The following is a 115,343-nucleotide window of genomic DNA, read 5'->3' on the forward strand; positions in this document are numbered from 1 at the left end:
CCCGAGCCCCGCGAGCGCCATGCCGAGGTTCGACCAGCCCTTGGCGGAGATCGGGACGATCCGGAGCGACCGGCGGCACCGGCGGGCAGCGTCGGCGAAACGCCCCTGCGCCTTCAGCACCGCGCCGCCGGTGGTCAGAACGCCGGCAAGGGCGGGTGCCAGGGCTGTCGCACGGGAGCAGGCGGTTTCCGCCTCGGTGAAGCGGTGGGCGGTGAGCAGCGCCGCGGCGAGGTTTCCCCAGCTTTCCGCCTGCGTCGGACGCAGCCGCACGGCGCGGCGGTGAGCCCTCGCGGCCTCCGCCACGGTACTTTCCACCTGGAGCGCGACCCCAAGATTGCTCCACGCTTCGGGAAAGGCCGGGGTCAGTGCCACTGCCCGCCGGTGCCAATGGATGGCGGCCTCGATCCGACCAAGCCGGAGCAGGGTCAGCCCGCCGTTGGTCCATGGCGCCGGCTGTGTTGGGGCCGACGCTACTGCTTTGCGGTGGAGGATTTCGGCCTCCGACAGACGACCTTGCCGGTGCAGAGCGATGGCCTGCGCCGCCAGTCTCTCCCCATTCGGGAGGATCTCCCTCTCCCCGGGGGGAGAGGGAATCCGTGGGGTGGAGAGGGATTTCAGCGCATGAGCCATATCGGCCATCGTCGTCGACAGCGGTTCGCCGGGGCGGGGTTGGAACAGGCGCATCGACGGGTACCAGGGGCGTACACCGGCCCCCAGCTGGGTCCAGTCGCGGGTGCCGAAGCGCCAGACCGGCGTGCCCAGCGCGCCGGCGAGTTCGCCGACCGACATGGCGGGCGAGATGACGAGGTCCAGCCCGGCGATCAGGGCGGCCATGCCGTCGAAATCATCCTTGCGGTCGAGGTCGTCCCAGCGATGCAGGCGGATGCCGAAGCGCCGCTCCGCCTGCCGGACCTCTTCCTCCACCTCGCCATATTGCAGCACCACCCACCGGATGCCGGGCAGTGCGAACAGCGGCGCCCAGGCGTCCAGTGGCAGATAGGCGACGCGACGCTCCGCCGTCATCATCTGGCTGCGCCAGCCAATGCCGACGCGCAAGCCGGGGCAGAGCGCAGCCAGCCGGTCACGCCACCGCTCCGCCAACCCGGCATCGGGTACCAGCCAGGATTGGCGCGCTGGGAAATCGGCCAGCCGACGGCGTAGGACCCGGGGCAAGGAGCCCATCGGCACATGGCGGTCATAGTCGGGGATCGCCATCGCCTCCTGACCCTGCCCGTCCAATGCCTCCGCCCGCACCCGCAGGGCGGGGAAGGAGCGGGCGAACAGCGGCACCAGACGGCGATCAACCTCCAGAATGGTGGAGACGGCGCGTCCAGCCAGTTCCGGACACAGGGCGGAGAACAGGATGGTGTCGCCCACCCCTTGCTCCCCCCAGATCATCAGCCGGCGGCCAGTCAGATCCTCCCCACGCCACGGCTGGGCACGGGGATGGCGCCCCTGCCCGACCTGTCCGGACCCGAAGCGCCACGCATAGCCGGGCCAGCCGCGATCGAGATCGCCGGCTTCCAGCCGCAGCAGGCCCTTGTTGAAATGGGACAGCGACAGGTCCGGCCGCAGAGACAGCGCCCGGTCATAGCAACGTTCCGCCCCCTCGCTTTCACCCAGACGCTGGCGGGCCAGGCCGAGATTGCTCCACGCCTCGCCATAGGCGGGATCGAGCGCCAGGGCACTGCGGTAGCCGTCGGCCGCACCGGAATAATCGTGCCGGCCCTGGCGCAGATGGCCCAGATTGTTGCGGGCCGGCGCTTCCAGCGGAGCAAGGCGGATGGCGCGGCGCTGTGATCGTTCGGCCTCGGAAAATCGCTCGGCGCTGCGCAGGGCATTGCCCAGGTTGGTGTGGGTTTCCGGCAGGGCCGGATCCAGAGACAGCGCCACATGCCACGCCCTCCAGGCATCGCCCGTGCGGCCGGCGGCATGGCGGGCGTTACCCAGATTGTTCCAGGCGCCGGCGAAGTCGGGGCGGTGACCGATCGCGGACCGATGCAGCGCTTCCGCCTCCGCATGGCGCCCCTGAGCAGTGCGGACACTGCCGAGATTGTCCAGTGCATCGGCATGGCCGGGCTGGATGGCCGTGGCCGCATCAAAGCATGTGGCAGCATCATCCAGTTGCCCAAGAGCTTTAAGACAGAGCCCCAGACCATTGAGTGAGAACGAATCATGCGGGTCAAGACGCAGAGCATCGGCGAAACGCTCAGCAGCCTCTTCCGTCCGTCCGGCTGCCTGGAGCGCGGCGGCGAGGGCAGACAAGGCTGCGGAATCGGCGGTGCCGTTGCCCAGCGTCGCCGCCATGTGCAGAGCGTGTGCCGCGTCCGCCATACGGCCGAGCTGGCGCAGGCTGACCGCCCGGTTGGTCCAGGGACGCGGGTCACCGGGCAGCAGTTCCGCCGCGCGGGCATGGGCGGCCAACGCCTCTTCCGCACGGCCGAGGTCCTGGAGTACAGCGCCAAGGTTCAGATGGGCGTCTGCCAAGTCGGGTGACAGCCGGGCGGCCTCGGCATAATGGTCGGCCGCCTCCGCCAGTCGTCCCAGAGCCGCCAGGACGAGACCGAGATTGAAGTGGGCACCGACATGGGTGGGATCGCGGTCAAGCGCCCGGCGCTGCGCCGCTTCCGCTTCGTCGAGCCGCTCCATCCGTTGCAAAACGATGCCGAGGTTGGCGTGATAATCCGCCACCTCAGGTGCCATCTCGATAGCTTTATCAATAAAAACAATGGCTTGAAGGTTATTATTGCGTTGATGGTTTAGAACGCCAAGCAGATGCAGAGCGTCGGCATGGCGTGGTTGAGCCTCAAGCACACGTCGATACAAGGGCTCCGCGGCATCGAGAGCGCCAGCCTGATGGTGGCGGAGTGCCTCGGCAAACCAATCGACAGTGCTCACAGATCACCTTGTAGAAGTCGGCCAAGCATCTGAGAGACCTTTGGAATGGCGTCGCCGATCCCATCGCCTCCGTCGGGATGAATGCAGCGCATGGACGGGAACCAGGGGCGCACGGCGGTGCCGAGTTGGGTCCAGTCGCGCCGGCCCAGCCGCCAGACGGGAGTGCCCAGTGCCGCCGCCATCTCTCCGGCGGAGGATGCGACGGTGACCGCCAGATCCAGGTTCGCCATCAACGCCGCGGTGCCCTCCAGATCGGTGATCTGGTCGAGGTCGTGCCAGCGGTGGATGCGGACGCCCAGGCGGCTTTCGATGGCTGCGATCTCCTCCTCACGCCCGTCATATTGCAGGCTGACGGCATGCAGGCCGGGCAGGCGCAGCAAGGACGCCCACTCCTCCAGCTTGGTGTAGGACTGCCGGCGTTCGGTGGTGATGCGCTGGCTGGTCCAGGCGATGCCGACCCTCAGGCCGGGACCGAGCGCGTCCAATCGCGACCGCCATGCCGCCACCCGCTCCGGGTCGGGCTTCAGCCAGCCGGCGGGTGGCGGTGGAACCGGAGCGATCTTCCATAGCAGGCGCGGCAAGGAGCCGAAGGGCAGATGGCAGTCGGCATCGGTTGGCCGCCGGGTCGGTGTCCGCACCGTGGTGCCGGGGAAGGAACGCTGGAACAGCGGGACCAGCCGGGGTTCGCACTCGACGATGGCGCCGGGAAAGCGGGCCAGGGCTTCGGGCAGCAGGGCGCCGAACATCAGTTCGTCCCCCAGCCCCTGTTCGGCCCACAGCAGCAGACGGCGTCCGGCTAGGTGACCGCCCTCCCATTCCGGGATGTTGAAGGGGCGTCTCGGTTTCAGGCGGCCGGAGTCGAAGCGGACCGTGTAATCCTCCCACCCCTCTGTCAGCCGGCCCTGCCGCAGGCGCAGGATGGCGCGGTTGAAGCGGGCGAGTGCCTGTACCGGATCGCCATCGAGAGCGCGGGTGAACTCCTGCTCGGCACCGGCTTCATCGCCCAGATCCTGAAGGGCGAGCGCCAGATTGGTGTGGGCGGCGGCATAGCCGGGACGCAAATCCAGCGCACGGCGTTGCAGGTCGGCGGACGCCATGGCTTGTCCCTGCAAGCGGTGGATGGTGCCGAGATTGGTCATCGCCTCCGCCATTTTCGGGTCGAGCCGCAGGGCGCGGGCAAAGGCATCGGCGGCGGGCGCGATCTGGTCGGAGGCCTGGAGGGCGAGGCCGTGGGCGTTCCAGCCCTCGGCATCCGCCGGTACCAGCGTCAGATAGCGGCGGTAAGCCGGCCCCGCGTCGCCGCAGCGGCGTTGCAGCGATCCAGCCAGGGCGAGCACCGCCACGGCATGGTCCGGCCGGCGCGCCAGCGCAGCACGCAAGGCCGCCTCCCCCTCGTCGGCTCGTCCCAGATCGAGCAGGGCGAGGCCAAGGGCAGCATGTGCCTCCGTCAGGGCCGGGTTGGCGGACAGGGCGTGGCGCAGCAGCGGCTCCGCCTCAGCCGAGTGGCCGAGGCTGCGCAGGACGATGCCGAGGTTGCCTTCCGCCTCCGCATAGTCCGGGCGGGCGCGCAGGGCGGCGCGATAGGCGTCGGCGGCCTCCGCTGCCTTTCCTTGCGCGTTCAGCGCGTTGCCCAGGGTGTTGGCGGCTTCCGGGAAAGGGCGGCGCAGGCGAAGGGCGTTGCGGGCCGCGCGTTCGGCCTCGGCGGAGCGGCCAAGAGCCTGGAGGGTGTAAGCAAGGTTGGCGTGGTAATCGGGAACATCCCGCTTTGCCGCCACCGCCTGCCCGATCAGGTCGGCGGCCTCTTTGAGGCGGCCGGTCTGGCAGGCGATCATGCCGAGAAGATGCAGGGCGTCCGGCTGGCGCGGCTGGGCGGCGAGCGCCTGACGGTAGAGCGCTTCGGCCTCGCCCAACTGGCCGGACTGGTGCAGTGCCACGGCCTGCCCGACCAGCGCCGCGGCGGTGGCGGCAGCGGAGGTACCGGATTTGCGCTGACTACTCATGCCCCGTGCCGTCCCTGTTGGCTACGGGTAAGGGATAGCACGAATTGGATGCGGGGAAATGGGGCGCGGCGACCACCGCGCCCCCTTGCCACGCCCCTGTCCTGCCTGCTTTACGCCCCCACGCCGACCGGCGGGGTCGGGGCGGCGTTGACCGGGTCGGCGAGTTGGGCGTCGACCACGGCGACGGCAGTCATGTTGACCAGACCGCGGGTGGTGACCGACGGGGTGACGATGTGGACCGGCCGCTGGACGCCCAGCAGGATCGGCCCGACATTCTGCGCTTCGCCCAGGATCTTCATCATGTTGAAGGCGATGTTGGCGGCGTCCAGCGTCGGCATCACCAGCAGGTTCGCCTCGCCCTTCAGGCGGCTGTCGGGCAGCAGCTCCTTGCGCAGCGCCGGGGCGAGAGCGGCGTCGGCGTGCATCTCGCCGTCGATCTCGACGTCCGGCATCTGTTCGGATGCCAGTTCCACCGCCGCACGCATCTTGCGGGCCGACGGGGTGTCGGCGCTGCCGAAGTTGGAATGCGACAGCAGGGCCACCTTCGGCTCGATGCCGAAGCGCTTCACCTCGTCCGCCGCCAGCCGGGCGATCTCGGCCACCTGTTCGGCGGTCGGGTCGGGGTTGACGTAGGTATCGGTGATGAAGTGGACGCCCTTCTGCGAGATCAGCGCGTTCATCGTCGCGGCGACCTTCACGCCGTCGCGCAGGCCGATCAGGCCGCAGATGTGCGCCCAATGCTCGTTGAAGCGGCCGGTGGTGCCGCAGACCAGCGCGTCGGCCTCGCCGCGGCGGACCATCAGCGCACCGAAGACGGTCGGCTGGGTGCGGACCACGTTGGCGGCATGGCTCGGAGAAACGCCGCGGCGGCCCATCAGCTTGCGGTAATGCTCGGTGAAGTTGTGATAGCGCGGGTCGCGGATGATCTCGATGACCTCGACGTCCTGGCCGATCTTCAGGCGCAGGCCCATCTCGCCGATCACCCGCTCGATCACCTCGCGGCGGCCGATCAGCACCGGATGCGCGATGCCGTCATCGACCACCACCTGGGCGCAGCGGATCACGCGCGGGTCCTCTCCCTCGGCATAGACGACGCGCTTGGGCGCGGTCTTCGCCTTGGTGATGACCGGCTTCATGAACAGGCCGGAGCGGATGACATACTGGTTGAGCTGGTCCTGATAGGCGCGGAAATCGGCGATCGGCCGGGTGGCGACGCCGGATTCCATGGCGGCCCTGGCGACGGCCGACGACACCTCGACGATCAGGCGCGGGTCGAAGGGCTTGGGCAGGATGTAGTCCGGGCCGAAGCGCAGCGATTCACCGACATAGGCCGCCGCCACCACGTCCGACGGTTCGGCGCGGGCGAGGTTGGCCATGGCGTGGGTCGCCGCGATCTTCATCTCCTCATTCACCGTGGTGGCGCCGACATCCAGCGCACCGCGGAAGATGAAGGGGAAGCACAGGACGTTGTTGACCTGGTTGGGGAAGTCGGACCGGCCGGTGGCGATGATGGCGTCCGGACGGGCTTCGCGGGCCAGATCCGGCATGATCTCCGGCTCCGGGTTGGCGAGCGCCAGGATCAGCGGCTTGTCGGCCATGCGGGCCAGCAGTTCCGGCTTCAGCACCTTGGCGCCCGACAGGCCGAGGAAGATGTCGGCACCGTCGATGACGTCGGACAGCGTGCGCGCTTCGGTGTCGTGCGCGTAGGCGTCCTTGTATTCGTTCATCTCCTCGTTGCGGCCCTTGTGGACCACGCCGATGCGGTCGACCAGCCAGACGTTCTCGCGCCGGACGCCGAGCGACAGCATCAGGTCCAGGCAGGCGATGCCGGCGGCACCACCGCCGGTGGAGACAACCTTGACCTTGGAGATGTCCTTGCCGACCAGCGCCAGACCGTTCAGCACGGCCGCACCCACCACGATGGCGGTGCCGTGCTGGTCGTCGTGGAACACCGGGATCTTCATGCGCTCGCGGCAGCGGCGCTCGATCTCGAAACAGGCGGGGGCGGCGATGTCTTCCAGGTTGATGGCGCCGAAGGTCGGCTCCAGCCGGACGATGGTGTCGACCAGACCATCGACATCCAGCTCGTTCAGCTCGATGTCGAAGCAGTCGATGCCGGCGAACTTCTTGAAGAGGACGGCCTTGCCTTCCATCACCGGCTTGGCGGCCATCGGCCCGATGTTGCCCAGCCCCAGCACGGCGGTGCCGTTGGTGACCACCGCGACCAGATTGGCGCGCGCCGTCAGTTCCGCCGCCTTCGAGGGATCCTCGGCGATTGCGGTGCAGGCATGGGCCACGCCCGGCGAATAAGCCAGCGCCAGATCGCGCTGGTTGGCCATGGGCTTGGTCGCGACGATCGCCAGCTTACCGGGCCGCGGGTTGCGGTGATACTCAAGCGCCATCGCTTCAAAATCGCCGGACATCGGGTCTCTTCCTCCGGTTAACGAGATTTAAGTTAATTCTTTGCGTTCACTTCACCTGGATGGCGGTTATAGCCCATTCGGGCTGTTGCGCCAACCATCCCGGAACAATGAGAAGGGGACGATCCGAACCAAATCGAAGCGTCCCCCCTGATCTTACAACATCCCCATGAAGGCCGGATGGATCATCTTTGGATTTTCCAAAACCGGCGCTGTCACGCTTGGAGCTCTTGTCTTTTGCGGATGCTCAGAGCCGGGCCAGAGCCGGCTCCTTGAAGTGCTCCTGGTATTCGGCGACCGCCTTGCTCTCGTCGAACTCGCCTTCCATCTTGGCGACGACGACGGTGGCGACGCCGTTGCCGATCAGGTTGGTCAGCGCCCGGGCTTCCGACATGAAGCGGTCGACGCCAAGCAGCAGGGCCAGACCTTCGATCGGCAGGACGCCGGTGGCCGACAGGGTGGCGGCCAGCGTCACGAAGCCGCCGCCGGTGACCGCCGCCGCACCTTTGGAGGTCAGCATCAGGATGACCAGGATGTAGAGCTGCTGCCAGATCGTCAGGTCGACGTTGAAGGCCTGGGCGATGAAGATCGCGGCCATCGACAGGTAGATCGAGGTGCCGTCGAGGTTGAAGGAGTAGCCGGTCGGGATGACGAGACCGACGACATGCTTGGAGCAGCCGAACTTCTGCATCTTCTCCATCATCCGCGGCAGCACGGATTCGGAGGAGGAGGTGCCGAGGACGATCAGCAGTTCCTGGCGGATGTAGCGGACGAAGTTCCAGATGCTGAAGCCATAGGCCTTGGCGATGCCGCCCAGCACGACGAAGATGAAGATCGCCATCGTGAGGTAGACCGACGCCATCAGCTGACCCAGTGCCGTCAGCGACGAGATGCCATACTTGCCGATGGTGAAGGACATGGCGCCGAAGGCACCGACCGGGGCGACGCGCATCAGGATGCCGATGACGCCGAACAGCGCGTGGCTGATCTTGTCGAAGATGTCCTCGACGACCTTGCCCTTCTGGCCCATGGCCGACAGCGCGACGCCGAACACCACCGCGAAGAACAGGATCTGCAGCATGTCGCCCTGGACGAAGGCGCCGACGACGTTGTCCGGCACGATGCCGACGACGAAGTCGATGAAGCCGTGCTCCTTGGCGCTGGTAGCATATTTCTGCACCGCGTCGGCCTTCAACTGGCCGGGGACAATGTTCATGCCGGCGCCGGGACGGACCAAGTTGACGACCAGCAGGCCGATGCCGAGGGCGAAGGTGGTCACCACCTCGAAATACAGCAGGGCCTTGCCGCCGACCTTGCCGACCTTCTTCAGGTTGCCGATCGAGGAGATGCCGGTCACCACCGTCAGGAAGACGATCGGACCGATGACCATCTTGACCATCTTGATGAACAGGTCGCCCAGCGGCTTCATCTCCACCGCGAGCGACGGGTAGAAGTGCCCCAGCAGGATGCCGAAGCTGATGGCGGTCAGAACCTGGAAGGTCAGGTTGGTGTAGAAGGGCTTCTTCACCGTGCCCGACCGGACGGTGGTCGCGTCTGCGCTCATGTCACTCTCCTCGTGGCGTTCCTCAGAACGGCGTTCCTGGCGGGGTGCCCGTTCTTGCGTCCGGCATCTGCGACCGGCTGGGCGGGCGGCCCCAACTATTGCCTATGAAAGCAAGCGGTGGGCCAATTGCTGAATCCAGCAACATCAAGCATTTGCCAAATCGGCGTGGGCGAGAATCCGCACGACACAGGGTCCGGCGATGTGCGAAAATCCGCACACTTCACAGCGCTACGGCATCATTGTTGCGGCGCAGCATGGCCGGGGGCGACGTTGCTTATCCATCCGACCGAGCGGACGACAGATTCAGCCGGCCTTCCCTCCCCGTCCGTGACGCTCTCGCCGGCGACGCAGCTGGTGGCGCGCGCGTTGGAACGGCCGCGCCGGCTGCTCTTCGCCGCCCTGCTGCTGGGTGTCCCGATGGCGGCGGCGCTTGCGGCGGGGTGGGGATCGTCGCTGGCGCAGGAGGATCTGCGGGAGAGTGCGCGGGCGCAGTTGGCGCTCTACAACGCCAATCTGCGGGCGGAGCTGGAGCGGCACGCCGCCGTTCCCTTGGCTCTGGCGCAAGATGAGGAAGTGCGCGCGCTGCTGGCCAACCCGACGCCGGCTGCGGTCGACCGGCTGAACCGCAAGCTTCAGGACATCGCCCGCGCGCTGGATGCGCTGGCGCTCTATGTGATGGATGCCAAAGGGACGACGGTGGCGGCCAGCAACTGGAGCAGCCCGGACAGCTTCGTCGGCGAGAATTTCTCCTACCGGCCCTATTTCCGCATGGCGATGGATCAGGGCGAAGGGCATCATTTCGCGCTCGGCACCACCTCGCTGGTACCGGGCTTCTACACCGCGAACCGGGTGGTGGCGGAAAACCGCACAGTGGGGGCGGTGGTCCTGAAACTGGGCTTCGACCGGCTGGAAGCCGCCTGGAGGCCGGGGCAGGAGAAGCTGCTGGTGACCGACCGCGACGGGGTGGTGTTCATCACCAACATGCCCTCCTGGCGCTACCACGCCCTGCCCCGCCGCCTGCCGATCAGCCTGCCCATCACCCCGGAAGGTACCAGCGAGGGGCTGGACGTGCTGCCCTGGGCCTTCGGCGGCGCCGCCGACCGTATCGCACTGGAGGAGAAGGACGGGCAGAAGCGCTATCTGCTGACCTCCGTCGCCATGCCCGGCGGCGATTGGACCCTGCACAGCCTCACCAGCCTGGATCCGGTGACCGCCCGCGCCTGGGTCGCCGGACTGCTGGCCGCCGCCGCAGTGGCGATGGCGGCTCTTACTGCCTATGCGGTGGCGCTGCGCCGGGTGGCGCTGGTGGAGCGGATCGCCTTGCAGGAGGAATCGCGGGCGGAGCTGGAACGCCGGGTCGCCGCCGCCACCGCTGATCTGCGCGCGGCGGAGAACGAATTGACCCAGGCGGCGAAGTTGGCGGCGCTGGGCCAGATGTCGGCCGGCATCGCCCATGAGATCAACCAGCCGCTCGCCGCCATGCGCAGCTTCGCCGACAATGCAGTGGTGCTGCTGGAGCGCGGGCGGCTGGAGTCGGTGCGCGACAACCTGGCGGAGATCGCCGAGCTGACCGACCGCATGGCCGCGATCACCCGCCAGTTGAAAGGCTTCGCCCGCCGCGCCTCCGGCACGCTGGGGCCGGTGTCGGTGCAGGGCGCCGTGGGCCAGGCGCTGGCGCTACTGGAATCCAAGCTGCGGCGCGACGACATCGTCGTGGAGGTCGATCTGCCCGACCAGCCGGTCCGGGTGGTGGCGGAGGATGTGCGGTTGCAGCAGGTGCTGGTCAATTTGATCGGCAATGCCGCCGACGCCATGCGCGGCTGTCCGGTGCGCCGCCTGCGCATCGGGCTGGTCGCGGCGGAGGGCGAGGCTCTGCTGAGCGTCGCCGACACCGGCAGCGGCATCGCCGAGGCTGACTTGCCCCGCCTGTTCGTCCCCTTCTTCACCACCAAGGAAGCGGGTGAAGGGTTGGGACTGGGGCTGTCGATCAGCCACGGCATCGTCGAGGATTTTGGCGGCAGCCTGACCGCCGCCAACCGCAACGGTGAACCCGGCCATGGCGCCGTCTTCACCCTGCGGCTCACCACCACGGAGCAGAGCGCATGAGCCCGACCATTCCAGAGGCCGCCGGCAGCGTGATTTTCGTCGACGACGAGCGCGCGGTACGGCTGGCCGGGCAGCAGGCGCTGGAACTGGCGGGGTTCGAGGTGACGGCCTGCGACGGGGCGGAACGGGCTTTGCGTCATCTCGGGCGCGACTGGCCGGGCTGCCTCGTCACCGACGTCCGCATGCCCCAGATGGACGGTCTGGCCCTGCTGGCCCGGGTGCAGGAGATCGACCCCGACCTGCCCGTCATCCTGATCACCGGCCATGGCGACGTGCCGATGGCGGTGGAGGCGATGCGCAACGGCGCCTACGACTTCCTGGAAAAGCCCTTCCCGTCCGACCGGCTGACCGAAGTGGCGCGGCGCGCGGTGGAGAAGCGCCGGCTGGTGATGGAGAACCGCCGGCTGAGGGCGCAGCTGGCCGGCGGGGCCGACCCGGCGGAGACGATCGTCGGCCGCACGCCGGGCATCGAGCGGCTGCGCGCCACCATCGCCGCGGTCGCCGATACCGACGCCGACGTGCTGGTGTTCGGCGAGACCGGCACCGGCAAGGAAATGGTGGCCCGTGCCCTGCACCTTGCCAGCGGCCGGCGCAAGAATCCGTTCGTCGCGCTGAACTGCGGCGCCATGCCGGAATCGATCTTCGAAAGCGAGCTGTTCGGGCACGAGGCCGGCGCCTTCACCGGGGCGGGAAAGCGCCGGGTCGGCCGGATCGAGCATGCCGGCGGCGGCACCCTGTTCCTGGACGAGATCGAAAGCATGCCGCTGGCCTTGCAGGTCAAGATGCTGCGGGTGATCCAGGAACGGCTGGTCGAGCCGCTGGGATCGAACGAGCAGGTGCCGGTCGACCTCCGCGTCGTCGCCGCCACCAAGTCCGATCTGCGGCAGGCGGCCGATGCCGGGAAGTTCCGCGCCGACCTCTATTACCGGCTGAATGTGGTGGTGCTGACCATCCCGCCGCTGCGCGAGCGCCGGGACGACATCCCGCTGCTGTTCCAGCATTTCGTCGCCCAGGCCGCCGCCCGCTACAACCGCGAGCCGCGCGCGCCGGGCCGCGAGCAGATGCAGCGGCTGATGGGTCAGGACTGGCCGGGCAATGTCCGCGAACTGCGCAACGCCGCCGACCGCTTCGTGCTGGGTCTGGAGGATGTGGCTCCGGCGTCAGCACCGTCCGCGCTGTCGTTGGCCGAGCAGGTCGATCTCTATGAGAAGGGGCTGATCCAGTCCGAACTCGCGCGCCATCGCGGCAGCGTAAAGGCCGCCATCGAAGCGCTGAACATCCCGCGCAAGACCTTCTACGACAAGCTGAAGCGTTATGGGCTGAGCCGCGACGACTTCCTGGATTGAAAGCGGTACGACATTTCATACCTCATAGTGGGTAACGAATGAGAGTTGTCATTGGAATGATATTGCGCTAAACCACCTGTAGTTGACCCACATTCCCGCGGCTACGGCTATGGCGCAAGACCATCTATTTCCCAGAACCTTTCGCCTCTTCAACCGCATGGCGGGTGAGCATTTTTTCACCGCCGGCACGGTCGGGCGGGGCTGAGGATCTGTTCCAGGCTCGCCGCTGTCGAGGGGCGAATTTCTCGGAAGGGTCTGGGTATCGACCCGATCAGGGTTTCGCGTTCCTGTCGTTCTGGAACGGCATTCCTGCTGGCCTGACGCGGCGTAACCCGAACCGTGCAGTGAATCTGAAATTTTGGTGAAATATGGTTTTCAGCTCTATTGTATTCATTTTCTATTTTTTGCCGATATTCCTTTTTTGTTATTATGCACTGCCGTTCAAGCACGCAACGCTTCTTCTGTTTAGCTTGGTTTTTTATGCATATGGCGAGGTGATCTACACCTACGTCATGCTGCTGTCGATCCTCGTCAACTACGGCTTCGGCCTATGGATCGCCGGGCAGGAGGGACGGGGGCGGAAGCTTGCCCTGGGGACCGGCGTCGTCGCCAACCTGGGCATCCTCATCTATTTCAAGTATCTGGGTTTCTTTTATGAAATGGCTGTCGCGCTGGCGCCGAACCTGCTGTCCGGGCCGCCGCAGGTGCATCTGCCGCTCGGCATCTCCTTCTTCACCTTCCACGCGCTGTCTTACCTGATCGATGTCTACCGCCGGCAGGTTCCGGTGGAGCGCAGCCTGATCTACGTCGCCGTCTACATCACCATGTTCCCTCAGCTCGTGGCCGGGCCGATCATCCGCTTCCACGACATCCGGGACGAGATCCACAACCGCCGGGTCAATGCCGGTCTGTTCGCCGAGGGTATCCAGATCTTCGTCATTGGCCTCGCGCAGAAGGTGCTGATCGCCAATACGGTGGCGGTGGCGGCCGACCAGATTTTCGCGATCGACCCGACGGGGCTGAGCCTGCCGGTCGCCTGGCTGGGCATCGCCTGCTACACGCTGCAAATCTTCTTCGATTTCTGCGGCTATTCGACCATGGCGATCGGGCTGGGGCTGATGATCGGCTTCCACTTCCCGCTGAACTTCAACTATCCCTACATCGCGCAGTCGATCACCGAGTTCTGGCGCCGCTGGCACATCTCGCTGTCGATGTGGTTCCGCGACTATCTCTACATCCCGCTGGGCGGCAACCGCGCCGGTCCGTTGGCCACCTACCGGAACCTGCTGATCGTCTTCCTGCTGTGCGGCCTCTGGCATGGCGCCAACTGGACCTTCGTGGTCTGGGGGCTGTGGCACGGCGCCTTCCTGGTGTTCGAGCGGCTGGGCATCTCGCGGCTACTCGACCGGTCGGTGCCGATGGCCCGCCACCTCTACACGCTTCTGGTGGTGATGGTCGGCTGGGTGTTCTTCCGCGCCGACACGCTGGGACATGCCTGGACCTTCCTGAAGGCCATGGCCGGGGCCGGCCAGCCGAGTCCGCTGGCCCCGCACGTCCTCCAGTTCCTGACGCCGGAAGTCGCCACCGCGCTGGCGATCGGCATGGTCGCAGCGACACCGGTGCTCGGCCGGCTGGTGCGGGGCGGGCTGGGCACGGTGCGGAGTGCTGCCCGCGGGCGCATCCTGGTCGGCACGGGCGAGGCGCTGTACCTCGCCGGTCTGCTCGGCATGTTCGCGCTGGCCGTCATGAGCCTCGCCGCCGGCACCTACAACCCGTTCATCTACTTCCGGTTCTGACCATGCGAGCGATGACTCTCGGGATCGTGCACAGCACGCTTTTGCAGAAGCTGTGCATCGGGCTTTTCCTGGTGCTGCTGCTGCTGCCGATGGTCGGCCAGATCATGTCCGTGGGAACGGGGGTGACGGCGACCGAGATGCGGGCGCCGAACGCACTGCCCGGCCTCCCCGGCAATGTGGAGGAATTTTCCGTCCTGCCGCAGCGTTTCGAGGCATGGCTGAAGGACCATTTCGGCTTCCGCAACGATCTTGTGCTCGCCAACAACCTGATCCGGGTCAAGCTTTTCGGCCAGAGCACCTCGCCGCTGGTCGTGCTCGGCCGGAAGGGCTGGCTGTTCTACACCGGCGAACATGCGCTTGAGCAGACACGCGGCATCGACCGGTTCACGCCGGAAGAGTTGGACCGCTGGATCGACGTCATGGAGCGGCGGCAGGCCTGGCTGGCGAAGCGCGGCATCCCCATGCTGACGGTCGCCATTCCCAACAAGGAGCGCGTCTACCTTGAGGATCTGCCGGCCTGGGCCACCCAGGTGAACCCGGAAAGCCGGATGGACCAGATCACCCGGCGACTGGCGGAGAGGCACTCGCCGCTGGTGTTCAAGGACATGACCGCAGACCTCATTGCCGCCAAAAAGGATATGAAGGTCTATTTCCAGGCCGACACGCACTGGACGGTCGAGGCTGCCTTCACCATCGGCTATCAGCGGATCATGGAGTGGATCAAGATGGTCCGTCCGGAGTTCACGCCGCTGACCCCGGCCGACATGAAGCTGACCCACGCCATGCGCAAGGGCGCCGACCTCGATCTCGCCCGCATGCTGGGACTGGCAGCGGTCTATCAGGAGGAGGAGGTCCGTTACGACCTTGCGGGACCGCCCAGGCTCCGCAGCGCCGACACCTCGATGCCGAACGGCGTCGTCCAGACCATTCTGCACGCCGACCGGCCAACGGCGCCGAGCGTGGTGTGGTTCCGCGACTCTTTCACCATCTCCATGATCCCATACATCGCCGAAAGCTTCCGCGAGGCGGTGATCACCGAGCACAAGGGGCTGCGCTTCGACAAGCCGCTGATCGAAGCGCACAAGCCGGATGTGGTCGTCTACCAGTTCGTCGAACGTTCGCTCAACACGCCCATTCCGGCGGAGTGAGCCGGGTAATTTTCTGCCGGTGCCGCGAAACGAATGGGCCTTGCTCTTGAAGGGTTATTGGCCTAGCCTACTTGCGGTTGATTAACCATATTGCGGCCATTGAGATGGGCGTTGTATCTTCCAGGGTCTTCCGTTTCTTCAACCGCAGGACGGGAGAGCATTTTCTAACCGAGAGCACGGCCGAACGGGATGGCATCATCGCCAGCAGCGGGGCCGGCAGCGGCGATATGGCTTATGAAGGCGTCGCCTTCCTTGACGGGGGCGGCGCCAGCAACCCGGTGTCGGTTGCCCGTTTTCTACGTCTGGACACCGGGGAGCATTTCTACACCGCCAGTGTCACCGAACGGGACTACATCCTCCAGAACATGTCGGACAACTACCGGCTGGAGGATTCGCAGGCATTCCTTGTCGCCGCGACGCCGGATTATCAGTTCTCCCAGCCCGTCTATCGCTTCCTCGACACGGCGACCGGCAGCCATTTCTTCACCGCGTCGGAGGATGAGCGGGACGGGTTGATCGCAAGCCTTCCAAGCTATCGTTACGAAGGGATCGCCTTCTACGCCAAGCCCACACCGCCGCTTCCCCCTGCCCTGTCGGGCAGTTTCGATGAAGCGTGGTATCTCCAGGCCTATCCGGATGTCCGCGATGCGGTCAATGCCGGCTGGATGTCCGCCCGCACCCACTACGACGTCTTCGGCAAGCGGGAAGGCCGTATGCCGAACGACATGGCGGCACTGGCCGGCAACGACCATTGGATCGCCTTCGACGGTGCGCCCGGCCATGTGCGGATCCTGAACGGCGGGGCCGGCGACGACATACTGGATGGCATCGACGGATACACCATCTCTACCAGCACGATGGTCGGCGCCTACAGCGGTTACAGTGACTATAGCGACCAGCTGTTCGGCGAAACCGGCAATGATACGCTGTACGGCGCGCAGAACGACACGCTGAACGGCGGAAGTGGCGACGACACCTACTACGTTCATTCGTCCGGCGTGCTGGTAACCGAAGGGACGGATGCCGGGACCGACGAGCTTGTCCTGATCGAGGACAGCATCAGCGGCTACTTCAACTATTCCATGCCGGCCAATGTCGAACGGATGCGGGTGTTCGTCAATCCGATCAACAATCCATCGGTTCCGACCATCGCCGGGAGTGCCGGTGACGACTGGATCGGTGCCGGCAGCACCAACACCCAGATCTGCCTTCTGGGCGGTGCCGGCAATGACACGCTGAATGGCGGCAGCGGCGGAGCGGTCGTGGAAGGGAGCGCCGGCAACGATTATCTGCTGGCGGTTGGGTACAACGACGCGCGCTTCTACACATGGCTGGCGTCGGGCAACGATACGCTGATTGGTGGCGATGGCGACGACACGCTGGTGGCCTGGACTGGCAACGACCGCCTCACCAGCGGCAATGGCGCCGATACTTTCCTCGTCGATCTCGGCTCGCCGCCGAACCAGCTCTGGCAGGATCCGAAGGCCTGGACCTCCTATCCGGGGCCCGGCGGCAATTCCTACGTTCTGTGGTCGGGCACGTCGGTGACGACGGTCACGGATTTCCAGCCGGGCGTCGATGTGCTGAGCTTCCGCCACAGCGCGCTCAGCCTTTCCGACATCATGGCGCGTTTCCTTGACCGTGGCGATGGAAAGGGCGTGGTGGCCAGCTTCGCCACCAGCGAATTCGGACTTTCGGTGACTGGCGACAGCAACGTCTTCACGCTTTCGCTCGACAATGTGAAGCAGTGGCAGGTCTCGGCCAACTGGTTCTCGGTATCTTCCATCTAACGAAATAACTGGCTGACGGGGTGGCCGGCCGTCCTGCAACTCCCCCATCAAGGCAGTTGACGGACGCTCAAGCTTGCCTGCGGTTCCCGTGGTTCCCATGTGCCGTCTCCACCCGTTCGGCCAGGGCCGCGGGTGGCGCGGCGGGACGGACCTTTCCTTCGTTCCGGCTGTTGTACCGATAGACCGTGCAGCACCGACGTCGAAGGGGACGGCCTGAGAATGTCACCGAGGATTAGCACCATGACCCCCCGTCTCCTTGCGGAGCTTCTGGAACCGATCCTGACCGCCGCGGACGACGACGAAGAGGCCCTGTCGGAGGCCGTGAACCTGACCGCGGAGGCCATGGCGGCGTTGGGCGCCACCGTGCTCGACCCCGACGGGCAGCCGGCCCGCGGGGTGTCCGATGAACGGGCCGTCGTCGCCGCGCTGAACACCCATGCGCACAACCTGATGCGCGACGGACGGTTGGACGACGTCGTCGAGGCCCTGCAAGTGGCCGAGCGGATCGGCCGCCTTGCCCATCTGCCGCACCATCCGCGTACCGTCTGACCACTCTTTTGGGAGAAGGGCGCGGTCGTTCGTGGAAACGGCTTCGCGGGTGCGGGAACTCCTTCCCTCCGTGCTGTTTGAGCGACGTGCCACCCAGCGCTCAACAGGGGAGGAGCCCTCGTGCCCACTGCGCCGCAGCCTCATGCCCAGCCGAACATTCTGGCGAACCCGCTGGAGAGCGAGATCCTGTCCCGTCTCCAGGACGATCTGCTGCCCGACCATCTGCTGACCCGCCGCTGGTATGCGGCGAAGGACGCCGGCCGACCGGTCGTGCGCATTGTCGATGCCCTGCCGCTGCCGCTGGCCGGCGGGGCGCAGGCCCAGCTCTGCCTGCTGCGGGTCGAGCCGCCCGGACGGGAGCCGCAGCTTTACCAGCTTCCCCTGATCCTCGACCGCGGCACCGGCGAGGATGCGTCTGTCATCGCGGGGTCGAAGGAACTGCCGGTTCCCGGACGCCTGCGCGACGGCTATGCCGATGACGGCGTGGTGCGTGCGTTGCTCAGCGCTATCCTGAAACATGGCCGGGAGCCGAGCGAAACGGCGCTGTCGGCCGGCCTGACCGCCGGGCACACCCGTGCCTGCGAGGCGATGGCGGCGCGCCTGAGCGCCGACGCCCCGCTGCACCGGATGACGGCGGAGCAATCCAACACCTCCATCCGCGTCGGCGATGCCGCCATCCTGAAGGGACTGCGCAAGCTGGAACCCGGCACCCATCCCGAACTGGAGGTCAGCCGCTTCCTGACCGAGGTGGCGCAGTTCCCCAACACGCCGGCCCTGCTGGGATGGGTGGAGCGGGCCAACAGCTCCGGCTCCACCACGCTGTGCGTCATGCAGGAACTGGTGCCGGAGGCGAAGGACGCCTGGGGGCATGTCACCGGCTATTTGAACGACCGTGTCGCCCGTTTCGAGGACAGCGACGCGGCCAAGGCCGGCGATGGCGGCAGCGTCGCCTTCCTGCGCCTGCTGGGGCAGCGGACGGCGGAACTGCACCGGGCGCTCGCCACCCCCGGCGGCGGCGACGCCTTCACGCCGGAGCCGGCGACGGCCGAGCGGCTGACGGAGTGGGCGGGCGGCGTACGCACCCTGGCCAAGCGCGTGCTGGAACGGCTGCGAGCCGCTGGTCCGGCGCTGGACCCGGCGATTTCCGCACAGGCGAACGCACTTGCCGCCAGCGAGGCGGCGGTGATGGCGCAGATCGACGCGCTTGTCCCGGCGACCGCGGATCTCAGCGCCATGCGGTTGCACGGCGACTATCACCTGGGTCAAGTGCTGGTATCGCGCGGCGACGTGCAGATCGTCGATTTCGAAGGCGAGCCGATGCGCCCGCTGGCCGAACGGCGGGCAAAGCACTGCATCCTGCGCGATGTCGCCGGGATGCTGCGGTCCATCGCCTATGCCGCCGCCATGGCGCGCGACGCGATGCCCGCCGGTCTCGACGGGCCATCGCGCGATGCCCGCGCGGCGTGGCTCTCCTGGTGGGAGGGAGCGGCATCGGCCGCCTTCCTCGACGGCTACCGCACCGCCATCGGCGATTGCCCCGGCTTTCCGCGCGATGCCCAGGCGGCGCCGGCCCTGTTGAAACTGTTCCTGCTGGAGAAGGCGCTGTACGAGGTCGGCTACGAGCTTGCCAACCGGCCGGGCTGGGTGGCGATCCCGCTGGCCGGCGTCACCGCCATCATCCGCGCCGATGCCGGGCCGGAGATCGCCAGCCGCGACCGCATCGCCCCGGTGGACGAACGCCGCCGCAGCCACTCCATGCCCTTCGGGGCGGAGGTGCAGGCCGACGGCTCCGTCCGCTTTTCGATCTGGGCACCGTCCGTCTCTTCGGTCCTGCTGTCGCTCGACGACGGCGGACAGCCGGTGGCGATGGAGGACCAGGGCGATGGCTGGTTCAGCCTGACCACCGCGCGGGCGCAGGCCGGCAGCCGCTACCGCTTCGTCCTGCCGGACGGGCTGGCGGTGCCGGATCCGGCCTCCCGCTTCCAGCCGGACGACGTCCATGGCCTGTCCGAGGTGATCGACCCCGGCGTCCATGCCTGGACCGACGCCGCCTGGACCGGGCGCCCCTGGCACGAGACGGTGCTGTACGAACTGCATGTCGGCACCTTCACGCCCGGCGGCACCTTCCTGTCCGCCATCGAGCGGCTGAACGATCTGGTCGAGCTGGGTATCACCGCGATCGAACTGATGCCGGTGGCTGATTTCCCCGGTTCCCGGAACTGGGGCTATGACGGCGTGCTGCCCTTCGCCCCCGACAGCGCCTATGGCCGGCCGGAGGATCTGAAGGTCCTGGTGCAGGAGGCGCACGCCCGCGGGCTGATGGTCTTCCTCGATGTCGTCTACAACCATTTCGGACCGGAGGGGAATTACCTCCATGCCTTCGCCAACAGCTTCTTCACCGACCGCCACAAGACTCCCTGGGGGGCGGCGATCAACGTCGACGGCGACCGCAGCGGTCCGGTGCGCGACTTCTTCGTTCACAACGCGCTCTATTGGCTGGAGGAGTTCCACCTCGACGGTCTGCGGCTGGACGCCGTCCATGCCATCATCGACGACAGCGACCGCCATGTCCTGGAAGAGCTGGCGGAGCGGGTGCACAGCCATTTCCAGAACCAGCGCCATGTCCATCTGGTGCTGGAGAACGACGCCAACCAGGCACGCTTCCTGACCCGCCACCGCGAGGGCGACCCGCGCTGGCACTCGGCCCAATGGAACGACGACCTGCACCACTGCCTGCACAGTGCGGCGACCGGCGAGGACGGCGGCTATTACACCGACTACGCCCATGACCCGGCCAAATGGGGCCGGGCGCTGGCGGAGGGCTTCGCCTTCCAGGGCGACCCGTCTGCCTACCGTGACGGCGAACTGCGCGGGGAGCCGTCGGCGCATCTGCCGCCGACCGCCTTCGTCACCTTCATCCAGAACCATGACCAGATCGGCAACCGCGCCTTCGGCGAGCGAATCTCCCATATCGCCAAGACAGAAGCGGTACGGGCGGCCACCATTCTCTATCTGCTGGGCCCCGGCATCCCCATGCTGTTCATGGGCGAAGAGTGGGCGTCGGCCAAACCCTTCCCCTTCTTCTGCGACTTCGGCGAGGAACTGGCCGAGGCGGTGCGCAAGGGCCGGGCGGAGGAGTTCGCCAAGTTTCCCGAATTCCGAAACCCGGATGCCCGTGCCCGCATCCCTGATCCGACCGCACTTGAAACTGCGGAGTCGGCCAAGCTGGACTGGGAGGCTCGCGAACTGGCGGAGCATGCCGAATGGCTCGACTGGTATCGCCGGGCGCTTGCCCTGCGCCGGACGGAGATCGTGCCGCGGCTGGATGGGGTTCCGGGTGGAGCGGCCAGTCACGGCGTGGTCGGCAAGACCGGCCTGACCGTCTGCTGGACGCTGGGTGACGGCAGCCGCCTGCATGCCTTCGCCAATCTGGCCGACAGCCCAGCTGCCGGTTTCCCCGAGGCCAATGGCCGCGTGCTGTGGACGGAGGGTGCCGGGCTGACCGGCGATACGCTCGCCCCCTGGTCGGTGGTTCTGTGGCTGGAGGAAGCCTCGGCACTCGATCGGCTGGCCGACCGCATGGGAGTGGAACGCTCCTTCGACAATGCCGCCGGGGAAACCGTGACGGCCAGCGAGGACACCGTCCGTGCCCTGTTATCGGCGATGGGTGTTGAGGCGGGGGACGAGGCCGCCGCACTCGCCCATCTCGACCGGCTGGACGAGGAGGAGTATGGCCGCGCCCTGCCCCCGGCGGTGGTCCGCCGGGCGGGGGAGGCGGTCACCGTGCCGGTCACCCTGCCCCACGGCACCCGCACCCTGCGCTATACCCTGACGCTAGAAAGCGGACAGACGCGGAGCGGAGTCGTCGGCTTCGGCAGCCTGCCGCGCTGCCGCTGCATCACCGCCGGCGACGTGACCTATGCCGAGCGGCGCCTGCCGCTGGGGCCGCTGACCCGGACCGGCTATCACACGCTGCGGGTGGAGACGGAGCATGGCACGGCGGAGACCCGCCTGATCCTGGCGCCCGCCCGCTGCCATCTGCCGACGCCGATTCTGGTGGGGGAGAAGCTGTGGGGGCTTTCGGCGCAGCTCTACACTCTGCGCAGCGGGCATGACTGGGGCATCGGCGATTTCGGCGACCTGCGCACGCTGGCCGACATCGCGGCGGCGCGTGGGGCGGCGGTGATCGGGCTGAACCCGCTGCACGCCATGTTCCTCGACAATCCCGAACATGCCAGCCCCTATTCCCCGGCCAGCCGGCTGTTCCTGAACCCGCTCTACATCGACGTCACCGCGGTGGCGGAATTCCTCGACGATGCCGACTTGCGGAAGGAGGTCGCCTCGCCGGAGTTCCGGCAGGCGCTGGACGCGGCCCGCGCCACGGCTAACGTCGATTACACGGCGGTGTCCGGGTTGAAGCTGCCGATTCTGGAAAAGCTGTTCGTCCGTTTCCAGGCCTCGGCCAAACCGGAACGTCGCGCCGCCTTCGACGCCTTCCGGACCGAAGGCGGCATCGGGCTGGAGCGCTTCGCCACCTTCCAGGCGCTGCGCGAACGCTTCGCCGCCGAGGGCAAGGCCGACTGGCACCGGTGGCCGCCGGACTATCACGATGCGACGGCCCCGGCGGTTGAGCGCTTCGCCAGGGAGCATACCGACCGTGTCGCTTATTTCGCTTGGCTGCAATGGTTGGCGGACGACCAGCTGCGTCTGGCGGCAGAGCGGGCCGCCGAACTCGGCATGGCCATCGGCTTCTACCGCGACCTTGCGGTCGGGGCCGATGCCAGCGGGGCGGAGACCTGGATGACGCCGCAGGCGGTGGTCGATGCCGCCCATGTCGGCGCCCCGCCCGACCTGTTCAACCCGGCCGGCCAGGATTGGGGACTGCCGCCCTTCCATCCGCAGGCGCTGCTTGCGGCGGGATACCAGCCCTTCATCGATCTGGTCCGCGCCAACATGCGCCATGCCGGCGCGCTGCGCATCGACCATGCCATGGCGTTGCAGCATGTTTATTGGATCCCGGACGGCCATCCGCCGGGCGAAGGCGCCTATGTCGCCTATCCGATGGAGGATCTGCTGGGCATTCTGGCGCTGGAGAGCCAGCGTCACCGTTGCCTCGTCGTCGGCGAGGATCTCGGCACCGTGCCGGAGGGCTTCCGCGAGCGGATGACCGAGGCCGGGGTGCTGAGCTATCGCGTCGTCTTCTTCGAATGGACCGAGGACGGCGCCTTCAAGGGGCCGGATGAGTATCCGGATCTGGCGCTCGCCACCGTCGGCAGCCACGACCTCGCCACGCTGCGGGGCTGGTGGGAGGGCGACGACATCGCGCTGAAGGCGGAAAAGGGCCTCTACCCGGCCGACGACGAGGAGGAGAAGCAGCAGACCCGCCGGTCGGCCGACCGCGGTGCCCTGGTGGATGCCCTGCGTGCCGCCGGGATCGCCCTGCCCGCCGGCTTCGGGCCGGACAGCCCCTATGACGAGGCGCTGGACCATGCGGTGCACGCCTTCCTTGCCCGCACCAATGCCGCACTTGCGGTGGCGCAGTTGGACGACCTGACGCGCGAGCGCGATCAGGTCAACCTGCCCGGCACCACCGACCAATACCCCAACTGGCGCCGCAAGCTGTCGATGACGCTGGAGGAACTGGTCGATGCGCCGGAGCCGGCAGCGGTCGCCGCCATCCTGGCCGCGGCACGCCCGTCCTCCTCCCCCGCCCGTACCTGATTCTGAAAAAGCCCTTCCCTACTCCGAGGAGCACACACCCATGGCCCCCGCCGCCGGCAAGCCCATCCCTCGTGCGACGTACCGGGTCCAATTGAATGGCGAGTTCGGCTTCGACCGCACCGCCGCCATCGCCGACTATATCGCCCGCCTGGGCGTCAGCCATCTCTATGCCTCGCCCTACATGAAGGCGCGGCCGGGCAGCACCCACGGCTATGACATCGTCAACCATAACGAGCTGAATCCCGAGGTCGGCGACCAGAACGACTTCCGCGATCTGGTGGAGGCGCTGAAACGCAATGGCCTGGGCCAGATCCTGGACTTCGTGCCCAACCACATGGGGGTCGGCGGCGCCGACAACGAATGGTGGTTGAATGTGCTGGAGTGGGGACCGGAAAGCCCGTATGCCGGGTATTTCGACATCGAATGGGAATCCGACTACCGCTATCTTCAGGGCAAGGTGCTGGTGCCCTTTCTGGGCGACCAGTATGGCGCGGTGCTGGTGTCGGGCGGGCTGGAGCTGCGCTTCGACAACGAGACCGGGAGCTTCGCCGTCTGGGCCTATGACAGCCACAAGCTGCCGGTGCGGCCGCAGGATTACGGCATCATTCTGGGCAGCGACCATCCGGATCTGGAGCGGATCGCCGACGGCTTCACCCATCTGGCCGACGCCCGCCCGCACCAGCTTCGCCGCGCGTCGGACCTGAAGGCGGAGCTGGCGGAACTGGTGGCGACCCGGCCGGACGTGGCCGACGCGATCAACCAGCGGCTGTCCGTCTTCCGCGGCTATCAGGGGGAGATCGACAGCTGGAGCCATCTGCATGAGCTGATCGGCTGCCAGAACTGGCGTGTCGCCTATTTCAAGGTGGCGGCCGACGACATCAACTATCGGCGCTTCTTCAACATCAACGAGCTGGCCGGCCTGCGCATGGACGAGCCGGAGCTGTTCGACGTGGCGCACCGCATGGTGCTGAAGATGGTGGAGGATGGTACGCTCGACGGTATCCGCATCGACCACATCGACGGGTTGATCGACCCCAAGAGCTATTGCGAGCGGCTGGTCGCGGCGTCCTCCAGGCCCTTCTATCTGGTGGTGGAGAAGATCCTGGCCCGGCATGAGCGGCTACGCGAGGACTGGCCGATCGACGGCACCACCGGCTATGAGTTCGCCAACCTGATGGGCGGCCTGTTCGTCGATCCCAAGGGGGAGGAGGCCTTCACCCGCCTCTATGCCGACTTCATCGGCCGGCGCGACGATTTCGAAGAGGTGGTGCGACAGTGCAAGATCCGCATCATGGAAAGCGAGATGGCGAGCGAGCTGAACGTGCTGTCGCGCAAGGCGGCGCGCATCGCCCGCTCCAACCCAGTCACCGCCGACTTCACCGCCAACATCCTGCATCAGGCGTTGAAGGAAACCATCGCCCGCTTTCCGGTCTATCGCACCTATGTCGACGGCGGCGTGCCGAGCGACCTGGACCGCCGTGACATCGACTGGGCGATCTCCCAGGCGCGGCGGGCGGAGCAGGGGCCGGACGGCTCGGTCTATGATTTCCTGCAAAGGCTGCTGACCACCGATCTGGTGGCGGCGCCGAAGAGCGGCTACAGCCGCCGGCAGGTCACCCGCTTCGCCATGCGGTTCCAGCAATACAGCGGGCCGGTGATGGCAAAGGGGCTGGAGGACACCGCCTTCTACCGCTACAACCGGCTGGTAGCGTTGAACGAGGTCGGCGGCCATCCCGACCATTTCGGCGTCAGCATCGCCGCTTTCCATCGGGCCAACCAGGACCGTGCCCGAAACTGGCCGGGCAATATGCTGGCCAGCACCACCCACGATACCAAGCGTGGCGAGGATACCCGCGCCCGGCTCTACGCCCTGTCGGAGATGCCGGAGGAATGGGAGCGGCAGGTCCAGACCTGGAGCCGGCTGCTGCGCGCCCGCCGCGGCGACGTGGAGGGAACCGCCCCGCCCGACCGCAACGACGAGTATCTGTTCTACCAGCTGCTTCTCGGCGCTTGGCCGGCGGAGCTGACCGGTGCGATGGTCGAGCAGATCGACCAGTCGGCAATGACCGCCTTCGCCGAGCGCATCGTCGGCGCCATGACCAAGTCGATGCGCGAGGCCAAGGTCCATTCGACTTGGGCGGCCCCCAACGAGGCCTATGAAGGGGCGGTGGTCAGCTTTGTCCACGATGCGCTGGACGTTACCAGGCGGAATGCCTTTCTGGAGGCTTTCCTGCCCTTCCAGGCGTCGCTGGCGCGCATCGGCATGGTCAATGGGCTGTCCCAGGCATTGCTGAAGCTGACCAGTCCCGGCGTGCCCGACATCTATCAGGGCTGCGAGTTGTGGAACCTCAGCCTCGTCGATCCTGACAACCGGCTGCCGGTGGATTACGACGCCCGCCGTAAGCTGCTGGACGAGATCGAGGGTGTCGTGGAGCGTGGAGAAGTCGCCGGCCTGCTGGAACGCTGGACCGACGGCGCAGTGAAGTTGGCAGTGACGCGGCAGGCATTGGCGGTTCGTGCCGAGCTGCCGGAGGTCTTCAGTGCCGGCGAGTATCTGCCATTGGAGGCGACCGGCGAGCGTGCCGACCATGTAGTGGCCTATGCCCGCCGCAGTGGCGACGATGCGGTTGTGGTGGCCGTGCCGCGGCTGGTCGGGCAGCTGCGGGAAACGCCCGACTGGGGCAACACCGCCATCCCGCTGCCGCGCGGCACCCGCTGGAGCAATCGCCTGACCGGGGCGGAGGTGGAGGGTGGCGACGCGGTGATGGCTGCGACGTTGTTCGGCGATCTGCCGGTTGCCCTGCTGATCCGCGAGGGGTGAAGGAGGAATCCCCGTCTCTCCTTGGAGAGACGGGGTTGTTAACTGACCTTGGATCAGCGCACCGTGCTGCCGGTGCCCGTGGAGGAACCGCCGCCCATCGTCCTCGACGGCTGCTGCGTGCCGACCGGGCCGTCGGAGCCGGTCCCCATCGAGCCGCTGTTGCCCAGGCTGTTCCCGCCGGTGCCGCTGGTCGAGCTGGAGGAACCGGAGCCGGTCATCGACCCGCCCGAGGTCGAACCGCTGGTGGCGCCGCTGTTGCTGTCCACGCCGCCCATGCTGCCGCAGCCGAGTTGGTTGTTCGACGTGCAGGGCGGGTTGGTCTGGTTGGAGTTGGTGGTCGAGCCGGCGCTGTTGGCCGCCGGGCTGCCGGAGATTGAACCGCTGTCAGCGGCGAAGGCCGGGGCGGCCATCAGGGCCAGGGCGGTGGCGGCGCCGATCATCAGGCTCTTCATGAGGATTCCTTTCGCTGTGCAGCCCGTCAACGCCGGATGGCGGCGGGCCGAAAACTTGTCCGCGGAGTCCGGTTCGTCCCCGCTTGCCATCCCACCAACAGCCCCGGTCCGGAATGATCGCGCGCGGCATGCGGAAACGAAAACGCCCGCCGAAGGGCGGGCGTTTCAGGCATCTCAACAACTGTGAGCGGTCAGGCCGACCGTGCCTTCGGCAGCCCGGCGGCCATGGCGGCGGAACCGTGGAAGATCTCCAGCGCTGCCGGCGTGGAGGACGGGCGCAGGCCGCCCAGGATCTCTCCGGCGGCGCCGACGGCCTGGACCAGGGCGTCCGGCATCACCGGCTTGCGCAGCAGGCCCATGGCGAAGCTGCGGGCCTCGGCGGCATGGTGGTCGAAACCGGTCATCAGCAGCGACGGAATGCTGTTCTCTTCCCACAGGCGACGGGCCAGCACCAAGCCATTCTCCCCACCGGCGAGATTGACGTCGACCAGCGCCAGTTCGGGACATTCGCGGGCACCGACCCGCGCAGCCTTCGCGGCGTCGCGCAGGGGTCCAACCACGGTGTAGCCCGCATTCTCCAGAACGGCCTTCACGGCCGGACCGATCAGCGGATCGTCCTCGACGACAAGCACCTTCAAGACGGCATGCTCCCTTGATTGACGGTCCGGGCTTATATCCCGTTCCGTCCGGTTTCCGAAGCGCGTTCGGCTTCGATCAACTGAACCGCCCATGTTTGTCGCGGTTCCGTCCCGTTCAAGAGGTCGAAGGGGTACTCCCTTCCGGTCATGGCGCCCTACTGAACGTCCGGGTTGGAAACATACACCATTGCAGAGCGTTTTACCCGGACGCGAGAGAGGAAAGACAAAATGGCATTCGTTGAACTGACCGACACGTCCGGGGAAACCGTTTTGGTGAACCCCATCGTGGTGGCCTATCTGCGTACCGCCGCCGACGGCGGCACGGAGCTGTTTTTCGCCGGCCGGGCCGAGCCGCTGCGGCTGACCGGGGCACCGTCCGACATCGTCCGCGCCCTGGAAAACGCCGCACCAATCCCGCCCGATCCCACCCTGTCGCTGCTGGCCTGACGATAAACTCAGGTGCGGGGATAGCTTGGAGGACGCTTTTCGAAGAAGGCGGTGATCCCCTCCGCCGCCTCCGCCCCATGCAGGGCCTCGACGAAGAAGGCGGCCTCGCGGTCGAGCTGCTCGTCGGGCGCACCGAAGCCGCTTTCGATCAGGCGCTTGGCCCGGCCGATGGCGAGCGTCGGCCCATCCGCCAGCCGCTCCGCCCAGGCGAGCGCTTCAGCCAGCGTAGTGCCGGGCGCCACCACCCGGTTGACGATGGCGAGCTGGGCCAGCCGCGCCGCGCCGATCCTGCCGCCTTCGAACATGATCTCGGCCGCCAGCTGCGGCGTCGCGGCGCGGGCGAGGAAGGCCGACGCCCCGCCGTCGGGGTTCAATCCGACCCTCACATAGGCCAGCGTGAACACCGCATCCTCGGCTGCGACGATCAGGTCGCAGCCGAGCGCCACCGAAAAACCCGCCCCGGCGGCGGCGCCCTCGACGGCGGCGATCACCGGCTTGGGGCAGGCGCGCATGGCGCGGGTCCAGCCATGGAAGCGCTCCAGGCTGGCGCGGGTCACCTCCGGGTCGGCCTTGGCGTTGCCGAGCAGCCGGCCCAGGTTGCCGCCGGAGCAGAAGGTGCCGTTCGCCCCAGTCAGCACGATGGCACCCACCTCCGGATCCTCGGCCGCCTGCACCAGCGCGTCACGGGCCGCGGCCATCATCTCCGGCCCCAGCGCGTTCTTGGTGGCCGCGTCGTCCATCGTCAGCACCATCACGCGGCCCTGGTGCGCGACGGTCAGTTGTCCGCTCATAGCTCGATCCCCTCCCGGTTCTCGCTGCCCGGCCGGTATTTGAACATGCCTTCCGACGTGGCGATCAGGGCGCCGGTATCGCCATGGCGGATCTCCGCCGCAATCCCGACGATCTTGCGCCCGCCGCCGCGCAGCCGGCCGGTGGCGACCAGCGTACCGGTGCGTGCCTGACCCAGGAAGCTTGTCGACAAGGACAGCGTCACCACCCGCCGCACCCGGCCGGGGAAGGGACAGTATGTGGCCGAGAATCCGGAAACAGTGTCCAAAAGCGTCGCCAGAACCCCGCCATGCACCACGCCGGCCCGGTTCAGGTGGCGCTCGTCGATGGCCATCGTCAGCTCCGCCTCTCCCTCCTCCCAGCGACTCAAGGCGTAGCCCAGCAGGCGTTGGAAGCCCGATTCCGGCTCCCCGTTCAGCAGATCATCCATACCCTGTCCCATCACGCGGCTGTTTCATGCGCGAAGTAAAGCGCGTGAAGCCGCTCCAGGTCCACCCGGTCGCCGCGTTCGGACAGCACGACCTTGCCCGACTGCATCAGATAGACATGATCGGCGATCCTCAGGGCCCTGCTGGTGTTCTGCTCCACCAGCAGGATGGTCAGCCCCTCCGCCCGCAGCCGCGCCAGGATGCGGAAGATCTCGTCCACCACCACGGGGGCGAGGCCGAGCGACGGCTCGTCGATCAGGCAGACGCGTGGCTGCTCCATCAGGCCGCGGCCGATGGCGAGCATCTGTGCCTCCCCGCCCGACAGGGTGCCGGCGATCTGGCCGCGCCGCTCCGCCAGCCGGGGGAACATGTCGAACACCATCGCCCTGTTGCGCTTCCAGTCCTTGCGGCAGCCGCGCGGGAAGGCGCCCATCATCAGATTGTCCTCCACCGTCATGTCGGGGAAGATCATCCGGCCTTCGGGGATCATCACCAGCCCGTCGGCCACCCGGTCCCAGGTCTTCACCGCCTTGCGGCTCTGCCCGTCGATGCGGATGTCGCCGGAGGTGGCGGGCACCAGCCCCATGATGGCGCGCAGCAGCGTGGTCTTGCCGGCGCCGTTCGGGCCGACGATCACCGTGGTCTTGCCGGTCTCAACCGACAGCGAGACGTCCCACAGCACGTTGATCGCGCCATAGCCGGCGCGGAGCGTCAGGATATCGAACGCGTTGGTCATGACGCCTCCGCAAGGGTGGTTTCGCCGGTGTAGCTGCGGATCACCTCCGGGTCGCGGAACACCGCGTCGGGGGAACCATCGGCGATGATCTGGCCGAAATTCAGCACCAGCACCCGCGGGCAGAGTGTGGCGATGGTGGCGATGTCATGCTCGATGATGACCATGGCGAGGCGGTAGCGGTCGCGCACCGCCGCCAGCCGTTCCATGAAGGCGCGCTTGCTGCTGGTCTCCAGCCCGGCCAGCACCTCGTCGAGCAGAAGCAGGCTGGGTTCGGTCGCCAGGGCCTTGCCGACCTCCAGCGCCTTGTGCTCGGTCAGGGCAAGTTCGGTGGTGGCGTCGCGGTCAGCCTTGTCGCGCAGGTTCAGGATGTCGAGGATCTCGTCGATCCGCCCGGGATCCTTCTTCCCGGCGCCGAAGCGCTGGGCGACCAGCAGGTTTTCCCGCACGGTGCAGTGGCCGAAGGGGCGCGGGATCTGAAAGCTGCGCCCGATGCCGAGCCGTGCCCGTTTCCATTCCGGCAGCTTCAGCAGAGAGGCGCCGCGGAAGTCCAGCCGGCCGGCGGTCGGCCGCACCACGCCGGAGATGACGTTGAACAGCGTGGTCTTGCCGGCACCGTTGGGGCCGACCAGACCGATGCTCTCCCCTTCCGCGACGAAGAAGCTGGCGCTTTTCAGTGCCTGGACACCGCCGAAATTGACCTGGACGCCTTCAAGCGTGAGCATGGCGGCTCTCCTTCACCGGGCGGCGGCGCAAGGCCGGCATCAGCCCGCCGGGGCTGAACAGGATCATGGCGCAGAGCAGCACGCCCAGGACCATCTGGTGGCCGTGCGGCAGGATCGGCTTGAACAGCAGCTGGTCGACCAGATAGATCGCCAGCGCCCCCACCACCGGACCCCACACCGTGCGGTAGCCGCCGAAGATGGCCGCGGCGATGGGCAGCACGGTCCAGCCGCTGGAAAAGGCGTAGTCTGGGTCGAGGAAGCTGATGAAATGGGCATTGAAGGCGCCGACCACCCCGGTGATGAAGGCTGACAGCACCAGCATCGCCGCCTTCAGGTGCGTGCTGGGCACGCCGACGACGCGGGTCGCCACTTCGGTATCGTGCATCGCCTTCAGGGCGAGGCCCCAGGTGCTGCGCCGGATGGCGTCATAGGCGAAGGCCGCCAGCACGACGATGGTCAGGACGATCAGGTAGCCGCCCAGCTTCTCGCCGAAATCGAAGCCCAGGATTTTCGGAAAGCGCGGGATCGACAGCAGCCCGCCGGCTCCACCGGTGACCGGCGTCATCTCCGTCGCCAGGATCTGGAAGATGTGGGCATAGGCGAGGATGGCGAGCGCGAAATATGGACCGCGCAGCCGCAGGGCCGGCAGCATGGCGATGGACGACAGCGCAGCCCCCACCCCGCCCAGCAGCATCGCAGCGAAGACCGGCACCCCCAGCTTCATCGCCAGCACGGCCGAGGTGTAGGAGCCCACCCCGAAGAAGGCGGCGTGGCCGAAGCTGACCATGCCGCCGAGGTTGCCGAGCAGTGCCCAGGCCACTGCCACCCCGGCGATGGTCAGCGCCGCCACGATCAGCCCCAGCACATAGGCGTTGCCGCCGAACAGCAGCGGCACGCCGACATAGGCGACGGCAAGGGCGGCGACCAGCAAGAGACGGTTCAACAGGGAATTGCTCATCGCGCCAGCGCCCTTCCGCCGCCGAACAGGCCCGAAGGCGAGACGAACAGCACGACCAGGAACAGGACCATTCCCGCCAACTCCTGAAGCGAGGCCGACAGGTAGGTGACCGTCAGCGATTCGATGACGCCGATCATGACGGCGCCGACCAGCACGCCGGGGATCGACCCCATCCCGGCCAGCACGGTGATGATGAAGGCCTTGACCGTCAGCACATGGCCCAAGGCCGGGAAGACGGTCTTGCCGGTATAGATGGCGAAGCCGGCGAAAGTGGCGAGCAGGGCGGCGGTCAGGAAGGACAGGATCTCGATCCTGCGCGGATTGACGCCCATCAGCGTTGCGGCAGCCCGGTTCGACGACAGCGCCCGCACCGCGCGCCCCTGCCAGGAATGGTTCAGCCACCACCAGACACCGGCCATCAGCACCAGCCCGCCGACGAAGGACGCGACCTCCGCATTCATCGCGAACAGGGTATCGGCGACGACCATCGAATCCTGGAACCAGGGGTCGGAGGTGGAATGGATGTCGGCCTTCCAGATCGACAGGATGGCGTTGGTCAGGATGATGCCGAGCCCGAAGGTGAGGATCAGCGAATTGATCTCGCGGTCCTGATGGATGCGGCTGAGCAGCGCATAGACGATGGCCGACGCCGCCCCGACGATCACCAGCGCCACCGGGATCGCCATCACCGGATTGACGCCATAGGTGGTTTCCGCCGCATAGGCGACATAGGCGGCCAGCAGCACCAGCTCGCCATGGGCGAGGTTGATGACCCGCATGGTCCCGAACACCAGCGCCAACCCGACCGCCACGGTCGCGTAATAGCCGCCGGCGAGCAGGCCCGAGAACAGGGCCTGGAGCGTCAGTTCGAACATGGTTTGCTCACCACGGCACTGCCGGGAAATTCATCTTTCCGTTGGCGGCGTCCTGCGGCCAGACCAGGACCACCTTGCCGCCCTGGTGCTGGCCCATGCGGTGGGTGAAGTTCAGATTGTCGCCGTTCTTGTCGAAGGTGACGCGGCCGATCAGGGTGTTGGCGTCGGTCTTGCGCAGTTCGTCGGGCAGGCCGCCCTTGGACAGTGTGCCTGCCTCGTCGGCACGGACCACGGCGTCGATCAGCAGGCGGGTCTGGACATAGCCGAACTGGCCCAGATAGTCGGGGTCCTTGTTGAACAGCTTCTTGTAGGTGGCAGCGAACTCCACCGCCTCCGGATGGGTGAATTCCACCGGGTAGGGCAGCATGGAGGTGCCGTAGACAGTCTCCATCAGGTCGGGAAATTCCTTGGCCATCTGCGCGGTGGCGAGCGACCAGACGCCGACCATCGCCTTGACTTGCGGCTTCAGCACCTTGGCGGCGCGCAGGATGCCGACATAGTCGTTCTCGTAGCCGACCATGGCGATGGCGTCGGGACGGTCCTGAAGCTTGACCTTGTTCATCAGCGGCTTGAAGTCGCTGGTAGAGCCGTCGAACTCGTGCATGCCGACCGTGACGCCCTTGGCGGTCAGCGCGCCGTTGACCTGTTTGGCGAGGCTGCTGGTGGCGTCCTTGTTCAGATAGACGATGGAGACCTTCCTGGCGCCCATGTCCTGCAACAGGCCGATCATGGCCAGCGCGTAGCCGTCGGTGTTGTTGATGCGGAAGAAGGTGGGATAGCCGCGCTGGGTCAGTTCGGGCGAGACGCCGCCGGAGGTGATGTAGACCAACCCGGCTTTCTGCGCCGCTTCCGATGCCGGGCCGATGATGTTGGAGCCATAGCCGCCGGTGATCGCCACCACCCCATCACCGGCCAGCTTCTCCACCGCCGCCACCCCCTTGGCCGGGGAGGTCTCGTCGTCGATGGTCTGGACCTTGAAGCTGTGCTTGCCGGCATAGCTCCTGTTTGCCATTTCGACGGCGACCGAAATGCCCTCATGCATGCCCTGGCCGACACGGGCGAGGCTGCCGGTCAGCGGCAGTTCGGAACCCAGCAGGAAGTCCTTGGCCTGCGCCGCTCCGGCGCCGAGCGCCACCGACAGGGCAAGGGTCGAGACGGTTACGAGATTGGCAAGCATCCGCTTCATGGTCCTGTTGTCCTCCCACGGGCTTATTGTTTTGGAATCAGGCGGCCATCACCTCGGCGGCGAGCGCCCGGAGGCCGCTTTTCAGCAGCTTGCCGGTCGGGCTGGCCGGCAAGGCGTCCATGGCGACGATGCGCGACGGGCGCTTGTAGGGGGCGAGCCGTTCGGCGGCCCAGGCTTTCAGTTCCTCCTCGCTAGCGCTGCGGCCGGGGATGAACTGGACGAAGGCCACCACCTCCTCGTTGCCGGCAACGGCATGGCCGACGACCGCAGCCAGCGTCACCGCCGGATGGCTGGTCAGCACGCCCTCCACCTCCTCCGGATAGACGTTGAAGCCGGAGCGGATGACGATCTCGCGGATGCGGCCGACCACGGCGACGCAGCCGTCCGGCTCCAGCCGGGCGACGTCGCCGGTCTTCAGCCAGCCGTCGTCGGTGATGACCTGGGCGGTCAGCGCCGGCTCGCGGTAATAGCCGAGCATGACGTTGGGGGCGCGAACCCACAGCTCGCCCGGCTCGCCATCGGCCACGTCCTGGCCGGTGACATGGTCGACGAAACGCATCTCCACCAGCGGCAGGGCTGGGCCGATGGAGGTGTCTCTGCGCGGCGCGTCTAGCCGGGTCTGCGTCACCGTCGGCGAGCATTCGGTCAGACCGTAGCCGTTGTGCAGCGGCAGGCCGGAAACCCGCTCCACTGCCAGCTTGAGGTCGAGGTCCAGCACCGAGCCGCCCGACGACAGGTAGCGCAGGGCTGGTGCCGCCAGGGTGCGGCCGGTGACGGTGGCGTGCTCCACCAGCTTGGCGTACATGGCTGGAACACCCTGGAACACGGTCACCCCATCCTGTTCCAGGGCCTGCCAGACCGCGGCGGGGGCGAAGCGGGGCACCGTGTGCAGGCAACCGCCGGCGTAGAGGGTGCCGAGGCAGGTGGAGGCGAGCCCGAAGACATGGCTGACCGGCAGCACGCCATAGGTGCGGTCGCTGGGGCCGAGACCGCGCATCCAGCCCGACACCGAGGCGACGAACAGCAGGCCGCGGTGCGACAGCATTACGCCCTTGGGCTTGCCGGTGGTGCCGGAGGTGTAGATCAGCGCGCCAACCTGCCGCCGGTTGCCGGCATGGACCGGCTCCGGTTCGGCGTCCAGCAGCGGACCGACCGCCATCGGCGGCAGATCCGGGTCGCCGAGCGGCTGGGCGCCGTGACGGGCGGCATGGGCCGTGGCGTCGGGGGATACCGAATCGGTATAGAACACCCGGCGCGGCTGGCAATGGTCGCGGATGGTGTCGATCTCGCGGTCGGAAAGGCGGGCGTTGACGATGACGGGCCACGCATCGCGCTCGCTCGCCGCCAGGATCAGGGTGACGGCGGCGAGGCCGTTTTCGCAGACGATCATCACCCGGTCGCCGCCGACCACCCCCAGCCGTGTCAGCTGCGCGGCGGCGCTGCCGACCGCCTGGGCCAGTCGGCGGTAGCTCCAGTCCTGCACCCCGTCGAACAGGGCGGGGGCGTCCGGCGTCCGGTCCGCCCAGGCGAGTGCGGCGTGGCTGATGCGTGGCGGCAGCGCCGCCACCATCGCGGCGAAGTCGGGTACCGGCCGCCCCACCGTCATGCCGCCTCCCGGATCATGTTGCGGGCGATGACGAGCTGCTGGATCTGGGTGGTGCCCTCATAGATGCGGAACAGGCGGACGTCGCGGTAGAAACGCTCGATCCCGTAATCGGCGATGTAGCCGGCGCCGCCATGGATCTGCACCGCGCGGTCGGCGACACGGCCGACCATCTCGGTCGAGAACATCTTGCAGCAGGCGGCATCGGTGTTGACGTTCTGCCCGGCGTCGCGGTGGCGCGCGGTCTCCAGCACCATGCAGCGGGCGGCATAGGCTTCCGCCCGGCTGTCGGCCAGCATCGCCTGGATCAGCTGGAATTCGGCGAGCGGCTGGCCGAACTGCTTGCGCTCCATGGCGTAGGACAGGCTGTCGCGGATCAGCCGCTCCGCCAGACCGACGCAGACGGCGCCGATGTGCAGGCGGCCGCGGTCGAGAACCTTCATGGCGGTCTTGAAGCCCTGCCCTTCCTTGCCGCCCAGGATGGCGCTGGCCGGAACACGGCAATCCTCGAAGATCACGTCGCAGGTGTGGGCGCCCTTCTGGCCCATCTTCCTGTCGATGGGACCGAGCGACAGGCCGGGCGTCCCGGCTTCCACCAGGAAGGCCGACACGCCGCGGGCGTCGCGGCTGTCCAGGTCGGTGCGGGCGAAGACGGTGAAGAGACCGGCCTGCGGCGCGTTGGTGATGTAGCGCTTGGTGCCGTTCAGGATGAAATGGTCGCCGTCGCGCCGGGCGCTGGTGCGGAGCGAGCCGGCGTCCGACCCGGATTCCGGTTCGGTCAGGGCGAAGGCGCCGACGATCTCGCCGGCGGCCAGACGCGGAAGGTAGCGCTGCTTCTGCTCATCGGTCCCGTCGATGACGATGCCCTGGGAGCCGATGCCGTTGTTGGTGCCGATCAGCGAACGGAAGGCTGGAGAGGTCTGGCCCAGTTGGAAGGCCACCTGTACCTCGTCCGTCATCGACAGGCCGAGCCCGCCATACTCCTCCGGGATCGACAGGCCGAACAGGCCCATTTCGCGCATCGCGGCGATCACCTCGGCCGGGATGGCGTCGTCCTCCGCCACCTTGTGTTCCAGCGGGACCAGCTTTTCGCGGACGAAGCGCCCCAGTGTGTCCAGCAGTTGATCCAAAACATCCTTGTCCAAGGCCATGCGTGCTCTCCGTCCGGGGAGAATGATTTCAATGGAAACCAAGCATCAAGGGGAGATCGAGGGGCGCCGCCTCATCTGTTCGTTGGCCACGCTGACAGATGCAGGAAAACCTGTCAACAAAATGAAATTGAATTTCTCTAAACGGAATAAGCATGAGGGTTTGGGGGTCTGCCGCGCGTCTGCGCGGGCTTGCCAGCCGGAGCGAAGCGGTTAACCTTTTTCCCGAAATCACGGCCTGGACCATCAGGCCGATAAATCGTAGGAGGGTTTGGGATGATCGACCTCTATTTCTGGCCGACGCCGAACGGCCACAAGATCACGATCTTTCTGGAAGAAGCCGGGCTGGACTACAGCTTCAAGCCGGTGAACATCGGCACCGGCGACCAGTTCAAGCCGGAATTCCTCGCCTTCTCGCCCAACAACCGCATGCCGGCGATCATCGACAACGCCCCGGCCGATGGCGGCGAGCCGATCAGCGTCTTCGAATCAGGCGCCATCCTGGTCTATCTGGCCGAGAAGACCGGCAAGTTCCTGCCCGGCGACGTGCGAGGCCGCAAGACGGTTCTCGAATGGCTGTTCTGGCAGGTCGGCGGCCTCGGCCCGATGGCCGGCCAGAACCATCACTTCGTGCAGTACGCGCCGGAACGCATCCCCTACGCCATGGACCGTTACGTCAAGGAGACCGGGCGTCTCTATGGCGTGATGGACAAGCGCCTTGCCGACAACGAGTTCCTGGGCGGGTCCGAACTGTCCATCGCCGATATGGCGAGCTACCCGTGGATTGTCCCGCATGAACGCCAGCAGCAGGATCTGAACAACTTCCCCAACCTGCAGCGCTGGTTCACCGCGATCAAGGAACGTCCGGCGGTGGTGCGCGCCTATGAAAAGGGGCAGGCGATCAATCCCAACCGCACGCCGACGGTGAATGAGGAAAGCAAGAAGATCCTGTTCGGCCAGTCGGCGGATACGGTGAAGCGCTGAGGATTGATTCGCGCTTCTCCCTCTCCCCCCTGGGGAGAGGGTCGGGGGAGAGGGGATGGAGAGCAACTTCGTATAGCACCCCTCCCCTTCGCGGCATCCGTTCGCGCCGCACAGACATTCGGGGCTCCCCGGCGTAGACGGGACCGTTCGTCTGACCAGCGTGTTGTTTTCGGTAGAGAATATCTTCCGGAGACGCCGCGCCGATGAGTATCTGGCCCCGCACCGACTCCGCCCCCCCGGACTCCGACGGCACCCTCCCGCAGAGGGCGACCGGTCCCGTCCCCCCAACCGAGATCCGGATCGCTCTGCACCCCCTGCCGTCCATACCGGAACTGGCGCGGGCATGGACGGAGCTGGAAGGCCGTTCCGACTCTTCCTTCTTCCTGTCCTGGAGTTGGATCGGCCCTTGGCTGGCGCAGATGCCGGACGGGATCGAACCGCAATTGCTGGTCGCCTTTCAAGGGGATGAACTGGTCGGGCTGGCCGTGCTCTGCCCGCGCCTGCGGCGGCGGTTCGGGCTGCTGTCCAGCCGTTGCTGGATGCTGCACGAAACCGGCGACCGCAGCTATGACCGGCTGTTCATGGAATATAACGGCATCCTTGCCGACCGCCGCATCGCCGACGAGGTGACGGATACGATGCTGTACTGGCTGGACGAGCGGCTGACCGCCAACGACGAGCTGGTTTTGGGTGGCCTGACCCCGGCGGCGGAGCGGGCGGCCCGACGGGTGGCGGCGCGGACCGGGCATACGTTGCAATTGCGCATCGCCGATTCCGCCCAATGGGTGGATCTGGGCATCGTACGGGCGGCGGGAGGCGATTTCCGCGGCGGGCTCGGCCGCAACACGCGGGCGGCGGTGAATCGGAGCGAGCGGCTATACCGGGCGCGGGGTGCTTTGGAACACCGCGTCGCCACCAATGTGGACGAGGCGCTGGAGTTTTTCGCCGGGCTGGAGGTGCTGCATCAGGCCGGCTGGCAGGCGCGCGGGCAGGGCGGCGCCTTCGCCAACGCCGCCTTCCGCCCCTTCCATCAAAGGCTGATCGCCGAAGGGATACCGCGTGGTGCCGTGCGGCTGAGCCGGATCAGCGCCGGCGGGCAGGCCATCGGCTATCTCTACAACTTCATCCACCGCAACCGGGTGCTGAACTATCAGGGCGGTTTCGCCTTCGAGGCGGACAACCGGCTGAAACCGGGACTGCTGAGCCATGTGCTGGCGATCGAGGACGCGCTCGCCCGCGGCGAGGACTGCTACGACTTCATGTCGACGCCGGCCGGGCACAAGCCGCTGCTCTCCAACGCCGAACAGCCGATGAACTGGCTGACGCTCGGTCCCGACCGCTTCAGCCGGCGGATGGAGGCCCATTGCCGCCGGGCGCGCGGGCTGATGGCCGATGCGGTCAAGCGGTCGCTGCGCGGCTGGATCGCGCCGGCCAAGGGAATCTGAACGGGGGGGAAACGGCGATGAAGACCAGGACGAAAGCCGGGCCGCTGGCCTGCGTGCTGGGCGATATGGATCTGGTGCGCCCGCTCGGGCTGGCCGGCATCCGCTGTGCCGTGGTCGGGCCGCCGGGCGGGGCAACCGCCCATTCCCGCTTCACCGCACAGTTGATCTCCTGGGAAGGCGGCAATGAAGGGACGCTTGTCGACCGCCTGCTGCGCTTCGGCGCCGCCCAGTCGCAAAAGCCGGTGCTCTATATGGAGGAGGACGCCCAACTCCTGATGGTGTCACGCAACCGCGACCGGCTGGCTTCGGTCTTCCGCCTTCCGCTGGCCGATGCCGATCTGGTGGAGACGCTGGTCGATAAGAGCCGCTTCCAGGCTCTGGCGGAACGGCTCGATCTCCCGGTTCCGCGCACCCGACGCCTTCGCCCCCTGCCCGGCAGCGAGGCGCCGGATCTGGATCTGCGCTATCCCCTGATCGTCAAGCCGCTGACCCGCCGCCCGCCCTGGGACGAGATCGAGGGGCTGGGCAAGGCGATCCGGCTGGACGGGCCGGAGGAGCTTCGCGCCCTGTGGCCGCGGCTGATCCCGGTCGGCATCGAGCTATTGGCGCAGGAACTGATCCCCGGTCCGGAGACACGGATTGAAAGCCACCATGTCTACATCGCCGCCGACGGGGGCGTGGCCGGGGAGTTCACCGGGCGCAAGATCCGCACCTACCCCGTCGATTACGGTCACAGCACGGCACTGACCATCACCGATATAGACGGCAAGGGGGCGGACGTCGCGGCGCTGGGGCGAGAGATCGCGGCAAAAATCGGTCTGCGCGGGGTGGCCAAGTTCGACTTCAAGCGCGACCCGGACGGGCGGCTGCACCTGCTGGAGATCAACCCGCGCTTCAACCTGTGGCACCATCTGGGCGCCGTCGCCGGGGTGAACCTGCCGGCCATGGTGCAGGCGGACCTGACCGGCCGCCCCCGCCCTGCCCCGTCCAAGGCGCGGCCCGGCGCCTGCTGGTGCCATATCAGCAAGGACCGGCTGGCGGCGCGGGAAAGCGGCGTGCCGACGGTGCGCTGGTTGGCCTGGGTCGCGCGTTGCGAGGCGAAGGCGATCACGCCCGACGATCCGATGCCCTTCCTGCGGCCGAAGCTGGACCGGCTGCTCGCCCTCATGCCCGGCGGGATGCGGCCCGCCCGCCTCGCCAAGCCCTGATCGCAGAACCATGAAGATCGCCCTGATCTCCGACATCCACGCCAATCTGGAGGCGTTGCAGGCGACCCTTGACGCCATCCGGGCGGAAGGGGCCGAGCGCATTGTCTGCCTGGGCGACATCGTCGGCTACAACACGGACTTCGCCGCCTGCATCGCCCTGCTGCGGCGGGCCGGCGCCATCTGCATCGCCGGCAACCATGACCGGGCGGTGACGGGTGCCATCGGCACCGAAGGGTTCAGCGGTCCCGCCGCGCGCGCCGTCGCCTGGACCAGGGCGCGGCTGGACGAGGATAGCCGCGGGTTCCTCGCGGCCCTGCCGCTGACCACCGAAATCGACGGAACGCTGGTCGCCGTCCATGGCGCCCTGCATCCGGAGGTTGGCAAGGAGCTGGTCCGGCTGGACGATGACGGCAAGCGGGCCTTGAGCCTTCAGGCGCTCGGGGTGCATCCATCGGGAGCGCGGATCTGCGCCTTCGGGCACACCCACCGGGCGGGGCTGTGGGAATGGCGGGATGGGGCGGTGCATGCGCTGCCGCTCGACGGCGGGGCGGCGTTGCGGGCCGACGGGTTCTATCTGCTGAACCCCGGCACGGTGGGGGAGCCGCGCGGGGCCGATGCCGACGCCTGTTTCGCCTGCTTCGACACCACCAGCCGCCGCGTCACCCTGCACCGGATCACCTATGCCCGCCGAGCGACGTTGTCGAAAACACGGCGGGCGGGGTTGGCGCCACGTTTTGCCGCAGTCCCGGCGCCGCTGCGGCTGAAGTTGATCGAAATACTGCGACTTCTCGGCGTCTATGAATGGTTGAAGCGTGCACTTCCCGGCCGTGTGTCATCAATATGACAATCCCGTAACGCGGCTTTGCTTCTACAGAGACGGGAAAATGAGCATAATCCGGTGCGGGGGCAATGGTGACGCCGGGCTATGGACATTATCAATATTTCAATCGGCGCTGCCGGAAGGGTGCGGCCCCTGTTCGGCAGGACATCGTCGTCCCTGACTGCGCCGCTGGCGCTGGGCCTTGCCATCGGCCTCGCCGCGATCCTGCCCAACCTTTCCCTGCCGGTCCAGGCCCAGCAGCCTGACGCCGGCCCGGTGCGGTTGACGATCCTCTATACCCAGGGTACCACCGACCTGGACGAGACCGCCGGGCGCGGCGGCATGGCCCGGCTGGCAGGGACGATCCGCCAGGAGCGGGCCGCCCATTCCAATGTGCTGGTCCTGCATGGTGGGCAGACGCTGGCTCCGTCGGTGCTCGCCTTCTACGACCAGGGCGCGCATATCATCGACCTGCTGAACGGCATGACCATCGACGCGATGGCCGCGCTGAACCGCGAGTTCCATCATGGCGACGATCGGCTGAGCGCCCGCGCCTTCGAGGCCGGCTTTCCCATCGTGACCACCAACGCCGTCGACCGTTCGACCGGGCGGACGCCGGACGGGCTGGAGGAGGCGGTGGTGCTGACCGCCGGCTCCTTGCGCGTCGGCGTGATGGCCGCGACGCCGGTGCTGACGCGGGAGACCACCCGCACCCAGCGCACGGAGTTCCGCGATCCGGTGAAGGCACTGGCCGCCAAGGCCGCCGCCCTGCGGGCCGACGGCGTCGATCTGGTGGTGGCAATGACCGGCTATGCCGGCGACACCCACCGCAGCGTGCTGGCCGCTCGCCCGGCCGACATCGTGCTGTACCAGGACCGCAGCCGTCCCTTCGCCATCGATTACGACGGCCGGTTCCTGTCCGCCACCGTCGGGCCGCAGGCCGCCTGGGTGCTGGCGCTGGACCTGACGGTGGAGCGGAGGGCCGGGCCGGACGGCAAGCCGGTAGCCCGCTGGAGCCCGGCGCCGCGCCTGATCGATACCGCGACGGTGGCGCCCGACCCGGCGATGACGATCCAGGCCAAGGCCTATGCGGCGCGGCTCGACACCATGCTGCGGATGGAGGTGGGACGTCTCACCGCGCCGCTCGACACCCGCAAGGAGTCGCTGCGGACGGGCGAGAATGCCTTCGCCAATGCGGTGGTCGACACGTTGCGCGAGGCGCTGGACGCCGATGTGGCTCTGTTCAACGGCGGTGGCATCCGCGGCGATCGCCAGTATCCGGCCGGCACCCTGCTGACCCGGCGCGACATCTATACCGAACTGCCCTTCCACGATGTCGGCGTGGTTCTGGACGTCACCGGACAGCAGCTTTGGGACGCGGTGGAGAGCGGCGTGTCGGCGATGGAACAGTTGCAGGGCCGCTTTCCCCACCTGTCCAATGCCCGGGCGGAGATCGACCTGAGCCGCCCGCCCGGGCAGCGGCTGCGCAGCCTGTCGGTCGGCGGCAAGCCGGTCGGCCTGTCCAGCCGCTACCGTCTGGCGACCAGCAGCTTCCTCGCGACTGGTGGCGACGGCTACGGCGTCCTGGCCGGCGCGCCGCGGCTGGTGGAGGACCGCAACACAGACTTCGTGTCCACCCAGATGATCGACCAGATCTCCCGCAGCGGCGAGTTCGCTCCCCGGCTGGACGGCCGCATGACGGTGAGGCGGTGATGGACGGGCTGTCTTCCACGGCGCTGTCCGCGCCGGAGGCCGCCGTTCTGGACCGGGCGGGGCTGGAGAGACAGGCGCGGCGGGAGCCGCAGGCGCCGCCGCCGAACCGCAGGCGGCGTTTCGGCATCGCGGTCCGCATCACGCTGGGGCTGGCAGTGATGGCACTGCTGGTTCTGCTGATCGGCGGCGTGTCGATGTCCTCCTTCCGCCTGTTCCGGGCAGAGGTGGCGGCGCTGTCCACCAACACCCTGCCGGAGGTCATCACCAGCGCCGAACTGCACGGGTCGCTGCAGAAGCTGGTGGCGCAGCTGCCGCAGCTCGCCGCCGCGACCTCGACGCCGCAGCGCCGGTCCATCTATGACGGGCTGGTGACGGAGCTGGATTCAATGCAGCTCCTGGTCGCCCGCATGCGCGGCCTGATGAAGGAGGGCGAGGCCGGCGCCGGCGAGCGCGACGGCAATGTCCGCCTGCTGGAACAGACCCGGTCCACCCTGCTGATCCTGGCCGCCACCGTCGCCGACCTGAACGCCGAGGTCACCCGCCAGATCGAATATGGCGACCGTCAGGCCGAGGCGGCCCGCGCGCTGAGCCGGCTGGCGGCGGCGATCGAAAGCATGCCCGACACCGGCGCCTGGGCCGCGCGCATCGGCGCGCTGATGGCGCGGGCGGCGGGTGCGACGCAGCTCGACCATCTCAGCCGTCTGAAGGGGGAGGCGCGGTCCGCGGAACGTACGTTGGCCGAACTGGCCCGCCTGTCGGGCGGCGCCCCGGATCCCACCGGACAGATGATGTCCACCGTGCAGGAAGAACTGTTCTCCCTGCTGGTCGCTCCGGGCGGACTGTTCGACAGCGCCATCGACCGGTTGCAGGCGCGCAACCGCGCCCAGGCGCTGACCGGGCAGGCCCAGGTGCTGGTGGAGACGGTCGAACGTTCCACCCGCACGCTCTATGACTCGATCCGCGACCAGTCGGCCGAACGCACCGACGCGCTGGCGGACCTGATCGCCGAGCGCACCCGCACGGTGATGCTGCTGGCCGGCACGTCGCTTCTGCTGGCGGTGTGCGTCTATTTCTTCTTCCGCCGCTTCCTGTCCTCGCGGCTGGTGGCGATGAACCGGGCGGTGCTGGCCCGGCTGGCGGGGAATCGGGGTGCCGTCCAGGGCGCTGCGGCAGCGGTCGCCCTTCCGGTCCCGGTTCCGGTGGACGGCGACGACGAAATCACCGACATCGGCGCCTCGATCCGCTATTTCATCGATGAGATCGACCGGCGCCAGCAGGCCCTGGCCGACAACGAACGGCGTTTCCGCGACCTTGTCGAGGGGTCGATCCAAGGCATCGTCATCCATCGCGATTTCCACGCGCTCTATGCCAACGACAGCTTCGCCGCGATGCTCGGCATGACGGTGGCGGAGGTGATGGCCCTGCCCTCCCTGCTGTCGGTGGTGGCGGTGACGGAGCGACAGGGGCTGATCGACAATTATGACCGGCTGCTGGAGGGCGGGCAGTCGACGCCGCGACGCCGCATCCGCGCCTGCCGGCCCGACGGGGCCGGGCTGTGGGTGGAGCTGACCGGCCGGCGCGTCGACTGGATGGACGGCCCGGCGATCCAGGCTGTGGTGGTCGACGTGACGCGCGAGGTGGAGGCGGAGGATGCCCTGCGCCAGTCGCGTGACGCCGCGGAGCGCGCGCTCGACGAGCTGAAGGCGACACAGGCCAGCCTGATCCAGGCGGAGAAGATGGCCTCGCTCGGCCAGCTGGTCGCCGGCGTGGCGCATGAGGTGAACACGCCCATCGGCATCACCATCACCGGCGCCTCGCAGCTGCAGGCGCTGATCGGCGAGCTGTCGGACCGCCATACGGCGAACGCATTGAAGAAGTCGGACTTCCAGCGCTTCCTGAGCGACGGGATGGAGATGGCGAACCTGATCCTGTCCAACAGCACCCGTGCCGCCAATCTGGTGCAGAGTTTCAAGCTGGTCGCCGTCGACCAGTCCAGCGACGAGCGCCGCGCCTTCCTGCTGCGCGACTACATCGACGAGCTGCTGCGCAGCCTGCACCCGACCTACAAGGCGCGGACGGCGCTGACCATCGCCGTCGATTGCCCGGCCGACCTGGAGCTGGACGGCTATCCGGGGGCGCTGTCACAGATCCTCACCAACCTGATCATGAACGCGCTGGTCCATGCGCTGGACCCGGAACAGCCCGGCCGGATCGCCATCGCCGCCCGACCGGTTGGCGCCGATATGGTGGAACTGTCGGTCGGCGACGACGGCAGAGGCATCGCGCCGGACGTGCTGCCGAAGATCTTCGACCCCTTCTTCACCACGCGGCGCGGGGCGGGCGGCAGCGGGCTGGGGCTGCACATCGTCTACAATCTGGTAACCGGCCGCCTGCACGGCACCATCGGGGTCGAGAGCCGCCCCGGCGAGGGCACCCGCTTCACCCTGCGCTTCCCCCGGGTCACGGCCGCGGCATAAAGCCGCTCAACGCACCGGCCCGTCGAACCAGTGGCGGCCCTGGCGGTCCTCCACCTCGACCACCCAGACGTCGGGATCGTAACGGAGCTGACGGGCGATATAGGCGTCGGCGTCGGCCTCCGGCACCGGGTCGGCGCCGGTACCGCGTGCCCAGAACAGCCGCTCGCCATCCGCCTCGCGGGTCTGGACCAGCACGGTGAAGGTCCGGTCGAGCCGGTTGATCTTCAGGATCACCGTGCCGCGGCTGGGATCGCCCTTGCGGACCACGGTCATCGCCACGCCTTGCGCGTCGGCGGTGCGGATATGGGCGGAAACCCAGAGATGCGTCGGAAGGCGGTCGTCCATTGCCGTGACAGGCTCCTGATCTTCGGCTTTCGCCAATTTTCGATCCTCGCCCTGCCCGGCCGGCCGGTGTAGAGAAGAGGGATGGCCACACTCCTGGACGCTCTCAACGCCGCCGTCAACCACCACATGGCCGGCCATGCCGATGCGGCGGCCGATGCCTATCGCCGGATCCTGGCGGCGGAGCCGGCGCAGCCCGACACACTGCACCTGTCCGGCGTGTTGCGGGCGCAGACCGGCGACGCGGCGGCAGCCGTGCGGTGGATCGGCCGCGCGGTGCGCGTCCGCCCCGCCGCGCCGGCACCCTGGGGCCATCTGGGGGCGGCGCTGCGGGCGGCGGAGCTGCCGGAGCAGGCGGAGCCGGTTCTGCGGCGCGCCCTGGCGCTCGACCCTTCCGACGGCGACGCGCTGGAGGCGCAGGGCGCTTCCCTGCATGCGCTGGCGCGCTATGCCGACGCCCGGCGCTGGCTGGAACGTGCGGACCGGCTGCGCCCCGGCCATGTGGCGACCCTGCTGAATCTCGGCACCGTCCTGCGCGACCAGCGCCGCTTCGACGAGGCGGAGACCCGCTTCGACGCCGTGCTGGCACGCAACCCCGCCAATGCCGACGCCCATCTGGCCCGCGCAGTGGGACGGCTGGTCCGTGGCGACCTGCGCGCGGGATGGGAGGGGTTCGAGCATCGCTGGCACCGCTTCGCCACCCCGCCCTGGGCCGGTCAGCCGCCGGGCGGCGCCACCATCCTGCTGCATATGGACCAGGGCTTCGGCGACGCCATCCAGTTCGTCCGTTACGCCCCGCTGGTGGCACAGATCGCCGCGGCAGGCGGCGGGCGGGTGATCCTGGAAACCCATCTGCTGCTCTACCGCCTGTTCAACCGCTGCCTGGGATCGTCGATCCAGGTGCTGACGCGCGGGGAGGCGCCGCCGCCGCACGATCTCCATTGCCCGCTGATGAGCCTGCCGCGCGCCTTCGGCACCGGTCTGGCGGATATTCCGGCCGCCGTGCCCTATCTGGCTCCCGACCCCGGCGACATCGCCCGCTGGCGCGACCGGCTGGACGGGCTGGGCGGGGCGGAGGAGGTGCGCGCAGGCTTCCCGGCCGGCCTGCGGGTCGGACTGGTCTGGGCCGGCAATCCCCAGCATCGCAACGACCGCAACCGCTCGATCCCCACGGCGGCCCTGCCGCCGTTGTTGACGGTACCGGGGGTGCGCTTCGTCAGCCTGCAAACCGGCGAGGCAGCCGCCGGGCTGGACCGCCTGCCCGGTGTGAGGGTGCCGAATGCGATGGAGCGGGTGCGTGACTTCGCCGACACCGCCGCCATCCTCGCCAACCTCGACCTGCTGGTGACGGTGGACACCGCCATCGCCCACCTTGCCGGGGCGATGGGCGTGCCATGCTGGCTGATGCTTCCCCATGTGCCGGACTGGCGCTGGATGCTCGACCGCGCCGACAGCCCCTGGTACCCGTCGCTGCGCCTGTTCCGCCAGCCGCGGCCGGGGGACTGGACCACCACGCTGGGCACCGCCGCCGCCGTGCTGAAGGCACAGGCCGCCCGCGCCGCCCGGATGGTCACGGGATAAGGGCGGGGCAAGGGCGGCAACTTCGGCGGGAGCTTTCTGCCCGCCGACCCTGGCGGTACTAGGCGAAACTTTCCTAGCGGCCGGCAAAATCCGGCCCCACCGCAGCGCTCGCGCAAAATATCGTTCTTTTTCAACCGCTTGATGTCGACTCAGCAATTGGCACTCCGCTTGCTAGACAGGGCGCAGAAGACCTTTGCCCTTTCTTTCGGAGACCCCGGCCATGAGCATTTTCGGTTCGATGACAACCGCCGTTCTCGGCCTGAATGCCCAGTCGAAGGCGCTCGGACATATCTCGGACAACATCGCGAACAGCTCGACCATCGGCTACAAGCGCGTCGATTCAGCCTTCGAGACGATGGTCCTGCAGTCCAGCCAGCGCCTGCACGAGCCTGGCGGGGTCACGGCGCAGCCGGTCTTCATGAACAACATCCAGGGCAGCCTGACCCAGGTGCAGAGCCCGACCAACATCGCCATCCAGGGCCAGGGCTTCTTCAGCGTCACCAAGGTGGCGACCCAGGGTTCCAGCACGCTGGTGCAGACGCAGACGGGCACGGTCAATTCGTCGGCCGCCTTCTACACCCGCGCCGGCGACTTCGAACTGGACAAGAGCCGCTATCTGGTCAACAGCTCGGGCTATGCCCTGAACGGCTGGCTGGTCGATCCGGTGACGGGCGTCCTGCACAAGGACCAGGTGGCGCCGATCCAGGTCAACTCCCTGATCGACAAGCCGGTGGCGACCAATACGATCGACCTGGCTGCCAACCTGCCGGCGACGCCGAAGGAAGGCGAGAAGGTCCCCGACAGCAGCATCCAGATCTTCGACAGCCAGGGCAATCCACGCACCGTCAATTTCAAGTGGCGGCAGCAGGCGGACAGCAGCTGGCGCATGGTCCTGGACGCGCCGGGTTCGAACACCAAGCCGGTCGACGGCACCTTCTCCGGCAATCCCGCCACCGTGACCTTCGGCCAGAACATCCCCGGCCAGACCGCGGTGGCACAGGTCAACGTCATCACCATCGCCGGCAACAACACCAACGGACAGGACAACCTGCGCATCGGCGATACCTATTCGGTGAAGGTCGACGGTACCACCTACAGCCTGAAGGTCACTTCCGACAACATCGGGTCGATCCGGACATATTCGGGTCTGGCCGGCGCGCTGGCCAACCAGATCAACTCCGCCTCCCCGGCGGCGTCGGTGCTCGCCACCTCGTCGGGCCAGACCATCCGCGTCACCGCCCGCAACCCAGGCACGCCGTTCAAACTGAACACCGACGTGGTGTCCGGCACCAACACCACCAACACCATCGTCCCCCAGACCTCGACGGCGGCGACCGCCAGTGCCGGCGAGATCGACAAGTTCCAGTTCCCGCAGACGCAGGTCGAGGTCGGCGACTCCTTCACCATCAACGTGAACGGCACGCCGATCAGCTACACGGTGACCGCCGGGACCTATCAGAGCTATTCGACGGTGAGCGACGTCGTCTCGCAGCTGGCCGGCAAGATCAACCAGGCGCTGGGCACGACCGTAACCGCCTCGTCGGCCGGCAACATCCTGTCGATCCAGGCCAATGCGGTGAACACCAACGTCACCTCCAGCGCGACGGTGACCAATTCCAGCGCATCCGTGAACACGATGAGCTCGCTGCCGTCGGTCGCCAGCGTCGCCGGCGTGCGCCAGAGCCGCACGGTGACCCTGACCGGCACGCCGGGCGACATCGGCACGCAATACACCCTCAGCATCAACGGCACGGCGGTGACCTACAGCACCACCGGCGAAGAGATGACGATGGAGGACATCACCGCGGCGCTGGCGAACAAGATCAACTCCAACACCGCCCTGCCGGTGACCGCCACCGCACAGGGCGGCGTGATCACGGTCACCTCGAAGACGGCGGCCAGCCCGACCAACACCAACACTATGACCGGCACCGGTACCGTGACGCTGAACGGTTCCACCATCGACGTCGGTGACACCTATACCATCACCGACTCCGGCGGTACGCCCTATCAGTTGACGATCACCAACGCCAACTACGGCACTTACGATACCCCCGCCAAGGTCATGCAGTATTTCGCGACGGTCGTTCCCGGCGCGACCGCGACCGGCAACACCCTGACGGCGGCGGGTGCGACCGGCGCCGTCACCGACGCCCCCGTCGCGCAGTTCACCCTGGACCAGAGCGCCGTCGCCGGCCAGACGCCCGCCCATGTCGGCCTGACCTTCGGCAAGACGCCGGAGACCGTCGGCACCCTGACCAACATCTCCACGGCTCTGGTCGGCACCGGCACCGCGGTCAGTGCCGCCAACCAGTCCGCCGGGTCCGACGCCACCGTCACCTTCACCGTCGATTACGGCTTCGGCCCGCAGCAGATCACGCTGAACCTCGGCAAGTACCAGAAGCCAGGCGGCCTGACCCAATATGCCGGCGAGGAGATCAACGTCACGCAGCTGGTCCAGAACGGCGCGCCACGCGGGCAGTTCAAGGACGTGGTGTTCGGCGACAACGGCACGGTCATGGTCAACTACGACAATGGACGGTCGAAGATGGTCGCGAAGGTGCCGATCATCACCTTCAACAACCCGAACGCCCTGCAACGCGAGTCCGGCGGCGTCTTCATCGAGAGCGAAGAAGCCGGCAAGCCGAACTTCAACGATCCGGAGACGAACGGCGCCGGTGCGGTGGTGGCGAACAGCGTCGAAAGCTCCAACGTCGACATCGCCGACGAGTTCACCAAGATGATCGTCACCCAGCGAAGCTATTCGGCCAACGCGAAGATCGTCACCACCTCCGACGAAATGCTTCAGGAGGTTCTGGGGCTGAAGCGTTAAGCGTGGCCCTGAGCTTCTGATTACCTGATCGCCAGTTTCCCTGATCGCCTGAATGGGGGGCGGCGTCCGTCCCGGCACCGCCCCAACCATCCCGATCCGTGAAAGGTCTCCTGCCATGTCCCTCTTCGCAGCCTTGAACAGTGCCACGGCCGGGCTGCGCACGGTCCAGACCAACGTCAAGCTGGTTTCGGACAACATCGCGCAGGCCAACGACCCGAACCGCACCCGCCACACCGCCCAGCAGTCGGTGGACGCCAGCGGTCAGGTCATCAGCACGACCTATCGCCGGGAGGTCGACAAGGCGCTGATGGCCCAGGTCATGGACCTGACCTCGCGCGATGGCGGATCGCAGGTGACGACCACCTACATGCAGCAGCTGGGCGACCTGATGCGGACCACCAACGGGACGCCGCTGCTGAACGAGTATTCGGACAAGTTCCAGGCCGCGATCAAGACGCTGTCGACCTCCCCGGAAGACGAGACGGCGCAGTACCAGCTGGTCCAGGCGGCCGAAAGTTTCTCGCGCGAGATCCGCCGCGTGTCCGAGGGCGTCGAGCAGATCGACCGCGACATGAAGACCGACATCAACAAGTCGGTCGACACGGTCAACGACCTGCTGAAGCAGATCAACTCGATCAACAACGACATGGTGTCGCTGCAGGGCCAGGGGTCGGCCGCCAACGCCGTCGCCGACAAGCGCGATGGGCTGGTCCGCGAACTGAGCACCTATATGGGCATCCGCACGGTTGAGCGGCCGGACGGACGGCTGGCCATCTTCACCCCGTCGGGCCTGGCGCTGGTCGATGCGCAGCCGGCAAATCTTTCCTATGACGGCGGCAACATCAACCTACAGGTCGGCAATCAAGTCACCTCGATCAACAGCCACCTGACCACCGGCAAGCTGGGCTCGCTGATTCAGATGCGCAAGGACGGCTCGACCACCGAGCCGCCGACCCCGGCCAGCGGCGATCCGACGACGGAGATCATCCGCAAGCTGCGCTCGCAGCTGGACGAGTTCGCCAAGGCCTTCACCGGCCCGACCAAGCCGGGCGAGCCCACCAGCTTCGCCGATGCCTATGACGGGGCCGGCCCGGCCGCCGCCGGCGAACAAGCCAACCAGTTCTTCACCGGCACCGACCGTTTCACCATCAACATCAACGCCAAGCTCCTGGACAACACCAGCAAAATCAAGCAGTCCGCCATCGACGACATGGTCAAGGCGGTCAATGCCGCCGGCCGCAGCTTCAATGCCGACGGCCTGCAGATGAAGGATACCACCTACAGCGCCATGGGCAGCGCCATCACCGGCACCTGGATGGCCGCGGCCAAGACTGCCAACACCGCTGCCGATTCCAACAAGGAGTCGATGCAGCTCCTCAGCGAGCGCTATCAGTCGCAGACCGGCGTGAACATCGACGAGGAAATCGCCCAGCTCCAGCAGCTCCAGACCTCCTACCAGGCTTCGGCACGGGTCATGCAAGTGGCCAATGCAATGTTTGATGCGCTGGAGGCGGTGGTCCGATGAGCTCGATAACGGGAGTCAGCAGCTACTCGAAATATCTGAGCCTTGTCCGGAACCTGTCCGGGGGCCAGAACGACATCAACCGGCTGTCCGAACAGCTGACCACGGGCAAGAAGTCGGTCGATCTGAACGCCTATGGCCCGGAGGTCCAGAAGCTTCTGGATCTGCGGGCGGAGATGGCGAAGAAGGACAACTACATCCAGAGCATCAACACCGCGGCGCCGCGCGTGCAGGCGACGGACAAGGTGCTGACCTCGATGGAGTCCATCGTGTCGAGCTGGACCTCCAGCACGACCTTCCCCTTCCAGCCCGGCCCGGCCAGCGTCAGCACGCCGACCAACACCAATCCCAACGGGATGAAACTGTCGATCGACGCCACCAAGTCGACGCTGACGGTCGGCGCCAACTACACCGTCACCGCCGTCCCGTCGCAGCAGGGCGGCAACGGCACCTTCGACGTGACGGTGACCGACGGGCTGGGCGGCAAGACCACCCGTGCCATCAACCTGGGCACCACCCCGCCCAACGACGGCAAGGGCTACAACTTCAACATCTCCGGCGGCCCCGGCGAGGGCGCCATCCTGAACCTGACCTTCGACAGTCTGAAAGCGGCGTCGAGCAGCAGCTTCTCCGTCAGCTTCCCGCAGGCCGACCAGGTCAAGGACCGGGCCGAGGGCGCCATGCGCGACATCCAGGCTCTGCTGAACCAGCGCTTCGGCGACCGCTACCTGTTCTCCGGCTCCCGCTTCGGGACGGAGCCGGTCACCGACCTGACGGCGACGACCCAGACCAGCAAGATCACGCTGAATGGCGCTGTGGTGAATGCCGACGATTATTTCGAGGTGACGGTCTCCGGCAAGACCTTCGGCTATCAGATCCAGGCGACCGACCCGAAGACGCTGACCTTCGTCGCCCAGACCCTGACCAGCCAGATCAACGCCGCCAGCCCGCCGCTGCCGATGACGGTGTCGACCTCCAACGGCATCATCTCCCTGGTCGGCCAGCAGCCGGGGCAGAAGTTCGATCTGTCGGCGCGCGTCGTCAACTCGGCCACGGTGGAGAACAGCGTCGACGCGCCCTCCACCACCCAGGCGCCGACGACCGCCCTGCCGCAGATCGACCGCTTCACCCTGAACGGTGCGGCGGTGGACATCGGCGACACCTTCGAGTTCACGGTGGCAGTCGGCGACCCCGACGATCCATTCAACCAGAACTACTATCTCAAGAATCCGACCGAGCCGCACGACCTGCCGCCCTATCAGGCCTACAAGGTCAGCTACACGGTCAGCGACACCGACTATGCCGCCGGCGTCACCAACGTGAGCCAGGTGGCCGACAAGCTGCGCCAGAATTTCGCCAACCTGAACCCGGCGCCGCCGGTCACCATCGACGCCGTCGGCAATGGTCCGGGCATCGCGCTGACCAGCACGGCCAATGCCGATCCCAACCATCCCGGCCGCAGTTCGCTGTTCTCGACCAGCGCCAAGGTGACGAACGGGTCGCTGCAGAATACCATCTCCGTCGGTACCCTGCCGCCGGAGCAGGACAGCCAGATCGACGTGCCCGTCAAGGAACCGCCGGAACTGCCCTTCTACGATTCCGAATATCTGACCAAGGGCAAGAACCCCGACGCGTACCGCAAGTCGCAGGTGACCATCGACGACAATCTGAACCTGACCTATGGGGTCAGCGCCGACGACAAGGCGTTCCAGTCACTGGTCAAGGCAATGCAGTTGGTGCGGACGGCGGCGGCCAACCCCGGCAAATGGACCGAATACAGCACCCAGGCGCGCGAAATGCTGACCCAGGCATCCGACCAGATCCGCTCGATCCACGCCAAGGTTGCCTCCGACGCCGCCACGCTGGAGACCACCAAGGACGCCCACACCGATTCGGTCGCCACCCTGACCGACCGCGTCGCCAAGATCGAAGGCATCGACCAGACCGAGGTCGCCGCCCGGCTGAGCAGTGCGATGAATGTCCAGCAGGCGACCTACACCGTCGCCGGCCAGACGCAGAAGCTCTCTCTGCTGAACTATCTGGCCTGAAGACGAAAGGGGCGGCCAGCCCGGCCGCCCCCGCTTTCCGTCAGAACCCGGACTCCGTCACTTGGAGCGGCCGGCCGACTGCACGAAGTTGTCGTAGGGCAGTTCCGCGACGCGGAACCACAGCTGGACTTCCTCCAGGAAGGGCTTCCAGCTGTCGTAGACGGCCTTGAAGTCCGGGTTGGTCTTCGCAATGTCGTCGTACATCTCGTAGGCGATCTTGTGAGCGGCCTCCATCAGGTCACGCGGATAGGGACGCAGCAGGGCGCCCTTGGCGACCAGACGCTTCAGCGCCCTGGCGTTCTCCGCGTCGTAGCGGGCGGTCATCGCGCTGTTCGCCTCGGCGCAGGCCGCCGTCAGGATCGCCTGATAGGACTTGGGCAGCGCCTCCCATTCCTTCTGGTTGATGTAGAGCGAGACCTGCGGCCCGCCTTCCCACCAGCCCGGATAGTAGTAGTATTTGGCGACCTGGACGAAGCCCAGCTTCTCGTCGTCATAGGGGCCGACGAACTCGACCGCGTCGATGGTGCCCTTTTCCAGCGCCGGATAGATGTCGCTGCCGGCGATCTGGGTCGGGGCGGCACCCAGCTTGGCCATGATCTGGCCGGTGATGCCGGCGATGCGGATCTTCAGACCGTTGAAGTCGGCCAGCGACTTGATCTCCTTGCGGTACCAGCCGCCCATCTGGGCGCCGGTGTTGCCGGCGGGGAACTGGACGATGCCGTGCTTGGCGAAGAAGTTGCGCATCACCTCCTGGCCGCCGCCATACTGGTACCAGGCGTTCTGCTGACGGGCGTTCGGGCCGAAGGGGATCGCGGTGTCGAAGGCGAAGGTCGGGTCCTTGCCGACATAATAGTAGCCACAGGTGTGGCCGCACTGGACGGTGCCGTTCTGCACGGCGTCCAGCACCTGAAGCCCGGGGACGATCTCACCGGCGGCATGCACGCGGATCTGAAACTTGCCGTCGGTCGCTTCCGAGACCCGCTTGGCGATCAGTTCGGACGTGCCGACCAGGATGTCGGTGCTCTTCGGGAAGCTCGAAGCCAGACGCCACTGGATGGCCGGCTGGCTCTGCGCGATGGCCGGGGCCGCGAGGGTCGAAGCGGCAACGGTCGAAACGGCACCGACGCCGGCCCTGGTGAGAAACGCTCTTCTTTCCACTCCCGCTACTCCGCAAGATTATTGCTGTTACTGATGATTTCCCCGACCCGCGATGAATCAGGGAATTTCAGCGACTTAGGCGAGAGTGCAACAAAGCATCCGATGCGGAGCCCCGCATCGCATAAATGTGCATGCCTGCCTTTCGAGGGTGTAGCCGGCACCCCCGGGCAGCTTATTCAGGGATGCGTCAGGAGGCGGGTCGCAGCCGCCCCAGGAAGACAGACAGCGGCGGCATCACCAGCGTCCGCCCGTCGGCGGTCAGTTCCGGCGGCAGGGCGCCGGGCGCGCGGGGGATGGACAGGGCTTCCGGCTCGCCACGGCCGCGCAGCGCGAATTCGGCCGGGCGGTCGGCCATGTTGAAGACGGCCAGCAGGCGGTCGTCGCCCGTGGTCCGCTCAAAGGACAGGAGGTCGCCATGCTCCTCCACCGCGGTTACGCTGCCGCGGCGCAGCGCCTCCAGATCGCGGCGCAGCGAGAGGGCGGCCCGCCACACCGCCAGGGGGCTGCCGGCCGTCCGCTCCTGCCGGTCGACGGCGAGGTCGCGATGGGCGTCGGGCACCGGCAGCCAGGGTTCGGCGATGGTGAAGCCGGCATGGGGCTCGCCGGACCGCCAGGGCATCGGCGTGCGGCTGCCGTCGCGGCCCTGGAAATCGGGCCAATAGGTGATCCCGAAGGGGTCGCGCAGCTGGTGCTGCTCCAGCACCGCGTTGGGCAGGGCCAGCTCCTCCCCCTGATAGAGGCAGACGGTACCGGGCAGCGATGCCGCCAGCATCGCCAGCAGGGCATTGAAGGATTGCGGGTCGGCACCGGCGGGCAGCCAGCGGCTGGCGGACCGCTCCACGTCATGGTTGGACAGGCTCCAGCAGATCGACTCCGGCCGTCCGGCGGCACCCAGCGCCTGGGCGAAGCCCCTGGCGCTGAACGGCTGCTTGGCCAGCGACAGGGTGTAGGCAGCGTGGAGACCCTGCGGCGTGCAGTAGGCGGCGATGCGCTGACCGGCGCCGGGCTGGCTCGACAGCTCGCCCAGCAGGACGCGGCCGGGATAGCGCTCCACCGTCCCGCGCAGGCGGGACAGGATGCCGCCGATGGCCGGGTGCATCATGTCGTAGACATGCTGTTGCAGGGCGAAGGGCTTCAGCGGCGGCTCGGCCTCGCGCCAGAGGACGGCGGGGTTGGAGCGCAGCTGCGGGTCGTGGGCGAAGAAGTCGACGGCATCGATGCGGAAGCCGTCGACGCCGCGCTCCATCCAGAATTCCGCCGTCTCGCACAGCGCGTCCATCACCGCGGGGTGGTGCAGGTTCAGCGCCGGCTGGCTGGACAGGAAATGGTGCAGGTAATATTGCCGCCGCCGCGGTTCCCAGGTCCAGGCGGCGCCACCGAACACCGACAGCCAGTTGTTGGGAGCGGTGCCGTCGGGCTTGGCGTCGGCCCAGACATACCAGTCGGACATCTCATTGCTGCGGGACCGGCGGCTCTCCACGAACCAGCCATGGGCGTCGGAGGTGTGGCCGCAGACCAGATCGACCAGCACCTTCAGCCCCAACCCATGGGCACGCTCGACCAGCCGGTCGAAAACGGCGAGGTTGCCCATGCGCGGATCCACCGCCCGATGGTCGGCGACGTCATAGCCGAAATCGGTGCGCGGCGACGGGTAGAAGGGGCTGATCCACACCCCGTCGACCCCCAGCGAGGCCACATGGTCCAACCCCTCGATCACGCCGTCGAGATCGCCCCAGCCATCGCCGCCATGGTCGCGGAAGCTGAGCGGATAGATCTGGTAGAGCGCCGCCCCGTTCAGCCAGGACAGATTCGGGCCGGACGACTGGGAATGGGAAAGGGTGTGGGGCAAGGCAGCAGGCTCCGCGCCGGGGTGTGCACATGCAAGTCGCCGATGGCGGGTCGCAGATGTGCGGTTCGCGGTATCAGCTTCCTGCTTCATGGCTAACGAAAGGTTACCGGCCGTTCGTAGTCACAGGGCTAGGCCTTTCGTCGAAGCGCGCCATCGGGACAGAAACTTGCGGACGGGTTCCCTCAGACTTGGCCGCTATGCGGCGCTACGGCTATACCAGCGGTTCTGGCCGGGGAGCGGGAATGCGGCGGTACGGGACAGCGATAGAGACGGCCACGGTCAAAGACGGGCAGCAGCTCGGCCGCTATCGGCTGCTCGACCTGATCGGGCGGGATGGCGATGCCCGGCTGCACCGCGCGTTGGACACCAATGGGCAGGCTGTTGCGCTGTGGACCGTGCCGCTGGCCTGTCTGTGTGCCGATGCCGCCGGGCTGGAGCGGTTCCGGCGGATGGCGAGCGCCGCAGCCCGGCTTTCCCACCCCGCCATTCCCGCCATCCTGGCCTCCGGCGAGCATGCCGGCACCGCTTTCGTCGCCACTACGCTGGCGGAAGGGCGGACACTCGCCGCGCGGTTGGCCGATGGTCCGCTGGAATGGGACGAGGCTGTCCCGACGCTGGACCGCGTGCTGTCCGCACTGTCCACCGCGCATCGTGCCGGCGTGGTGCATGGCGCGCTGAACGCCGACAGCATCCTGCATGCCGGGCCAGTGGCGGTGGTCACCGGGTTCGGCCGGGCGGCATTGAGCACGGCACCGGCGGACCGGCGCGCCGATGTGACCGCCGCCGCGAGGCTGACGGAACGGCTTCTGGCCGGGCATGACGAGCGGCCGGGGGTGGCGGCCCTGCTGGCAAGACTGCGCGACGAGGGGGCCGGAGCCTTCCCGGAGGCGGGGGACCTGCGTCGGGCCGTCACCGCGCTTGGAGGAGCGCCTGTTCCGCCGGCCGCTGCCGCCCCGGTTCGGGCGCGCCGTTGGCCGCTTTGGCTCGGCGGTGTTGCTCTGATGGGTGCCCTGGCTGCCGTCGCGGTCCTGATGAGCCGGCCCCCGCCTTCCCTGCCGCCCGCCCTGCCACCGGTGCCGGCGATGACCGAGGAGGCTGCGCCCGAACAGACTCCCCAGCCAATGGCGCCCAGGCAACCGCCCGTCGCGGCGGTGTCAGAGGCGTTGCGCTCCATTCCCTGTGCGCTGGTCAGCGTGGAGACGACCGGCGGCCGGCTGCTGGTTTCGGGGGCGGTTGCCGGGGATCGGGTGGAGACGGCCGTGCGTGAAACGGTCGAGGCCCTTGCCGGCGGCTGGGACCACGGCTTCGACCTTGCCAGAGCGGATGCGCGGTTCTGCACCCCGCTGGGCAGCGTTGCCACGGCGCTGGACGCCAACCGCGGATTGGCGGAGCCGTTGACGGTGACCGTGCAGGATGGGCCGGGTCTGGATGACGGCGATCCGCTGGTGCTGGAGATCCGGGCGCCGGCCCGTCCGGTGCAGTTGCAGGTCGATTACTTCACCATCGACGGCAGCGTCGTCCATCTGCTGCCCAACCCGTCGGACAGCGCAATCGCGCTGGCCGCCGGTGCGTCTCGCCGTCTGGGGGAGAGGAAAGAGGACGGAAAGCCGGGCATCGGGCGGTCCTGGACCATCGGCCCGCCCTATGGAACCGAGATGCTGCTGACGATCGCCACCGCAGCGCCGCTGTTCCCCACCCAACGGCCGGAACAGGAGCCAGCAGCCGATTATCTGTCCGCACTGGCCGATGCGCTGGCCAGATTGCCGGACGACGCACCGGCAGCGCTGGCGGATGCGCGCTTCATCAAAACCGGGCCATGATTGCGGTTGTCAGGCGATCGCGGTGAAGCGGCCGACCACCACCGTCACATTGTCCATCCCGCCGGCCGCGTTGGCGGCATCCACCAGGGCGGCGGCGGCAAGCGCGGGGTCGGATTCCTGACGCAGGATGCGGGCGATGACGCCGTCGGGCAGCATGCCGTTCAGCCCGTCGGAACAGAGCATGACCACATCGTCCGGCATCAGCGGCTGCACGCCGACCTCCGGTTCCACATCCTCCGCCGTGCCGAGCGCGCGGACGATGATGTTCCGTTGCGGCGCGGTCCCACGCCCGCCATTGTCCAGCCACATCTGGTAAAGGCTGTGGTCGCGGGTCAGGGGGCGCAGTTCGCCGTCGCGCAGGCGGTAGACCCGGCTGTCGCCGGCATGGAAGACCACCATCTGGGCAGTGCCGGGGATCCGCCAGATGCCGGCCACGGTGGTGCCCATGCCGCGCCCCGACGAGAAGCCGCGGGCCAGATTCAGTTCGTGAATCGTTCGGTTGGCCTGCTGTACCGCCGATCGCGCAACCGACAGTGCATGGCGCACCGCAGGCTCGGTCGCCGCCGGGTCCGTCTGTGTGCGGTCGGCATCGTCGCGCTTCACCACGGCGATCGGATCGGACGGCACATAGTCCAGCAGAATGCCGGAGATCACCTCGACCGCCTTGCGGCTGGCGATGTCGCCGCCGGCATGGCCGCCCATGCCGTCGCAGACGACCGCGAATTCAGCGTCGGTGCTGGCCTGGAAATTGTCCTCGTTGCGGGAGCGGGTGCGCCCGACGTCGGTCAAACCGGCGACGGTCAGGGCAAAGGCAGCGTTCGGCATTCAGGCGGCGGCTCCCGTCTCGCATTTGCCCGATAATGGCGCAAGCCCCACGAAAGATACAGAGTCGATTCCATGGCGGCGATTTCGGTGCGGCAATTGAAACCTCCGGGTGATCGCGGCGGCCGATACCCCGGTGATGCCCCGGTGATGCCCTGATGATGCGAGCCACCCGATGTGGTATGGTTGCAGGATATCCCATCGGATGAAGGACGGACCGCCATGGTCGGCAGCATCGGCATCGCGCTCAGCGGTTTGACCGCCCAGACGCGGCGGCTCGACGCCTCGGCCTCCAATGTCGCGAATGTCCGTTCCACTGGGGCCGTACCCGCGGCGGACGGCAGTTCAGACGGCAAGCGTGCGGCCTACCAGCCGATCGCGGTTGCGCAGAGCGATGCCAACCCCGGCACGCGCGCCAGCTTCACCCCGATCACGCCGGCCTATCTGCAGGAATATGCACCGGAGGACAGTGCGGCGAACGGCGACGGCATGGTCGCAGCGCCCAACGTCGATCTGGCGAGCGAACGCATCAACCAGATGGCCGCCAGCCGCGCCTATGGTGCCAATGTAGCGGTCGTCCGCACCCAGGACGAGATGCTGACCTCACTGCTCGACTCGAAAGTCTGATTGTGGGCCGAAAGTCTGACTTCAGGGTTCGCTGACGCGCGATCAGACGGTAATGTTCAGGTTCTGCCCGCGGGTCGGGGTGACGTTGCCGCCGCCGGAACCATCGCCCGCCCCGCCGCCGGATTGCATCAGAGCCTCAACCGTCGCCTGCTGCTGCTCGGCATTCTGGTTCAGCGCCTTCACGCCGAAATTCATCTGACCCTGTGCCTGTTTCAGGGCCATCGCCGCACCGGCAGTCGACGAAGTGATGTCCATGCCCATCCTTAGCTCCCGGGAACTGCGCCCCGTTCCAGGGCGTCCTCAGATCACCACATTCACCCGCGCAGCGGAAGTGCCGGTGGACGACGCAGCGACCAGAGAGGAGTGTGCCACAGAAGCCGTGCCGGCGGAAGCGGCGGGCGCGACAGTGCCGGTTGTGGACCCTGGCGTCCCGGTGGTCCAACGCCCCGTCCCGATGGTGGATCCGGCGTCCGACAGACCCGATCCGCCCGACCCATCAGATCCGCCACGGCGATAAGCCGCCGATTGTCCGCCTGCTTGGCCGCTTCCATCGACCGTGAGCTTCAGCAGGGAGGCGCGTTCCGCGTCCTTTTCCTTCTGCTGGGCTTCCTTGTACTGCTTCAGGGCGGCTTCGGTCGGGATCTGCGACACGGTCTTCCCGTTGGCCGGGTCCCGGTACAGCATCACCAGCCGCGAAGCGTCGGTGTCATAGCTGAAGGCGATGGTCGGAAAGCGGTTGACCAGAGGATCGGCGCCGCCTCCAGCCATATCGGCCTCCGCCGGCTGGGGGGCGGTGGTGGTCGGAGTCCTGGTGCCGGCCCCTGTGTCAACGGCATCGCTGCCGCGGGGCGTCATGAAGGCGAACGGCCGTGAGACCGTTGATGTGGCCACAGCCACGTTCATGACCGGCTTGTCCAGATCGGTGAGAATTGAATATTAAATTACCTTAACCCCAGCAATGCGTAAAGGCTTTCTTTACTCTTATTTGGGTTGGCGAATCTAACCCGAACAGGGAAAGGGGCTTTCCAGCAAGGAAGCGTTCATGTCGAAAAAACAATGCCCTCCGTCACATGGGCTTGCAGTGGCGGCACCGCTCGTCCTAAAGCGTTGAGCCATGGCAACCGTCCTCGAAGCCTTGACGCTGGCGCTCGACCTGCATCTCGCCGGCCGCTTCGGCGAGGCGCAGGAACTCTATACCCGCATCCTCGACGTGGAACCGGAGCAGCCGGATGCACTGCATTACCTGGGCGTTCTGGCCGGACAGATCGACCGGGGGGAATTCGGACTGACGCTGATCGGCAAGGCGCTGGCCCTGAGGCCGGAGGCCGCGGACATTCACGCCAACCGCGCCAATCTGCTGCGCGGCCTCGACCGGTTGGACGAGGCCGAGGGCTCCTACCGCCGTGCGCTTGCCCTGCGTCCCGATTTTGCGGAGGCCTGGACCGACCGCGCCTTCGCTCGCCATAGCCGGAGCGATCCGGCCGCCACCGATGCGACCACCGCGATGCTGGAGCGCGCCTTGCGGATCGAACCGGCGCTCGATCCGGCGCGGGAGAAGCTTGTCGATCTTCTGCACGCACGTGGCCGGCTTCGGCTGGAATCCGGGCAGGTGACGCCGGCGCTGACCGATCTGATCCGGGCCGCGGCACTAGACCCTCGGGATGCCGACATCGCCTTCCTGCTGGGCAATGCCCTGTTCGCCGCCGGGCTGCGCGCGGATTCGGTGATCGCCTTCCGCAACGCGCTGGCTCTGGTGCCGGACTTCCTGTCGGCGGCGCTGAATCTCGGCATCGCGCTGGCGGCGACCAACCATGCCGCCGCGGCGCTGGCCCCGCTGTGCCACGCCGTCCGCATCGACCCGGCCCACCCGGCGCCGCGCGACACGCTGGCCCTGGCTCTGCGCTCGCTGGGCCGTGCGGAGGAGGCCGATGCACTGGGATTGCCGCCGCCGGCCTTGCAGCCGCCGAAGCCGGTGGCGAAACCTGCCCCGTCCCGCCGGCCGCGCCGGGACTTTTAAGCGACCATTTCTTAAGCGGCGGGCCGTTCGGCCAGCACCACCAGCCCCATCACCGGTTCGCCGCTTTCGAAGCGCAGCCGGTCATGGCCGCAGCGGAGCAGGACCAGACCCGCGCCCGCCAGCGCGGCGCGGACATAAGCCTCGGCATGGGCATAGCGGCCGTGGGTGGCGACGCGGTGGGGCCGTCCGTCGGCCGGATCCAGCTCCTCCACCGTGAAGGCCAGCCGTCCGCCGGGACGCAGCGCCGCACGGGCGGCGGCCAGAGCTTCGTCGAGGCTGCCGAAGTAGCAGAACACGTCGGCTGCCATGACCAGATCGAAGGCTTGCCGATGGCCGGTCAGGAAGCCGACCAGTTCCGCCTCATGCAACGCGTCATAGAGGCCGCGGCCGCGGGCACGCTCCAGCATGCCGTCCGACAGGTCGACGCCGACCAGCCGGCGGGCATAGGGCCGCAGTGCGGCGGCGCACAGGCCGGTGCCGCAGCCGGCGTCGAGCACGTCGAGGTCGGCGGCCGGAGCATCGTCGGACAGCAGCCCGGCGAGCAGGGCAGGCGCACGGTAATCCAGCTCCGCCAGCTTGCGGTCGAACTCCTCGGCAAACAGGTCGAAGGTCTGGCGGACGTAATCGTCGGGTGCGCGGGTGTCGGCCTCCTCGCCGGCGATGGCGGCACCGATATGGCGGGCCAGCGGGTTGCCCGGATGGTCGCGCCGCCACAGCCGGGCCAGCGTCGCCGCATCCTCCTCCCCGCCCTGCTCGTGCAGCAGATAGAGAACGGCGCTGAGATTGTCATGGGCGTCGGCCCAGTCCGGCCGCAGGGCCAGTGCCCGCCGGTAATCCACGGCCGCCCCGCCGAAGCGGCCGAGGTCGCGCAGCAGGTTGCCGCAGTTGTTCCACGCCTCCGCATGGTCGGGCCGCAGGGCCAGCGCCTGCCGGAAGGCGGCCTCCGCTGCCTCCCGCCGCTCCGCCTGCCGCAGGACGGAGCCGAGATTGTAATGCGCCATCCCCTCATGCAGGCCATGGGCGACCGCGGCACGATAGGCGGTGGCGGCCTCCTCCAGCCGGCCAAGGGCACGCAGGGCGTTGCCGTGGTTGTTATGGGTGCCGGCAAGCGTCGGATCAGCCGCCAGGGCCTGGGCATAGAGCGGCTCCGCCCCCGCGGCATCGCCGCCTGCGGCCAGCGCGTCCGCCTGCCGGCTGAGCTTCACTGCCGGCAGAAGGGCGGCGCCCGTCAATCCCCTGCCCAATCCCCTGCGCAACCCGCCCCGCAAGGACGAGCGTGACCCTGCCATCGCGTGCTCTCCCCTCTCCCGCCTGTCGATTTACAGCCGATATCAATGGCATCTTTACCGTGATCCACCGATGATGGCACTCCCTTTGAGGGTGCGGGCAGTCAGGGACGGGGCCGGAACGTGGCGAAGCACACCAACATGCTGGCGCAGGCAGTGGCGCACCATCAGGCCGGGCGCCCCGCGGAGGCTGAGCGCGGCTATCGCGAGGTGTTGGCCGCCGACCCGCGCAACGCCGACGCGCTGCATCTGCTGGGGGTGTTGGCCCTGCAATCCGGCCGCGCGGAGGAGGCGGTGACCCTGATCGGCAAGGCCCTGGCGCAGGCCAAGGGTGTCGCCGACTATTGGGACAATCTGGGCAGCGCCCTGTCCGCCGCCGGACGGCCGGACGATGCCGCGCAGGCCCATCGCAACGCCACCATCCTGGACCCGCAGGGGGCGCAGCGGCGGCACAATATGGGCAATGCCCTGGCCGCGCTCGGCCGCCATGACGAGGCGCAGCGGGCCTTCGCCACGGCATTGGCGCTGAAGCCGGACTATGCCAAGGCCTGGTATAATCTCGGCAATGGCCATGCCGTGCGTCATCGCTACGCCGACGCCGTGACGGCACTGGACCGCGCGGTGCGGCTGGCGCCGGGCATGGTGGAGGCGCACAACAATCTGGGCGACGCGCTGGCGATGGCCGGCCGCCTGGAGGAGGCCGTCGCGCAGCACCGGCTGGTGACCCGGCACCGCCCCGATGACGCCACCGCCTTCTACAATCTGGGCGCCGTCCTGCAACAGAAGGGCGCCCTGGAGAGTGCGGAAATCGCCTATCGTCAGGCGCTGAAGCGCAACCCGCGCCACAGCGCCGCGCTGAACAATCTGGGCAGCGTCCTGAAGCGGCTGGGCCGTCCCGATCAGGCGGAACTGTGCCACCGGCAAGCGCTGGAGCTGCATCCGGAGTTCGTGGAGGCGCGCTACAATCTCGGCAACGCCTTGCAGGCGCAGGGACGCTACGAGGAGGCGACGGCCTGTTTCGAGGAAGCCCTGGCCCAGCAGCCCGACCTTGCCACCGCCACCTACAACCTGTCGCTCCTGGCGCTTCTTCACGGCGACCTGTCGCGCGGCTGGGCGGGGTACGAGCGGCGTTTCGCCGCGGGCGAGGCGATGCCGAACCGGCACTTCCCCATTCCGCGCTGGGGCGGGGAGCTTCTGCGCGGCAAGCGGCTGCTGGTATGGCGCGAACAGGGTGTCGGCGACGAGGTGATGTTCGCCTCCTGCTATGCGGACGTCATCGCCTGGGCGGGCGGGCCGATCACGATCGAATGCGATCCGCGTCTGGTGCCGCTGTTCCGCCGCTCCTTCCCCAACGCGACGGTGCGGGCCGAAAGCTGCACCGGTGACGCTTTCGGCGGGAACCCCCGGGAAATGATCGACCCAATCGACTGCGACCTCCAGGTTGCGGCGGGCGACCTGCCGGAGCTGCTGCGCGGCAGCCTGTCCGCCTTCGAACCGCAAGGCTCCTGGCTGGTGCCGAACCCGGCGCTGGTGAAGCGCTGGGCTGAGCGGCTGGCGGCACTGGGACCGGGCCTGCGGGTCGGCATCGGCTGGCGCAGCCAGCTGATGACCGCCGACCGCAAGGCGGCCTATGTGATGCTGGAGCATTGGGGGCCGCTGTTCGCCGTTCCCGGCGTGGTCTTCGTCAATTTGCAATATGGCGACTGCGAGGCCGAACTGCGGGCGGCGGAGGAGCGCTTCGGCGTGACGATCCACCGCTGGGCCGACCTGAACCTGAAGGATGATTTCGATGGGGCGGCGGCCCTGGCCGCCAACCTGGATCTGGTGATCTCGCCGGCGATGTCGGCAGGGGAGCTGGCGGGGGCGCTGGGTGTGCCGGTCTGGCGCTTCGGCACCCGCGACTGGACGCAGCTGGGCACCGGCATCCGTCCCTGGTTCCCGACGATGCGCCTGTTCCAGCCCAGTCCCGGCGCAGGGCTGGACTCCACCGTCGGGGCGATGGCCAAAGCCCTGCACGGCATGATGCCGGAACCGCTGCCTGTCGCGGCGGTGCAGGGATCGGCCGAACCGGAACAGCGCATCGACTTCGACGCCCTGCTGAACCGTGCCGCCGACCTTCACCGTGCCGGCCGGCTTGAGGAAGCGGAAGCGGCCTACCGCACCGCCATCGCCGCAGCCCCCCGGCACGAGGCCCCCGGTCTTCCCGACGCCCTGCATCTGCTGGGACTGTTGATGCACCAGACCGGGCGGAACGAAAAAGCGCTCGCCCTGATCGGCGAAGCGTTGCGCATCGACCCGAACTTTCCCCAGGCCTGGAACCATCTCGGTCTGGTGCATGAGATGGAGAAGCGCCATGCCGAATCATCATACGCCTTCGCCCGGGCGCTGGCCCTGCACCCGGCCTATCCGGAGGCGCTGACCCATCTGGGCCTCGTCCACCAGATGGGCGGGCGGGTGAGGGAGGCGGTGCGGTTGCACCGCCGAGCCATCGCCATCCAGCCCGACCATCCCCCGGCCCATGCCAATCTCGGCCATGCCCGCGAGCTTGGCGGACAGACGGCGGAAGCCACCGACCATTACCGCCGGGCACTGGCCCTGCAACCGGAGTCCGCCGAGGCCAACAACAATCTTGCAACCATGGCGACGCTGGCCGGCCAGTTGGAGGAGGCGAAGAGCCACCTGCGACGCGCTCTGCGGGTCGATTCCGGCTTTGCGCTGGCGGCCTGGAATCTCGGCCTGATGGACCTTGCCGACGGGCGCATCATGGAGGGGTGGGCCGGCTATTCCCGCCGCTTCTCCGCCCGGCAGTTGCAGCGCGCGCGCCGCATCGACCGGCCGGTCTGGACGGGCGAGGCGTTGCAGGGCCGGCGCCTGCTGGTCTGGTCGGAACAGGGGGTGGGGGACGAGATCCTGTTCGCTTCCTGCTTCGACGCCTTGAATGGACTGGACGGGCCGGTGACCGTCGAATCCGACCGGCGGCTGGTCAGCCTGTTCGCCCGCTCCTTCCCCTGGATGGCGGTACGGGCGGAGACGGTAGACCCGAATGGACGGGAGACGATCGACCCGCCGGATTGCGACCTTCAGATGCCGGCCGGGAATCTGCCCGCCCTGGTCCGCGACGGGGTGGCGCGCTATCCGCACCGTCCGGCCTACCTGCGCCCCGACCCCGACCTCGTCACCCGGTGGCGCGACCGCCTCGCCACCCTGCCCGGCCTGAAGGTGGGGCTGGCATGGCGCAGCCAGATCGTCACCGCGCAGCGCGCCGCCGCCTACACCGGCCTTGCCGACTGGACGGCTCTGCTCGACCTGCCCGGTGTCAGCGTGGTGATGCTGCAATATGGCGACTGCGCCGCCGAGCTGGCCCGGGTGGAAACGGCCACGCGCCGGCTGCACCGCTGGGACGACCTGAACCTGAAGGATGATTTCGAAGCGGTGTCCGCCTTGATCGCCAATCTGGATCTGGTCATCTCGCCAGCCACGGCGGTGGGCGAGCTGGCCGGGGCGCTGGGCACACCGGTCTGGCGGCTCGGCACCCGCGACTGGACGCAGATGGGCACCGGCATACGCCCCTGGTTCCCGTCCATGCGCCTGATCCAACCACCGGAAGGCCAGGGGCTGGCTGACGCCGCCCGGCAGGCGGTGCGTACGCTGGCGGCGTTGGTTCCAACCGGATGAGCGCTACCTCCGTCCTGCTGGCTGAGGCGTTCGACCGGCACCAGACCGGCGGCTTCGAAGAGGCGGAGCGTCTCTACCGCCGCATCCTCGCCGGCGAACCGGCTGAGGCGGAGGCCCTGCACCGCCATGGCCTGCTGGTCGCCCAGCTTGGCCGGCTTGAGGAGGCCGACCGGCTGCTGACCCGGTCGTTGACCCTGGAGCCGGCAGCAGCCGAGGTGGCGGTCAACCATGCCAGGATCCTGCGTGCGCTCCAGCGGCCACAGGATGGGGCTCGCCGGTTCCGCCACGCCCTGGCGCTGACACCCGCCCTGTCGACCGCGCTGGAGGGGCTTGGTCATGCCGAACGCGAAGGCGGCGATAGCTCGGCGGCGGCCGGTGCCTATGGCCGGGCGGCGCTGCTCGGCGCCGGAGCGGCGGTGCTGCACCAATGGGGCATCGCGCTGGACGGCATCGGTCGCCTGGAAGAGGCGGCAGAGGTTCTGCGCCGCTCGGCCCATCTCGATCCGATGGTGCCGTCGGTCGCCGCCAAGCTGGCCGCAATCCTCCATCGGCTGGGGCGTAACGGCGAGGCTGCCGCCTGGTATCGCCACGCGCTGGTGCTTCAGCCCGGCCGTAGCGAACTGCGCGAGGCGTTTTCCGACATCGCCGTCACGCGCAGTGACTTGCCACCTGCGGCATAACCCTTTGGTTCAAAGGGTCGGATGACCTCCGGATGGTATTGCGCGAAATGATTTCAAGATCCCACCCCTGCGACCCACTGTCATACATCTGAACGGTTGGGGCATTTTTTCGCATGGTTTGACCGCATAAAACGCAAGATTAGGGTTGTTCGGCGCTTCGGATGGGTGAACACTGATGTCACCGGCCCGTCACATTGAGGCGGGACGGGGACTGATCCCATGGAGAGCGACTCATGCACACTGAAGCTCGCCTTTCGTCTCTGCAAGAAAAGCACATGCGCCTGGACCGGGCGATCCTCGACGAGGAAAAGCGCTCGTGGCCGGATGAGAGCGCAGTAAAGCGCCTCAAACTTGAAAAGCTGCACGTCAAGGAAGAAATCGACCGCCTGACGCGCCCCGGCCCGATGAATTAATCCCCCAATCACAGCAACGACCTTTAAGCATCAACCCTGAACAGGGTTAAAAAGGCCGGGTTGAGGCGGACTGCCTCAACCCGGCCTTTTTAGTGGCCGGCCATTTTGGAGACCATCTGGCGGAACCGCTCAAGCTCTGCCGTCACCGTCGGCAGCAGGTCGGCCACCCGTTGGCCGGGACCAGTCCAGAACAGCCGCATCGACGGGAACCAGGGCCGCACCGCGGTGCCGAGCGCCGTCCAATCGCCCGTCCGCCCCAGCCGCCAAACCGGAACGCCGAGCGCCCCCGCCAGTTCGCCGGTGGAGGTCGCCGGTGCGATCACCAGATCCAGGGCCGACATCAGCGCCGCCGTGCCGTCGAGATCGTTGCGCAGGTCGAGGTCGGCATAGGCATGCGGCGCCCGGCCGAAGGCCTCGCGCGCCGCCGCCAGTTCCGCTCCGCAGTCGCCATATTGCAGGTTGACCGGAATCAGGCCAGGCAGGGTCAGCACCAGCCGCCAGTCCTCGATGCGCGTATAATCCGGCATGCGGTCGGGGTCGAGCTGACCGCTGCGCCACGCGATGCCGACCCGCAAGCCTTCCCCCAATCCGGCCAGACGCCGCCGCCAGACCTCCACCGCCGCCGGTTCGGCGTGCAGCGCCGGTTCCACCGTGGCGAAAGCCGACAGGGACCCACCGAGATGCCGCGACAGTGATCCGATGGGAACATGGGCGTCGATGTCCGCCACCGGCTCGTCCGGTTTGACCGGGACCGGCCGCACCGTCGCCTGCGGGAAGGAGCGGGCGAACAGCGGCACGAAGCGGGGATCGCATTCGACCAGGATATGGCCACCCACACGGCCGGCCCGTGCGATCAGGTCCGGCAGGCACTGGGCGAACATCAGCTCGTCACCGATCCCCTGCTCGCGCCAGACCAGCAGGCGCCTGCCCGACAGATCCCCGCCCTCCCAAAGAGGGACGCCGGGGCGCCGGAAGGCCGCCGTCATGTCTCCCGTGTCGAAGCGGCGGTCGTAGCCGTCCCAGCCCTGCGCCAGCCGGCCGGCCACCAGAGCCAGTATTCCGCCGTTGAAGGCCGCTGCCGCATGGCCAGGCTCCACCGCCAGCGCGCGGGCACACCACGGACCAGCCGCGGCATCGTCCCCCAGTTCGCGCAGCAACCGGCCACGGTTCGCCATCGCGTCGGCCAAAGCGGGGGCGAGCACCAGGGCACAACGCCCTGCCCGCTCCGCCCTATCCAGCCGCCCCAGGCGGCGCAGCGCCACCGACCGGTTCAACCAACCCGCCTCCAACCCCGGCGACCGGCGAAGGGCCTGCACATGTGCCTGCTCAGCCTCGCTCCAGCGGCCCAGCCGGGCAAGCGCGACGCCCAGATTGTCGTGCGCCTCCGCCACATCCGGATCCGATCTGACCGCCAGCCGGTGGAGCCGGGCCGCCGCCTCGCTCCGCCCCAGCGCGTCCAGGGCATTGCCGAGGTTGGTCAAGGCCGCCGCGCTGCCGGGCTGGATTGCCAGGGCTGCCCGGAAACTTGCCGTCGCCGGCCCTGCGCGCCCAAGCGCCAGCCGGACATTCCCCAGGCTGATATGCGCCGTCGCATAATCCGGAGCCTCGGCGATCGCCGCGGCGATGCGCGGTTCCCCTTGCTCCGATTCCCCGGACTGGTGGGCGAGCAGGCCCGACAGGTGCAGGGCCACCGGGTCGCGCGGTCGGCTCGCCAGCACCCGCTCATAAAGGGGAGCGGCAACATCCAGGGCACCGGTGCGATGGGCGGCGACCGCCCGTTCCAGCAGCCCGTCCGGGTCGGGGTCCGGATCCGCAGGGTCGCCATCGCCATTTCCGGATTGGCCATTTCCGGGCCCGGCCGGCATAGCCGACCGGATCCGCGGTGACGCGATGGCGCGCAAGGTCGTCGCCATCCGGGCAGTCGCGGACTCCAACCCTTCGCCTGGATTGGGCTGGAACAGGCGCATCGTCGGGAACCAGGGACGGATACCGGTGCCCAGCTGCGTCCAGTCGCGGGCACCGAAGCGCCAGACCGGCACACCCAGCGCCCCCGCCAGCTCCCCCGCCGACATCGCTGGCGAGATCACCAGATCCAGGTTGGCGGCCAGGGCCGCCGCCCCATCGAAATCATCCTTCAGGTTCAGGTCGGCCCAGCGGTGGATCGTCACGCCGAAGCGCTCCTCCGCCGCCCGCAGTTCGGCCTCGCAGTCGCCATATTGCAAATTGACGAAGACCACGCCGGGGACGGCGAACAGCGGCCCCCAATGCTCCAGCATCACATAGGCCGCCTTGCGGTCGGCGGTCATCAACTGGCTGCGCCAGCCGATGCCGACCCGCAGGCCCGGCCCCAGTGCCGCCAGCCGTTCAGCCCAGCGCTCCACCAGCGCCGGGGCCGGCACCAGCCAGGATGGCCGCGCGGAAAAGCGCTTCAGGTCGGCGCGCAGCAGGCGCGGCAGGCTGCCGGCGGCAATCTGGAGGTCGGCGTCGCGCGGGTCGGCGCTCTCCGGCCGGACATCGGCATCGGGGAAGGAGCGTGCGAACAGCGGAACCAGACGCGGATCGCATTCGATCACCAGACGCCCGGCACGCCGCATCGCCTCCTCATAGCAGGAGGCGAAGAGGATCTCATCGCCCACCCCCTGCTCCCGCCAGACCAGCAGGCGGCGCCCGGCGATGTTCTCGCCGCGCCAGGCCCGCATGGCGAGCCGGCGCCGCTGGTCCTGGAACTGCGGCGTGGCAAAGCGCCACTCATGGTCGGCCCAGCCGGCCCGCAGCTCGCCGGCCTCCAGCAACAGGAGGGAACGGTTGTAGCGGGCCTGCGCGTGCTTGGGATCGGATTCCAGCGCCGCATCGAAGGCGGCGAGGGCCTCCTCCTGCCGTCCGTGCCGTTTCAACAGATAGGCAAGGTTGCCGTGCGCGTCGGCCAGCGACGGTGCGAGGTCGATGGCGGTCCGATGGCAGGCCTCCGCCTCCGCGACCCTGCCCAGCGCCTCCAGGGCATTGCCCCGGTTGGTCCAGGCGACGGCGTGGCCGGGGTCGCAGCGGGTCGCACGCTCCAGCAGGCGCGCCGCCTCGTCGAAGCGGAGCAGCTTGTGGAGGGCGCCACCCAGGTTGCTGAGGACGTCCGCCGCCGCCGGTGTGAGGCTGACCGCGATCCGACGCGCCTTCACCGCATCCCCGGCGCTGGTCGCCAGTTCAGCAAAGTGGCTGTGAGCGGGGGCCAGATCGGGACGCAGGCGCAGCGCATGCGTCACGGTGGATCGGGCTGCCTCCACCTGGCCGATGCGGCGCAGCAGCGCCGTCCGGTTGACCCAATGGCCGACAGTCTCGGGCTGCAAGGCGACACAGGCGCGCGATGAACGCTCGGCGGCATCGAACTGGCCGAGTCCCTGCTGAACCTCGCACAGGGCGGCATGGGCGGAGGCATTTTGCGGGTCGGCGGCGGTGGCGCGGACCAGCAGGTCCCGCGCCTCATCCAGCGAGCCGCGCCGCTTCGCCAGCACACCGCCCAGATGCAGGGCGACCGGATGACCGGGCAGCCGACCGAGCAGCTGCCGCACCAGCGCCTCCGCCGCCGCCGCCTCGCCGGCACGGTAGAGGGTGACGGCCTCAGCCATCTGCCGGTCGGCATCGCTGTCCGGTTTCGCGATCCCGATCGGGTCGGGCTGCCGCACCGCGGGCCTGCGGGAAGCCGTGCGCCGCAGCTCCCCCGCCATCCGGGCAAGCGTCACCTCCAACCCTTCGCCGGGATTGGGCTGGAACAGGCGCATCGTCGGGAACCAGGGGCGAGTGCCTGTGCCCAGCTGCGTCCAGTCGCGGGTGCCGAAGCGCCAGACCGGCACGCCCAGCGCCCCCGCCAGCTCCCCCGCCGACATCGCCGGCGAGATCACCAGATCCAGGTTGGCGGCCAGGGCCGCCGCCCCATCGAAATCATCCTTCAGGTTCAGGTCGGCCCAGCGGTGGATCGTCACGCCGAAGCGCTCCTCCGCCGCCCGCAGTTCGGCCTCGCAGTCGCCATATTGCAAATTGACGAAGACCACGCCGGGGACGGCGAACAGCGGCCCCCAATGCTCCAGCATCACATAGGCGGCCTTGCGCTCGGTCGTCATCATCTGGCTGCGCCAGCCGATGCCGACCCGCAGGCCCGGCCCCAGCGCCGCCAGACGTTCCCGCCAGCGCTCCACCAGCGCAGGGTCCGGTACCAGCCAGGGGCCTTGGCCTTCGAAACCGGACAGGCTCCCGCGCAGGTATCCCGGTAGATCGCCCGCCGGCACATGCGCATCGACATCGGGCGGCTGGATGGTTTCGCGGCCGTCGGCGTCGACCGACTCCACCCTGACCATCGCCTGGGGAAAGGATCGCCGGAACAGCGGCACCATCCGCCGATCGCATTCGATCACCACATGCCCGGCGCGTGCAATCAGCGACGGGTAGCAGGAAGCGAACATGATCTCGTCGCCCACTCCCTGTTCCCGCCATACCAGCAGGCGTCGCCCGGTGGCGTCTTCCCCCTGCCATAAGGGAGCGGCGATCCGGCGGTTCACATAGCCCTTCGCCCAGAATCGCCGGCGGTAGCCATCCCAGCCGCCGGACAGATCGCCACGGCAAAGCCGCAGCATGCCGCGGTTGAGATGCGCGGTGTTGAGCGACGGATTGACCGACAGCGCAAGGTCCATCCAGGGTTCCGCGGCAGCCTCGTCCTGGCGGCACTGCCACAGCATCATCCCGAGGTTGCCCGCGGCTTCCGCATTGCGGTCGTCGATTTCCAGGGCGCGCCGATGGGCCGCTTCCGCCTCGTCGATGCGGCCGAGCGTCTGCAGGACGAGACCGTAGCCGGTCAGCGCGGCCGGGCTGCCGACGTCGATCGCCAGGGCGCGCCGGTACATCCGCACGGCCCCGGCAAGGTCGTCACGGTCGAACAGAAGGCCGCCGAGGTTGGCGTGGACCTCCACGCTCTGCGGATCGGCCGCGGCAGCGCGGCGATAGAGCCTCTCGGCTTGATGGAGTTCGCGCCTCGCAATATGGACGCCGGCAAGATTGACCAGCACCTTGCCATAAGCGGGACGAAGCCGCAGGGCACGCCGATACCAGCACGCCGCCCGCTCGAAATCGCTATCCAGGTCGTAGCGGTTCTCCAGCGAGGTGCCGTGGTTGTTCACCACCATGGCGTCGCCGGGGCTGAGCGCCACCGCACGGCGAAGCACCCGTGCCGCCTCGCCCATCTCGCCCAGTTCCAGCAGGGCGACACCCAGATTGTTGCAGGCCCCCTGCATCGCCGGCTCGCGGTCCAGCGCCAGACGGAATTGCGCGACCGCCTCCCTCAGGCTTCTCACGCCCTGCAGGGCGGTGCCGTAGGTGAAGTGGAGCTGCGCATTGCCGGGATGCGCCGCGACCGCCGGAGCCAGGACGCCGCAGGCCGCCTGATGGGCGCCACGGCCGTTCAGCAGCACGCCCAGTTCCAGCGACAGCTCCTCGTCCCCCGGTGCGTCCTCCAATGCGCGGCGCAGGCAGGCTTCGGCGTCGGGATGACCCAGCCCGCGCAGGCAGATCGCCAAGTGCCGCCAGGCGGCGGAATGGGAGGGGTCGGCCTGCACCACCGCGTAGAAGGCGTTTGCCGCCGGCGGGATCTGCCCCAGCTCCCTTTGCAGGATGCCGTAATTGAAGCGGGCCGTCAGGTTGTCCGGCCCCACGGTCAGCGCACGGGCGTAGGCCTCGGCCGCCTCCGCCCGCCGGCCGAGTCGCTGAAGCACGGCGGCGCGATTGTTGTGCGCCTCGACATAATGGTCGTCCTGCCGGATCGCAACCGAACAGGCGGCCAGCGCCTCCTCCAGCATGCCGAGATCGGCCAGGACATTGCCAAGGCTGTTGTAGGCCGTGGCGAAGTCGGGTTGCACTGCCAGTGCGGCCCCCAGATTGGCGAGAGCCTCCGCGGTGCGGCCGGTCTGGTGGGCGATGATCGCCGACAGGTGCAGCGCATCGGCATGCGCCGGATCGTCGGCCAGGATCCGGCGGTAAAGCGCCATCGCCTCGGCAAGGCGGCCGGCGCGGTGCAGCGGCAGTGCAGTGTCGAGCAGATCGGCAGCGGTCACGGCGTCCGGTCGGTCGTCGGGGCCCCGTCGTCGTCGCCACCGGGGCTTTCAAGCGCGCCCCCCTCCACCGATCCGCCATCCGTCGTCTTGAACAGCTTGCGGCAGAGCTTCAGCGCCCGATAGTAGTTGCGGCTTTCAACCAGACGCGCAATCTCGTCCAGCATCTTGGCCGCGTCCGGCCGTGCCTCGCGCGTTTCGTCAAGGATCGAAGCAAAGCGCTGAAGGTTCAGTGTCGAATCTTCGGGGAAGATGTAGACGAGCTGAATGACGAAATAGAGCTTCTTCTCGATGCAATCGATCTGCTCTTCCTTCAGAACCTCGCGCCCGCGCAGGAAATTGGCGGTGTTGTAGAGGAAGAACGAGCCCGGACGGTCGCCGGCACCGATGACGGCACCGTTGATGATGACCTTCTCGTTGGGACGCAGCACGAACTTGAGAGGCATGAGTGAGGAACCCGGGGCTTGCGGGCCGTCTCCGTCCAGCCTTTGCCGGCCCGGTCCGACCCAAAAAAGAAACGGGCGGCGGCCTGATGCCGCCGCCCGCCGGGCGTGATCCTACCCGAACTTGCCGTCCGAACTCTACGCCTTAGAACAGGCGCAGGATCGACTGCTGCGACTGGTTGGCCAGCGAGAGGGCGATGGTGCCCAGCTGCTGCCGGGTCTGCAGCATCAGCAGGCTTGCACCTTCCTCGTTCTGGTCGGCCAGCGTCAGCTTGCTGGCGCCTTCCGTCAGCACGTCGCTGAACTCCTTGGTGAAGTTCTCGCGGGTCGTGATGATGTTCAGGTTGGTCGACAGCGACTGCGAGGCGGAACGGATTGTCGCCTTGGCGTTGTCGAGGCCGGCCACCGCCTTGTCGATGTCGGCGCGGTCCGTCCAGCCGTTCTGCGCTTCGTCGAGCTTCAGACCCTGACCGCTGGTGGTCAGGTTCACCGCACCCACCGTGATCGAGTTCGTATTCGTCTCGTTCAGCTGGACCGTGATGTCGTTCTTCGAGTTGGCGTCGGAGATCTGCTTGGTGACGATGTTCGCCGAGCAGTTGGCCGAAGCGGCCTTCTTGATCGTCTTCGCATCGACGTCCATATGGACCGTGCCGCTGTCGAAGGCGAAGGCCTGGTCGCCGTCGGACAGCTTGCCATCGCCCTGGTCGTTCATAGCGTCGCGGGTGACCTGGGCACCGTTGGAGTTGGTGACCTGGATTTGCAGATCGACCTTCTTCTCGATGGTCGAGATGCCGTTGCCCTGGTTGTTCGCCGCTTCCAGCAGGCGGCGGTCGACCGTGAAGGACACGATGGTGCCCGACGCGAAGCTTTCCGAGATCTTCTTGGTCAGCGCGTTGGTGGCGCTGGAGGTCAGCGTGAAATCGGTCACCGCGCCGGCGGTGCTGTTGCCGGTGAGCGTGATCGTGCCGCTGGTGGCATTGACCGAGACCGACGCGACATCCTTGCCGACCAGGCGGCCGCTGCCGGTGAGGGCCGTGCTGATCGAGTTGCGCAGATTGGTGGCGACGTTGACCGCGGAGTTCTGGCCGACGGCCACGTCACCCTTGGTCGCCGTGTAGCTGAAGGACTGGCCTTCCACCGTGATGGTGAAGATATCGCCTTCTTCGATCGTGCCACCGACATTCACCGTCGACACCTGGGCCGAGCCGGTCGTGGCCGCCGTCTTCAGGGCGGTCGAGGTGGTCTGGGTGTTGTCGAAGTAGGAGATCGTGCGGCTCTCGGTGCCGTCCGACACGATGAAGTCGCGGCTGCGGCCGTTGGCGCCGCGCACCTCGATCTGGACGTTGGAGAAGCTGCCCGTGGTGCCGGACATCGTGCCCGACAGCTTCAGGCCGGTCAGGCCGTGCGCGTTCTCGGCGCTGGAGATGTCGGCGGTCTTGCCTTCGATCGAGCCGTCGCCCTTGATGCGGATCGAGTAGGTGTCGGCCGACTGCACGTTGGTGACGCGGGCGTTGTCGACGCCGGTGATGGTGTTGACGGCGGCACGGGACGCGCTGGTGCTGTCCATGCTCATGCCGTTGCCGGCGATCAGATTCTTACCGCCGTAACCGCTGTCGGCGGCGAGCTTGTCGATCTGGCCGCGCAACGTGTTGAACTGGGCGGCCAGCGACTTGCGGGTGGCGATGGAAGCGGCGTCGTTGCCCAGCGATGCATAGGCGGCGGTGGTCAGGCCCTTGGCCTGGTCGACCATGGAGTCGATCGAAGTCAGGCCCTTGTCGGCGGCCTGGATGGTGCTGATCGACTGGCCCATCGCGTCCTTCAGCGAGGTCAGATCGCCGGCGCGCTGGTTCAGACCCTTGGCCGAGAAGAAGGCGGTCGGGCCATCGAGGGCGGTGTTGACCTTGTTGCCCGTCGACAGGATGTTCTGCTTCTTGTTGATCTGTTCCTGCGTGCTTTGCAGCTGCAGCAGGTTGGTCCGCATTGAAGAGGACAGGGTAACGTTGCCAGCCATGGTAGCCACTCCTTTGGAGGATCAATGTCCGGACGCGCACCGCTTTCGGAACGCTTGGCCCGGAAGGGGACTAATTCCCCCACCAAAGGGGTAGGCAAGAAGCGGGCCAGTTCAAATTTGCCGGGTTTCCTTGGTAATCCGTGCCGGCAGGCAGGAACGGACCCGGCAAACTTTGCCTAGCTGCCGGCAAATTCTGCCGGTCAGGCGGCAGGGCTTGCCGGGGCGGCAGATTCTGCCGGGCACTTCCTGCCGGGCAGGACAACCGTATCGCACACCGCCAGCGGCCCGACGACCAGCGCCGCACTGCCCCAGGACCAGCCGACGCCGAAGCCGGACAGCAGGAGCCGGCGGGGTCCGGCGGCCAGCCCGTCGGCCAGTGCCGCTGCAATGGCCAGGGGGATCGAAGCGGAACTGGTGTTGCCGAATTCGCGCAGGGCGATGACGGTGCGGTCGGCTGCCACCCCCAGCTTCTGGCCCAGATGGCGGATCATCTGGGCGTTGGCCTGATGCAGGACGAGATGGTCGACCATGTCCGTGGTCCAGCCGGCACCGTCCAGCGCGGCGCGCACGCTGCCCGGCACTTCGCGCAGAGTGAAGGCGAAGACCTGGGTTCCGTCCATGAACAGGCGTGCCGGCCGGTCGGGATGGCGCATCGCCCCGCCATCCGCCGCCAGATAAGGCGCGCCGGCGCCATCGCTTCCCAGATCGAACACCATCGGAGCTGCCGTATCGTCCAGTTCGAGTGCGACCGCGGCGGCCCCGTCGCCGAACAGCGGAGCGACCGCCCGGTCTTCGGGGTCGATCAGCCGCGAGGTGGTGTCCCCCACCAGCAGCAGCGCCCGCCGCCCGGCCGCCTTCAAAAGCCCGCCGGCGGTCCACAGCCCATAGATGAAACCGGAGCAGCCATGGGTGATGTCGAGCACCGCCGCACCCTTGCGCAGCCCGAGCCGCCGGTGCAGCAGCGAGGCCGTGCCGGGAAGCGTGTGGTCATGGGTCTGGGTCACGAGGATCAGCAGGTCCACGCTGTCCGGTTCCCAGCCCAACCCGTCGAGCAGGCGGCGGGCGGCCGCCTCGGCAAGGTCGCTGGTGCATTGCCCGGGGGCGACGATCCGCCGCTCCTCGATCCCGGTGGCGGCGGCGATCTTGCGGGCCGCGCCCTCGCCGAAGCGGCGGGCGAGATCCTCGACCGTCTCACGCCCTTCCGGCACGCCGCCGACGACGCCGCGCACACACACCCCGTCGATCCGGCTGGCGACCATCTCCGCCTCCCTCTTCCCCTACAGCTTTCCGCGCCGCTTCAACAGGTGATGCCGCCGTCGACCGTAAGGGTCTGTCCCGTGACGAAGCCACCGCCGTCGCTCAGCAGGAAACGGACCAGGGGCACCACATCCGCTGCGGTGCCCAGCCGACCCAGCGGCGTGCGGCGCACGATCTGGTCGCGCTGCCCGTCGGACAGGGTGCCCGACATTTCGGTGTCGAGATAGCCCGGCGCCACTGAATTGACGGTGATCGCCCGTCGCCCGACCTCGCGCGCCAGCGCCCGCGTCAACCCGTCCAGCCCCGCCTTCGACGCCGAATAGGCGGCAAGCCCGACATAGCCGCGCTGTCCGATGATGGAGGAGATGTTGATGATGCGTCCGCCTTGTGAGCCCGCCCCTCGTGCGCCCGCCTTGTGCGCCACCAGCTTGGCACGCAGGAAGGCGCGGGCGGCCTGGAGAGCGCCGGTCAGATTGGTCTGGATCACCGCCTCGGCATCCACCTCCGGAAAGGTCGCCAGCACGCCCTCGCGGGCGATGCCGGCATTGTTGACCAGCCCCCACAATGGCGAAACGCCGCTCCAAGCGATGGCGGCGTCGAAGAAGGCGCGCACCTCCGTCCCGTCACCGATCCGGCAGGGGTGCCAGAACAGGTCGGGGCAAGCCAACCGTTCCAACGCGTCCGAGGATGTACGGCTGCAGGTGGAGACCCGGTAGCCGTCGGCCAGCAGCGCCCCCACCAACGCAAGGCCGAGGCCGCGGCTGCCGCCGGTGACGATGACGTGGCGCTTGGTCGGGGAGGCATCCATGGCTGTCATTGGCATGGCCGTCATCGGGGTCCCTTTCGGCTCTTCTTGCCCGCGGCACTCAGCGGGATGTGGTCAGCGAAGGTCAGGGCACGTGGGCGGGCGGCGGGCGGCAGATCGGCGGTGGCGGCACGCAGGGCGGCGCGCAGGGCGGCCTCTTCCGCACCCGGGACCGGCACGATGGTGGCGGTCAGCAGATGGCCGGTGATCGGGCTCGCCACCGCCAAGACCGCGGCATCGGCCACCCCGTCAACCGCCAGCAGACGGCGCTCCACCGCCTCCGGCGAGACCTTCACCCCGCCGACATTGACCAACCCGTCGAGCCGGCCGGCGAACAGCACCCGGTCCCCCTGGCGTTCCACGAGGTCGCCGGTGGACAGCCAGCCATCGGGATCGACCGCCCCCGGTGCCGCGCGGGGGCTGCGCACCTCCAGCACGCCGCCGGCAATGCGCAGATCCAGCCCGTCCGGCGCCTCGTCCAGCCAGTCCGCCGGAAAACCGGCCCGGCTGTCGGCGACGGCGAACAGCGCGCCCGCCTCGGTCGACGCGTAGATGTGGCGCAGCCGGGCATCGGGGAAGCGCTCCGCCAGCCGGTCGAGAAGCGGCTGGTCGGCCGCCTCGCCGCCCAGCGTCACTGCCGCCAGCGGCAACTCCGTATCGCCCAGCGCCATCAGAAAGGCGCGCCAGAAGCTGGGCGTGCCGCTGACATGGGTCACGGCATGGCGCCGCGCCGCCTGTGCCAGGGCGGCGATGGTACCAGCCCCCGGACCGGGCACGGTGACCAGCAGCGCTCCGGCCGCGACCGCGGTCAGCATCACCTGCAGACCGGCAAAGGCGCCGGGATCATAGGTCAGCAGCCAGCGTGCCCCCTCATCCGCCACGCCGCGCAGGCGGCCGCGCAGACGGGCGAAATCATGGCACAGGCGCTTGGGCGTACCGGTGGTGCCGGAACTTTCCAGCGTGACGGTGAAACCTTGCCCCGGTCGCCATCCGTCCGGATCCGCGGTGCCACGGGCCAGCAACACCCCCCGCCCCTCCGCCTCCGCGGCGGCCAGAGCGGCTAGCACGAGCGACGGGCGGTCGGCGTGGACCACCCCACCGGCCGGGACCGGCAGCGCGGCAATCTCCGCCCAGCCGAAGACTTCCTCCCCTTCAACGAGACGAAAGGCGGGATGGACCCAGTCGGGGCGGGTGCCGGTCATGCCGGAACGGTGTAGAGCGCCGCCAATTCGCCGACGGTGGTGAACTGGCGGAAGCCCTCGCGGAAGGGATCCTGGCCGGTCCGCTGTTCCAGCACCACCAGCAGCGTGGCGAGGTCGAGGGAGTCGATGGGCAGATCCCCGTCCAGGAAACGGCTATCCGCCGTCAGAGGCGGCAGCACCTCCCCCTTGTCGGCGGCGATGCGGCCGAGTTCCTCGGCGATCAGGGCGAAGATGCTGTCGATCATGGTCTGGTCGGCTCAACGGAGTGGGACGACGACGCCCGGCCGCCTTCGCAGCCATCGCAGCCGTCCAGGAAGGCCCGGATGGCGGCGGTCACTGGGCTGGCGGCCTCGATATGCGGCAGGTGGCCGGCATTGTCGAAGACACGGAAGGGGGCGGACGGCGGCAGTCGGTCGGGTGGCGGCAGCGGAATGATGCGGTCCTCGCGGCCCCATAGAACCTGGACCGGCATCGGATAGGCGCTCCAGTCCACGGGCGGTCCGCCGCCATCGGCGTGGGCGGCAAAGGACAGCTCGATGATGCGTCCCAGCCCGGCCCGGCGGACCGGGTCGGCGCCCTGGGCGTACAGCACCTCGCCGAAGCGGGGGATCAGCGGCGATGGACCGGCGAACAGCCGCTCGGCGCAGGCCCGCCCCTCCGCCACGTCGGCGGGGGCGATGGCCCGGCGCAGAAAACCCAGGTCGAAGGGCGTGCCCAGCCCGGCGCTTGACAGCAGGGTGAGGCTCGCCACCCGGTCGGGCGCCAGTCCGGCCAGTTCACGCGCGACATAGCCGCCCATCGAATGGCCGACCACATGCACCTGCGGCAACTCCAGCCCGTCGAGGAACTCGACCAGCCAGGGCGCGAAGTCGGCGACCTGGCCGCTGCCGACGTCCGGCGTCGATCCGCCATGGCCCGGCAGGTCGACGGCGATGGCACGCCGCCGCGACGACAGGGCCGACAGGTTGAACTGCCAGGTCAGACGGTCGCCGGCAAAGCCATGCAGAAGCAGGACGGGCACGCCGCCGCTGCCGACCGACAGATAAGCCGCCGGCCCGCCGGCGACGGTGGCGACGCCGGCACGCAGGCGGCTTCCTTCAGAAACGGGCCGGGAAACAGGCACCGGTCAGGCCGCGACCGGAGCACCCGCCAGCGCCAGCAGGTCGCCGACCGTCTTGGCCTTGGCCAGCTTCTCGCCTTCCACCACGACGCCGGTCTTCTCGTCCACCAGCGCGATGAAGCTGATGACCGCCAGCGAATCCCAGGCATCCAGCGATTCCAGGGTCTCGTCGCCGGTCAGCGTGCCGGGATCCAGTTCGAGCATCTCGTCAAGAGCGAGAAGGAATTCCTTGCGATCCATTAGTTTTCTCCTTGGTCGAACTGCGGCACCGGTCAGTGCAGCGTCTTTTGCCGGACCGAACGGTTGATGTCCACCCAATCGGGGTGGTCGCGAAGGGTTTTGCAACAATCCTGCCAGCCGAACCCAGGGTTGGACGGCAACAGCGCCTCCAGCAGGCGGTGCACCAGCTCGTAATCGGCGGGTTCGTCCACGCACCAGCGTTGGTCGGCCAATCGGAAATCTGCGGGCTCCGCCGAAGCGTCCGGCACCAGCGCCGCCCCCAGCCGGAAGCGGTCGGGGCGGCGGTAGATATAAGGGGTGACATGCTCCCGCTCCGCCGGGTCGATGGCGTTGGCTGCCGCCTCGTCCAGCAGGCGGCGCGGGAAGATCTCGGCATCCAGCCCACGGGGAAATCGGGTGCTGTCGATCGACAGGTAATCCAGTGGCTGGCTTTCCTGAAAGGCCGCGATCAGGCGGCCGACCAGCGCCGGGTCGATCAGCGGACAGTCGGCGGTGACCCGCACCACCAGATCGGCCCCGGCCAGCGCCGCCGCACCGGCGAAGCGCCCCAGCACGTCCTGCTCATCGCCACGGAAGACGGCGACACCCAGGCCCTGCGCACACGCCGCCACCGGATCGTCGCTGGCATTCACCGTCGTCGCCAGCACCACCGCATCCAGGCCGGGGGTGCGGGACAGCCGTTCCAGATGGTGGGCCAGCAGCGGCCGGCCGGCCGCCGGCATCAGCACCTTGCCCGGCAGCCGGGTGGAGGTCATGCGGGCCTGCGAGATGGCGACGATGCGGGGTTTATCCATGCGGGCCCTCCGGCGCGGGTGTCAGCATGTCCCAGCCCAGAGGTTCCCCGCGGTTCAGGCGGCGGACGGCGCGGCGGCCGAGCACATCGGGCAGATGCTTGGGCGCCATGCCGAAGCCGGGGCGGATGGAACGGACATTGGCGGCGGTCAGCGGCTCCCCCGCCTCCACATCGGCGACGACATAGAGGGAGCGGCGATAGTCGCGTCCGCCAGCCTCGCTGGGCTTCACCCCATAATCGACCCGGCCCATGGCGGCGGTCGCCGTGCGGACCGCGTCGGCCATCGCCCTGAACTCCGCCGGTTCCAGGGAGAAGGCGCTGTCGACCCCGCCATCGGCGCGCGACAGGGTGAAATGCTTCTCGATCACCGTGGCACCCATCACCGCGGCGGCGACCGGCACGGCGATGCCCTGGCTGTGGTCCGACAGGCCGGCGGCGACGCCGCTGAAGCATTCAGCCAGATGCGGAATGGTCCGGAGGTTGCAGTCCTCCGGCGGGGTGGGATAGCCGCTGACGCAATGCAGAAGCGCCAGCGGCACGTCGCCTGCGGCAGCCACCGCTTCCTCGATCTCGCCGAGCGTGGCGAGGCCGGTGGAGATGATCAGCGGCCTGCCGGACCGGGCGGCGCGGCGGATCAGGGGCAAGTCGATCAGCTCGAAGGACGCGATCTTGAAGGCCGGGGCGTCCAGATCCTCCAGCAACTCGATGGCGGTCTCGTCAAAGGGAGAGCTGAAGATGGTCAACCCGAGCGACCGTGCCCGTTCAAACAGCGGGGCATGCCACTCCCACGGGGTATGCGCCTCGCGGTAGAGGTCATGCAGGGTGCGCCCGCCCCACAGCCCGCCTTCCAGCCGGAAGCCGGGGCCGTCATGGGCGATGGTGATGGTGTCGGCGGTATAGGTCTGCAGTTTGACCGCATCCGCTCCCGCTTCCTTCGCCGCCTCCACCAGCGCCAGGGCGCGGCTAAGGTCACCATTGTGATTGCCCGACATCTCCGCGATCAGGTAGGGCGGATGGCCCCGGCCGATCGGACGGCCGGCGATCGACATCGGCGGACGGCTGGAGTTGCGGCTGGCGCTGGCGTTCGACAAGGGGTGGCTTTCCAATCGGATCAGTCTGGTGGGACCAGTCTTTCACGAAAACATGAAGGAAGGTTAATTTCCGGCGTCCCGTGCGCTGCGCAGCAGAGCCCGGGCCTCCTCGCCATAGGCGAGCAACCGTTCGACGCAGCGGTTGCGGTCGCCGATCTCGACGAAGCGCGCCTTGGCGGCGCGTCTGGCATCGGCAAGGGCAACGGCATCGGTGGCAAGCATCACCGCACGCGCCACATAGGCATCACGGTCGGGCACGCAGAAGTCCGGGCCGGCATTGCTGGCGACATCGCCCCAGCCATGGGTGATCACCGGCACTCCCTCCGCCAGGGCATAGGAGGCGCCCCCGCCGCCGCCCTGGCGCGGCGGATTGAGGAAGGCGCCGCAGCGGCCGTAGAAGGCGAGGATGTCGGGGACATGACCGAGGCAGCGCATGCGGTCCCGGTTGCGCAGGGGGGCGAGGCGGCCCGGCAGATCCCGCACCTCGCCGGCGAAGGCCAGCGCGCTGTCCGGGCAGCGCTCCAGGATGTCGTCGAACAGTTCCAGCGACTCCGCGGACACTTCCAGGTCCAGACGGTTGCCGACCACCGCGAAGAGGAAGGTGCCGTCCGGGAAACCGGTCTCGACGCGCTTGCCGTCGGATGGTGGCGGCGTGAAACCGAAGGTGAAGGGGCGGAAACGGCGGGCGAAGGGCGCCCGGTAGAGCGCCGGGATGGCCCGGGTGTGATCGTTCTCCTCATAGCCCAGCACGATATGGGCCAGCGACACGGTGATGCCGGAGGTGGTGGGGATGGCGACCACCGGCCGGGCGTCGGCATCGGCGAACAGGTCGGCAACGATGTTGGAACCACCGAAAGCGACGATCAGGTCGGGATCGTAGCCTTCAATGGCTTCCACGATCACGCGCAGCTTGTCCTGGCTGAAGGCAGGCTCGGTGAAGGAAGCGACCTTCACCTGCCGGCCGAACATCCGCAACGCATAGACGCCTTCCAGATCGGCCGCCACGTCGGCCACCATCGGCGGGATGAAGACATTCTCCACCCGGCCCGGCAGGCCATTGGCGTTGATGATGGCGACGTCCAGCCCGAACTCGTCCTGCATGCGGGCGGCGAAGTCGAAGCAGTCGCGGGTCGGCTGATGTCCCTGGTTGGTGAACTGGTTGGTCACCACGGCGACGCGGCGGACCGGTCCGTCGCGAAGGGGCGCCTGCTGCGGTGTCAGCCCCCAGCGCCGCGCGATCTGGCGGACCATGGCCGTGTAGTAGCGGAACAGGTCGCAGGCCACGAAGGTCGAGAGCTTCTCGCCGCTGGCCGCCCCCAGGAACAGCTGCCGCGAAATGCACCAGTGGGTGTAGTGCAACGCCGCCGGATCGGCGCTGTCGCCACCCAGGATCATGTAATGGAGGATGCGTTCGAAGTGATAGAGGTCGCCGGTCAGCTGGAACAGGACGGAGCGCAGCCGGATCGTGTCGGTCGTCGGCACCGCGCGTTCCAGCCGTTCGGCGAGGTCGATCCGGCTGTCGAAGTCCAGGGACCGGCGGATCTCGTCGCAGAGTGCGGTGAACCGGTTGAGCTTGTCGGCATCGAACTGCCGGTCGGTCAGATAGACCGTCAGAGCGGCGGCGGCCGCGGTCACGCGGTCTGATGGAACCGTTTCCGGCATCTTCTGGCCCTTTCCACTCCAAACAGCCTTCCCGTGTGTACCGCCGCCGCCACAAGCCGTGCAAGCAGGCACTGCCGCCGCGTCGTCTTGTGCGACGCGGCAGAAGCCGTTGCGCAAGGTGGCGAAGTGCGACACACTCCGAATAACCATATTCTAACAAGGGGAACTGTCATGACTGGCTTCGATTCCGCCGCCGGTGCCGCCGGCGTGGTGACCGGGCTGATCGAAAAGGCCGCGGCCGAGCTGGACGCGATGTCCGATGCGGCCGGCGAGATTGCGCCGGAGGTCGGCGATCTCACCGGCGTGCTGGTCGAGGCGCAGCGCATCGCCGACCGCGCGGCGCTGGAACTGCGCCGGTTGGTCCACAAGGTGGCGCGAACGACCGCCTAAAGCTTCAGCCCGGCGACGCCTTCCAGGATCACCCCCTCGGTCAGGGCGCGGCGCTCCAGCTTGGCGCCGAACAGCTTGGCGCCGGTCAGGTCGGTCCTGGCGAGGTCGCAGCCGCGCAGGTTGGCGAAGGACAGGTCGGCATTGCCGAGATTGACCGAGCGCAGGCAGGCGCCGCTGAGATCGGCGTAGCGCAGCTTCGCCCCCGACAGGTCGGCGGGGCGGGAGCGCTGCTCGTCGAACACCAGGGGGCGCAGGTTGACGTTGCGCAGGTCGGCATTGTTCAGCTTGGCGTTCCGCAGGCTGATGCCGCGCAAATCACCGTCCGTCAGCTTGGCGCCCCGTAGATCCCCCCGGTCCAGCACCGCGGCCTGCAACTGCACGCCGGTCAGATCCAGGCCGTAGAGCGTCGCACCGGCCGCGCGCAGCATGGTCAGGCACATGTGGGCCAGCGACGGAGCATGACGCAGATCGAAACCGGACAGGTCGAGCATCGCGCCCTGCGCCCCGCTCGATCCCACCCAGGTCATATGGTCGGCCAGCAGATCCTCCAGCGACCGCCCCAGTTCCGCCACCACGCGGCCGACCGGCTTGTCGGTCAGCGCCTCTTCCACGTCGGCGTCGGTCAGGTCGGTCATCACCATGGTGGCACCGGTCAGCACCGCACCGCGCAGGCAGGCGCCGCGCAGATCGGCGCCGGAAAGGTCGGCGCCCTCCATGTTGGAACCGGTGAAGTTGGCGCCGCGCATGGTCGCCCGCACCAGCTTGCAGCCGCGCATCACCGCGTCGGAGAAGTCGGTATGAACGGCCATGACACCGGACATCCGGGCGTTGGTCAGGTTGGCCCCCGACAGGTCGGCGCCATCGGCTTCCGCCGGGGTGGAGTCGATCTGCACCATGTGCAGATGGCCGGACCGGTCCTTTTCAGCCAGCGAGCCGTCGCGCAGATCCGCCTCGAACAGGTTGGCGCCGACCAGGATCGCACCGCGCAGGCAGGCGCCACGCAGATCGGCCTTGATCAGGCTGGCGCCATCGAAATTGGCCTGCCGCAGGTCGGCGACGAAGAAGGAGGCGCAGTCGAGCCGCGCGCCTGACAGGTTGGCGCCGCGCAGGCTGGCACCGACGAAATCGGCATGGGCCAGATCGCGCCCCGTCAGGTCCAACCCCGACAGATCGCAGAAAGACAGATTGGCACGCGCCCCGCCGACACGGGCATTACGGAACATCTCATGCTTCCGCACCGCCTGGTCGAGTTGCGCCTGATCGAGGCGCTTGAGCGTGCGATTCTGCACCATGGTCCCGTGAACTCCCTTTCCCAGCGCCAGTGTGCGGCAACCCGGCTTCAGAAAGGGTTAAGCTTCCTGCCTGGCGATCGGATTCACGCTTCAAATCGGGTCCGATTTTCCGCGATCCGATCCAACTCACGCCGCCGACTCGTTCTCCATGGCCTGCTCTCCGCCGTCGGCCGGGCGGCATCCCGGCCGTTCCGACAGGATGGACGCAATGGCGTCGCGCAGTTCCTCCGGCGAAACCGGCTTGTGCAGAAGCCGGCAACCGGTGGCGACCGCCTCGCGGATGCGTTCCGGTGCCGTGTCGCCGGTCAGGATCAGGCCGGGGACCGGGCGGCCCAGCCACTCCCCCACCTTCGCCACCGTCTGCACGCCGGTCAACCGGCCCGGCAGGCGGAAGTCGCTGACGATGAGGTCGGGAACCGGCATGTCGGATCCGGAACCGTCCTGCGGCTTCGCCCCGCCGAACAGCGCCAGCGCGTTCTCGCCCTCGTCGGCGGCCATCACACGATAGTCCCAGCTTTCCAGCAGCAGCCGCACGGCGTCGCGCTGGATCGGGTCGTCCTCCACCACCAGGATCAGCCGGTCGCCGGCCACCACCGGATCGGCATCCTGCACCGGCGCCGGAATGGGCAGCCGTTCCGTTCCGACCACCGGCACGCTGATGGCAAAAACGGATCCGCGGCCCTGGCGAGAGCGCACCTCCACCGCATGGCCCAGCAGCGCCGCCTTGCGCCGTACCTTGGCAAGGCCGAGGCCGAGGCCCTGACGGCGGTCGCGCTCCGGATTGCCGAGCTGGACGAAGTCCTCGAAGATATTGTCGAGCTGGTCGGGCGGAATGCCGGTCCCGGTGTCCCACACCTCGATGCGCAGCCATCTGCCCCGATGGATCCCTTGCCGATTCCCCTGATGACGGCAGCCGATGGTGACGCGGCCCTTTTCGGTAAATCGGATGGCGTTGCGTACCAGATCGCCCAGCATGCGGGTCAGCAGCGTGCGGTCGGTGCGGATCACCATCCGGGTGGGCATCGCGCGCAGGACCAGCCCCTTTTCCGCCGCCATGCCGCGGAATTCGGCCAGCAGACCCTCGAACACCGCCGACACCGGCACGTCGGTCAACTGCGGCCGCACCACGCCGGCATCCAGCGTCGCCACCTCCAGCAGGGCATGCAGAAGCTTTTCGCCGGCGTCCAGCGCCTCGCCCATCTTCTCGGCGATGCCGCGGTCGCGGGTGTCGGCGAGCCGTTCCATCAGAATGTGATGAAACAGCCGCAAGGCCTGGAAAGGCTGGCGCAAATCATGGTTGGCCGCCGACAGGAAACGGCCCTTGGCCTGATTGGCGCGTTCCTTCTCCTCCAGCGCGCGGCTGAGCTTCACGTTGAGGGCGCTAAGAGCCGAGGTGCGCTCCTCCACCCGCTGTTCCAGTTGGACATTGGCCTGTTCGAGTTGGGCATTCGCCTCCGTCAGGGCTTCGCGGGCCGCTGCCTCGCGCCGCAGGCTGGCGGCACCGAGCATGGAGAGTCCGGCCAGCGCAGCGACGCCGGCGACCACCACGACAAGGCCGCGCTCCATCCGGACATACCAGGGGTCCAGCACCGTCGTGCGCGGGATCGTCACCGCCGACAGGATCGGCAGGCCGGCCATCCGCTTCACCCCGAGAATCGACGGTTTGCCGGTCACCATCCATTTCCCATTTACCCGGATGGTTCCCGCCTCCAGCCGCGGCAGGGGGCCGAGCGACAGGGCGCCCAATCCGGCGAGGCGGATGCCGTCGGAACGGTAGAGGCCGACCGACCGTGCGCTCGCATCACCGAACGCCTTGAGCACCGGTTCCAGGGCCGCCACCGGCACCGCCACCAGGACCGCGCCATCGAAGACGCCCGCCGCAGTGTGGATGCGACGGGCAAGAAGAATGGCCGGCTGTCCAGCCATATGGCCGAAGGCCGGCAGGATGTGACGCTCCTCCTCCGGCGGTAAGGGGCGGACCAGAAGCGACAGGCCGTCGCTGGTTTCCGGCTCGGCGAAGGCGACGGAGGGACCGTACAGCGTCGACCCGTCGGCGCTGAGCAGGGTGACGCGGCCGCTGCGCTCCACCGCCATCGCCTCGGGCAAAGTGCGCTCCGCCCAGGAGTTCAGGCCGCGGCCGTCCATCCGGCCGGCGACCTGCTGCAGCAGGGCGACGCTGGCCTCCAGCACGCCACGCGCGTGGCTGTCGAACAGGATGGCCGCTTCGCGGGCATCACTCTCGGCGCGTTGGAGCGTGTCCCGGTAATCGAGCGCAGTGACGGTGGCCCAGGAGGCCGTTCCCAACAGTGCCAGCAGCGCACACAGAAAAGCGACCAGCATCCGTGGCGAGGCGGCGACCCGGCGAAGGGCGGCGGAAAACGACAATCGGGACTGGGACATCCGTTGCGATGACATCGGCCCGGTCACGTGGGCGTTGGACGGACCCACGGCAGATGACGCCGAAGCTCCTTCCAAAGCGGCAGCGACTGAGGGGTGACGGTCATCGGCGGAAAATCCTGAATGGTGGCGAAACGGAGCAGGCGGTGGAAGGCCCGATTGGGTCGGCAATGAACCGGATCATTGTTTCGGCACGGCCGACCCAGGCGAAACAATTAAGATGAAATTTCAAGAATCGTGAATGTTGGACTGACAAATCAACCCGCATTTCCCCGTTCGGTTGAGGGTTCGGAACTATAGCTTAGCCCCATTAGCCAACGGAACAATATCACAGGAAGAAATGCAACGCGATCAGTCTTGGCGACTATGACCAATATCGTAATAACCTACCCATTGGGTAAGCACAGCCCTGGCAAGACCCCCAAATGGAACGGCGTAATTATGGGGGCGATCGCTACTTTTAGTAAATTGTGCCGTTGTTGCAGCCTGTCAGAGTCCGTCAGATGCTTCTGAACCGATTGCATTCCAGGGCCAAATGGCGGAAACGGCAAAAGGGCCGCACGCGCGGGATGCGCGGCGGCGCCGGACCGGTCGGGACGGTCAGCTCAGGGGGCAGTTCAAGGAGGCGGTGCGGACGTCTGTGTCTCGCCACGCACGATCAGGATCAAGCCGTCGTCCGCCGTCTCGATCTCCTTGCCCGCGTCGCGGGGGATCGGAACCTTCTGGCGGCGGCAGAACAGCAGAAGCAGCGCCAGCGTCTTGCTGGGCGTGAACAGGACCTCCCGCGTTCTGGAGGCGCCGCTCTGCTGGATTTGGACCGACAGACCGCCTTCGGAGGTGGGCGTCACCATGGTGACGATGCCCAGCGGCAGGTCCGTCTGATTGGGAGCCTTCTGATACCAGGCAAGGGCTTTCTTCAGGGCGGAATTGGTGAAGAACAGTTCACGGGTCTCGACGATCATTCCATCCCTGACCAAACACTCAGGCCCGGCCACCCTCCAGTCCCGGATTCAGCCGGAACGTGATCGCGCGCCCCAGTTTGGATTCCCGCAGAAGGATCTGCTTGGTTTCCAGCAGCTTGATGGCCCGGTTCACATTGGGCCGCTGCATGCCCAGCGCATCAGCCAGTTCGGACTGGAGCACCGGAACGGAGCGATCGAAATGGAGCCTCCGGCTCAGATAAGTGAACACACGAAGCGCCTCCAGAGTGATCTCGCGGTCGGTCGAAACGGCTCTGGAGATGACGTCATGATGATGCAGCATCGTGGCCTCGGTACGCAAGGTTGGCAGGTTGCTGAAGCGATAATCGGAATTGTTCGGCGTTGCGCCCCGCAGGCCCGCGGTGCCGGATGAAGTCTGCGACCCCGTGTTCGGTTCCGTCATCGTCCCTTCCCATCCGCTGTGGCCGGCCGGGCCGGCGTTTCCAAGTAGGGTGACCGTACCGCACGATTATTGTTCGAGTATGTCGCCATGATTTCGCGGCTGACATAATTGGTGTCTGTGGAAGCAATCATGAAACCGGATTGAAACCGCAGGCTGCCCTACCAGATCCCTTACCAGCCAAAGAGTGCGGTGATCTGTCGCAGGAACCGGCACGATTACAGCCCTGTTTCAGAACATTCCCGATTCAAGGTGGCGTGAGACGGAAGGGAGACCCGCGATGCACCGACTGATTCTGCTGCGCCATGGCCAGAGCGTGTGGAATGCGGAAGACCGCTTCACCGGATGGACCGATGTCGGCCTGACCGACCGCGGCATCGCCGAAACCCGCAAGGCCGCCGAGTTGCTGAAGGCGACCGGCATCGACGTGGACATCGCCTTCACCTCGGTGCTGAGCCGGGCGATCGAGACGCTGCACCTCGTCCTGCGCGACATGGACCGGCTGTGGCTGCCGGTGCACAAGCATTGGCGCCTGAACGAGCGGCATTACGGCGCGCTGCAGGGACTGAACAAGGCGGAGACGGCGGAACGCCACGGGGCTGAGCAGGTGTTCCAGTGGCGGCGAAGCTGGGACGTGGCGCCGCCGCCGATCGAGCCAGACGATCCGCGCTCAGCCGTCACTGACCGCCGCTATGCCGGCCTTGCCAAGGCGAATCTGCCGCGCGGCGAGAGCCTGAAGGACACCACCGAACGCGTCATCCCCTTCTGGCGCGACGAGATCGCCCCGGCCCTGCGGTTGGGCGCCCGTGTCCTGGTGTCGGCCCATGGCAACAGCCTGCGCGGGCTGGTCAAACACCTGGACGACGTCGCCGACCAGGATATCCCGCTGTTCGAGATCCCGACCAGCCGACCGCTGGTCTATGAACTGGGCGCCGACCTGACACCACTGCGCCGCTATTTCCTGGGCGAGAACGGCACGGTCGAGGAGATCAACTGGCCGAAGCGTGACGGGGCCGGCAAGGACAGCGCGGCGGCGTGAAGCTTGATCGGGAATCCCCCTTCTCCCCCTGGGGAGAGAGCCGGGGTGAGGGGGATGCACGGCGTGGCTATCCCGAGAATCCTCGCTGTGAATCCCCCTTCACCCTAACCCTCTCCCCGGGGGGGAGAGGGGATTGCACTCCGCCGCTTCGGCCCCCGGCCGGTACGCGATGCGCCCCGCCCCGAATCGCGTGCACCATCGCGCCCACCCTCCTTCGCCACCGGATGGTGGAAGTGGTGCTGGTGCCCACCGGCCTTGCTGCCCCGCTCCGGCGGGCCGCGACGACCATCGCGGCGGTCCTCGACGCGGCTGCTGTAGCAATTGTCGCAGACGCGGAAACGGTGGTTGGCCTTCAGCCGCGTGCCGCAGACCGGGCAGGCGCGGGCGAGCGAACGCTCGGCGAGCGTCCGCTCGATGAAGGCGTTCAGGTGTGCCCGGCGTTCCTGGCACAAATCCATCTCGGGATAGGCGTCGGGGAAACGGTAGGCCAGCCACGCATAGGCGGTCAGTTCCTTCACCGCGCGTTCGGCCTTCTCCAGTTCCACGTCGGTGCCGACGCTGTGGCGGAAGCGCTCGGCGGCATCGGGAGCGGCGTTGGGGATGCCCCGGCCCTGGTTGACCGCCCAGCCGCCGAGAAGGCGCAGGTTGTTCTGGTCGCGGGTGTCGATCGGACAGCGGGCTAGCATGTCGCGCTGAGCCAGCGGCAGCTTGGCGCGGTCCACCGCGGCCGCCGCCTGGATGCGCTGCTCCAGGTCGGTCATGCGGAAGGTCTGGTTGGCGCGCAGCAGTTCCTGCCCCGCGGTGCGCAGCACCTTGGCGAGGCTATCGGTGTCCAGCTCCCGCGCGATGGCCTCGACATGGCTGAGGTTGGGCGAAATCCACGAGCGCGGATCTTCCGGCGGCACCGGCGGCGAGGTCAGCGCCCGGCGCACCGGGTTGATGTTCTCGCCGTCCAGCACGGCGACGCGGCCTTCCTCATGCATGCCGAAGCGGCCGGCACGTCCGCCGATCTGCCGGATCTCCGACGCGGTCAGCTCCCGCTCCTCCCGCCCATCATATTTGCGGGTGGTTGACAGCACGACGCGGGCGACCGGCAGGTTCAGCCCCATGCCAATGGCATCGGTCGCCACCAGCACGTCGGCGGTGCCCTCGCGGAAACGGCGCGCTTCGGCCCGGCGGACCTCCGGCGACAGGGCGCCGTAGATCACCGCGACATTGTGATTGCGGCCCAGCAGATCGTGACGCAGAGCCATCACGTCCTTGCGCGAGAAGGCGATCAGCGCGTCGCCGGACTTCACCTCGTCCAGCTTGACCCGCTCCTCCTGGACGCGCAGCGGCGACTTGCGGGTGAACTCGATGACCTCCAGCTCCTCGCCCATCGCGTCGGCCAGACGCTTGACGTAGGGGATGGCGTCGGCCGAGCCGGTCATCAGGATCTCCGGAGCCGCCACGCCGGCCACCGCCTGGGTCCAGGCCCAGCCGCGATCGGGATCGCCGATCATCTGGATCTCGTCGATGACGCAGGCACCCCAGACCTTCGACGTGTTCACCATCTCGATGGTGGAGGAGGTGAAGGCGGCGCCCGGCCGCACGTCGCGCTCCTCGCCGGTGACGAGGCTGCACGGCCGGCCGCGCGTCTCCAGCGCCTCCTGCCCTTCCAGCGCCAGCAGGCGCAACGGGGCGAGGTAGCAGCCGCTTTCCGCCTCCGCCAGCCGGTCCATCGCCGCGTGGGTCTTGCCGGAGTTGGTCGGCCCGACGAACAGGCGCAGCTTGCGGATCATCGCGCGGGCGGTAGCGAAGCTGTCCAGATAGACGCCCATGCCGGACGCGTTCTCCAGCCGCTCCCGCCGCACCTTCAAGCCGGCACGGGCAGCGGCGGTGGAGAAGGCCTCCTCCATCGCGTCGAGCAGGGTCTGCAAACGCGGGATGCGGCCGCCAAAGCCGACGACACGGCCCAACTCGTCGGCGAAGCCCTTCGGCCGCCAGGACTCGCCGAAGCCGGCCGCACGTTGCGCCATCGACGCAAACCAGCCGTCGACGCGCTCCTTCGCCTTGGCGATGGCGGGAGAGGACAGGCAGGCCCCCTTGACCCGCTTGCCCAACGCCTTGGCCTGCGGCCGGCCGAACCCCTCGTCGATGGTCAGCAGGCCCCACAGGTCGGCCTCGATGTCCGGCAGCGGACCGAGCGCCACCTTGAAACGCAGCTTCAGCTTGCGATCGGTGCCGGGGATCTGGACGACATGGTTGACCGCGACCGACCAGCGCGCCGGGGTGCTGTCGGCGTCCACCTCGATCCCGTCGCCGCGCACCACGGCGGCCACCGCGCGCAGGGCGTCGCGGCGGTCGAATTCGTCAGCGGTGCCGGGGGTGCGGCCGGAACGGGCGTTGTCGGAAGTGTCGTCGGTCATGATCGTCTTTTCTTGAGATTGCCCCGGTCATGCAAGCGCTTCGGCCGGCCGCATCGGCCGAGCAGCCAGTCCGGCAAGGCCGTTAGGCTCTGCCCTCAGACAACAGCCATAGAGCGCCAGGGTCTCTCTTTATGGCCGGGGTCTCACTTTATGGGTCCGACCGGTCGATTCGGCAAGCCGAATCCCCCGATGGGAGCAAGCCCGGGCTAATTCGAATCCGTCACCGTTTCGCCGATCTCGCCCGTGCGAAAAGGGGGGAGGCACGGCCACATAGAGCCACGCAGGTTTGGCGGTCCGCCCCCAACGGGTTAGCCGCCGCCGCCCGGCGGGCAGGCCCGACATCAGGCCAAGCCGGACCGGCCGCAAGATCGGTCGCGAAACGGTCAATGCTTTGTTCCGATTAATTTTTTTGGGAGATGCGCATGCCGAACCCTCGTGACGTCCTGGAACTGATCGAGCGCATGCGGTGCATTTCGAACGACGGCGAGCGCCGGGCCCTGATCGAACGGCTGGGCGCGGTCGACCGTCCGACGGTGCTGTCCTTCCTGAACGCGCACGGACTGAACGTCTGCATGAGCTCGGACGCGGCGCTGACCGCCTTCGGCGCATCGGACGTGCTGCTGCGCGACGGGATCGGATTGCAGGTGGTTCTGCCGGTTCTGGGCATGCCGGCCGGCCTGAACATGAACGGCACCGACTTCATCCCGCTGCTGCTGAAGACGCTGAGCGCCCGCAAGGTCGCGATCTACGGAACCGCCACCCCGTGGCTGGACCGCGCCCGCGCAACACTGGAGGCAGTCACGCCGCACCGCTACGCCGACCTTCAGCACGGCTTCCACCCGGTGGAGCATTACATCGCCCAGGCACGGACCAACCGTCCCGACGTGATCCTGCTCGCCATGGGCATGCCCAAGCAGGAACAGGTCGCGGCGGAGCTGAAACGCGCGCTCGACCATCCGGTGCTGATCGTCAATGGCGGCGCCATCGTCGATTTCCTGGCCGGCCGCTTCAAGCGCGCCCCGGAAGCGGTCCAGCGCTCCGGCCTGGAATGGGCCTTCCGACTGGCGCAGGAGCCCCGCCGCCTGTTCCGCCGCTATTGCATCGGTGCCTTCGGCTTTGCCTGGAGCACCCTTCGCCTTCGCCGTGCCGCATCCCTCCGAACCCGCGGGACGGGCGCCGCAGCGCCCGCTTCCACCCGGATCCCTCCGTCACCGATCCGGCGGTCGCCTATCCAGAAGGAGCTTTGAGACGTGGAAAACCTTCCCCAGATCAACAACGGAGGCCACGGCGGCCCGCCGGCTCCGGCGTGGCCCACCCAGGTCGGCCACCATGTGCCGCGTGAGTTCGACGGCCCCGCTCCGGCGATGGGCCCCGACTTCCGCTTCATCCTGCGGGTGCTGGCGGCGCACAAGACGCTGATCATCCTCATCGTGCTGGCGCTGACCGCCCTGTCGGCTTTCGCCGTCTCGCTGATGAAGGACAAATACACCTCCGAAGCCCTTCTGCTGGTCGACAACCGGCAGGTCCGCGTCGTCCGTGCCGAGGATCAGGCACTGAACTCGATCACGCCGGAAGACGGCGCGATCCTCAGCGAGATCGAAATCCTGAAGTCGACCGCCGTGCTGTCCCAGGCGGTCACCGACCTGAAGCTGGCGACCAACCAGGAATACAACCCGCCGGTCCAGGCCGACGAGACGAAGCCCTTCGTCGAGCGCGCCACCGCCTGGACGCGCGAGAAGGCCCATTCCGTGTTCGGTCCGGAGCTGCCCGGCGTCGTCCAGGCCGTTCTGGCGCATGGCGACAACATGACCAAGGACACCCACCTGCGCGAGAGCCGCGCCGCCGACAGCATCGACGGCGTGCTCGACCGTGTCCGCCGCAACCTGGAAGTCGGCGTCGTCGGCCGGTCGCGCGTGATCCAGGTCCGCTACACCGCCGGCGACCCGGAGATCGCCCAGAAGGTAGTCGACACCGTCGTCCGCCGCTACATGGAAACCCGCCAGCAGATGGACCGCGACCTGTCCACCAGCGCCGTCGCCTGGCTGGAAGACCGCATCGCCACCCTGCGCAAGGAAGTCGCCGCCGCCGACACCAAGGTCGACGCCGTCCGCTTCAAGGCCGGTCTCGTCAAGAACGGCACCAACGGCCTGATGGCCACCACCGAGCTTGAGCAGGCCCGCCTGCGTCTGGCCGAGGCCTCGGCCACCCGCGCCCGCGCCGTCGCCCAGGCCCAGACGCTGGAACGCAGCGCCGGCAACGGCGGCAGCCTCGCCTCCCCGGTCGTGGCCCAGCTGCGCGCCACCGTCGCCTCGATCTCCACCGAACTGGCCCAGCTGTCGCGCCAGTATGGTCCGAAGCACCCGCGCATCCAGGAACTCCAGGCCCGCCTGAACGAAGCCAACTCCTCCTTGCAGCAGGAAGTCCGCCACGAGATTGGCGGCGTCCGCGAGGCGGCCAACGTCGCCATCGAGCAGGAAAACGCCCTGAAGGCGATGATCGCCAAGCTGGAATCCGGCTATCAGACCATGGCCGAGGAAGCGGTGCCGCTGCGCACGCTGGAGGCCGAGGCCCAGGCCAAGCGCCAGCTGCTGGACAGCCTGCTCGGCCGTCTGGAAGAGGTGCAGGCCCAGCAGGACAACCGCGCCTTCCCGACCGCCGTCAAGCTGGTCTCGGCGCCGCAGGTCCCGCATGAGCCGTCGGGTCCGTTCCGCATCCTGCTGTTGCTGGCCGGCTTCTTCGCCTCGCTCGCCGTCGCCGTCTTCATCGTCTTCGGCATCGAGCTGTTCCAGCGCCGCATCCGCACCCCGGACGCCGTCCGCCGCATCCTGGGCGTCGGCACGGTCCACATCGTCCCGCACCACTCCACCCGCGGCACCCGCGGCCGCCTAGACCAGATCTTCCAGAACCATCCCTTCTCGCTGTTCGCGGAATCGATGCGCGCCCTGTTCCGCAACCATCTGTCGGATCTGGGTCCGGTCGGCTCGATCGCCGTCACCTCGGCCCGCCCGCAGGATGGCAAGACCTCGATGAGCCTCGCCGTCGCCCAGGTCGCGGCCCAGGCCGGCCGCCGTGTGGTGGTGGTCGACACCGACTTCCGCCGCTCGCGCATCGACGGCCTGTTCAACCTGTCGGCCAAGAAAGGCCTGTCGGACTGGATTTCCGGGACCGCCACCCTGGACGAGATCGTGCACAGCAGCGAGGACGCGCCTTATGCGATGATCCCGGCCGGCCGGCTGATGTCGGAGACGCTCGACCGCTTCAACGTCGACGGCCTGATCCACCTGATGGCCGGCCTGTCGCCGCACTTCGATCTGGTGGTGTTCGACACCGCCCCGGCGCTCGCCGTGTCGGATGCCCGCATCGTCTGCGGTGCCGCCTCAAAGGTCCTGTTCGTCAGCCGCTGGGGCCACACCACCGCCAGCGATTTGCAGGCAGTCGCCGACCTCGGCCCGATCGACCATAGCAAGTTCGTCGCCGTGATGACCGATGTGAACCTGAAGAAGGCGGCATCGCGCGGGTACCAGGGCCCCTACAACAGCTATGTGGCGACCCGGAAATACTACGGCGACACCACCCTGCGGACCGCTCCTTAAGCGGGAAGCCAAGGTGACCTGAAGCTCCTTCGACCCAGAGGCCCTTCCCCTGCGGACGCTGCGGCGCCCGGAGGGAGGGGCCTCTTTATGACCAGAACCTGTGACCGGCCCCTGCGACAGGAAGAGAGCCCCTCCTCATGATCGAGAGTCCGAAGCCCGGTTTTCCCAAATGGCGCCTGAACCAATGGCGTCCAACCCGCCGCGACCTGCTGTGGACCGCCGCCGCCGGTGCGGTGCTGGCGAGCTGCCGCGGCGCCAGCGGTCCGACGGCGGCGGAAGCCGCCAGCCAGCCGCAGGCGGAAGAGCCGGCTGTGACCTTGCGCGAAGCCTGCCGTGCGCTGGGCATCCGCCACGGTGCCGCGCGTGACCATTTCATCGATCCGGAAGACCTGATGCTCGACCGGCTGATGGCGCGCGAATGCGACGTCGTCACACCGGAGAATGGCGGCAAATGGGGCGTCTTCCAGCACACCGAAGGCAATTACGACTGGCGCCGCTTCGACGCCGCGGTGGAGCTGGCGCGCAGCATCGGCGCAACGCCGAACTGGCACACGATCATCTGGCAGCATATGGGCATGCCGCCCTACATGAAGCTTCCCGCCGGCCGGCAGGCGGAGCTGGGCATTTCGGAGAGCGCCTATTTCTCACCGGAGGGCAGCTTGAGCGCCGACACCGTCTGGCCGCGCTTCACCGGCGTGGTGGAGGCGGTGCGGCAACGTTATGGCGATATCTTCTACCGCATCGACGTGGCCAACGAGGTCTTCTTCTGGGAGACGGTGCAGAGCCACCCGCAGGAGCAGGACCGCTACGGCTTCCGCCGCGGCATGTGGTGGGTGGCGGCCGGCGGGGCGGAGAAGGGGTCGGACTGGCTCGACCCCTTCTTCCATCATGTCCACAAGGCCTTTCCAAAGGCGAAACTGGTGCTAAACGAGTTCGGCATCGAGATCGACGAGGGCTGGCAGCAGCGCAAGCGCGCCTATCTGCTCGACTGGCTGACCGGCGCGGTGAAGCGCGGCGTGCCGATCCACGGCATCGGGCTGCAAAGCCACCTGATCGGCGGGAAGCCCTATGACAGCGCCGGCATGCGCAAGTTCCTGCGCGCGGTCGACAGGCTGGGCTTGTCCGTCCATCTGACGGAGATGGATGTGGACGAGACCCGCCTGCCCCGCTCCTGGTCGCGCGCCGAGAAGGACCGGGCGATGGCCCAGCTGGCCCGCCAGTATCTCGCCGACATGCTGGACAACGCCCGGGTGGAGGAGCTGTGCTGGTGGCACCTGCGCTCCGACTTGAATTTCATCGCGCGGGAGCATCCGGACCTGGGTGCCCACCCCTCTCCCTATGACGAGAACTCCCGGCCGCTGCCGCTCTACACGGCGGTGGTCGAGACGTTGCGGGAGAAGGCGCGTACCGGCAAGGCGCGGTCGGGGTGACCCTTGCCCTGGGCACCGTGCCGCGGAGGTACGCCTTTGGCGCCGTCCACCCCCTGCGATAGGCCCGCGCACTTTCTCCTTCGCGCGCGCGCGTCCGCTGCCGCTCCCGTTTAGAGTCCCTCAACGCGTCCTGTACCCATCCGATGGAGAGGTCGATCGTGCAGAACACAGCCGACACATTGCCGATGGATCGCCTGCCCGCCGATCGCACGACTGATGATGCGCTCGTCGAGCGCTACCGGCGGAAGTTCCACCTTTCGCCCACCTATCCGCTGACCGCCGAGATGGTGCAGCGCCATTGGGACCTGGAGCGGCGCCTCGCCCGCGAGCTTCTGGCAAGTAAGCCGGACGAGCGCTGGGACGTGTTCGAGCAGGCCTATACGACGCTCTACACCAGCTGTCCCTGGCTGAACGAGGCGGAGGACGACGCCCACACCCGCAACGACGACCTCGACTTCCGGCATTTCCTGACCCTGCTGGGCGGGCCGCAGGACGTCTACGAGGTCGGGTCGGGCAAGGCCCGGCTCCTGCGCTATCTCGCCCGTCACGGCTACCGCTGCGTCGCCACCGAGGTGACGCGCGAGCGGGGCGCCACCTGGATCGAACAGGACTCCAACGTCACCTGGAAGAACAGCGACGGCATCCATCTGGCCCAGTTCGAGCCGGCCGACCGCTATGACAGCGTGATCTCCACCCATGTCGTGGAACACATGCATCCGGAGGACGTCGTCACCCACATGACGAACGTCCATACCATCCTGAAGCCGGGCGGCAGATACATTCTGAGCATGCCGCACAAATATGCCGGTCCGGCCGACCTGTCTGAGGTGTTCGGCCTGAACGAGCCGATCTGCATGCATCTGCGCGAATATGGCTGGGCAGAGACTCAGGCGATGTTGCGGGAGGCCGGCTTCGGCCGGGTGGAGGCGGTCTACATCCTGCCGATGGTGGTGCGGCGCCGGATGAACCTGCATTTCGCCAGCCGCGCCTATCTCGGCTACGCGAAGCTGGTCGAGGCATTTTTGGGATGGCTTCCGTTAACCCTAAATCGCAAGCTCGGAAGGGTTGGACAGCTCTATCTGTTCCGTCCAGAGGTGTTCGTGGTCGCCCACAAGCCCAAATGAGACCCGTTTGAGCGCTGCAAAAAAGCGCTAAATCAAATACTTAGAGACACGAAAAACCCCTTTGTTGCTGCATTGCATCGGCAAAGGGGTTTTTCGTGTCTCTTTCTTTTCACAAGTGATAGTGGCATTAGAGCCGCATTTCGCTAAAATTTGAAATACCTCATTAACCTTTTCCGGCCAGATTGGGCTCCAGCGAAATTCACGGAAAAGAGGATACTTCCAATGGCAACGAGCCCCGTCGATATGACCTTCGTCGTCAATGCCTCGGGTGTGTCTGCCGGAGGAGTCTGGCCGCACTTCAAGTTCCTCGTCGACGGCGTCTCCGTCGGCCAGGCCACGGTCAATTCCACCAGCGCGGGTCGTTACAGCTTCACCACCAAGGTGGCGCCCGACGCCGCGCACAAGGTTCAGGTTGTGTACGATAACGACTGGCTGTCCACCGACACGTCCGGCATGTACCGCGACCTGATCGTCAAGTCGATCGAAGTCAACGGCAAGACCATCGCTTCCAACAGCTCGACGGTCTCCTACGCCGCTGACGGCCAGGGCACCCTGTCCGGCCGTGAAGTTCTGTCCTGGAGCGGCTCGCTCGACTTCAACATGTCCAAGGACGTGTTCGCCGGCGCCACCGGGACCCCGACCACGCCGACCACCCCCACGACACCGACCACTCCGACCACCGGCGGCACGCCGATCGTCGTGAATGCCTACGGCAACGCGGCCGGCGGCGTAAACGCCCACTTCAAGGTTCTGGTCGACGGCAAGATGATCGGTGAAGGCACCGCCGGCACCGCCGCCAAGGACTTCACCTTCACCGCCAACGTCGGCAACGACGTCGCCCATAAGGTCCAGATCCAGTACGACAACGACGGTGTGGTCGGCGGTGTCGACCGCAACCTGTACGTCAACAAGATCACCATCGGCGGCCATGCCGTGAACCCGACCGACAGCATCGTGTCGATTGACAAGGGCGCCCTGGACGGCAAGGACGTGATCGCCGGCCAGAAGGCCCTGTGGTGGAACGGCACCATGGAGGTGAAGGCCGACAAGTCCTGGTTCGCCGGCAGCACCACCAATCCTGGCACCTCGACCCCGACGAAGCCGACCCTGTCCGTCAGCGACGTGACGGTGACCGAGCCGACCGGCAGTCAGACCTCCAGCGGCATCCAGGGCTTCCTGCACACCCAGGGCAACCAGATCGTCGACGAGGCCGGTCACACCGTCCGCCTGACGGGCGTCAACTGGTTCGGTGGCGAGGGCTACAACTATGTGCCCGCCGGCCTGTGGGCCGACAGCTACCAGCACCATCTGGAAAGCATGAAGTCATTGGGCTTCAACACCATCCGCATGACCATGTCGGACGAGATGTTCGACAGCAGTGCGGTGACCAACGGCATCGACTATTCGAAGAACCCGGATCTGGCCGGCCTGACCCGCCTGCAAGTCTATGACAAGGTCATCGACTACGCCGGCAAGCTCGGCATGAAGGTGATCCTGGACCACCACCGCAACGACGGCGGCGCCGGCACCAACGAACACGGGCTGTGGTACACCGATGCCCACCCGGAATCGAAGATGATCGCGAACTGGAAGATGCTGGCCCAGCATTATGCCGGCAACGAGACCGTCATCGGCGCCGACCTGCACAACGAGCCGAGCGTATCGGCCACCTGGGGCGGTAGCGCCGCCACCGACTGGGCCTCGGCCGCCGAGCGTATCGGCAACGCCATCCAGACCGTCAACAAGGACTGGCTGCTGTTCGTCGAAGGCACGGAATGGAGCAGCACGCTGGCCGGCGCGCAGTCGCGCCCGATCCACTTCGACACTCCCAACAAGCTGGTCTACTCGCCGCACGCCTACGGCCAGAGCGTCGGGCAGTTCAGCTGGCTGACCGACCCGAACTACCCCAACAACCTGCCGGCCCAGTACGACAAGATGTGGGGCTACCTGTACAAGAACGACACCGCGCCGATCATGCTGGGCGAATGGGGCGGCCAGTTCAGCAGCGCTGCCGAGCAGACCTGGGGCAAGACCCTGGCCAAGTACCTGAACGGCGACTGGAACCTGGACGGCAAGAGCGACATCGCGGCCGGCGACAAGGGGATGAGCTGGACCTTCTGGGCCTGGACCCCGGAATCGGGTGACGTCGGCGGCATCCTGATGGACGACTACAAGACCATCAACCAGACCAAGGCCGCCATCGTGAAGGGCGCCATGGAAGGTGCCGTGTTCGATACCCCGACCACCACCGCCAACACGGCCAACGCCACCTTCACGGTCAAGCTGTCGTCCGCCTCCAGCACCCCGGTCACGGTGGATTACGCCACGGTGGATGGCACCGCCAAGGCCGGCTCCGACTACACCGCCACCAGCGGCAAGCTGACCTTCGCCGCCGGCGAGACCTCCAAGACCGTGACGGTCAAGGTGCTGAGCGACAGCGTGTCGGAAGGCAACGAGACCTTCGGCCTGAAGATCTCCAACGCCACCGCCGCGACCATCGCCGACGCCACCGGCACCGGCACGATCGTCGACGCCGCCGCCAAGGCCGCCGCCGCTGCCTCGCTCAGCTCGGCCGACCTGTTGGCCCACACGGTGAGCACCGCCGCCAACGACACGGCCACCGCCGCCGACCTGTCGACGACGCAGCATCTCGCCAGCCACGACGTGTTTGGCGTCACCTTTGCCGCCATCGACGTCAACCACCAGGACCTGGACAGCAGCCTGGCGCACGCCGCCTGACCGTTCGGTTCGTTTGACCGGGTAAGTGCCTGAAGGACAAGGGACCGGCAGTTCTGCTGCCGGTCCCTTGTCCTTATCCGTTTTCCGTTGTCCGCGTTTAGCCCGGCACCGGCGAGGTTGCACTGCCCGGCAGCATGGCCGACGCACCGCCGACCGGCGCCGGGTGCGGGATATCGGGGATGGTGACCTCGGCCACCGCCTTGCCCGGATTGCCGGCGACCACGCTCCGCCGCGGCATCGGCTTGGTGACGACGGAGGAGGCGGCGACGATGCACTCGTCACCGATGCTGACGCCGATAACCACCGCATGCGGCCCGACCCACACGCCGTCGCCCAGTTCCGGATAGTGGGTCACCCGGCCGCTGGGCAGCAGATCGTCCTTCTGGCCCAGGGTGACGCCGTGGAACAGGGTGACGTTGGCGCCGATGCGGGCGTTGGCGTTCACCACCAGCCCCCAGCCGTGCAGGATGCGCAAACCCGGTCCGACCTGGGTTTCCCAGGGCAGATCCATGGCGGCGGAGTGCTGGGTCCAGCGGTGCAGCAATCGACAGGCGGCCAGCAGCGGCTTCCCCAGCGGCCCGCCCATCCGGTCCAGCGCCTGACAGCTGCGCAGGGTGAAGGTCACCCGGAACATGCGGTTTCCCGCCAGCAGCTTCAGCACCGCCCCAAGGCCGGAGCCCCCGCCATAGCGGGTGGCGTCCGCCGCGACCGTCTGCCGAAATGTGTAGCGCGGAGCGTCCTGCATCGCGGTGTCATCCTCTCCGATCAAGCATTGTCACGCCGGCTTTCACGCTGCTTGCGGCCGGCGAAGAAATCGGGCGGTCATGCGGAACAGCATGGTGCGGTCGGCCTTGCCGAAGCTCGGCCCGAACAGGGCGGCGACGGCGAACAGCATGGTCAGCCCGACCTTGGCGGCGGCGAAGGTCGGGTTGACCTCGAAGCCGAACAGGGCGAGACCGGCAAGATAGGCGATGGCAGCCGGCGCCAGGATGCCGGTCACCCGCAGGGCGCTCAGCGGCGGCTCGTTCGGGCTGAGGCGGCGGCACAGCACCTCCGTCGCACCGAGCATCACCAGTTCGCGTCCCAGCACGCCGATGGCGCCGCCCATCAGGCCGAGCGGCCCCAGCGTCACCGCCATGATCAGCGTGCCGATCGCCAGCCCGCCCAGCGAGATCGCCGGCAGCACGCCGACCTTCTTGGTCTTCACCAGCCCGACCTCGGCATGCATCCGCACGCCGTGGACGACGTAGGCCAGCACCAGCAGCGGCATGCAGGGCAGCACCGTATCGTACTCGCTGGACGCGATCAGCCACAGCACCTCCGGCGCCGTCAGCGCCATGCCGAGTGCTGCCGCCGACAGCAGCACGACGAACAGGTAGAAGACGAATTCCGACTGGCCGCGGCCAGCGGTATTGTCCTGCGCCTCGATCCGGCTGACCGACCAGATTTGCAGGAAGGAGGCGGTCAGGAACATGTAGAGCATGGTGGCGAGCCGCAGGCCGAAGGACAGCACGCCCACCGCGGCGACTCCCATCAGCAGGTTGACCAGATAGCGCATGGCGAACTGGTTGCCCATGTCCAGCATGGTCTGCGGCATGAAGGGCAGGCCCAGCACCGTCACCCGCTTCAGGATGCCGAAGGAGAAGCCGACGCCGTTCGCCCCCAGGATCGCCACCGTCAGCGCGATGCCCAGACCGACGAAGGTGATGGCGTTGGCCAGGAAGATTCCGGTCACGCCAAGGTCCATCACCAGCAGGAAGCTGAGGTTCAGGCCGATCAGCCCCACCGCCTTGCCGACGGAGATCAGCAGGCAGGTGCCCGACCGCTTGTGGACCCGGTAATAGGCGAGCGCCAGTTCGAACACGGCGCTGAAGGCGATGCCGGCGAAGGCGTAGGCGATGATCGGGCCCTGGTCGCTGCCGCCGAACAGCAGGTCGCTGGCGCCCCAGCCGGCCGGCAGAGCCACCGCCAGCAAGGCCAGCGAGGCGGCCCACAGCCCAATCATCGTGGTGCTGACCACGCGGGACCGGCCGCGGTCGTCGGGATGTTCGAAATAGACGACGGTGAAGGCGTTGATCATCCCGATCATCAGCATGACCGCAACGATGTCGCCCACCACGCTGATCAGGGCATAGACGCCGAACTCCGCCGGTGACAGGACCTTTGCATAGAGCGGCAGCAGAAGCAGTCCCGCGGCGCGGTTGACCACGTTCGCCACCATGAACATCCAGCCATGTTTGATGATCGTACCAGCTTCGACAGCCATCCGGTTTCCTTCGCCCCCTGCTAGTCCGCCTCTTCCTTCCCACCCGCCTGACTTGCGGGGAGTGTTGCGGCCGGCGGGTGATGCGGGCGCAAGACAAGGAAGAAGAACGCGCCAAATCTTGGCGGAGGTCGGGACAGCGTCAATTCGGCCTTGAAGCGACCGCAACACTCTTCGGTGCTAGTCACCACGGCTTCGGTCAGAGATCCTGGACGTTCCGATTAGGCTTTCCGGCGAGTTCGCACGCTGCCTCTTGCGCCCCGCAACAGGCAAGGGTGCGTTCGCGCCACGCCCTCGCTCGGAATTGCCGAGGGGCTCCCTTCGGTAAATCCGGGTGGTGGAGCCACCCCGCAAGTTCGGCGATCACCCCCGTTCGCTCCATGGCTTTCCGTCCGGTCGGGGGAGGTCTGCACGGTCTCTACCCAAAAATTGCGGAGATCGGTCGCGCCGCCGGGGGTGCGACACCACCTTGCCGTTAATCCGAAACGCTATACCCGCTGGGGACCGCATCCGAAAGTATCCCCATTAATATTCAGGCACCCGTACCCTTCGAAACTCCGGTGGTATCGCGGACGCGAAATCAACGTCCGTATGCACTGTTGCTGGCCGAGCTTCCTCATCCTAATTCGTCCTCAACGAACAGCGGATCGGCCCACCAAAATCATGAAAGAGCGATCTTTACATAAATGCGCCACTGGAAATGCAGCGGCGCAGCAAAGTAAAGACCGGCCGAATCCCAAGAGACGCTGATGACGAGCGACCATCCGCACGAATGGCCGTGCGGTGGCTGGCATTCCCTTCAACCACGGGACCTGCGATGAGCAAACTGGACCCAGAAGTGGTCATCGATCTGACCTCGGCAAAAAAGGCGACGATCCCGACGATCGCCCCCGGGCTGTTGCTTGCACTCTCGGACGGACTGGTCCTCGCCCTGGTGGGTTGGACGCTCAACCATTTCCTCGGCGCCGATGCGCTGGCCGAGCCGATGGAGGCCGCCGCGTGGCAGCGTTCGCTGGTGACCGGCCTGATGCTGGTGCCTCTGGTGAAGTCGGTGTTCGGCATCTACACCCTCGGACGCTTCGATTATATGGAACGGACGAGACGGACATTTCAGGCGGCATTTCTTTGCTGCGCCGTGCTGGCGGTTCCGTTCATCGTGATGGAGGGCTTCCGCTCCTTCTTCGTGGAGGCCCTGTCGATCGCGCTGCTGGGCTTCGCGATCACCTATGTCGCCGACCTGCTTCTGATCCAGGGGCTGCTGTCCAGCGCGCTGGACTGGCGCACGCCGGTGATGATCGTCGGCGCCGGTCCGCAGGGTGCGGCCATCGCCGAGAAGCTGCAACGCCTGCCCTGGCTCGGCATGCGGCCGGTCGGCTTCGTCGATGACGACGACAATCTGTGGCAGACCCGCGTCGCCGGCTTGCCGGTGATGGGGCCGGTGGAACTGCTGGCCAAGTCGCCCGCCGTCGCCCGCCAAGCCAGCGCCGCCATCGTCGCCGACATGGGCCGCCACGGCAGCGACCTGACCGGCCTGGTCCGCACCCTGCCTTTCCGTCAGGTCTATTGCGTGCTTGGCGAAGGCAACGTCAGTGCCGTCGATGCGACCTACCACAACCTGCACGGCTCGCTGGCCCTGCGCGTCAGCGTCCGTCCGCCGACCGGCTACCTGCGCATCCGCCGCGCCATGGACATCGTCCTGTCGGCGATCCTGCTGGTGCTGGTGGCACCGCTGATGCTGGGCCTCGCCGTCGCCATCAGGCTGGACAGCCCCGGCCCGGTGATGTTCCGCCAGAAGCGCTGGGCCGGCGGCAAGCAGACCTTCGACCTGCTGAAGTTCCGCTCCATGCACGTCGATGCGGAAGAGCAGCTGCAGCAGCTGCTGGCGAACGACCCGGTTGCCCGCGAAGAGTACACGACCTACCACAAGCTGACGGTCGACCCGCGCATCACCCCGCTCGGCCGCTTCCTGCGCAAGACCTCGCTCGACGAGCTGCCGCAGCTGTGGAACATCCTGATGGGCGACATGAGCCTGATCGGCCCCCGCGCCTACATGCCCAAGGAACTGCCGGAGGTGGGTGACTCCGCGGCGGTGATCGGCACCGTCCGTCCGGGCCTGACCGGCTACTGGCAGGTGTCGGGGCGTCACCGCACCACCTTCCAGGAGCGCGTCGCGATGGACGTCTTCTATGTCCGCAACTGCGGCCTGCTGTTCGACTTCTTCATCCTCTGCAAGACCGCGGTGATGGTGCTGAAGGGCGACGGTTCTTAAAGCCGCCCTCCCCTGAACCGGATGCCAGCCGGACCCCTGCGCCACCCGCGCGGGGGTCTTTTTGTTGGAATGCTTAGGCTCCATTCCCTTTTTCGGGAGGTAAAGGTCGGGGACGGAGCGAAAACGGCTACCCCTTTCGGTTCCAGCCTCCTTCGGTCTAATGCCACCGCCCGCCTACGAGATGAGAGGTGCCAGCCGCATCTTCAGTGCTGCACAGCCGAACGCGATACGGCAGCCTGAGGGAAAGCGGATGAAAATCCTGGATTTTCTGGAAAAAAGCATCGCCGTCATCGGCATCATCGCCTTCGGAGGCTCGGTGCTTCCGCTGATGCTGACCGGCGGCGACCCGCTGGCCGGCGATCTCGAATCCGCCGGCGTCACCGTCTTGTACGGCGGTCTTTATGTTCTGGTGCTCGCCGCCATCGCGTTGCGGCCGGCCATCGCCTTCCAGATTCCCTTCGCCAGCCCGGCGCTGACGGCGATGATGGCCTTCGCCTTCATGACGGCGCTGTGGTCGCTGTTCCCGGACATCACGCTGCGCCGGTCGATCGCCTTCCTCTTCACCACGGTGTTCGGCATCTGGCTGGCCCTGCGCTTCCGCTTTCCGGAGATCATGCGGCTGATCGTGGTCGGGCTGTCCTTCCTGATGTTCGTGTCCTTCTTCATGATCTTCGCGATGCCGACGATCGGTCTGGACAGCGCGCAGCATGTCGGCGCCTGGAAGGGCGTGTTCTTCCAGAAGAACGTGACCGGCCGCATGATGGTCTGGCTGGTGCTGGCGCTGGTCTGGCTGGACTGGCAGAAGGAAATGGGCCGCTGGGTCACCCGGCCGCTGATCCTGCTGGCCATGCTGCTGATCGTGATGAGCCGGTCGGGCACCGGTCTGGTCACCTCGGTGCTGGTGTCGGTGGCGCTGCTGTCGACCACGATGCTGCGCGGCAGCATCCGCAACTTCGCCCCCACCATGGCGCTGCTGCTGGCATTGCTGGTCATCATGGTCACCGCCGGCGCCACCTTCTGGTACGACGTGCTCTATGCCCTGGGCCGCGATCCGACCCTGACCGGCCGCACCGTGCTGTGGGAGCACATCGTCCATTCGGTCGGCGAGCGGCCCTTGCAGGGCTACGGCTATGCCGCCTACTGGTCCGGCTTCAACGGACCGGGGTCCAGCTTCACCCGCGACTGGGGCATCACCTCGGCCCACAGCGGCTGGCTGGAGCTGACGCTCGACCTCGGCCTCGTCGGTGTCGCGCTGGTGGTGGTGGTGCTGGGCCGCATGCTGTTCCAGGGCTTCTTCGCCGCCCGCTACGGCAATAGCCGGCCAGAGGCCGCCTGGGCCTTCGCCGTCGGCTGCGCGCTGCTGGCGGTGTCGGTGTCGGAAAGCGTGTTCGCCGAACGCCATTCGATGAACTGGGTGATCGCCACCATCGCCGTCGTCCGGCTGATCCAGCAGAGCCGCTGGCAGCGCCTGCTGCATGACAGGGCGGTGGAACAGCACCGCCTGCGCCGGCATGTGCCCGCCGGTGCCGCCCCCTCCCCCGCTTATGCCGGGCGGAGCGCCTATGCCGGGCCCTACGCCGGTCAAGGCGGCGGCCGGGCGCTCTAGCCGACCAGCCGCGGCCTTCCGCCCCGTCTTCCGCGACCTTTCCCATTTTCCTTCGACCGAAGGCAGACCCATGAGCCCGAAGAAGAACGAGCCGGCAAGCAGCAACCACCCGGCAAACAACGAGCAGACGACCAACGAACAGGTTACCGTCGTAATCCCCACCCGCAACCGTCCGGAGATGGTGATGCGGGCGGTGCGCAGCGCTCTCGACCAGACCTATCGCGACCTCGACGTCGTCGTGGTGATCGACGGGCCGGATCCGGCCACCGCCTCGCATCTGGCGTCACTGGCCGATCCGCGCCTGACCGTGATGGAGTTGGAGACGAATCACGGGGCGGCGGAAGCCCGCAACATCGGCGTGCGCTGCGCGAAAGGCGACTGGATCGCCTTCCTGGACGACGACGACCACTGGATGGCGGAGAAGATCGCGTTGCAGATGGCCGGCCGCCCGGCCGGCATCCGCTTGCCCATCGTCAGTTGCCGCTGCCAGGTGGTGACCGCCCGCGGCACCTTCGCCTGGCCGCGGCGTCTCGCCACCCCGGCCGACGCCATCGGCGACTACCTGTTCGTCCGCCGCGGCCTGTTCAAGGGGGAGACCTTCGCCCCCACCACCACGCTGCTGGCGCCGAAGGCGCTGCTGCTGCGCAACCCGGTGCCCAAGTCCCGCTTCGACGACTGGGAATGGCTGATCACCTGCGGACGGATCGACGGGGTGGCGCTGGTCCATATCCCCGACGTGATGGCCGTCCATTACACCGAGGAAAACAACCGCGTCACCCTGTCGACCTGTCACAACATCAACCACGCCTTGGAATGGGCGGAGGCGATGCGCGACCACCTGTCGCCGCGCGCCTATGCCAGCCTGCTGTTGCAGGCGACCGGCGGCGAGCAGGCGGCCCGGACCGCCGGAACGCGCTGGCGCATCCTGAATTCGGCGCTGCGCGACGGCCAGCCGACACCGATGGCGCTCGCCACCTTCACCATGCATTCGCTGATGCCGGTCGGCCTGCGCCGTCGGTTGCGGCAGGCCTTGTTCTCCGCGTCCGACGCCGCCTGAGCACGAAAAGGACCACGACGCCTATGGACAGCACCAACGACATCCGCACCTCTGCCGGCCAGCCGGATGCACCCACCCGGACCGTCGTCGTGTTCGCGACGCCGGGCGCACTCGACGGCGGCGGCGGCATCGGCCGCATGACGGGCTACGTCGTCGACCAGTTCGACCGGTCGGGCACGACCCGCTCCATCATCCTCGACACCCGCGGTACCGGTAGCGTTCTGCTGTCACCCTTATATCTCGGCGTAACCCTGGCACGGCTGGCCTGGATCCTGGCCCGGCGACGAGCATCCGTCGTGCACATCAACGTGTCGGAGCGCGCGAGCTTCCTGCGCAAGGCGGCGGTCCAGCTGGTGTCGGGACTGATGTCCTGCCCGACCGTCGTCCACCTGCACGGCGCCTCCTTCGTCGAGTTCTTCGAGGGCGGCATGTTCGCCCGCGGCATCAGCCGCTGGCTGTTCAACCGCTGCGGCCGGGTCGTGGTGCTGGGCGACAACTGGCGCGACTTCCTGGTGCAGTCGGTCCGCACCGATCCCCGCAAGATCCGGGTGCTCTACAACGCCGTACCGGACGTCGGCGCCGACCTCGGCGCGCCGGTTCCGCCGACGCCGGGGGCGGTCCTGTCCCTGCTGGTGCTGGCCAACCTGTCGGAGCGCAAGGGCATCGGCACGCTGCTGCGCGCCTGCGCCCTGCTGAAGGAACGCGGCCAGCCCTTCCGCGTCACCATCGGCGGCGGCGGCGACGTCGACGGCTATCGCGCCATGGCGGCGGAGCTGGGCGTGGCGGAGGAGTGCCGCTTCCTGGGTTGGATCGGCCGGGAGGAGGCGCACGCGCACATCCGATCCCACGACATGCTGCTGCTGCCCTCCACCCACGAAGGGCTGCCTATGGTGATCCTGGAGGCGCTGTCGGCGCAGCTGCCGGTCATCACCACCCCGGTCGGCTCGATCCCGGAGGTGCTGACCGATGGCGAGACCGCCCGCATCATCCCGGTCAACGATGCCGGCGCCCTGGCCGACGCGGTCGTCCAGGTTGGCCATGATCCGGTGCTCTATCGCCGACTCGCGGAGAATGGTCGTCGCCTGTTCCTGAAACAGTTCGTCATCGACGCCTACGCCAAGTCGCTGCTGGCGATCTACCAGGAACTGGACCGCGGAGCCGAGCTGTCCGGCGACCTGGGCAAGCTGGCCGGATCGGCCGCCGCCGCCTCCAAACGGCGGTAGGCCATGGTCATGACGGTGTCGATGATCGGATTAGAAAACAATCAATGCGGGCATAACCGAACGGGAGGTTCACATGCACAGGTTGGGTAACCATACCGGCACGCCAACCCGTTCGGTCGCTCCACAGCGTGCGGATGCTGCATCGCGTAAACTTGTACGTGAACGTCGCCCGGTCCCCGGCCGCGGCGCGTTCCAAAGGGCGGCAGCCCGCAAATTCCCAAGGGCGGCAGCCCATCGGCCGCACCACGACGCACCTCGCAAGGTCTGACCGAACGGGTCGCGAAGGACCAAGGCCGAAAACATAACAAGCCCGCCGCAGCCGTCGAAAGACGGACGTCACACGGTAAAAGCCGGGGCGCAACGCAGGAAAGGCGGGCCGGGAAAGGATCAGGAGCGGACATGATCTATATCGTCTCCCCCGGCGGCACCCAGGAGAAAGGCGGAATGGGCCGTGTGGTCGACAACTTCACGACCGATTTCCGGCAGAATTGCCCGGACGTCAAGTTCGAGGTGATCGACAGCTACGGCCCCGGCAAATTCCACCTGATGCCCCTCTATTTCGCGCGCGCGTCCGCGCGGCTGGCCGGCTGCTTCGTCGCCGGCAAGGCCGACCTCGTCCACATCCATATGGCGGAGTACGGCAGTGTCCTGCGTAAGGGCATTCTGATCGCCATGGCCCGCGCCTTCGGCGTGCCGGTCGTCCTGCATCTGCATGGCGGGCGCTTCCCCAAGCAGTTCAAGGACGCCGGTCCGGTGATGCGCTGGGCGATCCGCCGCATGATGGCGATGACCAGCGAGATCGTCGTGCTGGGCGAGTTCTGGCGCGACTGGGTGGCGGAAGCCTTCGGGCCGGAGGCGCGTCAGCGCACCACCCTGCTGCACAACGCCGTACCGGGGCCCGCCTCTCCGCCGGTGCGTGACGATGCGGAGGACGGCTTCGCCGGTCCGGTCCGCCTGCTGTTCCTCGGCCGGCTGATCAAGCTGAAGGGCATTGACGTCCTGCTGAACGCGTTGGCCTCCCCCACCTGCCGCGACCGCAACTGGCAGGTCACCATCGCCGGTGACGGCGATCTGGAAACCTACCGCAGCCTTGCGACGGAACTGGGCATCACCGACCGCGTGCGCTTCACCGGCTGGCTGGATCAGGCCGGCTGCCGGCGCGAGCTGGCCGGTGCCCATGTGCTGGTCCAGCCCTCGATGTTCGAAGGCCTGCCGATGTCGGTCCTGGAAGCGATGGCCGAGGGGCTGACCATCGTCGCCACCCCGGTCGGCAGCGTCCCGGACGCCATCGCCGACGGTGAGACCGGGCTGCTGGTTCCGCCGGGCGACGTAGCGGCACTGGCCGATGCGCTGGCCCGGGTGATCGATGACCGCACCCTGCGCCGCAACCTCAGTGCCGGTGCCCGCGCGCGGTGGGAACGCCAGTTCGACGTCGCCGTGTTCCGCGAGCGGCTGCTGGAGATCTACCGCCGCAACGCCCGCGGCAGCCTGAGCGCGACGCCCGCGGTTCCCGCCGGACCGGTTCCGGCCGCCGGACCGGCCGGCCATTCGAAAAGCACGACCGGCTGACCCGATAAGCGGCAGGCCTCTCCCGGTTCAGGCTTTCGAAGTCTGGACCGGGAGCATCGACAGGAAGGAAGGGGCACCATGAAAAATGCGATCGCCAATCTGGTGCGCTGGTCGGGATTCGGTGCGATGCAGCGGTTCCTGAAGGCGCGGCACGCCGTGACCATCGTCGTCTACCACGACCCGACGCCGGAGGTTCTTCGCGAGCATCTGCGCTGGTACGCCAAGCATTACGGCTTCACCACGCTGGACGCCGTCGCCACCGCAATGGAGACCGGCCGCTGGGACAAGCTGCCGGACTATCCGCTGGTCATCACCTTCGATGACGGGCATCGGAACAACACGGCGCTGGCACCTCTGTTCCGCGAGTTCGACCTGCGTCCGACCATCTATCTGTGCAGCCAGATCGTCGGCACCGCCCGCCCCTATTGGTGGAAGACCGCTGCCGCCGACGGCATCGGGGTGGAGCGGCTGAAGCGTGTCCCTGACCCCGAACGCCGCCGCCTGCTGGCGCAAGCCGGAAACGATCCCGACCAGGACGGCGCCGACCGTCAGGCAATGACCTGGGACGAGATCGCACGAATGACCGACGTCGCCGATTATGGTGCCCACACCCGTACCCACCCGATCCTGCTGCAATGCGACGACGGCCGTTGCGCCGACGAGATCGCGCTGTGCCGTGCCGAACTGGAGGAGGCGCTGGGCCGGCCCTGCCGTCATTTCGCCTTCCCCAATGGCGACTTCAGCGACCGCGAGGTGGAGGAGATCCGGCGAGCCGGCTACCGCACTGCCCGCACCATCGATCCCGGCTGGAACGACGCGTCCACCGACCCGCTGCGGCTTAAGGCCTTCCCGGTGTCCGACGATGCGACGGTGAAGTGGCTGAGCGTCCAGCTGACCGGCATTCCGGCTTGGCTGCGCAAGCACAAGGCCACGAGTGCAGCTGATCCGGCCGATCAGGCCATGCCCGAATGGGCAGGTGCGATGGTAAAGCCCAAGTCGGCAGGCGTATGACCGTGAATGCCGGCGCCACGCCGAACGTCAGTCGCTTCGCGACAAGCTCTATTACCAGACAACAGAGTGGCTAACCACAGACTTCAATCCACTCCTATCCTTTGAGCCCTCGCAAACCACCGCAAGCATCACAATAAAATTGCATGTCAAGCCGATGCGAGAACAAGGAGCCGACCCGTCGCGGGACACATGACAAGGGGTAACCGAACCTACCCCCGGCAGAGTTCCAGCCAATAGCCGGCCCCCGTTCAGACCGACCAGTTTTCCGCCCGAACCCCCGTTACGACCCCCCCGTTACGACAGACCAAGTCGACCGAACCCAGCAGGAGTTTTCAGAGACATGCGGACCGCCACCCTGACCGACACGACCCTGACCGCTCCCGCCCTGCCGGAAATCCGCGCGTTCATCGTGGAGAATTTCCTGCTCGGCAAGGACTCCGGCTTCGACAACAGCGAGTCCCTGCTGGAGTCGGGGATCATCGACAGCACCGGCATCATGCACGTCGTCGCCTTCCTGGAAGAGCGCTTCGGCATCGCCGTCGACGACGACGACATGGTCGCCGACAACCTGGAATCGGTGGACCGCATCGCCGCCTTCGTCGGCCGCAAGCAGGAACTGCGCAACGCCGCCTGATCCGGCGGGACCGGCAAAGACGGGCGCCGAAAGACGGGCGAAGAAGGACAGCATCATGGCCCATCTGGTTCACCAGTTCCTCTGCGAGACGGCCGGGCGGGATCCCTCCCGCACCGCGCTGATCGCCGGGGATGCCCGCCGCAGCTTCGCCGAACTGGACCACGAGAGCGACGCCGTCGCCTGCGCGCTCCAATCGGCGGGAATCGCCCGCGGCGACCGCGTTGCCGTGATGCTGGAGAACTCCATCGAGTATGTCGCCGGCCTGTTCGGCACGCTGAAGGCCGGCGGCGTGTTCGTGCCCGTCAATCCCTCGACCAAGGCCGACAAGCTGACCTACCTGCTGGTCGATGCCGGCGTCCGGGTCCTGATTGCGCCGGCAGCATTGGCCCGGCAGGTCCTGCCAGCGCTAGAGGCGGTGGATACGCCACCGACAATCCTATGGGTCGGCGCTAGGCTGCCCGATGGCGCCACCGGGCTGCTCTACGCCGACGCCTTGGCCGCTCCGCACCACCGGCCGGCCGATCCCGGCCTGATCGACCAGGATCTGGCGGCGATCATGTACACCTCCGGCACCACCGGCCGGCCGAAGGGCGTGATGCTGACCCACGCCAACTACGTCAACACCAGTTGGGCGATCTCCACCTATCTGGGGAACACCCCCGATGACGTGGTGATGTGCGTCCTGCCGCTGACCTTCGGTTACGGCCTGTCACAGGTGCTGACCGGCGCCCGCGTCGGCTTCACCCTGGTGCTCGAGCGCTCCTTCGCCTTCCCGATGGAGACGCTGAAGCGCATGGTCCAGTACCGCGTCACCGGCCTGCCCGGCGTCCCGACCGTCTTCTCCACCCTGCTGGGGCTGCAGGCGGCGAAGACCGCCGATCTCGGCAGCCTGCGCTATCTGACCAATGCCGCCGCGCCGCTGCCGGCCGCCCATCTCAGCCGGTTGCGTGAACGCTTTCCCCAGGCCGTCTTCCATTCCATGTACGGCATGACCGAGTGCTGCACGCGCATCAGCACGCTCGATCCCACCGAACTGGACCTGAAGCCAGCCTCCGTCGGACGCGCCATTCCCAACTGTGAAGCCTTCGTCGCCGACGAGGAGGGCAAGCGCCTTCCTCCCGGTCAGGTCGGCGAGCTGGTGGTGCGCGGCGCCAACGTGATGCGCGGCTATTGGAACCTCCCGGAGGAGACGGCCCGCCGCCTGCGCCGCGGGCCGCAGGGCGAAACCCTGCTGTTCACCGGCGACCTCTTCACCCAGGATGCCGAAGGGCACCTCTACTTCGTCAGCCGCAAGGACGACGTCTTCAAGTGCCGCGGCGAGAAGGTCAGCCCCAAGGAAGTCGAGAACGCGCTGTACGAGCTGGACGGCGTGCTGGAAGCCTGCGTGATCGGCGTCCCCGACGATGCCGACGGGCTGGCGGTCAAGGCCTTCCTCGTCCCCCGCGACGGCGTGACCCTGTCGGAAGCGACGATCCGCCAACACTGCCGCGGTCGGCTGGAAAGTCACCTCGCCCCGAAATTCATCGAGTTCCGCGACAGCCTGCCGAAGACCGACTCCGGCAAGATCCGCCGGGCGGACCTGATGGAGGAAGTCCGCGCGTCCGACGGCAGCATCCGTCCCCTCTCCCGCTTGGCGGGGGAGGGTTAGGGCGGGGGCAAAGCCCCCCCCCCGAACACCACCACGAACAGTACCCACCCCAGGACAGAGAGCACGCTCATGTGTGGTGTCGCCGGAGTTCTCGCAGGAT

Annotated in this window: 82 protein-coding genes (2 of these 82 only partly in view); 41 read left to right on the top strand and 41 right to left on the bottom strand. The window is 67.6% G+C overall.

Annotated elements, in window-relative coordinates; translation table 11 throughout:
- From J2848_RS30460 to J2848_RS30475, 4 genes are all read right to left on the bottom strand, one after another.
- Positions 1 to 2,898, bottom strand: the 5' portion of a protein-coding gene (locus J2848_RS30460; RefSeq protein ID WP_149234266.1) for a tetratricopeptide repeat protein. Its footprint begins 1,110 nt before the window's first position; the window shows 2,898 of its 4,008 coding nt (coding positions 1-2,898); the start codon lies at positions 2,896 to 2,898; its stop codon lies off the left edge, out of view.
- Positions 2,895 to 4,898, bottom strand: coding sequence for a tetratricopeptide repeat protein (locus J2848_RS30465; protein ID WP_149234265.1), 2,004 nt, complete (start codon positions 4,896 to 4,898; stop codon positions 2,895 to 2,897). The genes J2848_RS30460 and J2848_RS30465 overlap by 4 nt, the downstream gene beginning before the upstream one ends.
- Before the next feature lie 110 nt (positions 4,899 to 5,008).
- Complete coding sequence (locus J2848_RS30470; RefSeq protein WP_149234264.1) at positions 5,009 to 7,321, bottom strand: NADP-dependent malic enzyme; 2,313 nt, start codon at positions 7,319 to 7,321, stop codon at positions 5,009 to 5,011.
- 244 nt (positions 7,322 to 7,565) lie between these two features.
- Positions 7,566 to 8,882, bottom strand: coding sequence for a dicarboxylate/amino acid:cation symporter (locus J2848_RS30475; protein WP_149234263.1), 1,317 nt, complete (start codon positions 8,880 to 8,882; stop codon positions 7,566 to 7,568).
- Between the two features lie 327 nt (positions 8,883 to 9,209).
- Between J2848_RS30475 and J2848_RS30480 the strand changes: the two genes are divergently transcribed.
- The 8 genes from J2848_RS30480 (at position 9,210) to treY (ending at position 26,159) form a co-directional block, all read left to right on the top strand.
- A complete protein-coding gene (locus tag J2848_RS30480) occupies positions 9,210 to 10,988 on the top strand; it encodes a sensor histidine kinase (protein ID WP_246194250.1) in 1,779 nt (592 codons plus the stop codon).
- Entirely contained in the window at positions 10,985 to 12,334 is a 1,350-nt protein-coding gene (locus J2848_RS30485) for a sigma-54-dependent transcriptional regulator (RefSeq protein ID WP_149234262.1), read from the top strand. The genes J2848_RS30480 and J2848_RS30485 overlap by 4 nt, the downstream gene beginning before the upstream one ends.
- A gap of 494 nt (positions 12,335 to 12,828) precedes the next feature.
- A complete protein-coding gene (locus tag J2848_RS30490) occupies positions 12,829 to 14,130 on the top strand; it encodes an MBOAT family O-acyltransferase (protein WP_246194248.1) in 1,302 nt (433 codons plus the stop codon).
- Positions 14,131 to 14,156: 26 nt separating this feature from the next.
- Positions 14,157 to 15,278 (top strand): alginate O-acetyltransferase AlgX-related protein, encoded by a 1,122-nt coding sequence (locus tag J2848_RS30495; RefSeq protein ID WP_170307215.1) that lies wholly within the window; start codon positions 14,157 to 14,159, stop codon positions 15,276 to 15,278.
- Positions 15,279 to 15,382: 104 nt separating this feature from the next.
- Positions 15,383 to 17,068: a calcium-binding protein gene (locus J2848_RS30500; protein WP_149234259.1), complete on the top strand. Its 1,686-nt coding sequence runs from the start codon at positions 15,383 to 15,385 to the stop codon at positions 17,066 to 17,068.
- 240 nt (positions 17,069 to 17,308) lie between these two features.
- Complete coding sequence (locus J2848_RS30505; protein ID WP_014188313.1) at positions 17,309 to 17,617, top strand: hypothetical protein; 309 nt, start codon at positions 17,309 to 17,311, stop codon at positions 17,615 to 17,617.
- Between the two features lie 120 nt (positions 17,618 to 17,737).
- Positions 17,738 to 23,338 carry a malto-oligosyltrehalose trehalohydrolase gene (treZ, locus tag J2848_RS30510; protein ID WP_149234258.1) on the top strand — a complete coding sequence of 1,867 codons (5,601 nt, stop codon included), beginning with the start codon at positions 17,738 to 17,740 and terminating at the stop codon, positions 23,336 to 23,338.
- A gap of 40 nt (positions 23,339 to 23,378) precedes the next feature.
- Positions 23,379 to 26,159 carry a malto-oligosyltrehalose synthase gene (gene treY, locus J2848_RS30515; protein WP_149234257.1) on the top strand — a complete coding sequence of 927 codons (2,781 nt, stop codon included), beginning with the start codon at positions 23,379 to 23,381 and terminating at the stop codon, positions 26,157 to 26,159.
- Between the two features lie 53 nt (positions 26,160 to 26,212).
- Here treY and J2848_RS30520 read toward each other — a convergent pair whose 3' ends face one another.
- Positions 26,213 to 26,611 carry a hypothetical protein gene (locus J2848_RS30520; RefSeq protein ID WP_149234256.1) on the bottom strand — a complete coding sequence of 133 codons (399 nt, stop codon included), beginning with the start codon at positions 26,609 to 26,611 and terminating at the stop codon, positions 26,213 to 26,215.
- Positions 26,612 to 26,802: 191 nt separating this feature from the next.
- Positions 26,803 to 27,243, bottom strand: coding sequence for a response regulator (locus J2848_RS30525; protein WP_246194267.1), 441 nt, complete (start codon positions 27,241 to 27,243; stop codon positions 26,803 to 26,805).
- A gap of 234 nt (positions 27,244 to 27,477) precedes the next feature.
- On the opposite strand from J2848_RS30525, the gene J2848_RS30530 reads away from it, so the two are divergent.
- Positions 27,478 to 27,696 (top strand): hypothetical protein, encoded by a 219-nt coding sequence (locus tag J2848_RS30530; protein ID WP_149234254.1) that lies wholly within the window; start codon positions 27,478 to 27,480, stop codon positions 27,694 to 27,696.
- An 8-nt stretch (positions 27,697 to 27,704) separates the two neighbouring features.
- Here J2848_RS30530 and J2848_RS30535 read toward each other — a convergent pair whose 3' ends face one another.
- Genes J2848_RS30535 through J2848_RS30575 form a run of 9 tightly spaced genes read right to left on the bottom strand, consistent with a single transcriptional unit; the run spans position 27,705 to position 36,144 of the window.
- Positions 27,705 to 28,487 carry an oxepin-CoA hydrolase, alternative type gene (locus J2848_RS30535; RefSeq protein ID WP_149234253.1) on the bottom strand — a complete coding sequence of 261 codons (783 nt, stop codon included), beginning with the start codon at positions 28,485 to 28,487 and terminating at the stop codon, positions 27,705 to 27,707.
- Positions 28,484 to 28,915: a PaaI family thioesterase gene (locus J2848_RS30540; RefSeq protein ID WP_170307214.1), complete on the bottom strand. Its 432-nt coding sequence runs from the start codon at positions 28,913 to 28,915 to the stop codon at positions 28,484 to 28,486. The genes J2848_RS30535 and J2848_RS30540 overlap by 4 nt, the downstream gene beginning before the upstream one ends.
- Before the next feature lie 11 nt (positions 28,916 to 28,926).
- The gene (locus J2848_RS30545; RefSeq protein ID WP_149234252.1) at positions 28,927 to 29,649 is read right to left on the bottom strand and encodes an ABC transporter ATP-binding protein; all 723 of its coding nucleotides are present in this window, start codon (positions 29,647 to 29,649) and stop codon (positions 28,927 to 28,929) included.
- Positions 29,646 to 30,371, bottom strand: a complete 726-nt coding sequence (locus tag J2848_RS30550) for an ABC transporter ATP-binding protein (RefSeq protein WP_149234251.1) — start codon at positions 30,369 to 30,371, stop codon at positions 29,646 to 29,648. The genes J2848_RS30545 and J2848_RS30550 overlap by 4 nt, the downstream gene beginning before the upstream one ends.
- A complete protein-coding gene (locus tag J2848_RS30555; RefSeq protein WP_149234250.1) occupies positions 30,358 to 31,329 on the bottom strand; it encodes a branched-chain amino acid ABC transporter permease in 972 nt (323 codons plus the stop codon). Before J2848_RS30555 ends, J2848_RS30550 begins: the two co-directional genes overlap by 14 nt.
- The gene (locus J2848_RS30560) at positions 31,326 to 32,204 is read right to left on the bottom strand and encodes a branched-chain amino acid ABC transporter permease (protein ID WP_149234249.1); all 879 of its coding nucleotides are present in this window, start codon (positions 32,202 to 32,204) and stop codon (positions 31,326 to 31,328) included. Before J2848_RS30560 ends, J2848_RS30555 begins: the two co-directional genes overlap by 4 nt.
- A gap of 7 nt (positions 32,205 to 32,211) precedes the next feature.
- Entirely contained in the window at positions 32,212 to 33,390 is a 1,179-nt protein-coding gene (locus J2848_RS30565; protein WP_149234248.1) for an ABC transporter substrate-binding protein, read from the bottom strand.
- A gap of 37 nt (positions 33,391 to 33,427) precedes the next feature.
- Positions 33,428 to 34,996 carry a class I adenylate-forming enzyme family protein gene (locus J2848_RS30570; protein WP_149234247.1) on the bottom strand — a complete coding sequence of 523 codons (1,569 nt, stop codon included), beginning with the start codon at positions 34,994 to 34,996 and terminating at the stop codon, positions 33,428 to 33,430.
- Positions 34,993 to 36,144 (bottom strand): acyl-CoA dehydrogenase family protein, encoded by a 1,152-nt coding sequence (locus tag J2848_RS30575; protein WP_149234246.1) that lies wholly within the window; start codon positions 36,142 to 36,144, stop codon positions 34,993 to 34,995. Before J2848_RS30575 ends, J2848_RS30570 begins: the two co-directional genes overlap by 4 nt.
- Before the next feature lie 273 nt (positions 36,145 to 36,417).
- Here J2848_RS30575 and J2848_RS30580 point away from each other — a divergent pair, with 273 nt between their 5' ends.
- The 6 genes from J2848_RS30580 to J2848_RS30605 all read left to right on the top strand — a co-directional run bounded on the left by J2848_RS30580 (position 36,418) and on the right by J2848_RS30605 (position 44,788).
- A complete protein-coding gene (locus tag J2848_RS30580) occupies positions 36,418 to 37,125 on the top strand; it encodes a glutathione binding-like protein (RefSeq protein ID WP_149234245.1) in 708 nt (235 codons plus the stop codon).
- Positions 37,126 to 37,328: 203 nt separating this feature from the next.
- Positions 37,329 to 38,570 carry a GNAT family N-acetyltransferase gene (locus J2848_RS30585; protein WP_149234244.1) on the top strand — a complete coding sequence of 414 codons (1,242 nt, stop codon included), beginning with the start codon at positions 37,329 to 37,331 and terminating at the stop codon, positions 38,568 to 38,570.
- 17 nt (positions 38,571 to 38,587) lie between these two features.
- Positions 38,588 to 39,778 (top strand): carboxylate--amine ligase, encoded by a 1,191-nt coding sequence (locus J2848_RS30590; RefSeq protein ID WP_149234243.1) that lies wholly within the window; start codon positions 38,588 to 38,590, stop codon positions 39,776 to 39,778.
- 10 nt (positions 39,779 to 39,788) lie between these two features.
- Entirely contained in the window at positions 39,789 to 40,622 is an 834-nt protein-coding gene (locus tag J2848_RS30595) for a metallophosphoesterase family protein (protein ID WP_149234242.1), read from the top strand.
- Between the two features lie 120 nt (positions 40,623 to 40,742).
- A complete protein-coding gene (locus tag J2848_RS30600; RefSeq protein ID WP_246194245.1) occupies positions 40,743 to 42,311 on the top strand; it encodes a bifunctional metallophosphatase/5'-nucleotidase in 1,569 nt (522 codons plus the stop codon).
- Positions 42,311 to 44,788, top strand: a complete 2,478-nt coding sequence (locus J2848_RS30605; protein ID WP_149234240.1) for a sensor histidine kinase — start codon at positions 42,311 to 42,313, stop codon at positions 44,786 to 44,788. The genes J2848_RS30600 and J2848_RS30605 overlap by 1 nt, the downstream gene beginning before the upstream one ends.
- A 6-nt stretch (positions 44,789 to 44,794) precedes the next feature.
- Here J2848_RS30605 and J2848_RS30610 read toward each other — a convergent pair whose 3' ends face one another.
- Positions 44,795 to 45,133: a DUF1491 family protein gene (locus J2848_RS30610; RefSeq protein ID WP_149234239.1), complete on the bottom strand. Its 339-nt coding sequence runs from the start codon at positions 45,131 to 45,133 to the stop codon at positions 44,795 to 44,797.
- An 81-nt stretch (positions 45,134 to 45,214) separates the two neighbouring features.
- Here J2848_RS30610 and J2848_RS30615 point away from each other — a divergent pair, with 81 nt between their 5' ends.
- The 4 genes from J2848_RS30615 (at position 45,215) to J2848_RS30630 (ending at position 53,114) form a co-directional block, all read left to right on the top strand.
- Positions 45,215 to 46,711: a tetratricopeptide repeat protein gene (locus J2848_RS30615; RefSeq protein WP_149234238.1), complete on the top strand. Its 1,497-nt coding sequence runs from the start codon at positions 45,215 to 45,217 to the stop codon at positions 46,709 to 46,711.
- Positions 46,712 to 46,931: 220 nt separating this feature from the next.
- Entirely contained in the window at positions 46,932 to 49,544 is a 2,613-nt protein-coding gene (locus tag J2848_RS30620) for a flagellar hook-basal body complex protein (protein ID WP_149234237.1), read from the top strand.
- 115 nt (positions 49,545 to 49,659) lie between these two features.
- Positions 49,660 to 51,069 (top strand): flagellar hook-associated protein FlgK, encoded by a 1,410-nt coding sequence (gene flgK / locus J2848_RS30625; protein ID WP_149234236.1) that lies wholly within the window; start codon positions 49,660 to 49,662, stop codon positions 51,067 to 51,069.
- Positions 51,066 to 53,114, top strand: coding sequence for a flagellin family protein (locus J2848_RS30630; protein ID WP_149234235.1), 2,049 nt, complete (start codon positions 51,066 to 51,068; stop codon positions 53,112 to 53,114). The genes flgK and J2848_RS30630 overlap by 4 nt, the downstream gene beginning before the upstream one ends.
- Positions 53,115 to 53,171: 57 nt before the next feature.
- On the opposite strand, the gene J2848_RS30635 is transcribed toward J2848_RS30630, so the two are convergent.
- Both J2848_RS30635 and J2848_RS30640 read right to left on the bottom strand, forming a co-directional pair.
- On the bottom strand, positions 53,172 to 54,272 hold the full coding sequence (locus J2848_RS30635; protein ID WP_149234234.1) for a TRAP transporter substrate-binding protein: 1,101 nt from the start codon (positions 54,270 to 54,272) through the stop codon (positions 53,172 to 53,174).
- A 187-nt stretch (positions 54,273 to 54,459) separates the two neighbouring features.
- Entirely contained in the window at positions 54,460 to 56,121 is a 1,662-nt protein-coding gene (locus J2848_RS30640) for an alpha-amylase family glycosyl hydrolase (protein ID WP_149234233.1), read from the bottom strand.
- A gap of 242 nt (positions 56,122 to 56,363) precedes the next feature.
- On the opposite strand from J2848_RS30640, the gene J2848_RS30645 reads away from it, so the two are divergent.
- The gene (locus tag J2848_RS30645) at positions 56,364 to 57,941 is read left to right on the top strand and encodes a serine/threonine protein kinase (protein ID WP_149234232.1); all 1,578 of its coding nucleotides are present in this window, start codon (positions 56,364 to 56,366) and stop codon (positions 57,939 to 57,941) included.
- 9 nt (positions 57,942 to 57,950) lie between these two features.
- Here J2848_RS30645 and J2848_RS30650 read toward each other — a convergent pair whose 3' ends face one another.
- Positions 57,951 to 58,766 (bottom strand): PP2C family protein-serine/threonine phosphatase, encoded by an 816-nt coding sequence (locus J2848_RS30650; RefSeq protein WP_149234231.1) that lies wholly within the window; start codon positions 58,764 to 58,766, stop codon positions 57,951 to 57,953.
- A gap of 219 nt (positions 58,767 to 58,985) precedes the next feature.
- On the opposite strand from J2848_RS30650, the gene J2848_RS30655 reads away from it, so the two are divergent.
- Positions 58,986 to 59,390 (top strand): flagellar basal body rod protein FlgC, encoded by a 405-nt coding sequence (locus J2848_RS30655; protein ID WP_149234230.1) that lies wholly within the window; start codon positions 58,986 to 58,988, stop codon positions 59,388 to 59,390.
- Positions 59,391 to 59,432: 42 nt separating this feature from the next.
- On the opposite strand, the gene J2848_RS30660 is transcribed toward J2848_RS30655, so the two are convergent.
- Both J2848_RS30660 and J2848_RS30665 read right to left on the bottom strand, forming a co-directional pair.
- A complete protein-coding gene (locus J2848_RS30660; RefSeq protein WP_149234229.1) occupies positions 59,433 to 59,645 on the bottom strand; it encodes a hypothetical protein in 213 nt (70 codons plus the stop codon).
- Between the two features lie 45 nt (positions 59,646 to 59,690).
- Positions 59,691 to 60,293: a hypothetical protein gene (locus tag J2848_RS30665; RefSeq protein ID WP_170307213.1), complete on the bottom strand. Its 603-nt coding sequence runs from the start codon at positions 60,291 to 60,293 to the stop codon at positions 59,691 to 59,693.
- Positions 60,294 to 60,504: 211 nt separating this feature from the next.
- Between J2848_RS30665 and J2848_RS30670 the strand changes: the two genes are divergently transcribed.
- Positions 60,505 to 61,407: a tetratricopeptide repeat protein gene (locus J2848_RS30670; protein WP_149234227.1), complete on the top strand. Its 903-nt coding sequence runs from the start codon at positions 60,505 to 60,507 to the stop codon at positions 61,405 to 61,407.
- 11 nt (positions 61,408 to 61,418) lie between these two features.
- On the opposite strand, the gene J2848_RS30675 is transcribed toward J2848_RS30670, so the two are convergent.
- Positions 61,419 to 62,696, bottom strand: a complete 1,278-nt coding sequence (locus J2848_RS30675; RefSeq protein ID WP_149234226.1) for a tetratricopeptide repeat protein — start codon at positions 62,694 to 62,696, stop codon at positions 61,419 to 61,421.
- A gap of 120 nt (positions 62,697 to 62,816) precedes the next feature.
- On the opposite strand from J2848_RS30675, the gene J2848_RS30680 reads away from it, so the two are divergent.
- The 3 genes from J2848_RS30680 (at position 62,817) to J2848_RS30690 (ending at position 67,461) form a co-directional block, all read left to right on the top strand.
- Positions 62,817 to 66,368, top strand: a complete 3,552-nt coding sequence (locus J2848_RS30680; protein WP_149234225.1) for a tetratricopeptide repeat protein — start codon at positions 62,817 to 62,819, stop codon at positions 66,366 to 66,368.
- The gene (locus J2848_RS30685) at positions 66,365 to 67,048 is read left to right on the top strand and encodes a tetratricopeptide repeat protein (RefSeq protein ID WP_149234224.1); all 684 of its coding nucleotides are present in this window, start codon (positions 66,365 to 66,367) and stop codon (positions 67,046 to 67,048) included. The genes J2848_RS30680 and J2848_RS30685 overlap by 4 nt, the downstream gene beginning before the upstream one ends.
- Positions 67,049 to 67,281: 233 nt before the next feature.
- The gene (locus J2848_RS30690) at positions 67,282 to 67,461 is read left to right on the top strand and encodes a YdcH family protein (protein WP_109450190.1); all 180 of its coding nucleotides are present in this window, start codon (positions 67,282 to 67,284) and stop codon (positions 67,459 to 67,461) included.
- A gap of 89 nt (positions 67,462 to 67,550) precedes the next feature.
- Here the strand turns inward: J2848_RS30690 and J2848_RS30695 are convergent, their stop codons facing one another.
- From J2848_RS30695 to J2848_RS30750, 12 genes are all read right to left on the bottom strand, one after another.
- A complete protein-coding gene (locus tag J2848_RS30695) occupies positions 67,551 to 73,550 on the bottom strand; it encodes a tetratricopeptide repeat protein (RefSeq protein WP_149234223.1) in 6,000 nt (1,999 codons plus the stop codon).
- Entirely contained in the window at positions 73,547 to 73,993 is a 447-nt protein-coding gene (locus tag J2848_RS30700) for a flagellar biosynthesis repressor FlbT (RefSeq protein WP_149234222.1), read from the bottom strand. The genes J2848_RS30695 and J2848_RS30700 overlap by 4 nt, the downstream gene beginning before the upstream one ends.
- A gap of 142 nt (positions 73,994 to 74,135) precedes the next feature.
- Entirely contained in the window at positions 74,136 to 76,001 is a 1,866-nt protein-coding gene (locus J2848_RS30705) for a flagellin N-terminal helical domain-containing protein (protein ID WP_149234221.1), read from the bottom strand.
- A gap of 200 nt (positions 76,002 to 76,201) precedes the next feature.
- Positions 76,202 to 77,260, bottom strand: coding sequence for a 3-oxoacyl-ACP synthase III family protein (locus tag J2848_RS30710; RefSeq protein WP_149234220.1), 1,059 nt, complete (start codon positions 77,258 to 77,260; stop codon positions 76,202 to 76,204).
- Positions 77,261 to 77,298: 38 nt separating this feature from the next.
- Complete coding sequence (locus tag J2848_RS30715; protein WP_149234317.1) at positions 77,299 to 78,075, bottom strand: SDR family NAD(P)-dependent oxidoreductase; 777 nt, start codon at positions 78,073 to 78,075, stop codon at positions 77,299 to 77,301.
- An 11-nt stretch (positions 78,076 to 78,086) separates the two neighbouring features.
- On the bottom strand, positions 78,087 to 79,265 hold the full coding sequence (locus J2848_RS30720; RefSeq protein ID WP_149234219.1) for an AMP-binding protein: 1,179 nt from the start codon (positions 79,263 to 79,265) through the stop codon (positions 78,087 to 78,089).
- Positions 79,262 to 79,510, bottom strand: a complete 249-nt coding sequence (locus J2848_RS30725; protein WP_149234218.1) for a phosphopantetheine-binding protein — start codon at positions 79,508 to 79,510, stop codon at positions 79,262 to 79,264. The genes J2848_RS30720 and J2848_RS30725 overlap by 4 nt, the downstream gene beginning before the upstream one ends.
- Positions 79,507 to 80,388, bottom strand: coding sequence for an alpha/beta fold hydrolase (locus tag J2848_RS30730; protein ID WP_149234217.1), 882 nt, complete (start codon positions 80,386 to 80,388; stop codon positions 79,507 to 79,509). The genes J2848_RS30725 and J2848_RS30730 overlap by 4 nt, the downstream gene beginning before the upstream one ends.
- Positions 80,389 to 80,391: 3 nt before the next feature.
- On the bottom strand, positions 80,392 to 80,625 hold the full coding sequence (locus tag J2848_RS30735) for an acyl carrier protein (RefSeq protein ID WP_149234216.1): 234 nt from the start codon (positions 80,623 to 80,625) through the stop codon (positions 80,392 to 80,394).
- A gap of 32 nt (positions 80,626 to 80,657) precedes the next feature.
- Positions 80,658 to 81,419 carry a cytidylyltransferase domain-containing protein gene (locus J2848_RS30740; protein ID WP_149234215.1) on the bottom strand — a complete coding sequence of 254 codons (762 nt, stop codon included), beginning with the start codon at positions 81,417 to 81,419 and terminating at the stop codon, positions 80,658 to 80,660.
- Positions 81,412 to 82,467 (bottom strand): pseudaminic acid synthase, encoded by a 1,056-nt coding sequence (pseI, locus tag J2848_RS30745; protein ID WP_149234316.1) that lies wholly within the window; start codon positions 82,465 to 82,467, stop codon positions 81,412 to 81,414. Before pseI ends, J2848_RS30740 begins: the two co-directional genes overlap by 8 nt.
- 105 nt (positions 82,468 to 82,572) lie before the next feature.
- On the bottom strand, positions 82,573 to 84,171 hold the full coding sequence (locus J2848_RS30750) for a tetratricopeptide repeat protein (protein WP_246194243.1): 1,599 nt from the start codon (positions 84,169 to 84,171) through the stop codon (positions 82,573 to 82,575).
- Positions 84,172 to 84,342: 171 nt separating this feature from the next.
- Between J2848_RS30750 and J2848_RS30755 the strand changes: the two genes are divergently transcribed.
- The gene (locus tag J2848_RS30755; protein WP_149234213.1) at positions 84,343 to 84,561 is read left to right on the top strand and encodes a hypothetical protein; all 219 of its coding nucleotides are present in this window, start codon (positions 84,343 to 84,345) and stop codon (positions 84,559 to 84,561) included.
- Here the strand turns inward: J2848_RS30755 and J2848_RS30760 are convergent.
- The 4 genes from J2848_RS30760 to J2848_RS30775 all read right to left on the bottom strand — a co-directional run bounded on the left by J2848_RS30760 (position 84,558) and on the right by J2848_RS30775 (position 89,633).
- A complete protein-coding gene (locus tag J2848_RS30760) occupies positions 84,558 to 85,853 on the bottom strand; it encodes a pentapeptide repeat-containing protein (RefSeq protein WP_149234212.1) in 1,296 nt (431 codons plus the stop codon). The two genes, J2848_RS30755 and J2848_RS30760, sit on opposite strands and share 4 nt — an antisense overlap.
- A gap of 126 nt (positions 85,854 to 85,979) precedes the next feature.
- Positions 85,980 to 88,238, bottom strand: a complete 2,259-nt coding sequence (locus J2848_RS30765; RefSeq protein WP_246194241.1) for an ATP-binding response regulator — start codon at positions 88,236 to 88,238, stop codon at positions 85,980 to 85,982.
- Between the two features lie 629 nt (positions 88,239 to 88,867).
- Positions 88,868 to 89,212 (bottom strand): hypothetical protein, encoded by a 345-nt coding sequence (locus J2848_RS30770; RefSeq protein ID WP_149234210.1) that lies wholly within the window; start codon positions 89,210 to 89,212, stop codon positions 88,868 to 88,870.
- A gap of 19 nt (positions 89,213 to 89,231) precedes the next feature.
- Positions 89,232 to 89,633 carry a cyclic nucleotide-binding domain-containing protein gene (locus J2848_RS30775; RefSeq protein ID WP_149234209.1) on the bottom strand — a complete coding sequence of 134 codons (402 nt, stop codon included), beginning with the start codon at positions 89,631 to 89,633 and terminating at the stop codon, positions 89,232 to 89,234.
- 277 nt (positions 89,634 to 89,910) lie between these two features.
- Here J2848_RS30775 and gpmA point away from each other — a divergent pair, with 277 nt between their 5' ends.
- Complete coding sequence (gene gpmA, locus J2848_RS30780) at positions 89,911 to 90,669, top strand: 2,3-diphosphoglycerate-dependent phosphoglycerate mutase (RefSeq protein WP_149234208.1); 759 nt, start codon at positions 89,911 to 89,913, stop codon at positions 90,667 to 90,669.
- 104 nt (positions 90,670 to 90,773) lie between these two features.
- Here the strand turns inward: gpmA and J2848_RS30785 are convergent, their stop codons facing one another.
- Positions 90,774 to 93,077, bottom strand: a complete 2,304-nt coding sequence (locus J2848_RS30785) for a helicase-related protein (RefSeq protein WP_149234207.1) — start codon at positions 93,075 to 93,077, stop codon at positions 90,774 to 90,776.
- A 422-nt stretch (positions 93,078 to 93,499) separates the two neighbouring features.
- Here J2848_RS30785 and J2848_RS30790 point away from each other — a divergent pair, with 422 nt between their 5' ends.
- From J2848_RS30790 to J2848_RS30810, 5 genes are all read left to right on the top strand, one after another.
- Positions 93,500 to 94,324: a WecB/TagA/CpsF family glycosyltransferase gene (locus J2848_RS30790; protein WP_246194239.1), complete on the top strand. Its 825-nt coding sequence runs from the start codon at positions 93,500 to 93,502 to the stop codon at positions 94,322 to 94,324.
- 3 nt (positions 94,325 to 94,327) lie between these two features.
- Entirely contained in the window at positions 94,328 to 96,670 is a 2,343-nt protein-coding gene (locus tag J2848_RS30795; RefSeq protein WP_149234205.1) for a GumC family protein, read from the top strand.
- Between the two features lie 137 nt (positions 96,671 to 96,807).
- Positions 96,808 to 98,100: an endo-1,4-beta-xylanase gene (locus tag J2848_RS30800; RefSeq protein ID WP_149234204.1), complete on the top strand. Its 1,293-nt coding sequence runs from the start codon at positions 96,808 to 96,810 to the stop codon at positions 98,098 to 98,100.
- Positions 98,101 to 98,258: 158 nt separating this feature from the next.
- Positions 98,259 to 99,224 carry a class I SAM-dependent methyltransferase gene (locus J2848_RS30805; protein ID WP_246194237.1) on the top strand — a complete coding sequence of 322 codons (966 nt, stop codon included), beginning with the start codon at positions 98,259 to 98,261 and terminating at the stop codon, positions 99,222 to 99,224.
- A gap of 222 nt (positions 99,225 to 99,446) precedes the next feature.
- Positions 99,447 to 101,963 carry a cellulase family glycosylhydrolase gene (locus J2848_RS30810; protein WP_149234202.1) on the top strand — a complete coding sequence of 839 codons (2,517 nt, stop codon included), beginning with the start codon at positions 99,447 to 99,449 and terminating at the stop codon, positions 101,961 to 101,963.
- A gap of 97 nt (positions 101,964 to 102,060) precedes the next feature.
- Here the strand turns inward: J2848_RS30810 and J2848_RS30815 are convergent, their stop codons facing one another.
- Together J2848_RS30815 and J2848_RS30820 are read right to left on the bottom strand one after the other, a co-directional pair.
- A complete protein-coding gene (locus tag J2848_RS30815; protein ID WP_149234201.1) occupies positions 102,061 to 102,708 on the bottom strand; it encodes a serine acetyltransferase in 648 nt (215 codons plus the stop codon).
- A 42-nt stretch (positions 102,709 to 102,750) separates the two neighbouring features.
- Positions 102,751 to 104,229: a lipopolysaccharide biosynthesis protein gene (locus J2848_RS30820; RefSeq protein ID WP_149234200.1), complete on the bottom strand. Its 1,479-nt coding sequence runs from the start codon at positions 104,227 to 104,229 to the stop codon at positions 102,751 to 102,753.
- A gap of 814 nt (positions 104,230 to 105,043) precedes the next feature.
- On the opposite strand from J2848_RS30820, the gene J2848_RS30825 reads away from it, so the two are divergent.
- The 9 genes from J2848_RS30825 to asnB all read left to right on the top strand — a co-directional run.
- Complete coding sequence (locus J2848_RS30825) at positions 105,044 to 106,495, top strand: exopolysaccharide biosynthesis polyprenyl glycosylphosphotransferase (RefSeq protein ID WP_149234199.1); 1,452 nt, start codon at positions 105,044 to 105,046, stop codon at positions 106,493 to 106,495.
- A 250-nt stretch (positions 106,496 to 106,745) separates the two neighbouring features.
- Positions 106,746 to 108,101: an O-antigen ligase family protein gene (locus J2848_RS30830; protein ID WP_149234198.1), complete on the top strand. Its 1,356-nt coding sequence runs from the start codon at positions 106,746 to 106,748 to the stop codon at positions 108,099 to 108,101.
- Positions 108,102 to 108,171: 70 nt separating this feature from the next.
- Positions 108,172 to 109,158, top strand: coding sequence for a glycosyltransferase family 2 protein (locus tag J2848_RS30835; RefSeq protein WP_149234197.1), 987 nt, complete (start codon positions 108,172 to 108,174; stop codon positions 109,156 to 109,158).
- A gap of 23 nt (positions 109,159 to 109,181) precedes the next feature.
- Positions 109,182 to 110,381, top strand: a complete 1,200-nt coding sequence (locus J2848_RS30840; protein WP_149234196.1) for a glycosyltransferase family 4 protein — start codon at positions 109,182 to 109,184, stop codon at positions 110,379 to 110,381.
- A 399-nt stretch (positions 110,382 to 110,780) separates the two neighbouring features.
- Positions 110,781 to 111,950: a glycosyltransferase family 4 protein gene (locus J2848_RS30845; RefSeq protein ID WP_246194235.1), complete on the top strand. Its 1,170-nt coding sequence runs from the start codon at positions 110,781 to 110,783 to the stop codon at positions 111,948 to 111,950.
- Positions 111,951 to 112,028: 78 nt separating this feature from the next.
- Positions 112,029 to 112,961: a polysaccharide deacetylase family protein gene (locus J2848_RS30850; protein ID WP_149234195.1), complete on the top strand. Its 933-nt coding sequence runs from the start codon at positions 112,029 to 112,031 to the stop codon at positions 112,959 to 112,961.
- Positions 112,962 to 113,301: 340 nt separating this feature from the next.
- Positions 113,302 to 113,595: a phosphopantetheine-binding protein gene (locus tag J2848_RS30855; RefSeq protein WP_098737743.1), complete on the top strand. Its 294-nt coding sequence runs from the start codon at positions 113,302 to 113,304 to the stop codon at positions 113,593 to 113,595.
- A 55-nt stretch (positions 113,596 to 113,650) separates the two neighbouring features.
- Entirely contained in the window at positions 113,651 to 115,243 is a 1,593-nt protein-coding gene (locus J2848_RS30860) for a class I adenylate-forming enzyme family protein (protein ID WP_149234194.1), read from the top strand.
- Between the two features lie 69 nt (positions 115,244 to 115,312).
- Positions 115,313 to 115,343, top strand: the 5' end (the start) of a protein-coding gene (asnB, locus tag J2848_RS30865) for an asparagine synthase (glutamine-hydrolyzing) (RefSeq protein WP_149234193.1). The gene runs 2,009 nt beyond the window's last position; the window shows 31 of its 2,040 coding nt (coding positions 1-31); it begins with the start codon at positions 115,313 to 115,315; the stop codon falls past the right edge of the window.

This window comes from Azospirillum lipoferum (assembly GCF_024170005.1).
Taxonomy (GTDB): Bacteria; Pseudomonadota; Alphaproteobacteria; order Azospirillales; family Azospirillaceae; genus Azospirillum; species Azospirillum lipoferum.

What these genes read in the sequence shown, in the direction of transcription:
- J2848_RS30465 (WP_149234265.1), bottom strand. Translation starts at nt 4,898, where the DNA reads ATGAGTAGTCAGCGCAAATCCGGTACCTCCGCTGCCGCCACCGCCGCG.
- J2848_RS30470 (WP_149234264.1), bottom strand. Translation starts at nt 7,321, where the DNA reads ATGTCCGGCGATTTTGAAGCGATGGCGCTTGAGTATCACCGCAACCCG.
- J2848_RS30475 (WP_149234263.1), bottom strand. Translation starts at nt 8,882, where the DNA reads ATGAGCGCAGACGCGACCACCGTCCGGTCGGGCACGGTGAAGAAGCCC.
- J2848_RS30485 (WP_149234262.1), top strand. Translation starts at nt 10,985, where the DNA reads ATGAGCCCGACCATTCCAGAGGCCGCCGGCAGCGTGATTTTCGTCGAC.
- J2848_RS30500 (WP_149234259.1), top strand. Translation starts at nt 15,383, where the DNA reads ATGGGCGTTGTATCTTCCAGGGTCTTCCGTTTCTTCAACCGCAGGACG.
- J2848_RS30505 (WP_014188313.1), top strand. Translation starts at nt 17,309, where the DNA reads ATGACCCCCCGTCTCCTTGCGGAGCTTCTGGAACCGATCCTGACCGCC.
- treY (WP_149234257.1), top strand. Translation starts at nt 23,379, where the DNA reads ATGGCCCCCGCCGCCGGCAAGCCCATCCCTCGTGCGACGTACCGGGTC.
- J2848_RS30520 (WP_149234256.1), bottom strand. Translation starts at nt 26,611, where the DNA reads ATGAAGAGCCTGATGATCGGCGCCGCCACCGCCCTGGCCCTGATGGCC.
- J2848_RS30530 (WP_149234254.1), top strand. Translation starts at nt 27,478, where the DNA reads ATGGCATTCGTTGAACTGACCGACACGTCCGGGGAAACCGTTTTGGTG.
- J2848_RS30535 (WP_149234253.1), bottom strand. Translation starts at nt 28,487, where the DNA reads ATGAGCGGACAACTGACCGTCGCGCACCAGGGCCGCGTGATGGTGCTG.
- J2848_RS30540 (WP_170307214.1), bottom strand. Translation starts at nt 28,915, where the DNA reads ATGGATGATCTGCTGAACGGGGAGCCGGAATCGGGCTTCCAACGCCTG.
- J2848_RS30545 (WP_149234252.1), bottom strand. Translation starts at nt 29,649, where the DNA reads ATGACCAACGCGTTCGATATCCTGACGCTCCGCGCCGGCTATGGCGCG.
- J2848_RS30550 (WP_149234251.1), bottom strand. Translation starts at nt 30,371, where the DNA reads ATGCTCACGCTTGAAGGCGTCCAGGTCAATTTCGGCGGTGTCCAGGCA.
- J2848_RS30555 (WP_149234250.1), bottom strand. Translation starts at nt 31,329, where the DNA reads ATGAGCAATTCCCTGTTGAACCGTCTCTTGCTGGTCGCCGCCCTTGCC.
- J2848_RS30560 (WP_149234249.1), bottom strand. Translation starts at nt 32,204, where the DNA reads ATGTTCGAACTGACGCTCCAGGCCCTGTTCTCGGGCCTGCTCGCCGGC.
- J2848_RS30565 (WP_149234248.1), bottom strand. Translation starts at nt 33,390, where the DNA reads ATGAAGCGGATGCTTGCCAATCTCGTAACCGTCTCGACCCTTGCCCTG.
- J2848_RS30570 (WP_149234247.1), bottom strand. Translation starts at nt 34,996, where the DNA reads ATGACGGTGGGGCGGCCGGTACCCGACTTCGCCGCGATGGTGGCGGCG.
- J2848_RS30575 (WP_149234246.1), bottom strand. Translation starts at nt 36,144, where the DNA reads ATGGCCTTGGACAAGGATGTTTTGGATCAACTGCTGGACACACTGGGG.
- J2848_RS30580 (WP_149234245.1), top strand. Translation starts at nt 36,418, where the DNA reads ATGATCGACCTCTATTTCTGGCCGACGCCGAACGGCCACAAGATCACG.
- J2848_RS30585 (WP_149234244.1), top strand. Translation starts at nt 37,329, where the DNA reads ATGAGTATCTGGCCCCGCACCGACTCCGCCCCCCCGGACTCCGACGGC.
- J2848_RS30590 (WP_149234243.1), top strand. Translation starts at nt 38,588, where the DNA reads ATGAAGACCAGGACGAAAGCCGGGCCGCTGGCCTGCGTGCTGGGCGAT.
- J2848_RS30595 (WP_149234242.1), top strand. Translation starts at nt 39,789, where the DNA reads ATGAAGATCGCCCTGATCTCCGACATCCACGCCAATCTGGAGGCGTTG.
- J2848_RS30605 (WP_149234240.1), top strand. Translation starts at nt 42,311, where the DNA reads ATGGACGGGCTGTCTTCCACGGCGCTGTCCGCGCCGGAGGCCGCCGTT.
- J2848_RS30610 (WP_149234239.1), bottom strand. Translation starts at nt 45,133, where the DNA reads ATGGACGACCGCCTTCCGACGCATCTCTGGGTTTCCGCCCATATCCGC.
- J2848_RS30615 (WP_149234238.1), top strand. Translation starts at nt 45,215, where the DNA reads ATGGCCACACTCCTGGACGCTCTCAACGCCGCCGTCAACCACCACATG.
- J2848_RS30620 (WP_149234237.1), top strand. Translation starts at nt 46,932, where the DNA reads ATGAGCATTTTCGGTTCGATGACAACCGCCGTTCTCGGCCTGAATGCC.
- flgK (WP_149234236.1), top strand. Translation starts at nt 49,660, where the DNA reads ATGTCCCTCTTCGCAGCCTTGAACAGTGCCACGGCCGGGCTGCGCACG.
- J2848_RS30630 (WP_149234235.1), top strand. Translation starts at nt 51,066, where the DNA reads ATGAGCTCGATAACGGGAGTCAGCAGCTACTCGAAATATCTGAGCCTT.
- J2848_RS30645 (WP_149234232.1), top strand. Translation starts at nt 56,364, where the DNA reads ATGCGGCGGTACGGGACAGCGATAGAGACGGCCACGGTCAAAGACGGG.
- J2848_RS30650 (WP_149234231.1), bottom strand. Translation starts at nt 58,766, where the DNA reads ATGCCGAACGCTGCCTTTGCCCTGACCGTCGCCGGTTTGACCGACGTC.
- J2848_RS30655 (WP_149234230.1), top strand. Translation starts at nt 58,986, where the DNA reads ATGGTCGGCAGCATCGGCATCGCGCTCAGCGGTTTGACCGCCCAGACG.
- J2848_RS30660 (WP_149234229.1), bottom strand. Translation starts at nt 59,645, where the DNA reads ATGGACATCACTTCGTCGACTGCCGGTGCGGCGATGGCCCTGAAACAG.
- J2848_RS30665 (WP_170307213.1), bottom strand. Translation starts at nt 60,293, where the DNA reads ATGAACGTGGCTGTGGCCACATCAACGGTCTCACGGCCGTTCGCCTTC.
- J2848_RS30670 (WP_149234227.1), top strand. Translation starts at nt 60,505, where the DNA reads ATGGCAACCGTCCTCGAAGCCTTGACGCTGGCGCTCGACCTGCATCTC.
- J2848_RS30675 (WP_149234226.1), bottom strand. Translation starts at nt 62,696, where the DNA reads ATGGCAGGGTCACGCTCGTCCTTGCGGGGCGGGTTGCGCAGGGGATTG.
- J2848_RS30685 (WP_149234224.1), top strand. Translation starts at nt 66,365, where the DNA reads ATGAGCGCTACCTCCGTCCTGCTGGCTGAGGCGTTCGACCGGCACCAG.
- J2848_RS30690 (WP_109450190.1), top strand. Translation starts at nt 67,282, where the DNA reads ATGCACACTGAAGCTCGCCTTTCGTCTCTGCAAGAAAAGCACATGCGC.
- J2848_RS30700 (WP_149234222.1), bottom strand. Translation starts at nt 73,993, where the DNA reads ATGCCTCTCAAGTTCGTGCTGCGTCCCAACGAGAAGGTCATCATCAAC.
- J2848_RS30705 (WP_149234221.1), bottom strand. Translation starts at nt 76,001, where the DNA reads ATGGCTGGCAACGTTACCCTGTCCTCTTCAATGCGGACCAACCTGCTG.
- J2848_RS30710 (WP_149234220.1), bottom strand. Translation starts at nt 77,260, where the DNA reads ATGGTCGCCAGCCGGATCGACGGGGTGTGTGTGCGCGGCGTCGTCGGC.
- J2848_RS30715 (WP_149234317.1), bottom strand. Translation starts at nt 78,075, where the DNA reads ATGACAGCCATGGATGCCTCCCCGACCAAGCGCCACGTCATCGTCACC.
- J2848_RS30720 (WP_149234219.1), bottom strand. Translation starts at nt 79,265, where the DNA reads ATGACCGGCACCCGCCCCGACTGGGTCCATCCCGCCTTTCGTCTCGTT.
- J2848_RS30725 (WP_149234218.1), bottom strand. Translation starts at nt 79,510, where the DNA reads ATGATCGACAGCATCTTCGCCCTGATCGCCGAGGAACTCGGCCGCATC.
- J2848_RS30735 (WP_149234216.1), bottom strand. Translation starts at nt 80,625, where the DNA reads ATGGATCGCAAGGAATTCCTTCTCGCTCTTGACGAGATGCTCGAACTG.
- J2848_RS30740 (WP_149234215.1), bottom strand. Translation starts at nt 81,419, where the DNA reads ATGGATAAACCCCGCATCGTCGCCATCTCGCAGGCCCGCATGACCTCC.
- pseI (WP_149234316.1), bottom strand. Translation starts at nt 82,467, where the DNA reads ATGTCGATCGCCGGCCGTCCGATCGGCCGGGGCCATCCGCCCTACCTG.
- J2848_RS30750 (WP_246194243.1), bottom strand. Translation starts at nt 84,171, where the DNA reads ATGCCGGAAACGGTTCCATCAGACCGCGTGACCGCGGCCGCCGCCGCT.
- J2848_RS30755 (WP_149234213.1), top strand. Translation starts at nt 84,343, where the DNA reads ATGACTGGCTTCGATTCCGCCGCCGGTGCCGCCGGCGTGGTGACCGGG.
- J2848_RS30760 (WP_149234212.1), bottom strand. Translation starts at nt 85,853, where the DNA reads ATGGTGCAGAATCGCACGCTCAAGCGCCTCGATCAGGCGCAACTCGAC.
- J2848_RS30770 (WP_149234210.1), bottom strand. Translation starts at nt 89,212, where the DNA reads ATGATCGTCGAGACCCGTGAACTGTTCTTCACCAATTCCGCCCTGAAG.
- J2848_RS30775 (WP_149234209.1), bottom strand. Translation starts at nt 89,633, where the DNA reads ATGACGGAACCGAACACGGGGTCGCAGACTTCATCCGGCACCGCGGGC.
- gpmA (WP_149234208.1), top strand. Translation starts at nt 89,911, where the DNA reads ATGCACCGACTGATTCTGCTGCGCCATGGCCAGAGCGTGTGGAATGCG.
- J2848_RS30785 (WP_149234207.1), bottom strand. Translation starts at nt 93,077, where the DNA reads ATGACCGACGACACTTCCGACAACGCCCGTTCCGGCCGCACCCCCGGC.
- J2848_RS30790 (WP_246194239.1), top strand. Translation starts at nt 93,500, where the DNA reads ATGCCGAACCCTCGTGACGTCCTGGAACTGATCGAGCGCATGCGGTGC.
- J2848_RS30800 (WP_149234204.1), top strand. Translation starts at nt 96,808, where the DNA reads ATGATCGAGAGTCCGAAGCCCGGTTTTCCCAAATGGCGCCTGAACCAA.
- J2848_RS30810 (WP_149234202.1), top strand. Translation starts at nt 99,447, where the DNA reads ATGGCAACGAGCCCCGTCGATATGACCTTCGTCGTCAATGCCTCGGGT.
- J2848_RS30815 (WP_149234201.1), bottom strand. Translation starts at nt 102,708, where the DNA reads ATGCAGGACGCTCCGCGCTACACATTTCGGCAGACGGTCGCGGCGGAC.
- J2848_RS30820 (WP_149234200.1), bottom strand. Translation starts at nt 104,229, where the DNA reads ATGGCTGTCGAAGCTGGTACGATCATCAAACATGGCTGGATGTTCATG.
- J2848_RS30825 (WP_149234199.1), top strand. Translation starts at nt 105,044, where the DNA reads ATGAGCAAACTGGACCCAGAAGTGGTCATCGATCTGACCTCGGCAAAA.
- J2848_RS30830 (WP_149234198.1), top strand. Translation starts at nt 106,746, where the DNA reads ATGAAAATCCTGGATTTTCTGGAAAAAAGCATCGCCGTCATCGGCATC.
- J2848_RS30835 (WP_149234197.1), top strand. Translation starts at nt 108,172, where the DNA reads ATGAGCCCGAAGAAGAACGAGCCGGCAAGCAGCAACCACCCGGCAAAC.
- J2848_RS30840 (WP_149234196.1), top strand. Translation starts at nt 109,182, where the DNA reads ATGGACAGCACCAACGACATCCGCACCTCTGCCGGCCAGCCGGATGCA.
- J2848_RS30845 (WP_246194235.1), top strand. Translation starts at nt 110,781, where the DNA reads ATGATCTATATCGTCTCCCCCGGCGGCACCCAGGAGAAAGGCGGAATG.
- J2848_RS30850 (WP_149234195.1), top strand. Translation starts at nt 112,029, where the DNA reads ATGAAAAATGCGATCGCCAATCTGGTGCGCTGGTCGGGATTCGGTGCG.
- J2848_RS30855 (WP_098737743.1), top strand. Translation starts at nt 113,302, where the DNA reads ATGCGGACCGCCACCCTGACCGACACGACCCTGACCGCTCCCGCCCTG.
- J2848_RS30860 (WP_149234194.1), top strand. Translation starts at nt 113,651, where the DNA reads ATGGCCCATCTGGTTCACCAGTTCCTCTGCGAGACGGCCGGGCGGGAT.